Source organism: Allorhizobium pseudoryzae, assembly GCF_011046245.1.
In the GTDB taxonomy this organism is placed as follows: Bacteria; Pseudomonadota; Alphaproteobacteria; order Rhizobiales; family Rhizobiaceae; genus Neorhizobium; species Neorhizobium pseudoryzae.
Window position 1 is genome coordinate 57,672 of sequence record NZ_CP049245.1, and the last position, 114,287, is coordinate 171,958.

General features: G+C 58.3%; 99 protein-coding genes and 20 pseudogenes (2 of these 119 cut by a window edge). 50 read left to right on the top strand and 69 right to left on the bottom strand.

All coding sequences use genetic code 11. The features are described 5' to 3' along the window. Nucleotides 1-474, top strand: a pseudogene (locus tag G6N78_RS24875) (ArdC family protein); its annotated part reaches 168 nt to the left of the window's first position; the annotation flags it as partial. A gap of 51 nt (nucleotides 475-525) precedes the next feature. Here G6N78_RS24875 and G6N78_RS25985 read toward each other — a convergent pair. Then, a complete protein-coding gene (locus G6N78_RS25985; protein ID WP_272955648.1) occupies nucleotides 526-654 on the bottom strand; it encodes a hypothetical protein in 129 nt (42 codons plus the stop codon). Nucleotides 655-1,108: 454 nt separating this feature from the next. On the opposite strand from G6N78_RS25985, the gene G6N78_RS24880 reads away from it, so the two are divergent. The 5 genes from G6N78_RS24880 to G6N78_RS24900 all read left to right on the top strand — a co-directional run bounded on the left by G6N78_RS24880 (nucleotide 1,109) and on the right by G6N78_RS24900 (nucleotide 4,660). Then, the gene (locus G6N78_RS24880; RefSeq protein WP_165225623.1) at nucleotides 1,109-1,417 is read left to right on the top strand and encodes a DUF736 domain-containing protein; all 309 of its coding nucleotides are present in this window, start codon (nucleotides 1,109-1,111) and stop codon (nucleotides 1,415-1,417) included. 170 nt (nucleotides 1,418-1,587) lie between these two features. Then, entirely contained in the window at nucleotides 1,588-2,643 is a 1,056-nt protein-coding gene (locus G6N78_RS24885; protein ID WP_165225626.1) for a Fic family protein, read from the top strand. Between the two features lie 470 nt (nucleotides 2,644-3,113). Further along, nucleotides 3,114-3,371: a DUF736 domain-containing protein gene (locus tag G6N78_RS24890; RefSeq protein ID WP_234906131.1), complete on the top strand. Its 258-nt coding sequence runs from the start codon at nucleotides 3,114-3,116 to the stop codon at nucleotides 3,369-3,371. A gap of 323 nt (nucleotides 3,372-3,694) precedes the next feature. After that, complete coding sequence (locus tag G6N78_RS24895) at nucleotides 3,695-3,859, top strand: hypothetical protein (protein WP_165225628.1); 165 nt, start codon at nucleotides 3,695-3,697, stop codon at nucleotides 3,857-3,859. A gap of 321 nt (nucleotides 3,860-4,180) precedes the next feature. Then, nucleotides 4,181-4,660 (top strand): hypothetical protein, encoded by a 480-nt coding sequence (locus G6N78_RS24900; RefSeq protein WP_165225631.1) that lies wholly within the window; start codon nucleotides 4,181-4,183, stop codon nucleotides 4,658-4,660. 507 nt (nucleotides 4,661-5,167) lie between these two features. Here the strand turns inward: G6N78_RS24900 and G6N78_RS25875 are convergent. The 5 genes and pseudogenes from G6N78_RS25875 to traC form a co-directional block, all read right to left on the bottom strand. Then, nucleotides 5,168-5,416: pseudogene (locus G6N78_RS25875) on the bottom strand (WGR domain-containing protein); the annotation flags it as partial. Between the two features lie 200 nt (nucleotides 5,417-5,616). Then, a complete protein-coding gene (locus tag G6N78_RS24910; protein ID WP_206531699.1) occupies nucleotides 5,617-6,060 on the bottom strand; it encodes a thermonuclease family protein in 444 nt (147 codons plus the stop codon). Between the two features lie 369 nt (nucleotides 6,061-6,429). Then, nucleotides 6,430-8,406 (bottom strand): Ti-type conjugative transfer system protein TraG, encoded by a 1,977-nt coding sequence (gene traG, locus G6N78_RS24915; protein ID WP_165225633.1) that lies wholly within the window; start codon nucleotides 8,404-8,406, stop codon nucleotides 6,430-6,432. Continuing rightward, nucleotides 8,399-8,614, bottom strand: coding sequence for a type IV conjugative transfer system coupling protein TraD (gene traD / locus G6N78_RS24920; protein ID WP_165225636.1), 216 nt, complete (start codon nucleotides 8,612-8,614; stop codon nucleotides 8,399-8,401). The genes traG and traD overlap by 8 nt, the downstream gene beginning before the upstream one ends. 4 nt (nucleotides 8,615-8,618) lie before the next feature. Then, the gene (gene traC / locus G6N78_RS24925) at nucleotides 8,619-8,915 is read right to left on the bottom strand and encodes a conjugal transfer protein TraC (protein WP_165225639.1); all 297 of its coding nucleotides are present in this window, start codon (nucleotides 8,913-8,915) and stop codon (nucleotides 8,619-8,621) included. A gap of 255 nt (nucleotides 8,916-9,170) precedes the next feature. Here traC and traA point away from each other — a divergent pair, with 255 nt between their 5' ends. From traA to G6N78_RS24945, 4 genes are read left to right on the top strand one after another with little or no spacing between them, the layout of a single operon-like run. Next, a complete protein-coding gene (traA, locus tag G6N78_RS24930) occupies nucleotides 9,171-12,482 on the top strand; it encodes a Ti-type conjugative transfer relaxase TraA (RefSeq protein ID WP_165225642.1) in 3,312 nt (1,103 codons plus the stop codon). Then, nucleotides 12,479-13,045 (top strand): conjugative transfer signal peptidase TraF, encoded by a 567-nt coding sequence (traF, locus tag G6N78_RS24935; protein WP_165225645.1) that lies wholly within the window; start codon nucleotides 12,479-12,481, stop codon nucleotides 13,043-13,045. The genes traA and traF overlap by 4 nt, the downstream gene beginning before the upstream one ends. Then, nucleotides 13,035-14,198, top strand: a complete 1,164-nt coding sequence (locus G6N78_RS24940; protein WP_165225648.1) for a conjugal transfer protein TraB — start codon at nucleotides 13,035-13,037, stop codon at nucleotides 14,196-14,198. Before traF ends, G6N78_RS24940 begins: the two co-directional genes overlap by 11 nt. A gap of 17 nt (nucleotides 14,199-14,215) precedes the next feature. Further along, a complete protein-coding gene (locus G6N78_RS24945; RefSeq protein ID WP_165225651.1) occupies nucleotides 14,216-14,830 on the top strand; it encodes a TraH family protein in 615 nt (204 codons plus the stop codon). A gap of 16 nt (nucleotides 14,831-14,846) precedes the next feature. Here G6N78_RS24945 and G6N78_RS24950 read toward each other — a convergent pair whose 3' ends face one another. The 4 genes from G6N78_RS24950 to G6N78_RS24965 all read right to left on the bottom strand — a co-directional run bounded on the left by G6N78_RS24950 (nucleotide 14,847) and on the right by G6N78_RS24965 (nucleotide 17,281). Continuing rightward, nucleotides 14,847-15,224, bottom strand: a complete 378-nt coding sequence (locus G6N78_RS24950) for a DUF5615 family PIN-like protein (protein WP_165225656.1) — start codon at nucleotides 15,222-15,224, stop codon at nucleotides 14,847-14,849. Continuing rightward, a complete protein-coding gene (locus G6N78_RS24955; protein WP_165225979.1) occupies nucleotides 15,221-15,853 on the bottom strand; it encodes a DUF433 domain-containing protein in 633 nt (210 codons plus the stop codon). The genes G6N78_RS24950 and G6N78_RS24955 overlap by 4 nt, the downstream gene beginning before the upstream one ends. A gap of 226 nt (nucleotides 15,854-16,079) precedes the next feature. Beyond that, the gene (locus G6N78_RS24960) at nucleotides 16,080-16,334 is read right to left on the bottom strand and encodes a hypothetical protein (RefSeq protein ID WP_165225659.1); all 255 of its coding nucleotides are present in this window, start codon (nucleotides 16,332-16,334) and stop codon (nucleotides 16,080-16,082) included. 161 nt (nucleotides 16,335-16,495) lie between these two features. Then, nucleotides 16,496-17,281 carry an IclR family transcriptional regulator gene (locus G6N78_RS24965; protein WP_165225661.1) on the bottom strand — a complete coding sequence of 262 codons (786 nt, stop codon included), beginning with the start codon at nucleotides 17,279-17,281 and terminating at the stop codon, nucleotides 16,496-16,498. A gap of 89 nt (nucleotides 17,282-17,370) precedes the next feature. On the opposite strand from G6N78_RS24965, the gene G6N78_RS24970 reads away from it, so the two are divergent. The 5 genes from G6N78_RS24970 to G6N78_RS24990 all read left to right on the top strand — a co-directional run bounded on the left by G6N78_RS24970 (nucleotide 17,371) and on the right by G6N78_RS24990 (nucleotide 23,066). Next, a complete protein-coding gene (locus G6N78_RS24970; RefSeq protein WP_165225664.1) occupies nucleotides 17,371-18,825 on the top strand; it encodes an NAD-dependent succinate-semialdehyde dehydrogenase in 1,455 nt (484 codons plus the stop codon). 1,023 nt (nucleotides 18,826-19,848) lie between these two features. Then, entirely contained in the window at nucleotides 19,849-20,868 is a 1,020-nt protein-coding gene (locus G6N78_RS24975) for a DUF6030 family protein (protein ID WP_165225667.1), read from the top strand. A gap of 286 nt (nucleotides 20,869-21,154) precedes the next feature. Further along, on the top strand, nucleotides 21,155-22,102 hold the full coding sequence (locus G6N78_RS24980) for an endonuclease/exonuclease/phosphatase family protein (protein WP_165225670.1): 948 nt from the start codon (nucleotides 21,155-21,157) through the stop codon (nucleotides 22,100-22,102). Between the two features lie 33 nt (nucleotides 22,103-22,135). Then, complete coding sequence (locus tag G6N78_RS24985) at nucleotides 22,136-22,513, top strand: hypothetical protein (RefSeq protein WP_165225673.1); 378 nt, start codon at nucleotides 22,136-22,138, stop codon at nucleotides 22,511-22,513. Nucleotides 22,514-22,559: 46 nt separating this feature from the next. After that, entirely contained in the window at nucleotides 22,560-23,066 is a 507-nt protein-coding gene (locus tag G6N78_RS24990) for a hypothetical protein (RefSeq protein WP_165225676.1), read from the top strand. Nucleotides 23,067-23,088: 22 nt separating this feature from the next. On the opposite strand, the gene G6N78_RS24995 is transcribed toward G6N78_RS24990, so the two are convergent. Then, entirely contained in the window at nucleotides 23,089-23,682 is a 594-nt protein-coding gene (locus G6N78_RS24995) for a transglutaminase-like cysteine peptidase (protein ID WP_234906127.1), read from the bottom strand. A 249-nt stretch (nucleotides 23,683-23,931) separates the two neighbouring features. Between G6N78_RS24995 and G6N78_RS25000 the strand changes: the two genes are divergently transcribed. The 5 genes from G6N78_RS25000 (at nucleotide 23,932) to G6N78_RS25020 (ending at nucleotide 30,736) form a co-directional block, all read left to right on the top strand. Next, entirely contained in the window at nucleotides 23,932-25,380 is a 1,449-nt protein-coding gene (locus tag G6N78_RS25000; RefSeq protein ID WP_165225679.1) for an O-antigen ligase family protein, read from the top strand. A 155-nt stretch (nucleotides 25,381-25,535) separates the two neighbouring features. Continuing rightward, entirely contained in the window at nucleotides 25,536-26,720 is a 1,185-nt protein-coding gene (locus G6N78_RS25005) for a polysaccharide biosynthesis/export family protein (protein WP_165225682.1), read from the top strand. A gap of 229 nt (nucleotides 26,721-26,949) precedes the next feature. Next, nucleotides 26,950-27,699, top strand: a complete 750-nt coding sequence (locus G6N78_RS25010) for a hypothetical protein (protein WP_165225685.1) — start codon at nucleotides 26,950-26,952, stop codon at nucleotides 27,697-27,699. 69 nt (nucleotides 27,700-27,768) lie between these two features. Then, on the top strand, nucleotides 27,769-30,006 hold the full coding sequence (locus G6N78_RS25015; protein WP_165225687.1) for a polysaccharide biosynthesis tyrosine autokinase: 2,238 nt from the start codon (nucleotides 27,769-27,771) through the stop codon (nucleotides 30,004-30,006). Then, nucleotides 29,993-30,736: a hypothetical protein gene (locus G6N78_RS25020; RefSeq protein WP_165225690.1), complete on the top strand. Its 744-nt coding sequence runs from the start codon at nucleotides 29,993-29,995 to the stop codon at nucleotides 30,734-30,736. Before G6N78_RS25015 ends, G6N78_RS25020 begins: the two co-directional genes overlap by 14 nt. Nucleotides 30,737-30,764: 28 nt before the next feature. Here G6N78_RS25020 and G6N78_RS25025 read toward each other — a convergent pair whose 3' ends face one another. The 6 genes and pseudogenes from G6N78_RS25025 to G6N78_RS25050 form a co-directional block, all read right to left on the bottom strand. Beyond that, complete coding sequence (locus G6N78_RS25025) at nucleotides 30,765-31,556, bottom strand: metallophosphoesterase family protein (RefSeq protein ID WP_165225693.1); 792 nt, start codon at nucleotides 31,554-31,556, stop codon at nucleotides 30,765-30,767. Nucleotides 31,557-31,658: 102 nt separating this feature from the next. Continuing rightward, on the bottom strand, nucleotides 31,659-32,195 hold the full coding sequence (locus G6N78_RS25030) for a hypothetical protein (protein ID WP_165225696.1): 537 nt from the start codon (nucleotides 32,193-32,195) through the stop codon (nucleotides 31,659-31,661). 71 nt (nucleotides 32,196-32,266) lie between these two features. After that, nucleotides 32,267-32,995 carry a sugar transferase gene (locus tag G6N78_RS25035; protein ID WP_234906128.1) on the bottom strand — a complete coding sequence of 243 codons (729 nt, stop codon included), beginning with the start codon at nucleotides 32,993-32,995 and terminating at the stop codon, nucleotides 32,267-32,269. Between the two features lie 693 nt (nucleotides 32,996-33,688). After that, nucleotides 33,689-33,838: pseudogene (gene cpsB, locus G6N78_RS25040) on the bottom strand (mannose-1-phosphate guanylyltransferase/mannose-6-phosphate isomerase); the annotation flags it as partial. Between the two features lie 43 nt (nucleotides 33,839-33,881). Continuing rightward, nucleotides 33,882-35,439, bottom strand: a pseudogene (locus tag G6N78_RS25045) (ISL3 family transposase). A gap of 552 nt (nucleotides 35,440-35,991) precedes the next feature. Then, nucleotides 35,992-37,338, bottom strand: coding sequence for a UDP-glucose dehydrogenase family protein (locus G6N78_RS25050; RefSeq protein WP_165225699.1), 1,347 nt, complete (start codon nucleotides 37,336-37,338; stop codon nucleotides 35,992-35,994). Between the two features lie 202 nt (nucleotides 37,339-37,540). Between G6N78_RS25050 and G6N78_RS25055 the strand changes: the two are divergent. After that, nucleotides 37,541-38,262 (top strand): annotated as a pseudogene (locus G6N78_RS25055) (IS630 family transposase); the annotation flags it as partial. Nucleotides 38,263-38,505: 243 nt separating this feature from the next. Here the strand turns inward: G6N78_RS25055 and G6N78_RS25060 are convergent. Beyond that, nucleotides 38,506-39,474 (bottom strand): annotated as a pseudogene (locus G6N78_RS25060) (IS110 family RNA-guided transposase). A gap of 78 nt (nucleotides 39,475-39,552) precedes the next feature. On the opposite strand from G6N78_RS25060, the pseudogene G6N78_RS25065 reads away from it, so the two are divergent. Continuing rightward, nucleotides 39,553-39,897: pseudogene (locus G6N78_RS25065) on the top strand (transposase); the annotation flags it as partial. A 362-nt stretch (nucleotides 39,898-40,259) separates the two neighbouring features. Here G6N78_RS25065 and G6N78_RS25070 read toward each other — a convergent pair. After that, nucleotides 40,260-41,279, bottom strand: a complete 1,020-nt coding sequence (locus G6N78_RS25070) for an IS110 family RNA-guided transposase (RefSeq protein ID WP_165225702.1) — start codon at nucleotides 41,277-41,279, stop codon at nucleotides 40,260-40,262. Nucleotides 41,280-41,341: 62 nt separating this feature from the next. Between G6N78_RS25070 and G6N78_RS25075 the strand changes: the two are divergent. Next, nucleotides 41,342-41,497 (top strand): annotated as a pseudogene (locus tag G6N78_RS25075) (transposase); the annotation flags it as partial. A 228-nt stretch (nucleotides 41,498-41,725) separates the two neighbouring features. On the opposite strand, the pseudogene G6N78_RS25080 reads toward G6N78_RS25075, so the two are convergent. Further along, nucleotides 41,726-42,778, bottom strand: a pseudogene (locus tag G6N78_RS25080) (IS110 family RNA-guided transposase). Nucleotides 42,779-42,842: 64 nt separating this feature from the next. Between G6N78_RS25080 and G6N78_RS25085 the strand changes: the two are divergent. Further along, a pseudogene (locus tag G6N78_RS25085) lies at nucleotides 42,843-43,763 on the top strand (IS3 family transposase); the annotation flags it as partial. 521 nt (nucleotides 43,764-44,284) lie between these two features. On the opposite strand, the gene G6N78_RS25090 reads toward G6N78_RS25085, so the two are convergent. The 12 genes and pseudogenes from G6N78_RS25090 to G6N78_RS25885 all read right to left on the bottom strand — a co-directional run. Continuing rightward, a complete protein-coding gene (locus G6N78_RS25090; RefSeq protein WP_165225705.1) occupies nucleotides 44,285-46,453 on the bottom strand; it encodes a right-handed parallel beta-helix repeat-containing protein in 2,169 nt (722 codons plus the stop codon). A gap of 378 nt (nucleotides 46,454-46,831) precedes the next feature. After that, the gene (locus G6N78_RS25095; protein ID WP_165225708.1) at nucleotides 46,832-47,743 is read right to left on the bottom strand and encodes a glycosyltransferase family 2 protein; all 912 of its coding nucleotides are present in this window, start codon (nucleotides 47,741-47,743) and stop codon (nucleotides 46,832-46,834) included. Continuing rightward, a complete protein-coding gene (locus G6N78_RS25100) occupies nucleotides 47,743-48,735 on the bottom strand; it encodes a nitroreductase family protein (RefSeq protein WP_165225712.1) in 993 nt (330 codons plus the stop codon). Before G6N78_RS25100 ends, G6N78_RS25095 begins: the two co-directional genes overlap by 1 nt. A 23-nt stretch (nucleotides 48,736-48,758) precedes the next feature. Beyond that, nucleotides 48,759-49,337: an LbetaH domain-containing protein gene (locus G6N78_RS25105; RefSeq protein ID WP_165225715.1), complete on the bottom strand. Its 579-nt coding sequence runs from the start codon at nucleotides 49,335-49,337 to the stop codon at nucleotides 48,759-48,761. Continuing rightward, nucleotides 49,334-50,506, bottom strand: coding sequence for a polysaccharide pyruvyl transferase family protein (locus G6N78_RS25110; RefSeq protein WP_165225717.1), 1,173 nt, complete (start codon nucleotides 50,504-50,506; stop codon nucleotides 49,334-49,336). The genes G6N78_RS25105 and G6N78_RS25110 overlap by 4 nt, the downstream gene beginning before the upstream one ends. Further along, the gene (locus tag G6N78_RS25115; protein ID WP_165225719.1) at nucleotides 50,503-51,684 is read right to left on the bottom strand and encodes a glycosyltransferase; all 1,182 of its coding nucleotides are present in this window, start codon (nucleotides 51,682-51,684) and stop codon (nucleotides 50,503-50,505) included. The genes G6N78_RS25110 and G6N78_RS25115 overlap by 4 nt, the downstream gene beginning before the upstream one ends. Then, on the bottom strand, nucleotides 51,681-53,057 hold the full coding sequence (locus G6N78_RS25120; protein ID WP_165225721.1) for a hypothetical protein: 1,377 nt from the start codon (nucleotides 53,055-53,057) through the stop codon (nucleotides 51,681-51,683). The genes G6N78_RS25115 and G6N78_RS25120 overlap by 4 nt, the downstream gene beginning before the upstream one ends. Beyond that, nucleotides 53,054-54,136 (bottom strand): glycosyltransferase, encoded by a 1,083-nt coding sequence (locus tag G6N78_RS25125; protein WP_165225723.1) that lies wholly within the window; start codon nucleotides 54,134-54,136, stop codon nucleotides 53,054-53,056. Before G6N78_RS25125 ends, G6N78_RS25120 begins: the two co-directional genes overlap by 4 nt. Nucleotides 54,137-54,236: 100 nt before the next feature. Then, nucleotides 54,237-55,559, bottom strand: coding sequence for an oligosaccharide flippase family protein (locus G6N78_RS25130; protein ID WP_165225734.1), 1,323 nt, complete (start codon nucleotides 55,557-55,559; stop codon nucleotides 54,237-54,239). Then, entirely contained in the window at nucleotides 55,559-56,599 is a 1,041-nt protein-coding gene (locus G6N78_RS25135) for a polysaccharide pyruvyl transferase family protein (RefSeq protein WP_165225736.1), read from the bottom strand. The genes G6N78_RS25130 and G6N78_RS25135 overlap by 1 nt, the downstream gene beginning before the upstream one ends. Before the next feature lie 40 nt (nucleotides 56,600-56,639). Continuing rightward, nucleotides 56,640-57,923, bottom strand: coding sequence for a WcaI family glycosyltransferase (locus G6N78_RS25140; RefSeq protein ID WP_234906113.1), 1,284 nt, complete (start codon nucleotides 57,921-57,923; stop codon nucleotides 56,640-56,642). 239 nt (nucleotides 57,924-58,162) lie between these two features. After that, a pseudogene (locus G6N78_RS25885) lies at nucleotides 58,163-58,360 on the bottom strand (GDP-mannose 4,6-dehydratase); the annotation flags it as partial. A 1,444-nt stretch (nucleotides 58,361-59,804) separates the two neighbouring features. Here G6N78_RS25885 and G6N78_RS25150 point away from each other — a divergent pair. From G6N78_RS25150 to tnpC (G6N78_RS25165), 4 genes and pseudogenes are all read left to right on the top strand, one after another. Further along, nucleotides 59,805-60,254 (top strand): annotated as a pseudogene (locus G6N78_RS25150) (transposase); the annotation flags it as partial. A gap of 88 nt (nucleotides 60,255-60,342) precedes the next feature. Beyond that, nucleotides 60,343-60,801 (top strand): IS66-like element accessory protein TnpA, encoded by a 459-nt coding sequence (tnpA, locus tag G6N78_RS25155; protein WP_165225740.1) that lies wholly within the window; start codon nucleotides 60,343-60,345, stop codon nucleotides 60,799-60,801. Continuing rightward, a complete protein-coding gene (tnpB, locus tag G6N78_RS25160) occupies nucleotides 60,798-61,151 on the top strand; it encodes an IS66 family insertion sequence element accessory protein TnpB (protein WP_165225742.1) in 354 nt (117 codons plus the stop codon). The genes tnpA (G6N78_RS25155) and tnpB (G6N78_RS25160) overlap by 4 nt, the downstream gene beginning before the upstream one ends. A gap of 62 nt (nucleotides 61,152-61,213) precedes the next feature. Then, a pseudogene (tnpC, locus tag G6N78_RS25165) lies at nucleotides 61,214-62,314 on the top strand (IS66 family transposase); the annotation flags it as partial. A gap of 266 nt (nucleotides 62,315-62,580) precedes the next feature. Here the strand turns inward: tnpC (G6N78_RS25165) and G6N78_RS25170 are convergent. After that, nucleotides 62,581-63,615, bottom strand: coding sequence for an IS110 family RNA-guided transposase (locus G6N78_RS25170; protein ID WP_165225745.1), 1,035 nt, complete (start codon nucleotides 63,613-63,615; stop codon nucleotides 62,581-62,583). 73 nt (nucleotides 63,616-63,688) lie between these two features. Between G6N78_RS25170 and G6N78_RS25175 the strand changes: the two are divergent. The 3 genes and pseudogenes from G6N78_RS25175 to G6N78_RS25185 all read left to right on the top strand — a co-directional run. Further along, nucleotides 63,689-64,243 (top strand): annotated as a pseudogene (locus G6N78_RS25175) (IS66 family transposase); the annotation flags it as partial. Nucleotides 64,244-64,342: 99 nt separating this feature from the next. Beyond that, nucleotides 64,343-65,013: pseudogene (locus G6N78_RS25180) on the top strand (transposase); the annotation flags it as partial. After that, nucleotides 65,010-65,354, top strand: coding sequence for a hypothetical protein (locus G6N78_RS25185; protein ID WP_165225748.1), 345 nt, complete (start codon nucleotides 65,010-65,012; stop codon nucleotides 65,352-65,354). The pseudogene G6N78_RS25180 and the gene G6N78_RS25185, both read left to right, overlap by 4 nt. A 114-nt stretch (nucleotides 65,355-65,468) precedes the next feature. Here G6N78_RS25185 and G6N78_RS25190 read toward each other — a convergent pair whose 3' ends face one another. Next, the gene (locus G6N78_RS25190; RefSeq protein WP_165225752.1) at nucleotides 65,469-66,254 is read right to left on the bottom strand and encodes an IclR family transcriptional regulator; all 786 of its coding nucleotides are present in this window, start codon (nucleotides 66,252-66,254) and stop codon (nucleotides 65,469-65,471) included. Between the two features lie 89 nt (nucleotides 66,255-66,343). Between G6N78_RS25190 and G6N78_RS25195 the strand changes: the two genes are divergently transcribed. Continuing rightward, nucleotides 66,344-67,798, top strand: a complete 1,455-nt coding sequence (locus tag G6N78_RS25195; protein WP_165225755.1) for an NAD-dependent succinate-semialdehyde dehydrogenase — start codon at nucleotides 66,344-66,346, stop codon at nucleotides 67,796-67,798. 234 nt (nucleotides 67,799-68,032) lie between these two features. Here G6N78_RS25195 and G6N78_RS25200 read toward each other — a convergent pair whose 3' ends face one another. From G6N78_RS25200 to G6N78_RS25220, 5 genes and pseudogenes are all read right to left on the bottom strand, one after another. Continuing rightward, nucleotides 68,033-68,635: a YecA/YgfB family protein gene (locus G6N78_RS25200; protein ID WP_165225758.1), complete on the bottom strand. Its 603-nt coding sequence runs from the start codon at nucleotides 68,633-68,635 to the stop codon at nucleotides 68,033-68,035. Further along, nucleotides 68,632-70,204: pseudogene (gene tnpC / locus G6N78_RS25205) on the bottom strand (IS66 family transposase). The gene G6N78_RS25200 and the pseudogene tnpC (G6N78_RS25205) overlap by 4 nt, the downstream one beginning before the upstream one ends. 49 nt (nucleotides 70,205-70,253) lie before the next feature. Continuing rightward, on the bottom strand, nucleotides 70,254-70,607 hold the full coding sequence (gene tnpB / locus G6N78_RS25210) for an IS66 family insertion sequence element accessory protein TnpB (protein WP_165225761.1): 354 nt from the start codon (nucleotides 70,605-70,607) through the stop codon (nucleotides 70,254-70,256). After that, a complete protein-coding gene (gene tnpA / locus G6N78_RS25215) occupies nucleotides 70,604-71,056 on the bottom strand; it encodes an IS66-like element accessory protein TnpA (protein ID WP_234906114.1) in 453 nt (150 codons plus the stop codon). Before tnpA (G6N78_RS25215) ends, tnpB (G6N78_RS25210) begins: the two co-directional genes overlap by 4 nt. A 91-nt stretch (nucleotides 71,057-71,147) precedes the next feature. Then, nucleotides 71,148-71,477, bottom strand: a pseudogene (locus tag G6N78_RS25220) (IS110 family transposase); the annotation flags it as partial. Nucleotides 71,478-71,543: 66 nt separating this feature from the next. Here G6N78_RS25220 and G6N78_RS25225 point away from each other — a divergent pair. Further along, a pseudogene (locus tag G6N78_RS25225) lies at nucleotides 71,544-72,098 on the top strand (IS66 family transposase); the annotation flags it as partial. 12 nt (nucleotides 72,099-72,110) lie between these two features. Here the strand turns inward: G6N78_RS25225 and tnpC (G6N78_RS25230) are convergent. The 4 genes and pseudogenes from tnpC (G6N78_RS25230) to G6N78_RS25245 all read right to left on the bottom strand — a co-directional run. Then, nucleotides 72,111-72,995 (bottom strand): annotated as a pseudogene (gene tnpC, locus G6N78_RS25230) (IS66 family transposase); the annotation flags it as partial. A gap of 48 nt (nucleotides 72,996-73,043) precedes the next feature. After that, nucleotides 73,044-73,400 carry an IS66 family insertion sequence element accessory protein TnpB gene (tnpB, locus tag G6N78_RS25235; protein ID WP_165225767.1) on the bottom strand — a complete coding sequence of 119 codons (357 nt, stop codon included), beginning with the start codon at nucleotides 73,398-73,400 and terminating at the stop codon, nucleotides 73,044-73,046. Next, entirely contained in the window at nucleotides 73,397-73,867 is a 471-nt protein-coding gene (gene tnpA, locus G6N78_RS25240; protein WP_165225769.1) for an IS66-like element accessory protein TnpA, read from the bottom strand. The genes tnpB (G6N78_RS25235) and tnpA (G6N78_RS25240) overlap by 4 nt, the downstream gene beginning before the upstream one ends. A 165-nt stretch (nucleotides 73,868-74,032) precedes the next feature. Further along, nucleotides 74,033-74,950: pseudogene (locus G6N78_RS25245) on the bottom strand (nucleotidyltransferase and HEPN domain-containing protein). Nucleotides 74,951-75,386: 436 nt separating this feature from the next. Here G6N78_RS25245 and G6N78_RS25250 point away from each other — a divergent pair. After that, nucleotides 75,387-75,584 carry a Y4oE-related protein gene (locus G6N78_RS25250; RefSeq protein WP_165225772.1) on the top strand — a complete coding sequence of 66 codons (198 nt, stop codon included), beginning with the start codon at nucleotides 75,387-75,389 and terminating at the stop codon, nucleotides 75,582-75,584. Nucleotides 75,585-75,591: 7 nt separating this feature from the next. On the opposite strand, the gene G6N78_RS25255 is transcribed toward G6N78_RS25250, so the two are convergent. The 5 genes from G6N78_RS25255 to G6N78_RS25275 all read right to left on the bottom strand — a co-directional run bounded on the left by G6N78_RS25255 (nucleotide 75,592) and on the right by G6N78_RS25275 (nucleotide 80,937). Continuing rightward, the gene (locus G6N78_RS25255) at nucleotides 75,592-76,299 is read right to left on the bottom strand and encodes a winged helix-turn-helix transcriptional regulator (RefSeq protein WP_165225775.1); all 708 of its coding nucleotides are present in this window, start codon (nucleotides 76,297-76,299) and stop codon (nucleotides 75,592-75,594) included. A 13-nt stretch (nucleotides 76,300-76,312) separates the two neighbouring features. Further along, on the bottom strand, nucleotides 76,313-77,095 hold the full coding sequence (locus tag G6N78_RS25260) for an SDR family NAD(P)-dependent oxidoreductase (RefSeq protein ID WP_165225778.1): 783 nt from the start codon (nucleotides 77,093-77,095) through the stop codon (nucleotides 76,313-76,315). Further along, nucleotides 77,092-78,807, bottom strand: coding sequence for an acetolactate synthase catalytic subunit (locus tag G6N78_RS25265; protein ID WP_165225781.1), 1,716 nt, complete (start codon nucleotides 78,805-78,807; stop codon nucleotides 77,092-77,094). The genes G6N78_RS25260 and G6N78_RS25265 overlap by 4 nt, the downstream gene beginning before the upstream one ends. Further along, a complete protein-coding gene (locus G6N78_RS25270; protein ID WP_370691556.1) occupies nucleotides 78,804-80,093 on the bottom strand; it encodes an aspartate aminotransferase family protein in 1,290 nt (429 codons plus the stop codon). The genes G6N78_RS25265 and G6N78_RS25270 overlap by 4 nt, the downstream gene beginning before the upstream one ends. 160 nt (nucleotides 80,094-80,253) lie before the next feature. Then, nucleotides 80,254-80,937, bottom strand: a complete 684-nt coding sequence (locus G6N78_RS25275; RefSeq protein ID WP_165225787.1) for a GntR family transcriptional regulator — start codon at nucleotides 80,935-80,937, stop codon at nucleotides 80,254-80,256. 191 nt (nucleotides 80,938-81,128) lie between these two features. On the opposite strand from G6N78_RS25275, the gene G6N78_RS25280 reads away from it, so the two are divergent. The 8 genes from G6N78_RS25280 to G6N78_RS25315 all read left to right on the top strand — a co-directional run bounded on the left by G6N78_RS25280 (nucleotide 81,129) and on the right by G6N78_RS25315 (nucleotide 89,426). After that, nucleotides 81,129-82,259 carry an ABC transporter ATP-binding protein gene (locus G6N78_RS25280; protein WP_234906115.1) on the top strand — a complete coding sequence of 377 codons (1,131 nt, stop codon included), beginning with the start codon at nucleotides 81,129-81,131 and terminating at the stop codon, nucleotides 82,257-82,259. After that, nucleotides 82,256-83,149, top strand: coding sequence for an ABC transporter permease (locus tag G6N78_RS25285; RefSeq protein ID WP_234906116.1), 894 nt, complete (start codon nucleotides 82,256-82,258; stop codon nucleotides 83,147-83,149). The genes G6N78_RS25280 and G6N78_RS25285 overlap by 4 nt, the downstream gene beginning before the upstream one ends. Nucleotides 83,150-83,213: 64 nt before the next feature. Continuing rightward, nucleotides 83,214-84,020: an ABC transporter permease gene (locus G6N78_RS25290; protein WP_234906117.1), complete on the top strand. Its 807-nt coding sequence runs from the start codon at nucleotides 83,214-83,216 to the stop codon at nucleotides 84,018-84,020. 47 nt (nucleotides 84,021-84,067) lie between these two features. After that, on the top strand, nucleotides 84,068-85,075 hold the full coding sequence (locus G6N78_RS25295) for an ABC transporter substrate-binding protein (protein WP_234906132.1): 1,008 nt from the start codon (nucleotides 84,068-84,070) through the stop codon (nucleotides 85,073-85,075). Nucleotides 85,076-85,167: 92 nt separating this feature from the next. After that, nucleotides 85,168-85,860 carry a winged helix-turn-helix domain-containing protein gene (locus G6N78_RS25300; protein ID WP_165225799.1) on the top strand — a complete coding sequence of 231 codons (693 nt, stop codon included), beginning with the start codon at nucleotides 85,168-85,170 and terminating at the stop codon, nucleotides 85,858-85,860. Nucleotides 85,861-85,979: 119 nt separating this feature from the next. Then, nucleotides 85,980-87,239 (top strand): aminotransferase class I/II-fold pyridoxal phosphate-dependent enzyme, encoded by a 1,260-nt coding sequence (locus G6N78_RS25305; RefSeq protein WP_165225802.1) that lies wholly within the window; start codon nucleotides 85,980-85,982, stop codon nucleotides 87,237-87,239. Further along, nucleotides 87,236-87,967: a LuxR family transcriptional regulator gene (locus G6N78_RS25310; protein ID WP_165225805.1), complete on the top strand. Its 732-nt coding sequence runs from the start codon at nucleotides 87,236-87,238 to the stop codon at nucleotides 87,965-87,967. The genes G6N78_RS25305 and G6N78_RS25310 overlap by 4 nt, the downstream gene beginning before the upstream one ends. 226 nt (nucleotides 87,968-88,193) lie before the next feature. Then, nucleotides 88,194-89,426, top strand: coding sequence for a GNAT family N-acetyltransferase (locus G6N78_RS25315; RefSeq protein WP_165225808.1), 1,233 nt, complete (start codon nucleotides 88,194-88,196; stop codon nucleotides 89,424-89,426). Between the two features lie 434 nt (nucleotides 89,427-89,860). Here the strand turns inward: G6N78_RS25315 and trbI are convergent, their stop codons facing one another. From trbI to trbB, 11 genes are read right to left on the bottom strand one after another with little or no spacing between them, the layout of a single operon-like run. Next, complete coding sequence (trbI, locus tag G6N78_RS25320; RefSeq protein WP_165225811.1) at nucleotides 89,861-91,159, bottom strand: IncP-type conjugal transfer protein TrbI; 1,299 nt, start codon at nucleotides 91,157-91,159, stop codon at nucleotides 89,861-89,863. Between the two features lie 14 nt (nucleotides 91,160-91,173). After that, complete coding sequence (gene trbH / locus G6N78_RS25325) at nucleotides 91,174-91,611, bottom strand: conjugal transfer protein TrbH (protein WP_165225814.1); 438 nt, start codon at nucleotides 91,609-91,611, stop codon at nucleotides 91,174-91,176. A gap of 3 nt (nucleotides 91,612-91,614) precedes the next feature. Then, a complete protein-coding gene (gene trbG / locus G6N78_RS25330; protein WP_165225817.1) occupies nucleotides 91,615-92,427 on the bottom strand; it encodes a P-type conjugative transfer protein TrbG in 813 nt (270 codons plus the stop codon). A 16-nt stretch (nucleotides 92,428-92,443) separates the two neighbouring features. Then, complete coding sequence (locus G6N78_RS25335; protein WP_165225820.1) at nucleotides 92,444-93,106, bottom strand: conjugal transfer protein TrbF; 663 nt, start codon at nucleotides 93,104-93,106, stop codon at nucleotides 92,444-92,446. Nucleotides 93,107-93,127: 21 nt separating this feature from the next. Then, on the bottom strand, nucleotides 93,128-94,270 hold the full coding sequence (gene trbL / locus G6N78_RS25340; protein WP_234906133.1) for a P-type conjugative transfer protein TrbL: 1,143 nt from the start codon (nucleotides 94,268-94,270) through the stop codon (nucleotides 93,128-93,130). A 25-nt stretch (nucleotides 94,271-94,295) separates the two neighbouring features. Further along, nucleotides 94,296-94,487: an entry exclusion protein TrbK gene (gene trbK / locus G6N78_RS25345; RefSeq protein WP_165225826.1), complete on the bottom strand. Its 192-nt coding sequence runs from the start codon at nucleotides 94,485-94,487 to the stop codon at nucleotides 94,296-94,298. Continuing rightward, on the bottom strand, nucleotides 94,481-95,284 hold the full coding sequence (gene trbJ / locus G6N78_RS25350) for a P-type conjugative transfer protein TrbJ (protein WP_165225996.1): 804 nt from the start codon (nucleotides 95,282-95,284) through the stop codon (nucleotides 94,481-94,483). Before trbJ ends, trbK begins: the two co-directional genes overlap by 7 nt. Continuing rightward, nucleotides 95,256-97,712, bottom strand: coding sequence for a conjugal transfer protein TrbE (locus tag G6N78_RS25355; RefSeq protein ID WP_165225829.1), 2,457 nt, complete (start codon nucleotides 97,710-97,712; stop codon nucleotides 95,256-95,258). Before G6N78_RS25355 ends, trbJ begins: the two co-directional genes overlap by 29 nt. A 10-nt stretch (nucleotides 97,713-97,722) precedes the next feature. Beyond that, nucleotides 97,723-98,010 carry a conjugal transfer protein TrbD gene (locus G6N78_RS25360; RefSeq protein WP_165225999.1) on the bottom strand — a complete coding sequence of 96 codons (288 nt, stop codon included), beginning with the start codon at nucleotides 98,008-98,010 and terminating at the stop codon, nucleotides 97,723-97,725. Next, nucleotides 98,004-98,381: a TrbC/VirB2 family protein gene (locus G6N78_RS25365; RefSeq protein ID WP_165225832.1), complete on the bottom strand. Its 378-nt coding sequence runs from the start codon at nucleotides 98,379-98,381 to the stop codon at nucleotides 98,004-98,006. The genes G6N78_RS25360 and G6N78_RS25365 overlap by 7 nt, the downstream gene beginning before the upstream one ends. Continuing rightward, complete coding sequence (gene trbB, locus G6N78_RS25370) at nucleotides 98,371-99,336, bottom strand: P-type conjugative transfer ATPase TrbB (protein WP_370691557.1); 966 nt, start codon at nucleotides 99,334-99,336, stop codon at nucleotides 98,371-98,373. Before trbB ends, G6N78_RS25365 begins: the two co-directional genes overlap by 11 nt. Before the next feature lie 563 nt (nucleotides 99,337-99,899). Here trbB and repA point away from each other — a divergent pair. From repA to repC, 3 genes are all read left to right on the top strand, one after another. After that, nucleotides 99,900-101,111, top strand: a complete 1,212-nt coding sequence (gene repA, locus G6N78_RS25375; RefSeq protein WP_165225834.1) for a plasmid partitioning protein RepA — start codon at nucleotides 99,900-99,902, stop codon at nucleotides 101,109-101,111. Between the two features lie 69 nt (nucleotides 101,112-101,180). Beyond that, nucleotides 101,181-102,155: a plasmid partitioning protein RepB gene (repB, locus tag G6N78_RS25380; protein ID WP_165225837.1), complete on the top strand. Its 975-nt coding sequence runs from the start codon at nucleotides 101,181-101,183 to the stop codon at nucleotides 102,153-102,155. 153 nt (nucleotides 102,156-102,308) lie between these two features. Further along, nucleotides 102,309-103,547 (top strand): plasmid replication protein RepC, encoded by a 1,239-nt coding sequence (repC, locus tag G6N78_RS25385; protein WP_165225840.1) that lies wholly within the window; start codon nucleotides 102,309-102,311, stop codon nucleotides 103,545-103,547. 509 nt (nucleotides 103,548-104,056) lie between these two features. Here repC and G6N78_RS25390 read toward each other — a convergent pair. Together G6N78_RS25390 and G6N78_RS25395 are read right to left on the bottom strand one after the other, a co-directional pair. Then, the gene (locus G6N78_RS25390; RefSeq protein ID WP_165225843.1) at nucleotides 104,057-106,240 is read right to left on the bottom strand and encodes an amylo-alpha-1,6-glucosidase; all 2,184 of its coding nucleotides are present in this window, start codon (nucleotides 106,238-106,240) and stop codon (nucleotides 104,057-104,059) included. Next, a complete protein-coding gene (locus G6N78_RS25395) occupies nucleotides 106,240-107,391 on the bottom strand; it encodes a glycosyltransferase family 4 protein (RefSeq protein WP_165225846.1) in 1,152 nt (383 codons plus the stop codon). The genes G6N78_RS25390 and G6N78_RS25395 overlap by 1 nt, the downstream gene beginning before the upstream one ends. A 293-nt stretch (nucleotides 107,392-107,684) precedes the next feature. Here G6N78_RS25395 and G6N78_RS25400 point away from each other — a divergent pair, with 293 nt between their 5' ends. Beyond that, nucleotides 107,685-108,002, top strand: a complete 318-nt coding sequence (locus tag G6N78_RS25400; RefSeq protein WP_165225849.1) for a hypothetical protein — start codon at nucleotides 107,685-107,687, stop codon at nucleotides 108,000-108,002. A gap of 131 nt (nucleotides 108,003-108,133) precedes the next feature. Beyond that, on the top strand, nucleotides 108,134-108,442 hold the full coding sequence (locus G6N78_RS25405; RefSeq protein WP_165225852.1) for a DUF1236 domain-containing protein: 309 nt from the start codon (nucleotides 108,134-108,136) through the stop codon (nucleotides 108,440-108,442). Nucleotides 108,443-108,610: 168 nt separating this feature from the next. On the opposite strand, the gene G6N78_RS25410 is transcribed toward G6N78_RS25405, so the two are convergent. From G6N78_RS25410 to G6N78_RS25445, 8 genes are all read right to left on the bottom strand, one after another. Next, nucleotides 108,611-109,000, bottom strand: coding sequence for a hypothetical protein (locus G6N78_RS25410; RefSeq protein ID WP_165226005.1), 390 nt, complete (start codon nucleotides 108,998-109,000; stop codon nucleotides 108,611-108,613). Nucleotides 109,001-109,066: 66 nt separating this feature from the next. Beyond that, nucleotides 109,067-109,333, bottom strand: a complete 267-nt coding sequence (locus G6N78_RS25415) for a DUF1488 family protein (RefSeq protein ID WP_165225854.1) — start codon at nucleotides 109,331-109,333, stop codon at nucleotides 109,067-109,069. After that, a complete protein-coding gene (locus G6N78_RS25420) occupies nucleotides 109,333-109,620 on the bottom strand; it encodes a hypothetical protein (RefSeq protein WP_165225857.1) in 288 nt (95 codons plus the stop codon). The genes G6N78_RS25415 and G6N78_RS25420 overlap by 1 nt, the downstream gene beginning before the upstream one ends. Nucleotides 109,621-109,692: 72 nt before the next feature. Beyond that, nucleotides 109,693-110,784 (bottom strand): sensor histidine kinase, encoded by a 1,092-nt coding sequence (locus G6N78_RS25425; protein WP_234906119.1) that lies wholly within the window; start codon nucleotides 110,782-110,784, stop codon nucleotides 109,693-109,695. An 87-nt stretch (nucleotides 110,785-110,871) separates the two neighbouring features. Then, nucleotides 110,872-111,969 carry an AI-2E family transporter gene (locus tag G6N78_RS25430; protein ID WP_165225859.1) on the bottom strand — a complete coding sequence of 366 codons (1,098 nt, stop codon included), beginning with the start codon at nucleotides 111,967-111,969 and terminating at the stop codon, nucleotides 110,872-110,874. A gap of 16 nt (nucleotides 111,970-111,985) precedes the next feature. Further along, nucleotides 111,986-112,429, bottom strand: coding sequence for a hypothetical protein (locus G6N78_RS25890; protein WP_234906120.1), 444 nt, complete (start codon nucleotides 112,427-112,429; stop codon nucleotides 111,986-111,988). Nucleotides 112,430-112,485: 56 nt separating this feature from the next. Beyond that, nucleotides 112,486-112,647 (bottom strand): hypothetical protein, encoded by a 162-nt coding sequence (locus tag G6N78_RS25440; RefSeq protein ID WP_165225861.1) that lies wholly within the window; start codon nucleotides 112,645-112,647, stop codon nucleotides 112,486-112,488. A 26-nt stretch (nucleotides 112,648-112,673) separates the two neighbouring features. Next, a complete protein-coding gene (locus G6N78_RS25445; RefSeq protein WP_165225863.1) occupies nucleotides 112,674-112,946 on the bottom strand; it encodes a hypothetical protein in 273 nt (90 codons plus the stop codon). 633 nt (nucleotides 112,947-113,579) lie between these two features. Here G6N78_RS25445 and G6N78_RS25450 point away from each other — a divergent pair. From G6N78_RS25450 to G6N78_RS25460, 3 genes are all read left to right on the top strand, one after another. Then, complete coding sequence (locus G6N78_RS25450; RefSeq protein ID WP_149747815.1) at nucleotides 113,580-113,783, top strand: hypothetical protein; 204 nt, start codon at nucleotides 113,580-113,582, stop codon at nucleotides 113,781-113,783. A 158-nt stretch (nucleotides 113,784-113,941) separates the two neighbouring features. Further along, nucleotides 113,942-114,172 carry a hypothetical protein gene (locus G6N78_RS25455; protein WP_149747814.1) on the top strand — a complete coding sequence of 77 codons (231 nt, stop codon included), beginning with the start codon at nucleotides 113,942-113,944 and terminating at the stop codon, nucleotides 114,170-114,172. Between the two features lie 11 nt (nucleotides 114,173-114,183). Next, nucleotides 114,184-114,287, top strand: partial view of a hypothetical protein gene (locus tag G6N78_RS25460; RefSeq protein ID WP_165225865.1) — the 5' end (the start) only. 145 nt of this gene lie beyond the right edge of the window; 104 of the gene's 249 nt are visible here — the first part of the coding sequence; its start codon is at nucleotides 114,184-114,186; its stop codon lies off the right edge, out of view.

The window sequence follows — 114,287 nt, forward strand, 5'->3', positions numbered from 1 at the left end:
CCGGTTGAGCGGATTCAGAATGCCGATCGCTTCTTCCGCAATACCGGCGCCATTATTCGCCATGGCGGGTCGCAAGCCTACTATTCGCCGGTGACAGACCATATCCAGATACCGCCGTTCCAGACCTTCCGCGATGCGGCTTCCTACACGGCAACGCTGAGTCATGAGGCAACGCACTGGACCGCGAACCCGGGGCGATTGTGCCGCAATCTCAGCCTTTATGCCAAGGACAAGAGCGAGCGCGCCCGCGAGGAACTCATTGCCGAGCTCAGCAGCTGCTTCCTATGCGCCGACCTTGGAATCGTACCGGAGCTCGAGCCACGGCCCTATCACGCGTCGTACCTTGCCTCATGGCTCGCCGTGCTTTCCGAAGACAGGCGGGCGATTTTTCAGGCAGCGGCTCATGCGCAGAGGGCAGTCACCTTCCTGCACGATCTGCAGCCTGATGCAGCCGAGGAGAATGTCGCGGCCTAGAAATCAGCGTCGGTCGTTGTCGCCGCCAACGGCCGACACCTCTCTCGGCTCTCACTGCTTGAGCGCGCCCTGATCTGGTGTAAGGTCCAGCTTGCCCCAGATCCAGGTTTTGCGGTCGGTCGGTTTGAGCTTTCGGGATTGCTTGATTTCGACGGTAAACGGCTTTGTCTGCTGACGCATGTATCCTCCAGGCGACGAATCGCGAGCACACGATACCGGGTTGATTACTGGAGGCAACTCCCACTCTGGCCGCTCCGTCACCACCGAATTGCTGCTCTGGCATTGCGACAGAGAAACGGTTCGGCCACAGCAATGTTCCGCTGGGTGAGGCGGTGGCAGGTTGCCAACAGCGTGTTCTTCTTGACCCGTCGGCATAGGCCACGTCCTTTGCGGGCTCGATGAGGCATGTCCGATCGGGGAGCGGCTTCGCCTCGATCGTCTTCCCGCAACGGCCATGCAAAACTTTCTTCCCCTGGCGGCTACGCCGCCATTCCTCGCGAGGCAACAAAGTTTCTCCCGGCCGCCCTCCATTCCATTCCGGCCTTATCAGGTGCGGTCCGATCGTCCCCGATCCTTGCGACAGCCATCGAGGCCGCGAAGGGCGCGGCACGAAACCAACGAAAGGAACACCACAATGGCAACGATCGGCACCTTCACCTCCACCGAAACCGGCTTCAACGGCTCGATCCGCACGCTTGCCCTCAACGTCAAGGCCCGCATCGCCCGCATCGAAAACCCCTTCGACAAGGGCCCGCACTACCGCATCTACGCCGGCAACGTCGAGCTCGGTGCGGCCTGGCAGAAGCGCTCCGAGCAGGACCGCGACTACCTCTCGGTCAAGCTGGACGACCCGAGCTTCCCCGCTCCGATCTACGCAACCCTCACCGAAGTCGAAGGCGAGGACGGCTACCAGCTGATCTGGTCCCGCCCCAACCGGGACTGATATCCGGACGAGGCCCCGCTCGCCAAGGCGGGGCCTCCTCCCGACAACAGAACGGCCTCCTTCGTACCGCGGCTTTTTCCCGTTCGTTCTACCATATTGGATGAAAATGGATGGCAAAATGGATCTCGCTATGTCATACCCCATTTGGATGGAAACGGATGGGATAATGGATGACGGCGCTCGATCTCTCCAAATTGCGTATCACGCCTGAGATCCTGTCGTTGATCGCCGAGATTGACGAATTCAAAGGCGCTTGGCGAGCGCTTGGTCGCATCGCACCCGATCGGCTGTCCAGCTTGCGGCGGGTTGCGACGATCGAAAGCATTGGATCGTCGACACGTATCGAGGGCGCGAAATTAAGCGACCGCGAAGTCGAAAGGCTGCTCTCGAACCTCCGTATCGGCACGTTCTCCAGCCGAGACGAACAGGAGGTTGCCGGCTATGCCGAGGTGATGGAGACGATCTTCTCCGCCTTCGACGCAATCCCGCTTAAAGAAAACCACATCCGCCAACTGCATCGGGATCTGCTCGCGCACTCGGTCAAAGATGAACGACATAGGGGAAACTGGAAAACCCTTGCCAACAACGTCGAAGCCTTCGACGAGGACGGACGAAGTCTGGGCGTCGTCTTCGCGACAGCCTCCCCTTTCGATACGCCGGGCCGAATGTCGGAACTGGTGGCCTGGCAACAAGCTCAGGAGAAGGATGGCACGTTTCACCCTCTACTCGTCGTCGCTGTCTTCGTCGTCGTCTTTCTGGAAATCCATCCTTTCCAGGATGGCAATGGCCGACTGTCGCGCGCTCTGACCACTTTGCTGCTTCTTCGGGCGGGTTATTCCTATGTGCCGTACAGCTCACTGGAAAGTGTTATCGAGCAGAACAAGGAAGCCTATTATCTCGCGCTTCGCCGAACGCAGGGCACGATACGAACGGACCAACAGGATTGGAATCCGTGGGTCGAGTTTTTCCTGCGGAGCCTGCAACGCCAGAAGCAGCGTCTCGAGCGCAAGATCGAGCGTGAGCGCATTCTCCTCGGCGACCTGCCGGAGTTGTCCGTCGCGATCCTCGAACTGGCGCGTGAACGCGGGCGCGTCACGGTGATGGATGTGGCCAAAGCGACAGGCGCGAGCCGCAACACCGTCAAGGATCATCTTCGGGCGCTGACCGAGCAGGGACATCTGACCCTCCACGGAGCCGGTCGTGGGACCTGGTACGGCTTAAGCTGACGCCGGAGCGAAGCGTCCGCCGATCAGCCGAAATCGGAGCTATGGTCCAATTGCGCAGCCGCCATTGCCACGTGCCTTTGCCTGATATAGCGGGGCTCCATTCGCGGGCTCGATGAGGCATGTCTGACCGGAGACCGGCGTCGCCTCGATCGTCCTCCCGCAACGGCCATCCGAAACTTTCTTCCCCTGCGGACGCAACCCCACTCGACAGGCCGAGCGGGGACCCCGGCGTGCCGCATTCCTCGCGCAGCAACAAAGTTCCTCCCGGCCGCCCTTCATTTCATTGCGGTCCGGCAAGCCACCCCATGGCGCGATGCGCAATGAGGACCCCGGGGGTGCGGTCCGATCGTCCCCGGTCCTTTCGACAGCCATCGAGGCCGCGAAGGGCGCGGCACGACACCAACGAAAGGAACACCACAATGGCAACGATCGGCACCTTCACCTCCACCGAAACCGGCTTCAACGGCTAGATCCGCACGCTTGCCCTCAACGTCAAGGCCCGCATCGCCCGCATCGAAAACCCCTCCGACAAGGGACCGCACTACCGCATCTACGCCGGCAACGTCCAGCTCGGTGCGGCCTGGCAGAAGCGCTCCGAGCAGGACCGCGACTACGTCTCGGTCAAGCTGGACGACCCGAGCTTCCCCGCTCCGATCTACGCAACCCTCACCGAAGTCGAAGGCGAGGACGGCCTCCAACTCATCTGGTCCCGCCCCAACCGCGACTGAGGTCCTCGAGGCTCCGCCCACCGGGCGGGGCCTCCTCCCGACAACAGGAGAAGCCGGAACCAGGCGTCGAGCCTGGTTCCGGCTTTATCGGTGCCATACGGAAACCGATGATGGCCGCTCAGATCGACCGAGGGTGCCGGGCCGGCCTGACGGCGTCAAGGACGAGCGGTCAACCCCCAATTTTGCCTCCGCTCCGGTTCCCGCCGCACCAACAAAATCGGCTCCCCCACTCGCCGCCGCTGGCGGTCGCGTCGCGATCCCTGACCCCGCCATCCCGTCCTGCCCCGCGTCGTCGTCTTTCACGAACTCAAGGAGATGAGGCGATGACGATCGAACAGCACATCGAGGAACTGCGGACCGAACTGAGGAACGCATGGGACGCGGCCGAGCGGCGTCAAATCGAGGCGGAGCTCCAGCTCGCCGAGGCCGATCTGGCCGTCATGCTTGCCGAACAGGAGGGCGCCGTCGAGGCCGAGCCGCCATTCTGAGGCGGCTCGTTCCTCCTGTTATTTGAGCCGGTCCGCCGGCTCGACCGGCCTCCCGGCGGTCAGCGATTTTACCCCTCAACGCTCCCCCCGGCTCCCGCCGGAGACGGTCGCGTCCCTACGGGTCCGCGGGTCTCTTCTCTCTATGACCTTCCATTCTCCTCCAGCAAATCCGGCGTCAAGGACGGCGCGGTCTCCCCCAAATTTTCCGCCGCAAGGCTCTGGAAAAATCGGTTCCCCCGCTTGCGAGCCGCGTCCCGCGGTCCTTGACCCCTCTTTGCAACAGAGTGGCCGATCTCCATCATCAACGAAGGAGATCACATTATGACAACCAATCAAAGCCTCACGCTTTACACCAAGCTCGCCGGCTTCCGGCTCGTCGTCCTCCCAAACCGCTTCGGCTGCGACAGCGAATTCTCGCGAGCTCTCCACGATCGCCTGCTCGAAGGACTGGAGGCAGCAATTGGGCGCGTGCGGACCATCATGGCGCTGGAGCGGAGCGTTCTCACCGGCGACGACGAGTTCGCCGACCATCAGTTGGAGGGGGAGGCCGAGATATTCGGGCGCTTTACTATCAACTTGCTGTACGATCTCGAATTCGATTTCGACACGCACGAATATCGCATCAACGGCGGCGATTGGGCCATCGCTTTGACGGCGGACTATACCGGCATTGATATCGGCTATCCGGAGCTGATCGCGCTCACTGACGACGAACTCGGCTCACTTGCGCCGATCACGCGGGAAACCGGCATCCCGGTAAATGCGTCCCGTATCAGCTACGACGCTCGCGCAGGATCATAATCAATCTTGCGGTGCAGTTTCATCCGAGGGGCGGCGAGAGCCGTCTCTCAATAGGGATGTCGAGGAGGCATCGCGATCTTCCTTTCGATCCAGCTGTCATCTCTCATCGGGGGTGTTGCAGCCCGTTCGTCACGACGCCGCCGGCAGAACTTTCTCCACAGCACTGCTGCTCCTCGCGGATCAAAATTCAGTCGCCGGCAAGTCCTCCACATTCGTTTCGGCCCGGGGTGTCCCTCCTTTCTGGTCTGCCGACGATCCCCGCGATGACCGCAATTCAAAAGGAGTAACAACATGCAACAGCTCGCTCAATTCCTCGCCGCCACCGGCCGTCGGTTCCGTACTCTCTGCAAGGTAATCAGCCACTTCTTCCGCAAGGGTAAGCTCGCCTCGAAGCTCGTGATCAAGATCCCCTTCTTCGTCGAGATCGAAGTGTCCATCGAGACCGACTGGGACCGGCGTCGATGAAGCGCCCTCTTGGCCCGCTTCGACGGGCCTTTCCCAACTTGCCACAGAGGCGCGCGGCCGGTAACCGCGTTTGCGCTTCTGACGCAGCAGATCGAGAAACAGTTCGACAGCTTCCTCCTCCCGCCCAAAATGGTGGGCTACCATTCGACCATTCGCTCCGATGCGCCCCCACCTCCTGACCAGGCAAACATCGCCAAAGAGACTCGGTTCGATCGACATGGCGTAATAGCGTGCCATGTTCTTCGCCACGTCCGTGCGTTCGACATAAAGATGGTAGGGTTGCGCGATCATGAGATCAGAATCGCCGATCGCGGGAATTGCGTCCAACGACACTTATGAATCGGTCGGGGTGGATCGATTCAAATCGGTGATGATATCGGAAATGTTATGACAGGCTTGGGCGCGACGCCTTCGGTGCAAGGCTCTATTCGCGGTGCTCACAGAGCCCTCACACGGTCTCCGCCCCATGGGTGACGATCCTCTCGCGGCTCTCAGCCGCACCATCCATGTCGAGCGCCGTCCCAGCGCCGGGCGAGGCCCTCGTTGACGAGAGTGTCTCCGAGCGAGTGCCCTGCCCGGGTTACGGTACGGAGCTTGCGGCCATACTTGTCTTCGTCGCGCAATCCGGCCGAAAGCGAAAAGGTGCCGGCATTCAGCAACGCCAGCAGGCGTGCCTTCGCGGCCTCGCCCTTGATCCTTTCCGCCTCGCAGCGTGGCGGGCTGAGCTCCGGCGTGTCGATATCCGCGATGCGGATTTTCCGTCCCTCGAACCAGAATGTATCGCCGTCGACGATGCAGTTCACAGGACGATCTGCACCGCAGAATGAAAATGCCGCTGACGATGAATCCGCTGTCGGTGTCCTGGCCGCAGCCAGGAGTCCAGAAAGGCTATCAGCGCCCCCGAACGCAAGCCAGCCTCCCGCAGCAATGATCATGGCGCAGAGGATCGCGATCAGGGGTATGCGCGGGCGGCTCGGTCCCGATCGGGGTGACTTTCCCTGCCAGCGATGTCGATCGTTCCTGCTGCCGGACTTCCGCGGCTTTGTGAACAGAACCACATTCGATTTCGTCACCTCGGTCCACTCCTGTTTGCCCCAACCTATCTCGGCTTCGGTTTCATCCGCGTTTATGAGCAAGCGTGCTCTCAGACGGTGTGCGGGAGCGGGGCACAGTCGATCCCGCCTCCCCTTCGGGCCACTTTGTTGAGGCTCCTGCGGCTGCGCTATTTCCCGCTCCTCGCACGACGAGAATTCCCGAAATCCCGCCCTTTAGTGCGGCGCTCATGCTAATTTCTGGGACACTCCTCATTGTTCTGGATCGACCTTGCTCGCTATGCTGCGCGCCGGCTCGATCAAAGAGGCTTCGGGTGGGCTTCCAAGCTTGTGAAACCTGTTCGTGCCAACACAAGCTTTCATGTCGTCGCGCCGAAACCAGATTGCGCGGCCGCATCGAAGCGGCGCATTCCCCGCCGTGAAGACGATCTGTTCGTCAGCGCGCATGCGAAGAACTTCGTGCGGCTGGATCAACGGTCGTGCAGCCAACTGCTTCGACCGCGTCCGCGACGATCCTTTCATCTGCGAACTTCGGCTGACCTGGTCGATCTCGACCGTCGTCATGCCGCAGCGACGCGAGATGTAGTCCGCGGTTTCCGTATCGTTGATCGCCGCGAAACTGATCCAGCTAGCGCTCTCGAACCACTTGCTCGCGGCATCGCGGCCGCCGTAGGTTTCCCGCATCTGGCCGATTGACTGGTAGATCATGAGAAGCGTGATGCCATACTTCCGGCCGGCGTCGCGCGCGGTCTCCAGGATCCGCATGTAGCCAAGGCGGGCAACCTCATCGAGGAGGAACAGTGCTCTGCCCTTCATCGAACCATCGCGGTTATAAATCGCATTGAGGAACGAGCCGATGATGACGCGTGCGAGGCCCGCATGCGTCTCCAGGGTCTTGAGATCGATGTTGATGAAGACGTCGGTGTTTCCCTCGGCAAGATCCCCCGTCGAAAACGTCTTCCCCGATACCAGCGCGGCATAGTTCGGGTAGGAAAGCCAGTGGGTCTCCTTGATCGCATTGGCATAGACGCCGGAGAAGGTCTCCGGGGTCATGTTCACGAAAGCCGCGACATTTTCCTTCACGAAATCCGAGCCCGAATTGTCGTAGATCTCCTGCAGGCGTTGACGCAATTGCGGTTCCGGCTCGGAGAGATTGGCGCGCACCTGGCGAAGCGTCTGGCTCTCCTTCTCCGTATGACCGGACAGGCAAACGTCCGCGATCATCGCGGTGAGCAATTGCAATGCCGAGGCGCGGAAGAAGTCGTCGCGGACGCCACGTGTCCCGCCGCTGTCACTCATGATCCAGGACGCAACGGATGCGATATCCTCCTCCTTGGTGCCGCCGAATAGCCCGATCCAGTCCAGCGCGTTGAAGCCAGTCTCCGGCTTTTTGGGATCGACCACGAAGACGTCGCGGTCCGCGCCGGTACGATGGGCAGTGACCATCGGCGCCACCTCGTTCGACGGATCGAGAACGATCAGCGAGCCGCCCCATTTCAAAGCGGTCGGGATTGTCACCGACGTCGTCTTGAAACCGCCGGAACCGGCGAACACGATACCGTGCGACGAACCGAACGAGCCGTCGAAGCAGAGCAACGGCGACTTGCCGCCGGCGCCCCATGTTTCGGGATTGTCGGCTCGAAACGAGCGCTCCGCGACGCTGTCCCTATCGACACGGTATTGTTCGCCGAGCACGATACCGCCGGCGTCCGAAAACAGCTTTTCGGCATCGGCAAGCTTCATCCAATCCGCCTCGCCGTGCAGCGCTCGCTTGCCACGAATACGCCTTGGCTCGGCACTGGCGAACGCCGCGTTGCCGACAAGCGCAACGCGTTGCGCAAAGCAGGTCGCCATTGCCGCGGCCGCTGCTCCGATCAACGTGGCGGGATCGACATAGGCGATAATGGACTTGCCCATTGGCACCTGGTCCGTGAGTGCCCACAACCGGATCGTTTCGCGAAACGCGGCAATCAGGATCGTCGCCACGCCGCCGGCGACGACGCCCCACCCTGCGGTCTTGACCCTGATCGCGCCGGCGCTAGCGAACAGGAAGACGATGCCGATGAGCGCCGCGGTGAGATACGGCGCAGCGATGCCGGTTCGGCCGAGCGCCTGTCGTGCTGCTTCCGTCTTCCCAAAGGCAGACAGCCAGTGTTCGACCCCCGTAATAGCGACGGCGGCCAGGATCATCAATACGACGGGTGCGATGAAGAGCATGATCCTATTCATCGCTTTTCCCGAAGGCCTCCACGCCGATCGCAAGCAGCCGCGATCTTTCCTGGTCTTCGCTTTTCAGGCGCCGGCTCACATCGATGAGGGCGCCCAGCAAAAGCGCCCGCTTCTCGTAGCGAAGACCCGCTTTGACGATCAGACCGCCGAGTTCGATCTTTTCCCGCGTGTCCTTTTTGCGGGCGTCGGCTGTGGTCGTGCGCGCCATCCGCTCAAGCCTCAGCAGTCCCGATCGCAGCCGCGCCAGCCGCGTTCTGCGCGGACGGTGCGCTGCTTTCGCCGGCGTTACATCCCTTCTTCCCTCCGGTCGTAGTCGCCTTTCCTCCGCGAAACCGTTTCGCCAGGTCCTCGAAGGCCGCCTGCAACTCGGCCTCGTCGACTTCAATCTCGCCGAGACCTGCCTTGAGAGCGATACGGCCGATGCGCTCGGCCTCACGGGTTTCTGCTGCCTTGAGCTGTTCCTGGAGTTTGGCGATTTCGTCGCGGATCTTGGAGGATGGTTTCTTCATTCCGTTTGTCTCCCTTGGGTGAGAAGCTTGTCTTTCGAACCCAGTTTCAGGGAGGTGAGTGCGGAACGCACTACTGTGAATCCTACAATCGCCAAAGCGCGAGCTTTGGTGAATGATCCCTGCCGTTCCGAAGGAGCGGATCCGAAGGGCGCAATTATACGTCGCTGGCGCGACGCCCTTGCTTGAGGCCCCTGGCCTGCCTGCCGCTTCTGACGAACTAATTGATTTCGTTCGCAACCGGGAAAGAATTCCGCCGTGGCCGTCCCTCATTTCTCCGTCAGCGTTGTCGCCCGCGGCTCTGGCCGCAGCGCCGTCCTGTCGGCGGCCTACCGGCATTGCGCGAAGATGGAGTTCGAGCGTGAGGCACGGACCATCGACTACACCCGCAAGCAGGGATTGCTCCATGAAGAGTTCGTCATCCCCGCCGATGCGCCGGAATGGCTGCGCTCGATGATCGCGGATCGGTCGGTCTCCGGCGCCTCCGAAGCCTTCTGGAACAAGGTCGAAGATTTCGAGAAGCGCTCCGATGCGCAACTTGCAAAAGACGTCACCATTGCATTGCCGATCGAGCTGAGCGCGGAGCAGAATATTGCGCTCGTCCGCGACTTCATCGAGCAGCACGTCAGGTCGAAGGGCATGGTAGCGGACTGGGTCTATCACGACGCACCCGGCAATCCCCACGTTCATCTGATGACGACCTTGCGCCCGCTGACCGAGGACGGCTTCGGCGCCAAGAAGGTCGCGGTGCTTGGACCGGACGGCAACCCGATCCGCAACGACGCCGGCAGAAAAGTGTATGAGCTCTGGGCCGGAAGCATCGACGATTTCAACGCGTTTCGTGACGGATGGTTTGCGTGCCAGAACGGGCATCTGGCGCTGGCCGGTCTCGACATTCGCGTCGATGGTCGCTCCTTCGAGAGGCAAGGGATCGATCTTGAGCCGACCATCCATCTCGGCGTTGGCACGAGGGCAATCGAGCGCAAAGCCGATCGCGCCTCCAAGCCGTTGGAGCTCGAGCGCCTCGAACTTCAGGACGCTCGCAGGGCCGAGAACGCGAGACGAATCGACCGTAATCCGAAGCTGGTGCTCGACCTGATCACGCGTGAGAAGAGCGTCTTCGACGAACGTGATGTCGCCGAGATCCTGTACCGCTACATCGATGACGCGGATCTGTTCCAAAGACTCATGGTCCGGATCATTCTGCACCCCGACACGTTCCGCCTCGAGCGCGAGCGGATCGAATTTGCCACCGCGGTTAGGTTACCCGCCAAATACACGACCCGCGACATGATCCGCCTCGAAGCCGAGATGGCCAATCGCGCCATCTGGCTGTCTCAGCGTTCGTCGCACGGCGTGCGGGACGCGGCACTCGCCGCAACGTTCAAGCGCCACGACCGGCTTTCTGAGGAGCAGAGAACCGCGATCGAGCATGTAGTGGGAGCCGAGCGGATCGCTGCCGTTGTCGGCCGCGCCGGTGCCGGTAAGACGACGATGATGAAGGCCGCGCGCGAAGCCTGGGAAGCGGCTGGCTATCGTGTTGTCGGTGGCGCACTTGCCGGCAAGGCGGCTGAGGGCCTGGAGAAGGAAGCCGGGATCGTCTCTCGGACGCTCTCGTCCTGGGAACTCCGTTGGAACCAAGGCCGCGATCAGCTCGATAGCAAGACGGTGTTTGTCCTGGACGAAGCCGGCATGGTGTCGTCGCGGCAGATGGCACTGTTCGTCGAAGCGGTGACGAAGGCCGGCGCCAAGCTCGTTATCATCGGCGATCCCGAACAGCTTCAACCGATCGAAGCCGGCGCCGCCTTCCGCGCGATTGCAGACCGCATCGGCTATGCGGAACTCGAAACCATCTATCGCCAGCGCGAGCAATGGATGCGCGATGCCTCGCTTGATCTGGCGCGCGGCAAGGTCGGCAAGGCGGTCGACGCCTACCGTGCCAATGGCAAGGTGATCGGCTGGGATTTGAAGGCCGACGCCGTCGACAATCTCATCGCCGCTTGGGACCGCGATTACGATCCGACGAAGACGTCGCTGATCCTTGCCCATTTGCGTCGTGACGTTCACATGCTGAACCAGATGGCGCGCATCAAGCTGATCGAACGCGGGGTTCTCGACAAAGGAACCATGTTCATGACGGCGGATGGCGATCGCAACTTCGCTGTTGGCGACCAGATCGTATTCCTCAAGAACGAAGGGTCGCTCGGCGTCAAGAACGGCATGCTGGCCAAGGTCGTCGAGACGGGAGCGGGACGCATCACCGCGCAGGTCGGCGATGGCGAGCATGCCCGCCAGGTGCTGGTCGAGCAACGCTTTTACAACACCCTCGACTACGGCTATGCGACCACGATTCACAAAGCCCAAGGCGCGACCGTCGATCGGGTGAAGGTCCTCGCATCACTGTCCCTGGATCGACATCTGACCTACGTCGCCATGACGCGTCATCGCGAGGAGCTGGCCGTTTACTATGGCCGCGGATCCTTCGCCAAGAACGGTGGGCTGATCCAGATCCTGTCGCGACGCAATGCGAAGGAATCGACGCTCGATTATGAGAAGGGCGTCTTCTACCGCCAGGCACTTCGTTTTGCCGAAGCGCGCGGTCTCAACATCGTCAGCGTCACCCGCACGCTGCTTGGTGACCGGCTGGAATGGACCGTCAGACAGAAGGCCAAGCTTGCCAATCTTGGTGCGCGCCTTGCCGCCATTGCCGGCAAGCTCGGTCTCGTCCGTGGCGCCAGCCATTCTCCAACCCAAAACACCACCAAGGAGGCAAAGTCCATGGTCTCGGGCGTCACGACTTTCACCAAATCGTTCGAGCAAGCGGTCGAGGACAAACTCGCCGCCGATCCAGGATTGAAGAAGCAGTGGGAGGAGGTCTCGACACGTTTCTACTTCGTCTACGCTCAGCCGGAAAGCGCCTTCAAGGCAATCAACGTCGAAGCAATGCTGAAGGACGAGACTGTCGCGACATCCACGCTGGCAACGATCGGATCGAACCCTGAACACTTCGGTGGGCTGAAGGGCAAGACTGGGATGTTCGCGAGCCGCGCCGACAAGCAGGAGCGCGAGAAGGCTGAGATCAATGCGCTGGCACTCGCGCGCAATCTCGAGCGCTATTTGCGCCAGCGGGCAGAAGCGGAACGCAAATGTGAGGTCGAGGAACGTGCCGTCCGTCTGAAGGTGTCGATCGATATTCCGGCGCTCTCGGTCAACGCAAAACAGGTTTTCGAACGAGTGCGTGATGCGATCGACCGCCACGACCTGCCAGCCGGTCTCGAATATGCGCTTGCCGACAAGATGGTGAAGGTGGAACTGGAGGGATTTGCGCGAGCCGTAGCGCAGCGTTTCGGCGAGCGCACCTTCCTGCCTTTGGCCGCCAAGGACGCCAATGGACAGACGTTCAGCACTGTCACCGCAGGGATGACGGCCGCACAGAAGGCCGAGGTGCAATCGGCGTGGAATGCGATGCGGACGGTGCAGCAGCTGGCTGCGCATGAGCGGACGACCGAGGCGTTGAAACAGGCGCAAACTCTGCGTCAGACGAAGAGCCAGGGGCTCTCTCTCAAATGACGGGGCAAGTCTCTGTACGTTGGTTGAAGGGTGCGCAACGATCGAATGCCGTCGCGCTCTTGCTGGTGGCGGCATCCGTCTTTGGGGGCGGCGTTGCTGCGGCCATTATCGGCGGCTCTCGTATCAACCTGACGCCAAGCGAACCCCTCGGCCTCTGGCGCATCTTTGCGCTCGATCGGCCGGTATCGGTCGGCGATCTCGTCTTCATTTGTCCGCCGCTCACACCTGTCATGCGAGAGGCGCGAGAGCGTGGCTATCTCCGGGCCGGCATCTGTCCGAGTGGGGTCGCGCCGCTCATCAAGACGGTTGTCGCCGTTGCCGGGCAGCATGTCGAAGTCGGCGCCGGCGTGACGATCGATGGGCGCCCGCTCCCGTTTTCCGATTTGGTCGAGCGGGACGGCAGGGGGCGGCCGATGGCGCCCTATTCAGGCGGTGTCGTGCCGGCAGACAGCGTCTTCCTCCATTCATCATTCAGGGGCTCCTATGACTCCCGCTATTTCGGTCCCCTCCCCGTATCCGGCATTCTCGGCCTGGCGCAACCGGTGCTAACCTATGCGCCGTGAATACCTTCGACCGGCATTGTTGATTGCAGCTTCCATCATCGCCGGAACGGTCGCGTGGAGTGGCCACGTCCTTCTTCTTCCGACCGCCTTCTCGTTTCCGATCCTCTGGGCGCTTGCGCGATCGAGACTGACGGCGGTGTTTGTTTCGGCCGGTTACTTCCTCGCTGCGTCACGCGGTCTGCCGCAGGGCGTTGCAACTTTCTATTCGTCGGATCTGTGGCCGGGGTTGCTGCTCTGGCTCAGCGCATCCTTCGGGTTTGTCGGCGTTCACGCGATGCTCTGGACACGATGCGAACCGACGCGGCCGTTTCGCTATTTCGCGGTGGTCCTGCTCATGGCCATTCCGCCATTCGGTATCACCGGTTGGGCACATCCGATCACGGCCGCGGGCGTGCTGTTTCCGGGATGGGGATGGTGGGGATTGCTTGCCACGACAGCCGGCCTCGTGGGCCTCGTAACCCTCATGCGGCCGGCTGTCGCGATTGTCCTGGCAGGCTTTTGGATCTGGTCCGCCGCAACCTGGGACGAACCGAAACGACCGGATTCCTGGCAGGGGATCGACCTCGAAATGGGCGCTTCGCTGGGGCGCGACCCCAGCATTGAGCGCCACCGTGATCTGATTGCCACGGTGAAGGATCGAGCATCCGGCGGCGCCCTGACCATTGTTCTCCCCGAGAGCGCGCTAGGCTTCTGGACGCCGACGGTCGAACGGCTCTGGATACGATCCCTGCAGGGAACCAAAACCACCGTCATCGCCGGCGCTGCGGTCGTCGATGCAGGCGGATACGACAATGTGCTGGTCGCCATCTCGGCCGCCGCCGCCCAAATCCTCTATCGCGAGCGGATGCCGGTCCCAGGTTCCATGTGGCAGCCGTGGCGCTCCTTACTTGGGGCAAGCGGCGGCGCAAGGGCGCACTTCTTCGAAAACCCGGTCGCGACCGTCGCCGACGGTCGGATCGCACCGCTGATCTGCTACGAGCAGCTGATCGTCTGGCCCGTTCTCCAATCCATGCTGCGGAGGCCGGACGTCATTGTCGCCGTCGGTAACGGCTGGTGGACCAAGGGTACATCCATCGTCGCCATCCAACGCGCCAGTGCGGAAGCCTGGGCGCGTTTGTTCGCCAAACCCCTCCTGATTTCCTTCAACACCTGAATGCCAAGGAGCCTGCTATGCTCGACGCTGCCCTAATCCAACAATGCGCCGACCCCTCATTGAAGCCGGCGATCGTGGAGCAGTTCGTCACCGCCGCGGGCGCGAATGATCGACTGGCCGTCACCGTCAAATCAGGTGGCCGGTTGATCCTCGTCCCGAAAGCGATGACGCCGGACGAGGCGATGGCGATCGTCCGGCAGCATGTCGGCGAGGCAGTGGTCCGCGTCGGCCTGACGCAGTTCCCGGCGGGTGTCGGCGTCAAGGACGCGTCCGAACTGAAACCTGACCTCGTCGATCCTTGCGAAAACCTCCGCAAGGGGACGACCATGTTTGCCAAGGTCCTTCGAATTGTCGCCAAGTGGTACGGCAATCCGAAGAGCGACGATGTCTTCCCGCAGATGTTCGAGGATGCGGTCTATGCCTGGAAGACCGGTGAGTTCGAGGGCGTGAATGTTTTCCAGGCGGACGATCCCGGAAAAAGCGTCATGATCGACAAGGTGTTGCCGGCAGACCAGGACAAGGCCGGCGTGGACATACTGCCTGCGGATACAGACGCTGAAAGCGTCGAGAAAAGCGAAAGCGTTGGATCGGCCGAGATGCGGATCGATCTGTCGAGGATTGGCGGAAATTGATCCCCTTGGGAAGGCGCTATGCCTCCGGAAGCGAATAGCGCGTGAGAACAGCGTCTTCGCCATCGAGGGTCACTTCGATGACGTCGTTGACCATATCTTGCGTGTCCGCCAAATCCTGCAGTATGAGGGCAAACAAGTCTCGTTGCAGCACAGGCAGCACCTGCGGGACGATAATCACCAGATCCGCATGCAGCTCTTCCTTGGCGTAGAGCTTCCGGAAGTCGCGGGCATTGTTCGTCACGAAGGTGAAATCCTCCTCGATGATCCGAGGCATCAGATCCCAGTCGGTTTCGCCGCTCAGTCCCAGCCAGTTCACATGGAAACAATCGTGGCCGTGCTCTTGAGCCACGGCCACGAGAGACGTGTGAAGGCATTCATCGATAAGAAACCTCACGAGGTCGAGCCAGACGGTTTGGAGGCGTTCTCGTTGCGAAGGCTTAGGTGTTTCACGGATTTCACCTTCAGGCCCTGCTCCGACAGCTTCTTCGGACGTCCTCTGGCGGGATGGGCGGCAACCCAGATCTCGGCAAGGTCCACCATGCGCTCGGTGAGCGAAGGATAGCCCTTGACGATTTCCGCTGTACTTGCGCCTTGAGTCTTCATCGCGGCAATCGTTCGCACGGGAACACGGGTTCGCTTGAAAACCGGCTCGCCGCCCACGACGCCTTTCACGTTTTCAATCATACGTTCGGCTTCTCGAAGAGCCTCGGCCCGTGCGGCCAGTTGTTCTCGTGCCCACGCAACGTCGATAATGAGATAGTCGTCTGCCCTCACGGTTTCGGCATCGGGGTTCTGTTCGATCGTATCGAATAGGCGTTTGCGCCGCTCGGCAGACAAGATCGATCCGACGCCGTACCAGAGCTTCAACCGAAGCAGATCCTCATCGGTGAGTGAACGACCCCTGCTGCCAACGAGATGAGTCTCGATGATGCGCTTGTCGGTCGCACTGTGCACCGACTCCACAGTGATCTCGCTGACAGCCGCCGCCTCGGTGGGTGTGTAGGCGTGTGATGTGCTGGCCATAATCATTCTCCTGGTGGAGAATGTGCGGCCCGCCACTCGTGTAAAGCCTTGACCCATGCTCGATCTCATGGCCGAGCTGCCCCGATCGATCCGGTCACATTGGCTTGGGACCGGGAAACGTTTCGGATCCCGAAACATAATCGATCACGAGTGTGATGTTCAGATCATCGGCATTGGGTCACCCCAAGGAAATTGCAACCCCAGTCTTCTCACCGATCACGCCGGTTCAGTAGTCGACGTTCCGACTCAAAATTGTCGTCTGCTTGGGATGAGTGCAGACCTGCACATAATCGGTATGGGGTTCGTAGGGATGCCTGTATTCGACACGCAGAATGCCGCAGTCGCTTGGCGAAGCCGAAACGGTGTAATGGTGATGCTTCGGGGCCGCCTGATAGCCTTCGATCATGTCTGCGGCATGAGAGGGCGCTGTCTGGCCACATAGAATGGCCATCGACATCGCGCAGAATGACAGTTTGCTCATATGCATCTCCCAGTTAACGAATATTTCCGAATTAGCGCAGCAGCATCTAGGGCGCGCTTTGCAGAAGTCGAGTATCGTCTTGGATCGAGTTCAGTATAGTCTGCCGGGAATATTCGGCCCGGTAGCCGGCCGCCTGTCTTTGTCGGACACCATTCGTCGTTTCAGGTGGCGCCGAGACGGCGCGATATCGCGTGACCTGCAGTTGTCAACTGTTCCCCAATTGCGGCAATACCTTGTGATTTCAAGTCACTGCGCAGGAAGCTGACGGCGATACCTGCGGTAATGTCTCCATCATGATCGCGAACAGGCGCCCCTACACATACCATGCCGGCGCGTATCTGGCCGTCATCGACGGAAAAGCCGCGGCTGCGCACAAGCGCAAGTTCGCCCTTCAGCTGCTCGAGCGTCTGCACGCTGTTCGACGTCAGGCGGGTCGGCAGGCCGGCGGAAAACAGGTTATCGAGGTCGTCTTCAGGTAACTCCGAGAGCAGCACCTTTCCCGTCGCCGTAAACGCCGCTGGAAGGCGTGTCCCAATCGAAAAGGTATGACCCAGAGGTCGTTCTGAGTTGCGACACGCAATGTAGATGACATCGGGCCCTTCGCGCAGCGTCAGCGTTACCGTGTAGGCCGACCATTGCCGATTGGTGTCAAGATAGTCGTTGAAAGCCGTCCTGACGTCCATCTGCGAGAGGAAGCGTCCAGCCCAGCGCACAGACTGTGGTCCGATGCGCATCGTTCCATCTGCGCTGCGGCGGATAAGGTTCAGCTCAATCATGGCCGACAGCAGTCCATGAGCAGTACTCTTTGGAAGCGACAGACGCCGGGAAATCTCCGCGGACGAGAAGCGTTCGTCACTCGTCGCCAGGAGATTGAGAATCTCGACGGCGCGACGCAAGGCAGGCACGGCGGTGCCGCCGCTCGCAATCTTCTCAGCATCCTTATCCATCGTCTTCCCTTGACAAGCCGTCGAGCATAACATCTAGTTCAATATAATAAATGATGTTCAATATATTGAACTTTCGGTATGGAGGCAAGATGCTACGGCTCAAAAACAGGAATTTATTACGCAACCTATGTCTCATCGACGGTGAATGGGTGGGCGCATCAAGCGGTCGCACGATGATGGTCACGGATCCGGCTGACGCGACGGGTTTGACATCCGTCTCCTGCCTCGACCCTCAAGAGATCGAAGTTGCCGTTGCCGCCGCGAGGCGGGCGTTTGAAGCGTGGAGCAGATTGGCGGCGAAGGAGCGCTCTCAGATCTTGCGTCGTTGGTTTGATCTTGTGCTCGTCAATGCTGACGATCTCGCTGCAATCATCACGGCCGAACAGGGAAAACCCTTGGCGGAAGCCCGCGCTGAAGTCGTGTATGCAGCGTCATTTCTGGAATGGTTCGCAGAAGAGGGAAAACGGATTTACGGAGATACCATCCCTGCTCCAACCGCTGACAAACGTCTGATCGTTCTCAAGCAGCCGATTGGAGTGTGCGCAGCGATCACCCCATGGAATTTCCCAGCCGCGATGATCACGCGAAAGGTGGCCCCAGCGCTTGCTGCCGGTTGCCCGATGATTGTCAAGCCCGCTGAGCAAACGCCACTTACAGCCCTGGCGCTTGGATATCTGGCAGATCAGGCGGGTGTTCCCGCTGGCGTTCTCCAGATTGTAACCGGCGATGCAAGGCAGATCGGTGGGATCCTCACCTCAAGCGAGGTCATTCGCAAACTATCTTTCACCGGGTCCACGCAGGTCGGTCGCATTTTGATGTCTCAGTCGGCACCAACCATCAAGAAGCTCTCGCTGGAGCTGGGCGGAAACGCCCCTTTCATCGTATTTGATGACGCGGATCTGGACGCCGCAGTCGAGGGTGCAATTGCCTCAAAGTACCGCAACGCCGGTCAAACATGCGTCTGCTCCAACCGTCTTTATGTCCAGTCGGGCGTCTACATGACCTTCGCCCGAAAACTCGCCGACCGCGTGCGCCAGCTCCACGTTGGGCGTGGGTATGATGAAGGGATCTTGATCGGACCGTTGATCGATATGGATGCGGTCGCCAAGGTCGAGGCCCATTTGGCTGACGCTGTATCCAAAGGTGGCAAAGTCATCGTTGGCGGACAACGCCACGCTCTCGGTGGTGCGTTTTTCGAGCCGACAGTTCTCATCAATGCAAATCGGGACATGTTGCTGGCTCGCGAGGAAACCTTTGGCCCTGTCGCGCCTCTTTTTCGTTTCGAAACCGAGCAAGAGGCCATCACAATGGCAAACGACACCGAATTCGGATTGGCCGCCTATTTTTACACGGAAAACGCTCGCCGCACCTGGCGGGTCGCCGAAGCATTGGAGTACGGTATGGTGGGCCATAACACCGGACTTATTTCGAACGAGGTTGCTCCTTTCGGAGGGGTGAAGCAGTCCGGTCTTGGACGAGAGGGCTCGCGTTATGGCATCGAAGAATATCTTGAACTGAAGTACATCTGCTCGACCGTGTCGTGATTGGTTGTCGCGCAGTGACCAGCGTGCGGTTCTCGGTCAGCCTGACCGAGGGGCGATGGCCGCGGCAGATGAACAATAGGACGTGACGACGGCCACCTGACCGAACAATGACTTGAAGACAGTTTGTCAGAACCGCTGCAGCCTGATGGATGACGTTGATGATGCTTTTGACGTCGCACGCAGTGTCGGACCATCGCCGCCGCTGGTCGAAGCTGTCTCTCCGACTGGTTCGTCGGCAAACCTGGTGTCTCGAAAGCAGGAGGACGACTGCTGCTGTTCGCCGAAATAGTGAAGTCGTGTCCGTCACCTTCAGGCGGCGGCAACGTAGGAACAGTCTTGGTGTGAAGACGGGTATCTGGAGGCCGCGCGTGCATTAACCATGCTCGCTAAGGTTACGCATGTGTAACTATTGCGTGAAAATCAAATGAATGCCAAGTACGCATACCTTCGCAGGTTTGGGGAAAACGATGGCAGAACAGATTCCGCAGCATATATTCGAACGGCTGGAACGTGAGTGGCGTCTGATGGATCCAGATCGACTCCCCAAGCCGCCCGCTCCCACTGACGACGTACCACAAAAGCGCCTCAAGATTGGGCGGTACGACTAGTCGGACTTGCCAACCCCCGTCCCTGACAATAAGAATTTTGTGCGCCAAGCATCATTCGGTCTGCGCTTGGTCGGTCACATAGACCAAAATGCACGGATACTCTATTCACCACGTGCCAGGTGTGGCGGGCACCGGATTGGTCAATCAAACAGCGCAGAGCTCTTTTCGTCTCAACGGGTTATAGTTCTTCTTTAAACCCGCTTGTTGGGCCATAATCATTATGTGGGAAAACTCAGCTAGGCCTTGATGATCGGTCAAACGCACCAGTCCTAGTCTTTTTTTGTGCCTGTGGTTGATGACACTTGTCTCGGACTGGACCGTTCACGCCTGTCGCGCTTCGTCAGCGACGGGTTCGTCCTCGCCGGCGCACTCCCGCCAAGCAAGCGCGCGGCAGGATTTGACAGATGCTGCCCTTATGCGCGTTGCCCTCCCGCGGTCGAGCCTCACCATCCCTCTTTCAATACGGCGTGCATGTCCCTATCGCCTCGGCTCGGCTTTTTCTGTTACCCTCGTCATCAACCAATCAAGTTTCGAACAATGCCGCTTCAGCATTGTGCTGGTCGCTTCTTCCGCCAATCCAATAAAGCAAACGATTTTATGTACCGCGATGGTGGCTACGGGTAAAACAATCGAAAAGATGCCTCAGGCGCCGCACGGCGCGAGACGAGCATTGTATGTGTCTCTTTGGTTGGTGGTCGCGATAAGCCTGATCATGGTCCCGGTTTTGGTTGCAAAAAATGCCGAAGTCGTGCGACGACTCTTGGGGAAACCGCAGGCAAGCAGCACGACAGCTGCCAGAGACCCGCATGCTCCGGATCACACCGCGAATGTTGGAGGTAACCCACTTGCAAGGATTATCCTCCAGCGTCCCATCCCTAGATCTGTTATGGTGTCAGGTGCCGATACTGCCACACGCTGCAATCGTTTGGCCTATCCCGGACAAGAGCAACCTGAGCTTCGAAAGACTGAGCAAGGCGGTCAATGCAGCGTACTGCTGTTTGACGAGAAAGATCCCGGCACAACGATCTTCCTGCAGATCCGGACTGACAAAAGCGGGTACGTCCGATTTTTCAGGATCAAGTTTAGCGGCGAAGCTGAACCCAACGGATCATCCTACCGTAAAGGCATCGAATATCTCAGGGTTTTCGGGGGGCTTGGTGAGGATGTGCTTTCCCACCTCGATGAGATGGTGGCCCAATCTCAATGGGGTGCTCGACATCAGGAAACATTTGGCCTGTTCAATCTGTCGGTTTCTCCTGAGATATCAGACAAGCGCCGGATCAACTTGATCGGTATGGCGACCGACAAACCACCCCACGACCCAGCCGCCTTCAAGACGGTGGCGCGCACCAACGGCAAATATCGGTTGCAGATCGACCTGCCCCAGTTGAAAAAACAAGCCCGGCATATCAACAACACCTTCGACGATGGTTGATGGTGGCGCGCAGGTTCTCAGTGTAGGGGCGGCGCGCTCCTGTTTGTGTTGCTTGGTTGTGTGACAGTCTGCCCGCTGATCTCCTAGTCAGAAGCGTTGCCAACGACTGCGGTTGTCATGAAGCACCTTGGCGTCGAAGAATTCGTAACGATGCGACCGCCTCATCATCGTAGGCTCACCATCGTCGCAAGCTACCCCCTCGAACAATTGCCCAAACCGAAAAATGCTGCATTGCAAAACAATCATGTGGATGCTACCTCAATGCGGAATTGTTCACTGTGGCACCATGCAAGCAACTGTTTCTTGTGCACTTCGCTCGCTTTTGACGGTTTTGATCGCCGTCGCTGGTTTCCGATTTATTGCGACGCCGTGGATTTTATCGTTTTTCTATAGTTTTCAGTTTCACATCGCCGTTTTGATTATTGCCGGCAGTCTAGTCGCCGTCTGGCTTGAACGAGGACTGGTGCCTATCTTCCAGCTTTCAATCGGTCTTGTGCTTCTGGTCCACGTGCTCGTCACAGAAAAAAGTGTCGCCCATCCGACCGATACCAACGGTCAGGCGAGGGAAACGATCACACTTCTCTCCTTCAACGTCCTCGCCAGCAACGCCGCCGGCGCCGAGGAGATCATTGACGAAATCAGACGCTCAGGTGCCGATGTCGTCTATCTGCTCGAAAGCGTTGCGCTGAAAGACAGACTTGCCGAACTGGACGGAATATTTCCCTATCGCCTTGGGTGCGGCATCCGGACACGCACTTGCGATCTGGTTGTACTGTCGCGGTTTCCGGTTCAGGATCCGACCTATGCAAGCCTCTCGGATCTGCGCCAGGACCGCTACGTCGAGTTTTCTGCCGACGTCGCGGGTAAGGCAGTCGTGTTTGCGGCAGTGCACCTGTCCAAGCCGTATTTCGATGATTATCACACCGAAGAGCTTGAGCAGGTCGCGCACAGGCTGGCGACGAAGAAGGCGGAAGTCGTCCTCGGCGGAGATTTCAATTCGGGGACAGTGGCGCCGGACATGATCTCGTTTCTGCAGACAACGGGTCTTCGAAAAGCGCCACACGAACCAGCCACCTGGCCTGTGGAACTTGGCCCCGCGGGGATTGCAATTGATCACATTTACACGTCGGCAGCGCTGCCGATACAGTCAGTCAGGAGCGTTACCAATTATGGCTCCAACCATTTCGGTCTTCTTGCCAGGATTGGTGTGCGACTACCGAAATCGGGATCGTAAACGAAGGCCGCTGCTGACGAGAGGCGCTGCACGATGTACGGTCGCATAAAGCAGGTTGTGCTCGATCTCACGGGCCTGGGGCCGGATATCCTTCATATCCTGTTCGGAGTTGCGCTATTTGCGAGTGCATATGGTCTGATCAGGCGTAAATGGCTGGCCTTTTTTGCCGTCGCCGCGATCCAGTTTTTAAACGAGGCGCTCGACATCGTTGATGACGTGCTCGTCGGGCTTCCCTTGAACCTCATCGATGTCATCAGCGATTGCCTGAACACCCTCTTCGTCCCCGCGATTGTTTGTCTGACGATCTCCTTATGGACGTGGATGGTTGAAATGAAGAGCCGAAGGTCCGCATCACGAAGCGACGGCGTCGTTACGCCTGGAATTGCGGCCGCCAAGACCACCGCAGAATGATCAGCACAGCTAACGGCCCTCGACCGGATTGAAGGTAATTGCCACCATGCCAAGTCTCAAAGAACTCACTGTGGCGCTCGGTCTCCTGGCAAGCGAAGATGACCCGGCATTGAATGCTGATGGCTGGCAGAATTATGTCTGGCGTGTGCGCCCAGCAGATCAGTGCCTGTCCTATCAAGGATCTTTCTGCAAGCTGGTTGTCGACCGCTGGGACTGGAAGCGCCCACAACGATACGAATTTTCCTTCTCGGCTGATGGGCCAACAAACACGATTACATCAAGGGTCAAGCTGGAGAACCAGGACCCTGCGGACACGGATCAGGTTTGCCTTGTGGCAAGCTTTCTAGACAAATCGGGAAACGAAATTGGCATCCTGTTTGTAAACTGGCGATCGATCGCCGGACGCACCTACACCAGAGATGCGCCGATCAAGCCGCTCGCTCCAGTGAGCGAGATCGCAACGGTTGCGGTCGGCACCAAACAATGCGAGGTAAAATCTGTCTCGGATGCCGAGAACTTTTATCGTATTCGCTACCGCCTTGGCCAGAGATAGTCCGAAGACCGATCGGTCTCGTTCAGGCAGCCACGCTGTTCCAGAAGAGCGGGTTTTCACCAGACTGCAGCATCACCCAGCGCAGATCCGTTTCGCGCCAGCTGACAATGCTGTTGGTGCGATTGTCGAGAACGAGATCGCCCTTCGTGGTGCGAACAACAAGGACCGCGTGACCAATATTGTCGGGGGTGTAAGCAACGGCAATACGCATCGCCTTGGCCGGCCAGCCCTTGTTGATCAGCTCTTTGCGCTTGGTCAGAACGTAGTCTTCGCAGTCACCGCTTGCGGCACTGGCCTGCCACTGATCCGAACCATCATCGTCGTTGACGGGCACAATTGATTTGTTGATCCGGTAATTGACCTGGCGCAACTCACGCATCATGCGGTAGCTCCATTCGACGGTCTCTGGACCGGCCGACGGCTTGCAGTCTTCCTGATTTTGAACGCAGTACGAGACGAAGCCAAAGGGGGCAAGTACCGGCTGTGCCACCTGAATGTGGTCGAGATGGTCCTTCAAGGGCGAGGCAAGACCCGCCGGACCGAAAGCCGAAGACGGCGTTACGCTCGATACCAGCATGGCAAATGCGGCGCTTGCAGTGAGCAGCTTCTTGATCATGACTATCCCCGTTTCCTCGACCGTCGAGGTCGTTGTCTGTTGATGGCTTTTGATACAGGGGAAGCTGCTTCAGCTGACTTAAGTGGATAATTCGAATTTTATCGATGTCTCGTTTTTTCGCAAAACGCCCCGGAATCAGACAGCTTTGTTCGGTGACGCGCGCAGGCAACCGTCTTTATACTGATTAAGCACTTGATCATTGGCCGACGATGTTCCTATGGAGGTGAAGCTACATTATGGGGGGTGAGAATGCGGCCAGTACCCGGTTCGTCGTCGCTTTCTGGCGAGGCAGGCTCGTTTTTGCCGCGCCAGCTGCGACGCGTCGCGCTTGCCTGTTTTATACTGGCGATGACGGTTTCCCTGCTGTCTCATGGGGCGGTGTACCCCGCGGCAAGCGCAGTTGCGTTGTTGCTGCTTTTGCTTGCTACACTGTTGGCTGGTGTCGTCGAGGGCATCCAGAAATCCAACAGGCGATCGGTCTACTGGCTATTGGGCCTATGGTGGGCGATTGTGCTTTACAGTCTCGTGCTTGCAGCGCCATTGCCCGCCTTCATATCAGGCCACCCGGCCTGGTCGGCTTTGCGCGACGTTGGTATTGAAGCCACGAAGCATTTTTCGCCTGCTCCAGCCAATGTGATTGAGGCCCTGGTTCCTATCGGTATTCCGTTCGCAACCGCATTGAGCGCTCTTCTTTTGTTCAAAACCGATCGCGACATTGATAAAACCTTGCAGGTGTTCGCGTTCACCGGAGCGTTGTTCGCCACTGTCGCCATCATCCAGTTTTCGTTCTTCCCCAAAGTACTGATGTTTGCCGAAAAGCGCTTCTACATCGGCAGTCTGACCGCGCCATTCGTGAACCGCAACACGGCTGCCACCTTTTATGGGTTGACGCTTGTCGCGCAGCTCTGTCAATTCCGGATCAAAGCGCTCGCGGACATGTTGCGCAGTGGAGGGCCGGCCAAGCGGAGCATACCGATCGCCAACCTCCTTATGATCAGTGCGGCAATCGTCACCTTCATTGCTTTGTTGTTGACGAACTCGAGAGCCGGGATCTTCTCAACCGCTGTAGGTGTGGCGATTTATGTTGCGGGCAACATAATTGTGCCTGCGCCGGCAAAACCCGGCATGGGGTTCGCCCGGTCAACGACGCGAACCCGTGGGCGCCAAATCATCTACGCATTGGGCGGATTGGTCCTGGTGCTCATGTTGTTTTGGCTCTATGGCGGCCGTGCTGCGCTGCGGGCCGAGATCCAGGGCCTGGACGACGGTCGTTTCTGTATTTTGCCAGGTGTCTGGCGCGCGATTGGTGACAATCTCTGGACCGGGATCGGACCTGGCGTCTTTGGTGTCTATTTCCCCGCCTATCGAGATCCGGCCTGCGGTTTGGGCGGCTTTTGGGAGCTTGCACACAACTTTTATCTCGATGGATTTCTTGCCTTCGGCCTAGTCTTCTGGATATTCATCGGTGCTGGCATCGGAATCCTTGTCGTCAGCTGCGCCGAAGGGCTCCGGAATCGCCGATCTCGCCGCCCGATTGTATGGGCCGGTATTGCCTCTTCTTTCATCGTCGCCGTGCATGCAACGCTTGATTTTTCTATCCAAATACCGGGTTTTTCGAGCTGGTGGGCTCTGTTAATAGCTTTGGTGCTCACGACGTGTACAGGACGCACAAAATATAGAAGCAAACTAACAAAATGATTGGTGTTGCGCTGATGCAACGGGTCCGTCTAAATCATAAATGGTGCCCTTGATACAACTTCGCATTAGCGGTTTCATTGTCACATATACCGTGTATTAAGACATCAGAAAGCATGTTTCCAAGCGATCGAATCATGTTTGAGGGGTAGGGGTTGATGAAAGTTTCAGCTAAGGGCGCGTTGTCTGTATTGACGATCGCGTTGCTTTCGGGTTGCACGTCGTTGCCGCGGTCTGGTCCGGATCAGCATGCCGTTGAAGGCGACGCAACCGTCAAGGTCGAAAGCGTTGATCGCAAGGTCGGGATCGATTACGCGCTCGTTGATATCAACAAGTCAGTCCTGGCTTATGCCGACGATACGACGTCATCGAGCCTGAGCGGCAGCTTTGGTGGTGGCCGCGGCGGTCCCCCGCAGATCGTGCTGGGCGTCGGTGATGTCGTGCAGGTGTCAATCTTCGAATCGCAATCCGGCGGCTTGTTTATCCCGGCGGATGCCGGTTCGCGTCCCGGCAACTATATCAGTCTGCCGAAGCAGACCATTGACCGCCAGGGTAATTTCACGGTTCCCTATGCAGGAAAGATCCGGGCTGCCAATCGCCCCGTTGATGAAGTGCAATTGGAAATCGCCTCGCGTCTTGCCAACCGCGCGATCGAGCCACAGGTTGTGATCTCGATCGACGAGAGCCGATCCATGGAAGCCTCGGTGCTTGGCGATGTCAAGGAGCCGAAAAAGATCCAGCTGAGCCCGGCAGGTGAGCGTATCCTGGACCTGATCTCCGAGGCGGGCGGTTTGAGTTCGCCGGGCGCTGAATCGACAATCACCCTTCAAAGACGTGGCCGCTCAGTGACGGTGCCGTATGATACGGTTTCCGGACGGCCGGTTGAGAATATTTTCGCACAGCCGGGTGACACGCTGATCGTCAACCGCGATCGCAGAACCTTCCTTGCCTTCGGCGTGACCGGTGAAAGCGGCCGCTACGATTTCGAAGATTCCGATCTGACGCTTGGCGAAGCGCTGGCCAAGGCAGGCGGACTGTTGGACGACAAGGCAGAACCAAGAGCTGTCCTGGTTTACCGCACCGTCAGCAAGGAGTTTCTGCACAAAATCGGCGTGGACACGCGTGGTTTCGTGAACAAGGACGTGCCGGTTATCTTCCGTGCCAACCTGCGTGATCCGGCCGGCTTCTTCATGGCGCAGAAATTCCCAATGCAAAACAAGGATATTATTTACGTATCGACGTCTGACTCCGTCGAGTTGTTGAAGTTCCTGACCATCTTGAACTCTGCGACATCGTCTGTATCCAATATTGCTGATACACGCAGAAGCGTCCGCGCGGACTAAGTAAGGGCGCTTTGCGCCCTTAACCATATCAGCATGGCATCCAGGCGAAAATGTCGTCGGTTGTGATTATCACTTGCGTAATACATCGAAATTCGACATGGTTACGAAAAATTTACACTTTGGAGCAGTGGTCATGAAAAGAACATCGAGTATTCTTGCTATGCTCTTGGCTGGGGCGTCGTTTTCGGTAGCCGTACCTGTTTGGGCGCAACAGGATGTCAATGCGCCCGTGAACGCGACACCCGCACAGCCTGCGGCGACAGTGCAGGTCACCCTTGATGCGTTTCTCGCCAACCCCCAGGCTTTGCTGCAGGTCCCTGCTGCTGAAATGCAGGCTGTGGTTCAAAGGCTGCTCACAGAGGCTGCCGCAGCCGGCAAGATGACGGAAGCCATGACCGCGATGCAGCTCGCTGCTGCGGCCGCGAGCCCGGCACAGATCGCGGCTATGGCCCAGGGAGCAACTGCTGCTGCAACGCAGCTCGCAGCGGCTGGCAATCCGGCGGCAGCAGCAGCCATCCAGGTGGGGATCGCCTCGAACACGCAGCTTGCTGCAGCGGCCGCGTCCACCCAGGCGGGATCGGTGCAGACTGCTGCGGTCACTCCGGTTGCTCCGGTAACGCAAGGTGCTGGTGCAGGTGGCGCAATCGGCGGTGCCGTAGGCGGCGGTGACATCGGTGGTGCGGGCGCAGGCGGTGGCGGCGCTTCAGGTGGCGGTTCGAGCTCTGGCTCTGGTGCAACGACAGGCAGCGGCAATAGCGGCAGCGGTACGTCCAACTCCGGCACGCTGTCGGCCGCTGGCGGCGCGACGGCAAGCGGCGGCGGAAGTTCTTCGTCAGGCACCACGACGACGGCAGCGACAACGACCACTGGTACGACGACCACGGGCACGTCAACGACAGGCACGACGACCGCTGGCGGAACGACGACCGGTGGAACAACGACGCCGACAACGCCTACCAGCCCGGCTACAAACGGCTGATCGGCGTCACGCGTTTCTGATAGGACCTGATCTGTGAATCAATTGCCCTCGTTTGCCCGATCCACTAATATGAACGATGAGGAAGTGCAGGTCGGTCAGCTTGATCTCGACAAACTGATTGCAGCAGCGCGCCGTCAATGGCGCGTTGTTGCGTTGTGTGTATTTGTTGCGATTATTTGTGGCGTAACCTATCTCGTTACCGCTGTTCCTCGGTATACCGCATCAACCAGCATTCTGATCGATCGCGGAAACAGCGGAGTTGTCCAACAGCTCTCTTCATTCGGAGGGATGATCGACGACGAAGCATCAGTGCTCAGCCAGGTTGAGCTCCTGATGTCTGAAGCTATTGGACTGGCAGCGGTAGATAAGCTGCGTCTCGCCGACAATGCGGAGTTCATGGCGTCCGGACAATCCATCTTGGCTCCGGTTCGTGGGGCGGTTCAGACCCTCTTGCAGACCGTTGGCATATCGAGTGGTGCCTCTGAGCAGCTGATGGATCCACAAGAAAAGGCGCGCCGCTCAGCCCTCGGGATCCTCCTGGACGGACTGACCGTCAGCCGTGTGGGGCGATCTTATGTCCTTGAGGCGTCATTTACGTCGACATCCCCGCGTTTGTCCGCGTCCGTAATATCCGCTGTGGCCGAAGCCTATCTCAATGACAAACTAAACGCCAAATATGACGCCACCCGCCGTGCGGGCAATTGGCTGCAGGAGCGGATCGAAGAATTGCGGCAGCAATCGCTGGCGTCCGACATGGCCGTCCAGCGCTTCCGTGCCGAAAACGGCCTTGTTCAAGCAGGTGGAAAGCTTGTTTCAGACCAACAACTCGCGGAACTGAACAGTGCCCTGATTGTGGCGCGCGCCGATACCGCGCGGGCCCAGGCCCGCTATGACCGGATCCAGGAAATCATCGCTTCCGGCCAAAGTGATGCGCTCGTCACGGATGCCTTGGACAGTTCCGTTATCAATACGCTTCGAGAAAAATATCTCGACGCATCAAAGCGTGAAGCCGAAATCGCTAAGCGCCTCGGAAGCGATCATATTCAGGCTATCCGTTTGCGCCAGGAAATGGCCGAATATCAGCGTCTGATGTTCGGCGAACTGCGCCGTATCGCGGAAAGCTATCAAAGCGAGCTTGAAGTGGCGCGCTCGCGGGAGCGTAACATCACAGAAGGCGTCGCGAAGGCGACCGATGTGAGCGTCGTTGCAAATGAAACGCAAGTTCAGCTGCGCGAACTCGAGCGAACGGCGGAGACCTATAAAAATCTCTATCAGACATTCCTGACACGCTACCAGGAAGCCACCCAGGGCCAATCGTTCCCTGTCACGGAAGCCCGTGTGATATCGCAAGCCGTCCCCCCTACCCTGCCAAGCAGCCCGAAAAAGGCACTTGTATTGGCGCTCTCCATCATTCTTGGCGGCGCAATGGGGACCGGCATCGGCGCCTTCCGTGAGTTTCGCGACCGCTTCTTCAGGACCGGTGAGCAGATCAGAGACGTGCTGGGGCTTGAATTCCTCGGAGCAATTCCGCTGGTTAAAGCAATTACGGTCGCAAAGAAAAACACCGTAGCCAAGACCGAAATCGATTTCCGTCGTAGTATCTCAAGGCAGGTCGTTGATCATCCGCTGTCGTCTTTCGCAGAAGCGTTGCGTGCAGCGCGCATTGCCATAGACGTTCGGGTATCGAAGAAGGGCAAGATCGTCGGTGTCGTATCCACGCTGCCTAGCGAGGGCAAATCAACCGTTTCTGTCAATCTCGCGCAGATCCTTGCCCAAGGCGGCAAGACCCTTCTCATTGATGCCGACTTGCGCAACCCTGGTGCGACCCGGTCAATCGCGCAACATGCCGAAGCCGGTTTGCTCGAAGTCCTTCTGGAGGGTAAAAGCTACAGGGATGTCCTTCTGCACGACGAGACAACGGGTCTCGATCTCCTGCCGGCCGTTGTTCGGCGGCGTGTGACGCATTCGGCTGATTTGCTGTCATCAGTGAAGATGTCCGAGCTTCTTCATCTGGCAATGCAAGACTATGACTACGTCCTGCTGGATCTTCCGCCTGTTGGGCCCGTTGTTGACGCTCGCGCGGTCGCGCGCAAAATAGATGGTTTTGTGGTGGTCGTTGAATGGGGTAAAACGGCACGGAAGGTCGTGCGCGATACCTTGCTGGCTGATCCTCTGATCGCGGAAAGAAGCCTCGGTGTGGTATTGAATAAGGTCGATACCGAACGCATGAAGTTCTATCGGGATTACGGCTCCTCGGAGTACTACCAGGGCCGTTATAGCAGCTACTACGTCGATGATCGGACGTAACCGTCTCTTTCTGGTCCCAGTCGCGTTGATCAGTGTGGTGGTTGGCACCGTTGCTATCGAAAGCCTGCTTCATGCCGGCAGCGCACAGGAGCTTCGACAGCTTCGTAATATCGCGCTGTTGCAGTCCGCAGACCGTACCGATGAAATATTGGCAGCAAGACAATCCACGGGACAGCTTATTGAGGCGTGTGAATCAACCGCGATAGATGCGGCGATTGAGTTGGACGTGGCCTATGCCGATAGGTTTGCGCCACAATCGGATCGTGATGCATGGCAAAAGGCGCTTGCCGAACTGGCGTCTCATGCGCGCTTGGCGTTGGCGTGTCAGCCGACCAATGGCTTGATCTGGGCGCGCCTTGCCTTCGCGGAGTGGTTCTTGGGACGCCCCGGCGAAGAGCAGGCGCGAATCCTGGAATACTCGGAGCTTTACGCTCCGGCTGAGCTTGTCTCTCTCAACGCACGTCTTCATCACTGGAGCAGGCTGTCTCCTTATGTGCTGCAGCGCGCCGAAACAAGCTACGAGCGAGATCTTTTGACGTTTTTGCTCTGGTTTCCGTCAACGGCGGCAGCGCAAATGTGGCAGACGTTCTCAGAACGTGAAAAGCAGTTCGCTGCCCGCCTCACACCCGCAGTGCCAGAAGAACGTCTACGCCAACTGGCAGCCAAAGGTGTCATCCCAGTCATCTCGCAAGGCAGCGGGTCGGACGAGCTAAGGCCGAGCCGAGATTGATGGTTGTTTTTTCTCCATCCCTATGCGATCAACCCAGCACAGATGCGCTTTCTTTGTCTACGCGCAGTACCGTCAGCCTTCCTGTTGAGTAGGCCTGTGTATCAATGCCGATCCTTGCCGGTCCAACCGATGGTTCCGGCGAAGGCGTATGACCATGAATGACGGTCAGATCCAGTCCAGAGCCCGCTGTCAAAAAGGGCTCCCGGATCCACATGAGATCACGATCTTCCTGCAATCTTACGTCTACACCTGGTCGGATGCCCGCGTGAACAAACAAATATGGGCCAATCTGCAGGCTGACGGGAAGGGATTTCAAGAAATCAATGTGGCGTTCCGGGACGGCATCGGCAATGATGGAACTGAGTTCCGAGACGCCGCGGCGGCCTCTGTCTTGCAGTTGCTGAACGTCAATGCCATAGGACATCAACGTCTCTCGTCCCCCAAACGCAAGCCAGTCATTGATGGTTTCAGGGTGATCAAGAAGTGACGAGAAGACGTCATCATGATTGCCACACAACGCCAATCGCCTCAGGCCAAGCGCATTCGGTGCGATCAGGTGGGCCAGGACCCCGGCTGAGTTCGGTCCGCGGTCAACGTAGTCCCCCAGCAGGACAACAAGGCCCTTCTCCTGGCGACGCTCCATATCGAGGAGGATGCGCTCTTCTGCGTCTTGCAGAAGATCCAGGCATCCGTGCACATCGCCAATCGCGTAAATCGGATAAGAGGGAAAGGTCGCACCTAAATTAAGCCTACGCCGCGTTGAAACGCTGAGAGCGCGCTTTCGTCTGCCAAACAGCGAACCAATTGCTTTCGAAATCATGCTATTTTTTTGTCTGACAAGTGTGCTCGATCTAGCGACGGCAGGTTCCAGGACCGGCAAGCGTCGAGTGGGCTGATAACCTGGTCAGCATACATTGCTGCATCATAAAGGCGCGATGACGAAAGGACCTTCTTTTCCAAATCCACGTTTCAGCAATTCCTCCAATAAAGGGCGTCCATCCAGCTTGCAACTTACAATATGGATATAACGATCAATATCATGGCTGCGGCATTGGAGCCATTTGTTTGACAAAAGCGCGATCATGCCGGCGATGGCGCGGTTTCCGCAGGCGGTTCTGTGGCCTTGCCTGTCCTGACAAATCTCTCTTGCGTGATATCCGCGAACGCCGTCGATCAGATAGTGATGACCATTCACCGAAAAAGATCCGCTTTCGGAAATGACGGGTCGAGCTGGTAGTTTCAAATCGACATCAAATGGATCTGCAACAACCTCGAAATTTTGGCGTATACGATCAATACGTGTTGGCAGGGTCGTCCAGGGAGCATCAATAGCAGAGGTCGCAAGTGACGGTGCGGTGCTGTCTGGCTCTGTCTCAAATGCGCTGATGAGCCAAAAGGACCAAAGAGCAAACGCGAGCACAAAGAGTAGTTGAAGCAAAAGGGTCAAAAACGCTTTCATGGATGTGCGTATCATGACTGCTGTTGCTGGTCATCCCAAAGCTCTCTTCGTCTTGCCATTCCGGCGCGAATTCACAACCCTGTCCCGCCTGTCAGCTCGCTGCGGATGGTGGCTGCAATGATCTGCAGGTCAAGGAAGAAGCTGTAGTTTTCGATGTAATAGAGATCGCACGCGACGCGCGCCTTTGCATGCACCGGATCTACTGTGGGACCGCGCCAACCACGCACCTGGGCAAGGCCCGTAATCCCTGGGCGCACCTGATGACGCTCGTGATAGTTGGCAACCAGGTCCTCGTACGGAACGCCAGCAGCAAACATGCCAATCGCATGGCAGCGGGGGCCGACAACCGACATGTCGCCCTTCAGCACGTTAATGAATTGAGGCAGCTCATCGAGACTGCTTTTGCGCAGAAAACTACCAAGGCGGGTAATCCGAGGGTCTCCTTCGACAGTCTGTGTGACCCCGGTGATGTCGCACAGATCTGTGCGCATCGATCGGAATTTGTAGACCTGGATCGGCTTTTGATCCTTGCCCCACCTGACCTGCTTGAAGAAGACAGGGCCGCGGCTGTCAAACTTGATGGCAGCGGCGATCATGAGCATGACAGGCAAAAGCAAGACAAGAACAACCAGTGAAAACGTCACATCAAATGCGCGTTTCACTAAAGAACGCGCCGCCAGCGGGGACGACAACACTTTCTGGCCAGGGAGATTGCTGCCTCTGTCGTTTTTTATAGGCGCTACGATTAAATCATGGGCAGCACTATGGTCAGTAAAGAGGCTCATTTCAAACCCAGCCACGTGAAATACTCAATGGTCTTGTTGTAACTTACTCTTCTGCTAACGTCATCTTTATCCTTAGCAAATAGTTAACGACGTGTCTCGTTGTGGCATTTATGCAATTGCTGCGGGTGACTGAATGGTTTCGTCACGGTTTTTTCAGCTGGGTCTCGCCCGCCAAAAATGCCGCATTGTGGAGGGACGGTCGGGTTAAACAGTCGGAAATAATTCGCCGGTAACCTGCGTTACAGCAGGAGTGTAGTGTTTGACCCAGCGATCGAAAATTTGGTTGGCAAGTATCGTGATCTCGCTGGGTCTATGGACCGCTGTGATCCACAGCGGTGCGAGCATCCTATCGCGAATGACAGGCTCATCGACCGACCCGCTCCACACCGCCAGCACGAGATGATGTAAAGCAGTCCGGGGCGCCGGCGACGTGCGATCGCAGATGCCGACTCCTGTCGTTCATCGTCTCTTAACCCTGAGGGGATGTTCCGATTGTGAGAATCTTGCGCCCTTCTATGCGTGAGGCATGACACGTCGTTTTCGCTATTTGCTTTATGCCCTATTTGTGTCGCTATTCGTATGGCTAGTATTCGGATACGCACTCTATTCCTGGTTGTCGACAGGCGGTGAAGAGAGGCCCGAGATCGAAAGATCCAAAGACACGCCTACAGCCTTCGCAACGCCCTCACATCACCCTGGTAATCGTCCTCATCTTCCGAACTCATCGGAGACCCGGACGATATCGTCTTCGCCGAGATAGGATCCGGTCTGCACCTCGATCATCTCGAGCATGATCTTGCCGGGATTGTAAAGCCGGTGCAGATCGCCCTGCGGGATGTAGACGGACTCTGTTGATTGCCACTGAGAACTGGCTCTGACGCACTTTTGCTGCAGTGCGGCCTTACGATGCGCCAATCAAACGCGCCTGCAGCAGATCGAGTTTGGCTCGCCCATACATTTTGGCGTTTGATGAGCTTCAAGCGTGTTATCTGACCTTCTGTTCGTCCGTTCGACCAGGGTGAGATGATCGCATTTCTCACGGCATTGAGGTCTTTTTCAACGCCACCAGCAAACGAGCCGATCAGGCTGCCCTTCGCAGTTTCAAGCCATTCATCGAGCTTCCGTGCGGTCTTGGAGCGGATCATGGATTGGAAGTCACCAATGGCCCTGCGGGCGACTATCAGTTCCGGAACGTTCACTTCGATAGCTGCCACCAGGATCGCTTCGGATTTTGCGAGGTCGTCGCGTGCGGTTGTCATCAGCCGGGCGATGACCCGTGCCGATGGCGTTCGCGCAAGCCCGCTCTGGTTGGCCTTCTCCGCAAGACGCCGCCGCTGTGCCCATTGCGAGACGACCCCGCTCTGTCCTGGAAAGCCCTTCGCTTTCATCTCTCGCCAGAGCGCCAATGCGTTTCTTGCGCCTTCGTCCCGGCGGCTGTTGAGCCACGGCAGCCAGCTATCCAGTGAGCTGGGCCGTGTTCGAAAGACATCGAGGCGCTGGTCCCTCAAAACATCGCGGACAATCTTCCGGCTATGGCCGGTTTGCCGGACAATCTGTCGAATTGACGTTCCCTTCTTGGACAGCTCTCGGATCGCCTCGTTCGTCTCCTGGCGGCGCAGATACCCCTCGTACTGCAGTTTCTCAGCGTAGGTTAAAAGCTTGGGGTCAACGACATTGCTGCCGACCGCCTGCCTGATCTGGCGCATCGTCTTGTCGACTGCATCGAGAAACGCCCGGCTGGAATTTTCCATCAGGTGCCAACGATCAGCGACTTGCTCAGCATCAGGCAAGGCCTTCGCGATGGCCTCGCCATAGCCACCGCCTCGATCACGGGCCACGATCGATATCGACGGATGCGCGGCAAGCCAAGTCCGTGACGTATCCAGCGCACGATCCGGTAACAGGGTGACAGGTCTGCGCCGCTCCAGATCGCAAACAATCGTTCCGTAGGTCTGGCCACGCCTGAAGGCAAAATCATCGATGCCTACGACGTTAAGTTTATCGGTTTGATCCTCGATCCGTCGACGGACCACCCGGAGCAACGTGTCGTTGCTCACCGGGACCATCAAACGATTGGCGAAGGCCGCAGCAGGTCTGCCGCCGAGGGCCAAGCCAAGGTGGTGGACAACTGTCTCTAGCCGCTGGGTGCGCCGACCATAACGAGCCAGCACGCTGTCATCGAACTGTTCGCAGAAGATGCGCCGTCCGCACAGGACAGCATCGCACCAAAATCGACGCGCCACGATTGTCAACTCTACTCGCCGACCGCCAAGAGGCAGATCAGCGGGGCGCCGCATATATCTGCTTTGAACCCTCCGGCTTGGCCGCCCGCAGCCTGGACAAGTTGCTGAGGGATAACGTGACCGAAGCCAAACTTGGACGCCATCCCCGACAACCTTCACTTCATCTGCTACAAACCCGGGCGGCGTGAGACCGGTGCGTTGAAATCGATGTTGCATTGCTGATCCTCCGATGAATCAGCGATAGCGTGGTCGGCAACAGCAGCAAATGTGAGTCAGAGCCACTTCTCGGTGGAAAAACCGGCTCAGTTCCGCGTGGAAACCAACGGTTGAGTACCCCCGTGTCGATGTCGCTGTCTACGCGAACACGGCGACCTCGCCCCAGCTCAATCGTCACATCGCTGTGCTTCCGGCGGGGTTTAGACGGGAACAAGGCAGCAGGCTGGGCTGCCGGCGCAGCCTCGTAAACGATGACCGGCACCAAAGTGTTCGCCGTCTCGATCCTCGGTTCCTCGATTTGACAAAGCTCCTTGCGCCACCGAAAGTGCTGGCTCACGTGTATTCCGGCCGACCGGGCAATCTCGGAGAGAACCACGCCAAGCTAAAGGCAGGCCGCAACAAGCCGCTCTTTGTCTTCGCGAGACCAGCGCCGACGGCGCTCGACAGACGTGATCACTTCAATTGGACGCTTTGTCAAAGGACTACTCATAGTATTTGCACTAGGGCTTCCGATGTCCGTATCAACCTCGCGAGACTGGCCTGATGGTAAGCTTACGTCTTAGGCACCTGAACGTCAACTTCAAAGACTGCCGCGACCTGTCGCCCCACACCGAAATAAGCGACGCCGTGGCGGGTGACTTCCTCGGCGGGATAGACGTTGCGCAGATCGACCAGCACCGGCTGCGCCATGATCTGCTTGAGACGTCGGAAGTCGAGCGCGCGAAACGCATCCCATTCCGTCACCAGCACCAGCGCATCGGCACCCTCGGCGATCTTGTAGGGATCCGTGCCGAATTCGACGCCCGACAGCATGCCGCGGGCAATCTCCATACCCTCCGGGTCATAGGCATGGATCTTCGCGCCGTGATCCTGCAGTGCCTGGATGATCGAGATCGACGGTGCATCACGCATGTCGTCGGTGTTCGGCTTGAAGGTGAGGCCGAGGATGGCGATCTTCTTGTCGCGCACACTGCCGTCGCAGGCGGCCATCACCTTGCGGGCCATGGCGCGCTTGCGGGTATCGTTGACCGCTACCGTCGTTTCGATGAGGCGCACCGGACTGTCGTGATCCTGCGCGGTTTTCACCAGCGCCATCGTGTCCTTCGGGAAACACGAGCCGCCATAGCCGGGGCCGGCATGCAGAAACTTGTCGCCGATGCGCTTGTCCATGCCGATGCCCTTGGCAACCTTCTGCACGTCGGCGCCGACCTTTTCGCACAGATCCGCCATCTCGTTGATGAAGGTGATCTTCATCGCGAGAAATGCGTTGCCGGCATATTTGATGAGTTCCGAGGTGCGACGGTCGCAGAAGAACAGCGGTGCAGAGTTGAGATAGAGCGGCCGATAGACCTCGCGCATCACCTCGGTGGCGCGCTCGTCCTCGGAACCGATGACGATACGGTCCGGGCGCTTGAAGTCGGAGATGGCAGCCCCTTCGCGCAGGAATTCCGGGTTGGAGACGACGGCGAAATCCGCATCCGGCCGCTCGGTGCGGATGATCCGCTCCACCTCATCGCCGGTGCCGACGGGAACCGTCGACTTGGTGACGATGACGGTAAAGCCGGTCATTGCATGGGCGATCTCTTTCGCCGCGGCGTAGACGAAGGAAAGGTCCGCATGGCCGTCGCCGCGGCGCGACGGCGTGCCGACGGCAATGAAGACGACGTCTGCATCGGCGACTGCCGCAGCGAGATCCGTCGTGAAGGTGAGCCGGCCTGCCTTGACGTTCGACTTCACCAGGTCGTCGAGACCCGGCTCGTAGATGGGAATGACGCCGTTGCGCAGAGCCTCGACCTTGTCGGCAACATTGTCGACACAGGTCACCTCATGGCCGAAATCGGCAAAGCAAACGCCGGAAACCAGACCCACGTAGCCGGCACCAATCATTGTGATACGCACGAATTACTCATCCTCTTTAAGAAGCTAGAAAAATCTCTGGCGATTTAAGTTACTGACGCTTCAATACATACGGTTGACAACAATTCGAGTCATTAGGCAATCAGGGAGCATAAATTTATTTGCATCCAAACCAGTGGATAGATGGAGACGGAAGATTCCATTGTGAGATTCCCTACTGCTGCGGATTGTGCGACAGTTAAGGATGCGTGCAGGGATCACGTTTGACTTTGCCGACCGAACTCGGCTTGAAGCCATATTGCCGCTCCGATGTCTGCGCAGAAGCATGTCTGGCGGGCGAAGATCATTTTGTTGAGTCGCCAGGGCCTGGGAGCGGCCGCCATCATGCAGGCGACCGGGAAATCGAAGCCCCGCGTCTGGCGATGGCAAGAACGCTTTATGTCCGAGGGGGTCGATGGCCTGTTACGTGACAAGAGCAGGCCGCCGGGCACGGCTCCTCTGACCGGCGAACTGGTGGAGCGGGTCGTTGCGTTGACACTGGAGCCGCCGATGCAGGAAGCGACGCATTGGACCGTGCGCGCCATGGCGAAAGCGGTGGGGATTGCCGCCTCTTCGGTCGTGAAGATCTGGCATGAGCACGGGCTTGCGCCGCATCGTTGGCGCAGCTTCAAACTGTCGAACGACAAGGCGTTCGCCGAGAAACTTCACGATGTCATCGGGCTCTATGCCTCACAGCCGGCCCACGCCATTGTTTTGTCGGTCGACGAGAAAAGCCAGATCCAGGCGCTCGACCGGACCCAGCCGGGCCTGCCGCTCAAGAAGGGGCGCGCCGGCACGATGACCCATGACTATAAACGCCATGGCACGACCACCTTGTTTGCCGCCCTCAACATTCTCGACGGATCGGTCATCGGGCGCAACATGCAGCGCCACCGCCATCAGGAGTTCATCCGCTTTCTCAACGCATGTATGGGTGGCTCCTGCGAGTCAAGGATGCGATCGGTTCCGGTAAACAGGTCGGTTGCGGCCATGTATACGGCGTCTGATATGCAGCGAGACAGCTGCGCGCCGTGATGAATATCCGCTTGGAGAACAGGTCCCACCCAATCGAGCGCGCTTGAAGAGCTTCGGATTGATCGGGGTGTCCTGGTTCTTCGTCTCCGCTTGTTCGCCATCACCTCACGTTGCCCTGACCATTCCGAGAGCCCGTCAGGCGGCTTGCGGCTCGTATCGAGACCCGTCCCTGAGGACGGCAAAAATCATTCTTGCCATGCGATGCGCCAAGGCAATGGCAACAACCTTCGTCTTCTTCCGCATCAACATGCCCGACAGCCCATCCGATCCTGGCTCCCCCTTGAGCCGACGTCTGAGCATGATCTGTGCCAACTGCGCCAAGATACAATAAACGCCGGATGTATCGATTTCCCATCTTCGAGATGCTGCCGACCCTCTGCTTGCCTCCGGTGGCGTGAGGTTTGGGCGTAGGCCGAGCCAGGCGGCATAGTCCCTCGAACGGTCGAAGTTGTCGACATCCGGGGTGGTGGCTGCGATAATCGTTGCCGACAGTATTCCCACACCCGGGATCGTCGCCAAACGCTGGCTTGTTACGCTTTGCTCCTAAGCCTCTTCGATCTCGTCTGTCAGCCGCTCGATCCGCTTGTTCGTTTCGAACAGTTGGTCGAAGAGTAAGGTCACGGGCAACCGCGCTGCTTCCGGCAACTGATCCACCTGTTCCTTCAACCGATCGACATTGCGCTCGGACCGCATTGCCGATCTCCATGCGCTGGCGAACCAGAAAGTCCCGCGTGCGGTGAACAACCATGACCGAGGAGCAGGCTTCGCTTTAAATGGCGACGAACCGCATCGAGGGGCGCGTCACTGCTTCGCAGATGGCCGCCGCGTCTGCGGCGTAGGTTTTTCCGCGCTTTTCGTATGGCTTCACATAGGACGGCGGCATCAGCCGAACGTCATGCCCCATCTCCTGAAGCCTGCGTCCCCAATCGTGAGCACCTGCGCAAGCTTCCATGCCAATCAGGCATCGTGGGAGCTTCTCGAAAAATGCAAGTAATTGCCGCGACGAAGCTGGCGGCGTACAAGAACCCGACCGTTGTCGTCTACACCGCGAATCTGGAAGACGCTCTTTGCAAGATCGATACCCACTGTGGCAAGCTCTGACATGGATCGCTCCTTTGATCTAGACAATGTCATCCAAACTATGCCGGAATACGCCGGCGGAAGCAGGAGCCATCCAAACCATCAATAGAAGCCGAACTGCCCAAAGACAAAGCGGTCAACGTCATTCTGGACAACTACGCCACCCATAAGCAGCCGAGGGTCCGGGCGTGGCTGGCGAGGCATCCACGATGGACCTTCCACTTCGTTCCGACATCCTGCTCTTGGCTCAACGCTGTTGAAGGCTTCTTAGCAAAACTGACGCCTAGACGATTGAAGAACGGCGTCTTTCATTCCGTCGTCGATCTACAGGCCGCCATCAACCGCTTCGTCAAGGAGCACAATCAGGAACTGAAACCATTCATCTGGAAAGCAGACCCAGACCAGATCATTGCTGCTGTCACACGAGGGCACCTGACCTGCCACTGAGGTTTTCCTCCAGAATTGATTAGAATCCGGCCCATTGAGGACGGACGAATGAAGAAGCAGAGATTTTCGGAAGAGCAGATTATCGCGGTGCTGCGAGAGGAGGAGACTGGCGCGAAAGCAGCGGACCTCCATCTATGGACTGTTCCCCCTTTGCAAGCTTGATGTTGAAGCGGTCTGACGCTGGTCGATTGCAAACATCTATACGGCGTCATCATTTCCGAAGCGCCCAAATGGAGTATCCGCGCACATACGCCTCAACAAATGGGAGACCTTGTCGGCCATTATAAAAGACAGGTTCCGTATGTGCCGGTCCGACCGTTCATTCCATTTCAACCTTCATCTTGCAATTCGCATGCCTGCTCTCAAGGATTGGCTCGGTATTCACCACCGTGCTGAAGCAAGGCCCAGATCACCCTTGCGTTCTTGTTGGCGACGGCAACCGCTGCGCGATTGTAACCACGCCTTTCCCTAAGCTCGTTGACCCATTCGCTCGCAGGGTCAGATTTTCGTTGCGCCGTTCGCACCACTGACCTTCCGCCGTGGACCAGAAGTGTTCGCAGATGCTGACTGCCTCGCTTGCTGATGCCGAGCAGTACGCGTCGGTCGCCGCTGGAATGTTGTCGCGGCACCAAGCCCATCCAGGCGGCCAGATGTCGGCCATTCTTAAAGTCTGCTCCATCACCGACAGCCGCGACAACTGCCGTCGCAGTCTTGGGGCCGACGCCACGTATCTTCGCGATACGCTGGCAAACGTCGCTCTCGCGAAAGACGGCCTCGATCTGCTTGTCGAAGTATCTGATCTTCTCGTTGAGCTGCAAAAGGAAGGCATGGAGGGTGCCGATGATATCGCGTGTCAGCTCGGTGATATCGATCTTTGGGTTGTTGATGATCTCCGGTATCGTGCGCTGTGCGATCGAGGCCAACTTCGCAATTGCCACGCCGCGCTCGAGAAGCAAACCTCGCATCTGCGAGATCAGGGCGACACGATGATTGACCAGTCTCTGCCGAGCACGGTGGAGGCCCTGGATATCCTGCTGGATGATCGATTTCTTCGGCACGAAGCGCATGTGTGGTTGTTGAACGGCAATGCATATTGCCTGGGCATCGTTGCCGTCATTTTTCTGGCCCTTCAAAAACGGCTTCACATACTGCGGCGCGATGATCTTCACAGTATGCCCCTGAGACTCAAAATGCCGCTGCCAGTGAAAGGCACCCGTGCAAGCTTCAATGCCGATCAGGCAAGGTGGCATAGCCTCGGTCACCTGCAGCAGTTGATCGCGCATCACGCGTCGTCTCAGGGCAACCTGACCATCGGCGCCCACGCCATGAAGCTGGAACACATTCTTGGCAATATCAATTCCCAGAACCGCAACGTTTGCCATGACAGCCTCCTTCGTTGGTGCGTCCAGTTTCACTGCGGGGTGGGGGAACAGTCCATCCCATTAACTGGAAGGCCAAATACGGCGGCATGGACGTCTCCGAAGCGAAGCGGCTGAAGGCGCTTGAGGAGGAGAACGCAAAGCTGAAGAAACTGCTCGCCGAACAGATGCTGGATGTGGCCGCGCTCCGCGAGCTTCTCTCAAAAATGTATGGTCCGCCTCGTCCGTGCAAGGGTTCGCGACATCGCAAATGACGATTCCAGTTGCATAAATGTATCCGGCCTCTCGCGAGTGGACTGCGGTTGCAGCCAGGCCATGATGAGATCCGCACACGCCGTTCCCAATAAATGGTTCGGGCACGAAGCCCGCTTTTTTGCACAGGGCTTACGGCATGTTGATCCACTGTTTCGTCATCACTATTCCCAAGCCTTGCAATCGAGCCGGGAGCATCAGGTGAATGCAGGGTCTCTGCGCTCGTAGAGTGCTCCCGGCTTGGTCAGGACGACCCAGACGGTCCGGGCCATTTTGGCGGCAAGTGCGACAACAGCTTTGTTAGGGTGCATTCGGGCTTGGAGTCCATCCAGCCAGCTTCCCAGTTGATCCCTTGTTCGGTCGAGGTGTCGGAAGCAGGATCGCGCACCATGGACCAGCAGTTTACGGACGTAGCGATTGCCTCGCTTGCTGATGCCGAGGAGCTTTTGCTTCCCTCCCGTCGAGTATTCTCGCGGCACAAGGCCCAGCCATGCGGCCAGATCACGCGCTTTCTGGAACTGTCTGCCGTTTCCAATTGCAGCAAGCAGCGCTGTCGCACCGAGAGCTCCGATTCCGGGGATTGTCATGAGCCGGCGTGCAGCATCCTCTCGATCAGCGATCGCTTCGATCTCGCGTGTCACATCAGCAATCCGCTTTTCCAACTGGCGCAGATCTGCAAACAGATCGCCCAGTAGTCTGCGCATTGCCGGCGAAAGGTCGTTTGTTTAATCCTCGAGAGCCTCGGGCAGGTCGAGCTTGAACAGACCTGCCCCCTGGCGTAGTGCGACACCGTATTCAAGGCAGAAAGCCCGCATCTGGTTGATCAGGCGGGTTCGCGTGCCGATCATCTGGTCACGCACCCGGTGCAAGGCTTGAAGGTCGGCCTGTTCCTCAGTTTTGACTGCAGCAAATCGCATCGTTGGTCGCGTGGCGGCCTCAGCGATCGCCTCCGCGTCGATGATGTCACTCTTGTTGGACTTAGCGTAAGGCTTCACAAACTGGGCCGGGATCAGCCGCACCTTGTGACCGATCGCCTGGATCTTCCGCGCGATCCACTGAGATCCTGCGCAAGATTCCATCCCGACGAGCGCCGGCGCTGCACGCTGGAAGAATTGAAGCAGCGTGTCCCGTCGGAATCTAACCCGCTGAACGACCGCACCGTCGCTTCTCAATGCGACGACGTGGAAGATGTTCTTGCCGATATCAATTCCGTAGGCAGCCGCAGGGCGCGGCACATTGCGTTGTGGCATTGCAACCTCCTTCGGTTTGACCGCCTCATGATGCGGCAGGAGGACGAGGCGGACCATCCCATTAATGGTAGGGCCTGCCGCCAAGCGTGACGCTGTCGCGCACCTGAAGGCCATGATGGGCCTCTCGGAGCGTCGGGCCTGCCAGATCATTTCCGCCGACCGCAAGATGATCCGCTACCGGTCCTGCCGACCGCCGGAGGCCGAGTTGCGAATGAAGCTGCGCGACCTCGCCAACCAGCGACGGCGTTTCGGATATCGGCGGCTGTTCATCGTGCTCAGACGGGAGGGAGAACGATCTGGCGTCAACCGCATCTACCGGCTCTATCGCGAGGAAGGGCTATCGGTTCGCAAACGGAAAGCTCGACGACGGGCCGTCGGCACGCGTGCGCCAATCCTGGTCGAGGCGAAGGCCAATGCGCGTTGGTCGCTGATCAGTTCGCCTGCGGCAGACGCTTCCGTGTCCTCAACATCGTCGACGATGTCACGCGCGAGTGCCTGGCGGCGATCCCTGACACTTCGATCTCCGGCCGTCGGGTTGCTCGCGAACTGACGACACTGGTCGAGCGGCGCGGCAAACCCGGCATGATCGTCTCCGACATGCTATGGCAGCGAGTTCACCAGCAACGCGATCCTTCGATGGACGGATCGGGCCAAGGTAGAATGGCACTACATCGCGCCGGGTAAGCCGATCCAGAACGGCTATGTCGAATCTTTCAACGGCCGCATGCGCGATGAGCTGCTTAACGAAAGCCTGTTCTTCGGCCTCGATCATGCCCGCAGCGCCATTGCGGAATGGACCGACGACTACAACAATTTCCGGCCACACTCATCGCTCGGATACCGGACTCCGGCGGACTTTGCCGGGATCATCGCCGCAACCGGCTCCAACGCTACGCAATCTGGAAGCTTCGCGTTTCCGCCGGTTGCTCCCACCACGCCATTTGGCATATCAAAAACAGCCGAGGCTCTAATCGCAGCCGGATGAAATTTCAGTGGCAGGTCATATGGGCGATGATGACAAGAGAGCAAAATTACAGGATGGCCAGATCCGCTGCCTCCAGTCGGCGGCAATGCGGAAAATGCCCGGGGTGATGAGCCCCGGTAAGAAGATCGACTGACGAAATGATGCGGAAAGGACTTCAATGTTCAGAATGGGGTAAGCCAGTCCTGGGGCTCGAGCCAACCAAGCTCTCTGAACCGATGTGGACCCTGTTGTTCGAATTGCATGCCGGCCCGTGGCTATTTCAGGCCACATTATGTGGCCTGACACACGACCGATAGAATTCCTCGTCCGCTGACGGTCGTTAGAAAATTCTTATTGCCAAGCAGGGGGCATGCCCACACACACGCCGCGTCCCGGTCATTTCTACGATCAGGATATTTGCTCATCCATCGGTTGGAATCCGATAGGACAGATAATGCAAGGGACGCATACTGTGGCGAATTGAGTCACCCGAGCCGCTCAGCAAAGCCCGCAATCATAGCCGATTTTGCACAAAGTCGAGCTTAGGGAGAGGCGTGTTTCTGGGGTATCTTGACGTCACTCATCCTGTTGTCGCGGATCGTCAGTTCTTCGACGCCGGTACCGATGCTGATGCCCACGTCGGAATGATCGATCGTGTTCTGCTCGATCAGTACGTTGCGCACCGAAGGATAGGTTTGCGACTGGCCGTCCACGCTAATCGTGCCGCTGGCATGCAGTTCGTTGCCGCGGATTACAATACCGAGGCTGAGCAGCGTCGTGTTGTCCTTGAATTGCCGTCCGGTGACGATGATCCCCGCATTGTTGGTGAAGGCGGCGGAAATCGTGCGATTGTCGAGAAACTGTGTATAGAAATTCGGCTGAGGATGGCTGTAGTTCAGCGAGGTCGTCTTGAAACCAGTGGCCCTCAGAGCGCGGTTTTCCGCGAAGGTCTGTTTGTAGCCGGTGCCGAACACCATGGCAGATCCGACGTCTTGGAAATCGTTGCCGATGATCAGGTAGTTTTCCTGCATTGGGACAATGGTGACGACCGATTCAGCATCGATATTGCCGGATATGTCGCGGTCCAGTTCTAGCATGTCGCCGTCCCGTTTCACGATCTTCGCGACTGTCCCGACGCCGCGCCCCTGCAGCACGAAGAGGCCGGTACCTTCCCAGTTCTTGTCCTTCAGTTTGCCGAGCCCGATGACCTCCATGCGGACCGACCTCCCGCCCTCTGCAGTCAGTTTGCCAAGATAATAACCGCGCGGGCCGTCCGATGTCAGCGCCTCCCTGTCCCAGCCGTAGAGCGTTTCGATCCTGTTGTTGCGCATCAGGACATTGCGGGCGATTGGGCCACCGAACGTGTTGATGCCGCCGCCCGAGGCTTGCAAGTCGGTTCCTATGACGCGGTTGTTCTCGAAAATCACACCGTCGGGCGCCGAAATGCCGTACCAGCCGCGGCGGCCGGTGCGGAACGTGTTGCCGGACAACCTCGCACCCGTCACCCGCGTGACGACGAAGGGCCGCATCGAGGAGAGTATGTCGCAGTCCTCGACAACAATGTTGCGGCCGGTGAGAAGCAGGCCGGCAACCCCCGTCTGGATGTGCTTCTGCATCGCTTCTAGCCGTTGCTGGGGCAGGTTGTCGCGCAGATGTCCCAGGAAAGAGGACGCCCGCATTGTCACATTTCGGATGGTGATGTTGCCGCCGACCGGGTCCGCCCGGGTCGGTCCGAAACCGCCCTTGATCACGTCGAAGTGACGGCGTGTGTTGATCGTCATGTCCTCGATCGCGAAGTCCTGGAACCCCTTGATCAAGGCAGGAGGAGGATTCTCGAAATCGTTCCAAATGAGTGTGACGAGATCCCGCGATTCGCCCTTCAGCCGAACACCGTCCGGAATGTTGAGGGTTCCCGCCAGGCGGTAGATGCCAAAATGCAGGAGAAGGGTTCCGCCACCGCGGTCGTGAAGCACGTTCATCGCGGCGTTGATTCGCGCCGTATCGTCGTTATTCGGGTCGTCCGGTTGATTGCTCAAAAGCTCCACGACAGGCTTGTCCGTATGCGGCCTTGGCTCGACGCGAACCATGCCTGCATCACGCCATGCGGAGGCGTCGCCGGTGCCGTTCCAGAGGCTTGCGCGGTACACGCCCGTAGCCACAGCGTCCGGCAGGGGAAACGAAGCCGACCAGCGGTCCGGCGCCTGCACTTCCAGTTGCATTTCCTTGCCGCTTTCCGAGACTAGCTTCAGACGCGCCTTTCCCGTGATAGCCATGTTGCGGCCCGAAAGCCTGAGCCAGCCGCCGGGGCTCGCGGCCGGGCCGCGATCGCCCTGTATCCAATAAACGTCCGGGGCATTGACCGTGATGTTCGAATGAGCTTCCGGGGTCTGCAGCGTTACGGAAAATACGCCGTTCTGGAAGGAAGGCGGGACCACGAAGGACAAAGTGCTGTCGCTCTTCCCGAGAATTTCCGCGCTCGCAGGTTGGCCCGATCCGGTATCGGCGGCGTTGTCCTCCAGCCTTCTGACCTGAACGAACTTTACGGCATCTAGGCCCATGCCAGTAACCTGGACGGTCTGGCCGGGCTTGACGGGATCACTTGCCCAGAACACTTCAGGAGAGGCTTCAGATGCCGAGGCGACAAGACATAATGCCAGTCCCACAATGAATCTTTGCGATATATTACAAATGATGCCAAAGGGCAAATTCATCGAGGCTTTCCCTGATGTTGGCTATGAAGACGAGTACCGGCAAGCTATCATCCTGAGAGACGGAAACAAGGCGATACCATCTTCGTCGGAGGCAGATCCCGGAGAGTTGCACCATCAAAGTGTGGAATCAAATATTTAAATGTTGGTTTCCACCCAGAATTGAGTCGGCTATGGAGTTGAACCCATGGGTTGGACCGCCGGACACGAAAAACTGATACGTTCTGATGCGCCGCGCCTCTTGTGTCCGAACCGATCGATAAAAATCTGTAAAACAGTCAGCTCTGCGTGCATAGCTGCCACCGGCGCCTCCAGTGAAAGGTGCCAAGAGCTCCTAAGTCAACTTTCCTCCATCTGCCAAAGTAGTGCTAGGGGCTATGTTCAAAGCTTCAGGCCGGTCAGCTTCGCGAGTGCGAGGCGTTTTTCCTCCGCCGTCGTGTATCCCTGCAAAGCTCGATCGAGTTCGAGCACCTTCGAGCCGACGAGGAAGCGATACCAATATCCCTGAAGGAAATGATAGATCAGCCCCTCGCGGCCGTCCAGGAACCCGAGTCGGACCACATAGCGGAATAGGAAATAACCGAGCGTCGAAACCGGGAACGGCACGCGGTTGTAGACCTTCTCCTTGACGAGGCGCTTTACCGACGCCTGGAGCGACGAGCCTTGGCTCGTCAGCGCGTGATCCTCCGCAAACAGGCCGTAGCGCCTGTTCAGGACATCAACAGCCTCGCGGGTGGCATATTTGTTGTGCTTGTCGGTGAAGAAACCGAGGTCGTTGAGATTGTGGTCGGAAAACGGGGCGTCGAAGGTGACCGTCCGCCCGCCCCACACCAGAATGTGTTCGTCCATCCAGCGGTCTTCGATGCGCCCCTGCCCCTTGCGCCAGATCCGGGTGAGGATGAGAGGATAACGGCCGCCGTGGCGAACCCATTTGCCGAGGAAGATATGCTTGCGCTTGAGATTGATGCCGGCGATATCCGGCCCGAGATGCGGCAGCCTGTCGGCGATTTCCCGCGCCAGTTCGGGTTCGATCACCTCGTCGGCATCGAGCCGCATCACCCAGTCCGAGGCGACGACGGCGTTGTCCATCCCCCACTGAAACTGCTTGGCTTGGTTGACGAAAGGATTCTGCAAAACCGTCGCGCCGAACGAACGGGAAATCTCCACGGTCCGGTCCGTCGAAAAGGAATCGATAACGACGATCTCCGAAGCGAAGGACTTCACACTCTCGATCGCCCGCGCGATGTGGCGCTCTTCGTTATAGGTCAGGATGACGACGCAGAGCGATGCCATCAGGATACTCCGCCTTCGCCGGCCAGTTTCGCAACCAGGATCTCGTGCAGCGGGCGCCGCGGCGAACGGGCGACCTTGAGCTTGTTGCGCGATACCGGGCGGCCCACGGCGATCATCATGATGAGCCGCTCGTCAAGGCCGATCCCGCCCACCTGCTTGATGGACTTTTCGACCTTGTGGGTGACCGCCAGGTTGAGCGGGCAGGATGCGACTTCCATGGCGTGGCAGGCCAGCATGACGTTCATGGCGAACAATGCGCCATCGACATAGGCCTGGTTGCGCTGCTGGGCACCGCCCCACGCGGCGAGATCAGACGTGATGACGAAAAGGTTGTTGACGCCACCGGAAAAGCCGGCCGAACCGGCCTGCAGCTTCAGCAGCCGGTCAATGTCCTCCCGGTTCTGGAAGAAATAGGCCTTGGCCGACTGACGATTGCATTGCGACGGCGCAGACTGGGCGATCCGGACGATCTGTTCCACATCCGCACGCGGCAGGAAATCCTCTGCGAACATACGGTTGCTGTGACGCGACACGAGCAGCCGGGCGGCGTCGGGAAATGCGTCATAGGCTTCCTCCTCCAGCCGCCGCAGCCCGCCATCCGGACTGATCGCATTGGTCTTTTCGTAGCGGTCGAGAAAAGCAGCCATCTCATCGAGCAGCGGATTCTCGACGCCGAGCGCCCGGTGCATTTCGAGATAGGTATGGAAAATGCCGCAGACCTTTTCCGCCGGCAGGCGGGAGAAGGAAAGGTCGTAACGTTCAACAGCCTTCATCAGGAAGCGGATTTTGGCAACGCCGAACAGCGAACGCGGGTTGGCGAGCGAAAGGCCCTTTTCCAGCGCATGCGCCTCGATGAGGATTTTGTAGAAAAGCTTGCGCGTCTTGTCCTGGAACGGCGAAATCCCACAATAGCGGAAATAGGTAAAGGCATCCGCGCAATATTCGGTTAGGAATAGGCTGACCTTCTGGATCTTGCTTACGAGTTCCACCATATGCGATCTCCGTCGATGCCGGTTCAGGCAGCGTTTTCTGATGCGGCGGGCTCCGGCAGCACGCGGCGGGGTTTAACAACGACGCAGGGATGCCCCGCGCAGACCGACCAGGGCGGCAGATCCTTCGTCACCAGCGACCGGGCACCGACGACGGTGCCTTCCGCGATCGTGACGCCGGGCATGACCATGGATTCGGCCGCGATCCAGCAGTGGTCGCCGATGGCGATCGGCTTCGTGGTGAGCGGGCGGCGCAGCGAGCCGATATCGTGCGAGCCCGTGCACAGGAAGCTCCGCTGGCTGACGGCAACCTTCGAGCCGATGGTGATCCTGTCCATCGTGTAGCAATCGACACTGTCCCCGAGCACCGACAGCTCTCCCATTTCGAGATTCCAGGGGGCCCAGACGAAACAGGAGGCGGCCACTTTCGAGCCTTTGCCGATGCGGGCGCCGAACAGGCGCAGAAGAAAAATCCGCCAGCCGTTGAAGATGCCGCGCGGTGTCGGGCGGAACAGCAGAAGCCAGACCACGACCCAGATCCCGCGTTTCACCTTCTGGGAGCGTGGGATACTGTCGACATAGCGCAGGCTCGAAAAATCGGTCATGCGGCCGCTCCCGCCTGTTCCGAGAGCTGCGCCGACAGGTAATCGCGGCCGGTCGCCTGCATCCCGAGGAGCCTGACGTGAACGGCTTCCCAGTCGATCTCTTCGCCCAGACGGCGGCGGGTGGTTTCCAGATCGCCGGCCTGGACGAAACGATCCATGAGGTCGAGCTGGCCGAGCAGGTTGCGCACCCGCTCGTTGAGACCGCCCTTGGCACCCGGAAGGCCGACGGTAAGGAAGGGTCTCTTCAGCAGGACGCTCAGCACTGTCCCGTGGAACGAGTTGGTGACCACGAATGCGGACTTTTCAACCAGCGCCGCCCAACCCGCCGGCGACGGATAGACCGTCTTGCCGATCTCGCGCCAGCGCCGGTGGACGTTGTAGGGCGAAACGATTTCCGCGCCCAGCGATTCGGAAACCTGCGTCGTCACCTCGCGAATGCCCTCTCCCGTCCTCAAGGCGTAGCAGAAGACATGCCCCTGCCCGACCGGCTCCGCGCGGCTCAGGAGTTTGGAAAAATCTCCGAGGAGTATCGTCGGATCGGGAACGCAGACGGTATGCCGGCCTGTAATACGCCGGACGATCTCGACGCCGCTCTCTTCCCGAACGGACAGGCCGTGCATGCCGGAGAGGAAACGGCGGACGTCGCCATCGAAGGACGGATCGAGGCTGCCCTTGCCGAAGCTCGGCGCGTAGGCGACATGCCGGGCCTTCGCGGCATCCTTCATCGCGAGGAAATAAACTGAATCCAATCCCTTCTGCGGCGACGGATTCCAAATCTGGTCGCTGCCGCAGACGAGGACATCGAACCGGCCCTCAGGGCTCGCAAGAAACGCTTCCACCTCGGCCTCGTTTTCGAGGCGCGGGCCACTTACACCAAGCACATCGCGGCGGAATGCCTCGAAGTGCTCGGCCTGAAGACGGCTGCCGAACAGCTTGCGCTGGAGAGTTGAGAGACGCAGGTAGGCGACCTTGAGATTCCGGCGGAAAGCGGCCGGGCTCAGGACGTTTTCGAAATCTCCGCCCTCCTCGACATAACGGGGATGATAATTGACGAATTCCGCCTGATGCCCCTGATCGAGCAGCCATTGCCGCAGGCCGTAAGCCTGCATCAGCGCACCGAAATTCTCGGAGAAATGATAGGTCAGAATACCGATACGCTTCGCAGTCACGCGGAAACTCCATCTGTCGAGATATCGCCCTCGATTTGGGCCGCGCCACGACGGAGGCAGCCGGCATAAAGATCAAGCAAGGAGCGGGCCACTTTTTCCTTCGAATAGTCCTCGGCGACAATGCGCGCCGCGTTTCTGCCCATTTCCTCCCGCTGCAAAGGCGAAAGGTCGGCGGAGGCGAGGAGGCTTTCGGCAATCCGCTCCCGGCTCGATCCGGTTTCCAGGGCGGCCCCTTTCACAAAACCGGTGAGCAGATTGCATTCCGGCGTCATGATCGACGGGATTCCGGCGCTCCATGCTTCCAGGATCGCCATCGGGAGTCCCTCGCTTTTCGAGGGCAGCACGAAGAAGGACGCACTGGAAAGAGCACGCCGTTTGTCCTCGCCATATTGGGGACCGGCGAAGAGGATATTGCCGATCTCGCCCTCCAGCGTCTGTACTCTGCCCTCGAAACCCTCAAGACCGTCGTTCCAGCCGCAAAACACCAAGGCCGAACGCTCGCGGAACGCTGTATCGCGACGGCAGACATCCGCCCAGGCCTCGGCCAGTTCCATGCACCCCTTCTTTTCATGAATGCGGCCAAAGAACAGATATACGGTGCGGCCTTCGAACGACGGACGCCACCATGCCGGCTTCTCGGAAGATGCCGAGAAAGCGGGGACGTAATTCGGGATTTCCGCCACGATCTGGTCTGCCAGATAGGGAGCAATGTCCGACCGTTCCTTTTCGGTCAGAATCTGGAAGGCTGCGGCGCGCTTCAGGAACCGATCCTGGTAAAGCCAGGAAACGGCCTTTTTCACCGGGCGGGATCGGGACACGATCCAGGGCTCCAGCATGCCATGAGGCGTGACGACATAGGGCTTGCCCGTCACGTGGGCCCAGATCATCACCGCGAGAGAGGGAAATTGCCAAAGACCGTGAACGTGAACGATATCGGCATTTGAGCGCAGGAGTGACCTCAGCAGAGAGAAGGACAGCGCGTAGCGCCCCTTGAACCGGTCATGCACCCGGACATCCAGAGAGCCCCACTGCTTAAGGTCGGCGGCATCGTTCGGATTGCGCAGCGCTTCGACACGTATCTCAGCCTGGCCAGCAAGCGAAAGCGCCTGGAGACGAACGGCTTCCGACACGCCGCCGCCCGCGCGGGACAAGGTGGTGGCTACGATGAGAAGCTTCATGTTCGACTACTCACCGAAGGGGTTTCCATTCGCCGTGTCGCCAAAGCCGGCCGAGCGAAGAAGTGGAGATAGAGAGAGAAAAAGATGAGCGTCAGAAAGATCAGCGGTGCATTTGCCCCGATCGGTCCGCGCACGACGATCGGGATCGCAGCGATGATGATGAACTCCCGCACGGCAAGCCCATTCACCGTTACGTTTCGATTGTGCAGGAACCGCAGGTAGGCCCAGCTGAAAAGAAAACCGAAGACGGCCACCCCGACGAGACCGAAGTCGGCATAGAATTCGCCGCCGAAGAAGAGCGAAAGGTTCTCGGTTCCGGCCACGTCCATCAGCTTCAGTTCCTCGCCCATCTGCAGGGCGATCAGTTCCGACTTGCCGGGCCAGATGGCTCTCGGAACGAAGAAGAAGATGGCCCCGAGCATGCGGTTGCCATAGCTGTAGCCGATATCGGTGACATATCTTATTTCGTAGACAAGGATGTCGAACACATCCACATAAGGCAGCCGGAAGAAATCCTCGGCGGGATCGATGTTCTGGATCGCCTGGAAAATCCCCGTCCCGAGGCGGCTGGTGACGCTCAGGATCGGTAGGACCACGAGCATCCCGAACAGGCACGCAACATAGAAGGGAAGCGCCTTCAACCTGCCCCGGAGAAACAGCAGGATCACCGGCAGCCAGCTCTGGATCAGGAAGTAGCGCGGAGTGTTGTAAGGGTTCTGGGCGACCGCCAGCAGCGCCAGAGATCCGGCGACGACGGCGATGCCGAACAGACCCGGAGACCTTCCGTTCTGCCTGCCTCTCAGCATGATGGTGATCGAGAAGAAGGTCGAGACGAGCAACGAGGCCAACGCGACCAATCGAAGGATCGAAACGCTTTCGCGATCTCTTTGCGAGCGGGCCGCCAAAACATTGCCGAAACCGCCGGCAAAAACAACATAGGCAGCGAAGGAGACGAATATGGCAGCCGCCAGCAGGATCAACATGCTGCTGTCGATGGTGTAGTTGCGGACAGGCTGTCGCTGCGAAGCAGGATTTTTCCTGACCACGATTCCCGCGATCGTTGCGAAAAGCGCGAACAGAAACGGAATCGCGGCGGCGGTGAAAATCTCGTCGTCGGTGAAATAGACCCCGAAAACCGGCCCGCCCTTTCGGAAATAGTTGTCGGACAAGGTTTGGACCGGACCCAGCACGAAAAAGGCGAAATAGACAAACCAGAACATGTCAGCCACCGTCAGGTAGCTGCTCTTCACGCGCGAGACGTTGAACAGGCAGAGGAGAAAGGTGGGAAAGGTGACTATGACGGTGTCGGCGTCGCCCACCGCAACCGCATTGATCGCCCAGAGAAAGATGTAGACCGAAAGACGTACGGTCATGCGACGCTTCCCGTCAGCTTGAGCGCTGCCGAAGCAAATTGCGCCGTGTCACCCAGCTTTCCGAATTCGAGCGCCTTCTTTGAAAATCGCCGCCAGATGTCCTCGTCGTCGCTCAAAACCTTCATGAAAAAAGCCATGCCCGACGGATTGTCCGGCTCAACCACGAACCCGTTCACGCCGCTGCGCACCAGATTGTCGCGCGCGCCGCAATTGTCGGACAGGATCACCGGCAGTCCCATTGCCTGGGCTTCGATGACGACATTGCCGAACTGTTCTTCCGTGCTCGGCAGGATCAGCGCCAGGCTCGTCGCTAGCACGCGGGCAATGCCGTCCGTCTGCAGGAAACCACGAAACACCACGCTGTCGCCCAGTTGCAGTTCCTCGACCTTCTGGCGCAACTCGTTTTCAAGCGGGCCGGAGCCGCAAAGATGCAAAGGCCGCGGATGTGCCGCCGTGTTTCGATACTGGCTATAGGCTTCCAGCGCCGTCGCGATATTCTTCTTCGGAATGAAACGGGCGACGATGGTAAAATGCCGCTCCTCGAAAGGCGTGCCATCCGGCGCGGCCACGCCGCCGCCCATGGAAAGAATGCGATCGAGGGAAAGCGTGTTGTATTCCGCGGCGATCCGCCTTTCCGGAATTCCCATGAAACGCATGTAGTCGCGCGAACGTTTGCCCGAGGCGATCGCACCCTGGTAGGGGAGGAAAAAGAAGCGCTTCATCGCCTCGCGCCAGACGTTGCGGGTCAGGTCGTCGAACTTCGAGCAGCCCATGACATAAACGCGCCTGCCGAGCGCTCTCAGCATGAGGCCCGCCAAAAAGATGCCCGGTTTGTCGTAGTTGCAAAGGAAGACGTCAGAGACCCCGCTGGCGCGGCAGGTGGAAACGATGCGGCGCGCCATGTTCAGGGCGGACGCCTGCTGCCAGCCCTTTCCGGGATAAAGCGTGATCTTGCGGAACCGGCCCCCGGTCTCGCTGTTCCAGGCATATTCCTGGCTGGATGCAGAAATCTCTATGCCGACCACCGAACCGGAAGGCCCGAGCGCCGCAGCGACGGCATCGCACCGGTCAGCATGCATCGGACCGAAATTGTCCCATACGAATGCAACTGTCTTCTGGCCGTTCGTCATAGGATACCCGAAGCGTCTGGTTGAATGACACGATCTTTCGCAAGAGCAATCACGGGGTGGGCCCCGCCGATTTCACCCGCGACGCCTTCGTGTAGATTTCGTGGGAAATCCGCACATAGTTCACCGCCATCAGCGCAAGGCTGATCAGCGTCGCCGTCGCGGTGCCGACGGCACCCCACAACGGGATCAACGCCAGGTTCAGCACGATATTAAGGATGGCGACGACAACCGCGACCTTCGCCATTTCCCGGTTGTAACCAAGGCTGGTGAACAGCAGGATCGAGGGCGCGAAAGCCACCGTCAGAAGCTTGCCCGCCTGAAGAATGAGATAGGTCGGCACCGCGCTCTGATAAGCTGCTCCGAAAAGAAGCGTCACGATGTCGCTCGCAAAGACCATCAGCGGCACGCTGATGACTGCGACCGAAGCCGCCTGCAAGGCAAAGGAAAGCTTGAATATCCTCCAGTGGGCGGCAGGGTCCCTGCTGGCGCCGGCCGCTATGATGCGGGGCGCCATGAAGATGTTGACCACCTCCGAAATGATCCCGGCAAGATAGGTCATGCGCATGGCGACGCTGTAATCCCCCACCTGTGCGGCGTCGGACAGCGGACCCAGCATGACGATGTCGATCTTGTTCAGGATGATCGCGCTGCCCTGAGCGACCATCGAGGGAATGCTGATCGCGATGAGCAGACTGGCATAACGCCGCGGCGGAAAATGCCGGTTGAAAGGGCCGCGCCCGTCGCGGCGCAAAAGCTGCGCCAGGTGCCAGACGGAGAACAGGCCGGACGTGACGGAAGCCACCAGCACGGCCGCCAGCCCGGCGACCGGCCCTGCTCCCCACAAAGCCAGAATGCAGACGACCAGACCGATGTTGTAGGTGATGCTGTCGTGCACGAGGCTCCACTCGCGCTTCTTCTCGATGGTGAAGAACATCTTGGCCATTTGTCGAGCGGCCGCCATGAAGCAACTGATCGCCAGAACCGGCACGATATAGACCGCAAGCTCGCCGCGCGCCTCTTCCATCGTAAGCGCAAGCAGTGCGAGCACGATCGACGGCGCAACGGCAACAACCAGGGCGAAGTTGAAAGTCTGCCAATTGCGCGAAAACCGCCCCCGATACAGGTTGCGGGCGTAGTGATAGCTCGCCGACGCTGTGAGCCCCAGCGTCGTCACGGCGACGCTCAGCGTGACGATGCCGGTGACGAAGAAAATCACGCCCGACACGTCCTTGTCGAAGGATCGGGCGACGATCACCGACGACAGAAGCGCCATGACTTTCGAAATGCCGAGCACGACGAAAAGAATAATTGACGAGCGCAGCCTCGGCCTTACCGACGTCAATCTGCCCTGGATTGCGATCAACGTGGTCATCACTTCCCCGCACCCGCCAGATCGTCAAAATAGGCGTCGATGCTGGCGGAGCTATTGCTGAATACCGTTTTCACGACGTCGCAATGCCGCGGAAGAGTCTGCAGCACCTCGGGGAGGCGGCCATGCCCCTCGCCTTCCGAGGGCATCAGGTAAAGGTCCATCCCATTGTCCTCAAATATCCCGCGAATCTTCCGTTCTTCGGCATGCAGAACGGCGACAGGCACCGCCCCGCGGGATGCGGCGATCAGCAGCGCATGGAGACGGTTGCTGAATATTATATCCGCTCCGTCATAAAAATCACAGGTCTTCCTGAACCGGTTCCTTCCCTCGCTGGCGGGCTCCAAACGAATGCCAAGTTCAGTCGCGAGCGAACGGCAATAGGCTTCGTCCCGGCCGACCTGCCAGGTCATGACGGACGAAATGCCGGCATCGCTCAATATGCGGACAATGTTGCGAAGCTTGCCCGCAAAATATGCCGCGTTCTGGCCGGCGATCTCGCGGAAAGTGAAAAGCGCACGGCGTCTCTCCGACGGCGATTTCACCCAGGGCAACTTGAACGCAAGGTCGGGCACGAGCTTCACCTCTACGCCGTTGGCCGCCAGCAGGTCTTGGGACCGCGTATCGCGGACGGAGATTGCTTTACCGCGACGGCTGGCGAGGCGAAGCAGCCAGGCCTTGGACGTCGAAATGCGTGAATACGAAGCCCCGACGGATGCCAAGCGCAGCGATGGAAGATATTGAAGGGCCGCAAAACTGCCATCGCGCTTGTAATTGGAACGCGATGCGCTGACATCGCCGCAAGAGGTAAACAGCCAGTTTCGTCCCCCTCCAAAAGAGACCGACAGAGACTTGCGTATGAACGCGGCGGAATCTGTGTAATATTCGACATTGCAGTCAATGGCGCCCAGGTGGTCCTTCATATTGGAAAGATACCAGTCGGGTACACCGCGGGTCAGCGCGACTAGTTTCATCCGGCCGGCAAGCTCGCGCGCCAATACCGCGTTGATCACCTCATCCCCAAGGTTCTCGAACTGAGTCATAAGTGAAACCAATGCAGTCATCGTGGAATATACCGCTGAATTATAGTTTGTCGCTCAAAAGGGAGAGGCCGAACTCGCGGGAAAGACTTTCAAGGCGATCGGCCAAGGTGATCGGTCTGTCGTGTCGGCCTTCGACTTGCATTTGCTTTATCGCAGAGGCCATACCCTCAGCATTTCCTGGTGAAACGACGGTTGCCACGTCTTCAACAAAGACCGCGAGTTCCGTGTTTTCATCCGCGGTCACCAGAACCCGTCGTCCGCTCGCCAGCATGCCTCCAAGCTTCGACGGCAGAACCAGGTCGGCCGCTCCCCTTTCCTGCGGCAGGACGTGTAGATCGGGCATGTTGAGGAATTCGTTCAGCCGTGCATAAGGCTGGAACGGTAAGAAGCGGACATTGTCCAGATGGCCGTAACGCGTTTTGAGCTCCGGCTTGACCGGCCCCTCGCCAGCAATGACGAAATGGATACGCTTTTCATCTTTCAACCATTCCGCTGCATCGAGCAGGACGTTCAGTCCCTGTTTGGCGCCGATATTGCCGGAATAAAGGACCACAAAATCGTTGTCGGTGAAACCGAGTTCGGCGCGATATGCGCTCGTTACGCGCATCGGATAGATATGCGACAAGTCGACCCAGTTACGGATCACAGAAAGACGGTAATCCGGAATGCCTTTTTCGACAAGCTTTTCGGCCATGCGGTTTGATATGGTGATGATCCGGTCGAAGCCGCGAAGGGTCAGCCGCTCGAAACCGTAACCGAGCTTCTTGAGCCAGCCTTTTTCCCCGAGATGGCCGACGGCAAAGGCCGCGTCCACTTCAAGGTCCTGGACATGCAGCACCGTCTGCGCCCCGACCAGTTTGGCCGCCATCTGCGCGACCGGCGCCGCAAACAGGGTCGGCTCGATGCAGAAGACCGTGTCGGGACGGCGCCGGAGGATTTGCCAGAAGGCGATCGGAGCGGACGATATCGCGAATGAAAGGGGTGCAACCAGCCGCCAGATCCCGGCCATCCTCTCCTTGAGGACGAGCGGGACGCGAATGACGCGCACCCCGTTTTCGATCGCCGACGAATAGCGGTTGCGGTAACCCGGCTGGACTTTCCAACCCGGATAATGGGGCGGCGTCGTCACCACCGTCACGTCTTCGCCTACGGCAGCTAGATGTTCGGCGATCTCACCTGTGTATTTTCCGACGCCCGCAATCTCGGGGGCGTAGTTCATTCCGTAGACGATGATGCGTCTTTTTGCCCTTACGCGTGTGGCAGATTGGACCGGAAGGCGCGCCGGTTTGCTTTCGTCCAGGTTTTCCAAAGCTGTAGTGCTCAAGCGGCATCTCCCTGCCTGCGCTCCAGATATTCGCCGTTTAGGGAGGCGTCGTAGGCATTTGCCCCACCGGTTTCGAACTTGATCTTCGGAAACCAGCCAATTGACCTCAGCTTGTCGGCGCTCATCAGCTTGCGTGGCGTGCCGTCCGGCTTAGCTAGGTCGTGAATGATGGTGCCCGAGAAACCGACGACGCAGGCGACCAGCGTTAGTTGGAGGATCATGATGTCCTCGCCGGAGCCCACGAAGCGCGGTTCCTCGATATGCGGATCTTCGCAGAGTTGCTCGATACCGTTAGTATTAAAGCTCGAGGAGCTGCGCTTGAAGCCGCGAACCGTATAGCCCTTTTCCAGGAGCAGTTCAGTTAGATAGGCGCCGTTCTGACCCGTCACGCCGGTGAGCGAGACTACCTTTCCGTCGTTCTTCGCATGTTCACTCATCAGATCCCCCTAATGGCTTCCATCAGCATAAGTAAAAAATCATGGCCGCCGCAGCCATGTAGAAGCCTCTCCGGGCAGAAGCATCGTCCTACGGAACTCCCTACATTACAGTCATTGGTAAAGCAATTACTCGTCCCAGAGGTGGTTAACTGCTCAAAGCCTAATCAGGAAGTCCAAAATATTAATGACCCAAAAAAGTTATTGAGGCAAAAACCTTCGACGACCAAGGACTGTGGGGGGCCAGTTATGACAAGTTTGACCTCGGAACGCTTGAAGGACGCTGCAACAAACGGGAAATACGTTTATATAAGATGGAACCGATGCAAATTGCCTCATTTCTGCCACGCAACGCCTCCGCGGGTGAGGCATCCATGTGGCGCCATCGGAAATTGTGCCGATGCGTTTCCCAGGATCCTCTCATTCAGTCTCTCCGCTAGGGCGCCCTTCGGAGCATCTCCAACAAGGGGTCGCGTTGGATCCATACAGCCCATGTAATCTCGCCTGCCTCCACCTGCGACAGTCGGAATCCCGACTCCGCGAGGGGGACGTAGAACGCCTCCTGATCTGCTACATGTAAAAGTCCCGGCTGATGCAGCAGAGACAAGGCTGTCGTCCATATCTTTCGATACGTCGGCAAAATCCCGCAACTGTCCGTTGGTCATAAAAATTCGCATGAGCCGCGCATCTTATTCATATGAGGCCGCTTCGATCAGTGTTGATCTCAATTCCACCCGCATAACGTCACCTAAACGTTGCATCCGAAAGCATATTGCGCGGCGCAAAAAAATCAATAAAAACCAGCAGGCAGGTTTCCGAAACTTCGGATCGACAAAGAACAGAAATGCCTGCAAGCTGGTGGCGATACGCGTGCTTGCGGCACGCGAGTAAGAAATACGTGATTCCCACGCTCTTGCAATCCTTGAGCGCAAATATCACGAATTGCGGGGGAGCTTGAACACCGCCTGTGCAACTCGTCTCGCCGCTCTTGCGGCAGGGTCTTTGCTTCGTCCATACGAGGATTGTGTGCGGATGGTCCGTGAGTATGTCCCTCGCCATCACCGTCCCGATGTAGGTGAGAACGGTCCTGAGATCGCAGCTCGGCACGTCTTCGGCACGTTCGATGGCCTTGAGGGTAGAGCGCGCAACTGAAACAGCGGAGTTTTCAAGTCCAGAAGTTCACCGGGAAAATCGGCCTGGGAGGCGGTAAGAAGCGATATGGACTGCTATGACAAAGTGGCGTGATTTCCTAGAAGCCGGTAATCAGGGCAGTGCCTCCGTTATTGGGTAATTTATGATACATCTATATTACCCCGCGTGAGCAATTATGGCGCGCCACGTTTTGCTCATTTTCTTGAATATGGGCTCTAACAGGCTGTTGAAAAAGCCTCTCGCCAGATTTGTCTGCGGATGATTCACTGGGTTCGACAGGATTCGGGGTGATGGAATGCGTGGCGGCGATGTCCGGACGGGTGAGCTTTTCAGCTATGTCGATCTTGAGAGCCGGGTCCGGCGGGATCATCCGCTGCGGACGATCCGGTTGATCGTTAACGAGGCGCTTGGCTCGCTGGAAGGAGAGTTTGCGGCGCTGTATTCGCCGATCGGTCGACCGTCGATCGCGCCGGAGAAATTGCTGCGGGCCATGCTGCTGCAGGCTTTCTATTCGATCCGCTCGGAACGGCTTTTGATGGAGCGTCTGGACTTTGACCTGTTGTTCCGCTGGTTTGTCGGCATCGGCATCGACGATGCGGCCTGGGACCATTCGGTGTTCTCGAAGAACCGGGATCGTCTTCTCGAAGGCGACATTGCCGCGAAGTTCCTCAGCGCCATCCTGCGCCAGCCCAAGGTCAAGCGGCTGTTGTCCACCGACCACTTCTCCGTCGATGGCACGTTGATCGTAAGCGCCGTCTGTGTCCCATTGGATCCGCTGCTTTTTGACCATAGCTGGGCATGCGAGAAGGCCTCCAGTTTTATCTGGAAGCTGAATGATGGATGATGGATTTGTTGGTCGCTATGAGGTCGTTGAGCCGCGGCGCGGTAACCGGCGGTGGCCGGATGATGTGAAGGCTCGCATTGTCGCGGAAAGCCTTGAGCCTGGCGCGCGTGTCGTGGATGTCGCTCGTCGTCACGGTGTTGTAGCAAACCAGCTTTCCGATTGGCGACGTCAGGTGCGCGACGGTATTCTGGCCCTTCCGCTTGCGGCGGCCACGACTTTGTCCTCGCACGATGGTGGCGAGCCGGCATTTGTGCCTCTGGCAATCGCTGCGGAGAGCCTTGAGCCTGCCGATCCTTTGCCGTTGCCAAAGCTGGCGTGCGAAGTGCCGCAGGCGGGATCATCGGTGTTGACGTTGGAGATTGGCTCAGACGTTGTGATGCGGATTCCTGGCGATGTGCCGGTGGACCGGGTCGCCGCTCTGGTGCGCGCCATGCGAGGGACGGCATGATCGTCGCTGGCCAACGCTTGCCGATCCTGATCGCGACGCGGCCGGTTGACTTCCGCTGTGGGCATCAGGCGCTGGCTCTGATGGTGCAGACCGAGTTGAAGCTCGACCCGCATTCCGGGATGACGGTGATCTTCCGGTCGAAGCGTGGTGATCGTCTGAAGATCCTGGTGTGGGATGGCACAGGGCTGGTACTCATCTACAAAATCCTCGAACAGGGAAGCTTTGCCTGGCCCAAGGTGCAGGATGGGACGATGCGTCTTTCCAGGGGGCAATACGAAGCGTTATTCGAGGGGCTCGACTGGCGGCGAGTGATGGCGCAACGGGTGATCGCGCCGTCGGCGGCAGGGTGAATATCCCGCTGTCTTTGCATTGTTTTATTTGGCTTTTTTGTGCTGCCTTGCTATAAGATCGCATGTCGTCGCCCCTTGATCTCAGCCTGTTTCCGGACCTTCCGCCAGAGGTGGTGAAGGCGTTTGCTGCGATGCAGTTCGAGCTGTCGGTCGAGCGCGCCGCACGTCAGCATGAGCAGGCGGTGGTGGCCGAAAAGGACGCCTTCATCACTGAACTGAAGGATCTGGTCGAGAAGCTTGAAGGTCAGGTTCACGACTACCGGCGCACGAAGTTCGGACCGAAATCGGAAAAGCTCGATCCAGCGCAGATGGAACTGGCGCTGGAAGACCTTGAAACAGCGATTGCCGAAACACAGGCGCGGATTGCCGCCGTCGAGAAAAAGATCGACGCCAGCGCATCCGATCCGGAAAAAGTCGCCCCTCGCAAGGAGCGTAAGGCCCGTGCACTGCCCGAACACCTGCCGCGGGTCGAAAGAGTGATCGAGCCTGAGAGCATCGTTTGTCCCTGCGGTTGCGGCAACATGGTCAGGATCGGCGAAGACCGGACGGAACGGCTCGACCGGATTCCGGCGCGCTACGAGGTGATCGTCACGATCCGCCCGAAATACGCCTGCCCCAAGGGGCGCACGGGCGTCGTCCAGGCCAGAGCCCCGGCGCATCTTTTGGAGGCAAGCTGGCCGACGGAAGCCCTTCTGGCGGAGATTGCCGTCTCCAAGCATTCCGAACATATGCCGCTCAACTGGCAGGCCGAGGTCATGGCGCGACACGGGGTGCCAATCGACCGCACGGTGCTTGCTGATTGGATGGGGCGCACGGGCAGCGAAATCGCCCCGGTGGTCGATCATATGGCCAAGCGGCTGCTTTTGGACAGCACCAGGCTTTATGTCGATGAGACAACAGCTCCGGTCTTGGATCCTGGGCGAGGCAAGACGAAGACCGGCTATCTCTGGGCTGTGCTGCGCGATGATCGCGGCTGGAATGGCTCTGCTCCGCCGGGCGTGGTGTTCCATTACCGGCCCGGACGCAAAGGCGAGTATGCCGCTGAAATCCTCGATGGCTTCAACGGGACGATCCAGGTAGACGCCTATGGCGGTTACTCTCATCTCGCCACAACGGATCGTGTCGGCGGCGCTCCGCTGAAGCTGGCTTTCTGTTGGGCGCATCTATGGACGCCCCCGACTTTGCAAGGGCAAAAAGCACATTTGGCAAACCTGCGGCTGCGGTCATCTATTCGGCCTCCAGAGCGAGCCGCACCCTGCGACCCACGGCCTTGATGGTTGATCCGTAAAACCAACTCCCAATCACGCCACGCGAACTCAAGGTTCGATGCGCCCAACGGGCTCTGTTGGTTCCCGGTTAGCCCGGCTTTGCCATCATTCGCTTTCTATCTTCGCAACCACATCGACCCGATCCGGATCGAATTCGGCGATTACGCTGTTCTCATTGTTGCGCCCTCTCCTGGATGCCCATAGGTCCCGCCAAACCTCAGCAACGCCCAGACAATACGAGCGGTTTTGTTGGCAACGGCAACAGCCGCAACATTGGCAGGCCGACGATCCCTCAGCTTCGCAAGCCAGGTCCAGGATCGACCACGCCACCGCATGATAGATCGGCTACCGTGGATCAACAGCCGCCGGAGATAGCCGTCGCCACGTTTGCTGATGCCTCCAAGACTATCCTTGCCCCCGGTAGAGTGCTGCTTCGGGACAAGCCCGAGCCAAGCGGCAAAATGACGGCCAGATTTGAAGTCGGATGGTTCTCTCATGGAGGATACCAAAGCTGTTGCCGTCACTACGCCGACACCCGGGATCGTCATAAGTCGTCGGCAGGCATCGCTTCCCTTTACAATCCGGATTAGGTCCTGATCGATACGGAACAGCTTGGACTTCACTTCCCTCAGTTGCTCGACAAGATAACGTAAGGCGTGGCGAGCGACGGCTGGAAGCTCCTCAAAATCTTCGTCCTCGATCAGCTTTGTCAGGACGCCGACGTTGTGGGCGCGGTTCGGGGCGATGATACCGAACTCGGCGAGATGACCCCGGATCGAGTTGATGAGCTGGGTCCGTTGACGGATCAGCATCTCCCTCACGCGGTGGATCACCAAAACTTCTTGCTGCATTTCCTCCTTGATGGGTACAAATCGCATCGTTGGACGCGTCACTGCCTCGCAAATAGCTTCGGCATCAGCGGCATCATTCTTGTTCGTCTTGACGTAGGGTCGAACATATTGAGCTGGGATCAGACGAACGTCGTGACCGATGTCACGCAGCAGCCTGGCCCAAAAATGTGAGCCCGGGCAGGCTTCCAGAGCTACGAGCGATTTTGGAAGCGCCCGGAAAAAGACCTCGACCTCTTCACGCTTCAGCCTTCTTCGAATGACTGCCTTCCCGGCAGAATCTGCGCCGTGAACTTGAAAGACGGACTTTGCAATATCGAGACCAACAACACTGACTTGAGCTTCCATGGCGAACCTCCTGGTTGATACGCCTCCATCATCCTTCGAGGCGGGCTCCGGCGGAAGGGGGCGTCCATACCATCACGGACGCAGGAAGCTGATCAAGGCTGCACCGAAGAGCGGCTCACCCATTGTCGATGAGGCACTGGTGCGGATCGCCGCCCTCTACAAGATCGAAGACAGCATTCGAGGGTCAGATCCCGAACATCGCCGGGCAGTTCGACAGGCATTGTCCGCGCCACTGGTGGATGAGTTCTTCACCTGGATCGCGGCCCAGGCAGAGCGTGTCTCACGCAAGTCCGACCTCGGAAAGGCACTCGCCTATATGCTGACGCGACAGGAGGGCTTCCGGCTGTTCCTGGATGATGGCCATGTCGATATCGACTCCAACCTGGTGGAAAACGCCATCCGCCGCCCTGCCATGAACCGCCGCAACGCGCTCTTTGCCGGGCATGATGAAGGGGGCCGCAATTGGGCCCGGTTTGCCAGCCTGATCGGCACGTGTAAAATGAACGGCGTCGAGCCCTATGCCTATCTCTGCGACCTATTCACCCGTCTCGCAAACGGCCACCTCGCCAAGGACATCGATGCCCTGATGCCATGGGCCTACGCCGCCCGCATCAAAGCCTCACAATGAGCTCGTCAGATACTATCCGGTGAGCTCACATCCGGCCCGCAGGCGGCCTGACCCAATCGTTGAAATGCAAAATCAATGGGGCGTGGACGGCGCATACCGTTGATCGAAGCCTGGGCGTCGATGAAAACCGTCAAGCCGAAAGAGGGCTCGAGGGATGGCCAGACGGGTGGTCCGAGTGCGCCGCCTGTCGGAGGCGGCGGACGGAACGCAGAGGTCGACTTCCATGGCGAGAAACGCACCAACGAGACGCACGCCTCGACGACCGACCCGGACGCCCGGCTCTACAGAAAAGGCAAGGGCAAGGAGACCAAGCTCTGCTTCATGGGGCACGGATTGATGGAAAACCGCCATGGCTTGCTTGTCGACGCCTGCCTGACCGAGGCGAATGGGCATGCCGAGCGGGTGGCGGCGCTGCATATGATCGAGCCCCGCGCCGACCGGCCCTGCCGGATCACGCTCGGAGCCGACAAGGCCTATGACACCAAAGACTTTGTCAATGAGCTGCGCTCGATGCGGGTGACGCCGCATGTGGCGCAGAACACTAATGGTCGAAGTTCGGCGATTGATGGGCGCACCACGCGCCATGCCGGTTATGGATCAGCCTGTGCATCCGCAAGCAGATCGAAGAAGCGTTCGGCTGGATCAAGACAATTGCCGGGCAGGATAAGACGAAGTTCCGTGGCCGCGACCGCGTCGGATGGGCCTTCACCTTTGCAGTTGCGGCCTATGACTTGGTGCGGTTGCCGAAGCTGATGGCGGCGTCCCCATGAGCGCCGCCTCGCACTGCCGCCTGATCGGTCGCTGGCGGATCGTCGATGCTGATCTTTGGGATCGCGGCCATCTCGACCTGGTCGAGCCCGCCACGATCACCATTGGAGCCGATGGCCACGGCGAAATCGCCTTCGGCGCGCTGCAGGCCGGCCTCAATCTCGGCTACAGCCAGTCCCTGGTCCACTTCACATGGGTCGGATTTGACGAAATGGACGAAGTCTCCGGCGACGGTCACGCCGAACTACTCGACGACGGCGCAATCGAGATCACATTCGCCTATCACAACGGCGACGAGGCCGTCCTCACGGCCAAACGAGAGACTTCTTCAACAGCCTGCTAGGGCGCGCTTTGCAGAAGTCGAGTATCGTCTTGGATCGAGTTCAGTATAGTCTGCCGGGAACGATCGGTTTCGGTTAGCCGGCGGCCTTTCTTTTTTCGGGTACCATTCGTCGTTTCAGGTAGCACCGAGACGGCGCGATATCGCGTGACCTGCAGTTTTCAACTGTTCCCCAATTGCGGCAATACCTTGTGATTTCAAGTCACTGCGCAGGAAGCTGACGGCGATACCTGCGGTAATGTCTCCATCATGATCGCGAACAGGCGCCCCTACACATACCATGCCGGCGCGTATCTGGCCGTCATCGACGGAAAAGCCGCGGCTGCGCACAAGCGCAAGTTCGCCCTTCAGCTGCTCGAGCGTCTGCACGCTGTTCGACGTCAGGCGGGTCGGCAGGCCGGCGGAAAACAGGTTATCGAGGTCGTCTTCAGGTAACTCCGAGAGCAGCACCTTTCCCGTCGCCGTAAACGCCGCTGGAAGGCGTGTCCCAATCGAAAAGGTATGACCCAGAGGTCGTTCTGAGTTGCGACACGCAATGTAGATGACATCGGGCCCTTCGCGCAGCGTCAGCGTTACCGTGTAGGCCGACCATTGCCGATTGGTGTCAAGATAGTCGTTGAAAGCCGTCCTGACGTCCATCTGCGAGAGGAAGCGTCCAGCCCAGCGCACAGACTGTGGTCCGATGCGCATCGTTCCATCTGCGCTGCGGCGGATAAGGTTCAGCTCAATCATGGCCGACAGCAGTCCATGAGCAGTACTCTTTGGAAGCGACAGACGCCGGGAAATCTCCGCGGACGAGAAGCGTTCGTCACTCGTCGCCAGGAGATTGAGAATCTCGACGGCGCGACGCAAGGCAGGCACGGCGGTGCCGCCGCTCGCAATCTTCTCAGCATCCTTATCCATCGTCTTCCCTTGACAAGCCGTCGAGCATAACATCTAGTTCAATATAATAAATGATGTTCAATATATTGAACTTTCGGTATGGAGGCAAGATGCTACGGCTCAAAAACAGGAATTTATTACGCAACCTATGTCTCATCGACGGTGAATGGGTGGGCGCATCAAGCGGTCGCACGATGATGGTCACGGATCCGGCTGACGCGACGGGTTTGACATCCGTCTCCTGCCTCGACCCTCAAGAGATCGAAGTTGCCGTTGCCGCCGCGAGGCGGGCGTTTGAAGCGTGGAGCAGATTGGCGGCGAAGGAGCGCTCTCAGATCTTGCGTCGTTGGTTTGATCTTGTGCTCGTCAATGCTGACGATCTCGCTGCAATCATCACGGCCGAACAGGGAAAACCCTTGGCGGAAGCCCGCGCTGAAGTCGTGTATGCAGCGTCATTTCTGGAATGGTTCGCAGAAGAGGGAAAACGGATTTACGGAGATACCATCCCTGCTCCAACCGCTGACAAACGTCTGATCGTTCTCAAGCAGCCGATTGGAGTGTGCGCAGCGATCACCCCATGGAATTTCCCAGCCGCGATGATCACGCGAAAGGTGGCCCCAGCGCTTGCTGCCGGTTGCCCGATGATTGTCAAGCCCGCTGAGCAAACGCCACTTACAGCCCTGGCGCTTGGATATCTGGCAGATCAGGCGGGTGTTCCCGCTGGCGTTCTCCAGATTGTAACCGGCGATGCAAGGCAGATCGGTGGGATCCTCACCTCAAGCGAGGTCATTCGCAAACTATCTTTCACCGGGTCCACGCAGGTCGGTCGCATTTTGATGTCTCAGTCGGCACCAACCATCAAGAAGCTCTCGCTGGAGCTGGGCGGAAACGCCCCTTTCATCGTATTTGATGACGCGGATCTGGACGCCGCAGTCGAGGGTGCAATTGCCTCAAAGTACCGCAACGCCGGTCAAACATGCGTCTGCTCCAACCGTCTTTATGTCCAGTCGGGCGTCTACATGACCTTCGCCCGAAAACTCGCCGACCGCGTGCGCCAGCTCCACGTTGGGCGTGGGTATGATGAAGGGATCTTGATCGGACCGTTGATCGATATGGATGCGGTCGCCAAGGTCGAGGCCCATTTGGCTGACGCTGTATCCAAAGGTGGCAAAGTCATCGTTGGCGGACAACGCCACGCTCTCGGTGGTGCGTTTTTCGAGCCGACAGTTCTCATCAATGCAAATCGGGACATGTTGCTGGCTCGCGAGGAAACCTTTGGCCCTGTCGCGCCTCTTTTTCGTTTCGAAACCGAGCAAGAGGCCATCACAATGGCAAACGACACCGAATTCGGATTGGCCGCCTATTTTTACACGGAAAACGCTCGCCGCACCTGGCGGGTCGCCGAAGCATTGGAGTACGGTATGGTGGGCCATAACACCGGACTTATTTCGAACGAGGTTGCTCCTTTCGGAGGGGTGAAGCAGTCCGGTCTTGGACGAGAGGGCTCGCGTTATGGCATCGAAGAATATCTTGAACTCAAGTACATTTGCTCTGCAATTCAATAAGGAGTTGAGCGGCCGATGTCGGTTGCTGTTAAGGCCAAGCGCCCTCTTTTTCGTCGCGCAAGCAGAAAGCAGCTATGGCTCTAGAAGGTGCGCATGGTACTGTTGCATGTAACATAAGCATATCTGAACCCTTCTAATTGTAACCGTTTCGAACGCTCCACGGCCCATCTGTGTTGACGTTGTCGGATTGATGCTGCCGGTGGCGTTATTGCGAGGCTGAAGCCTTTTGGGTGCCTATGGATCGTTTGCCGGTGCTGCGGGATTGTAGCGCATCGGCTTGCAATGAGCATAAATCTGCTCGACCGCAAACGGGATTGCGCGCCATGCATCCTTGAGCAGGTCCGGCGAAGGCTTTGGGAATGCCATCGAGATCATTTCGGCCAAGTCGGGTCTTGTGGACTGAATGAGAAGGCTCATGAGGGGCTCGCCGGTCTGCTTCTCAGCAAACAGAGGTTCCCATTCCTGCGGGTTCAGGGTGATGGCACCGAGGAAGCCATCAGCCCAATGGCCGGCAAGCACGTCGTCTTCGTCTGTGCGCATCAGGACCGGCGCATAGCGACCCGGTGTCGTCAGTTGATGGGCGACCAGATTGTAATGATCGACGATCGTATCGATGACCGCCTGGGTCCTGGTTCCGATGAAGGCTCTTTTCTCGTGCTCGCCGATGACATGGAACATCCAGTCGTTCGGCAACAGGAAGACGGGGCCGACCGCCAGGCCGGTCAGGAAACCGTTCAGCATGGACACACCGTTGCAAGGTGGTTCTGGTTCAGCCTTGTCGAACCAGACTTCCAACTGCTCAAGCGACATCGGTTTTGCACGCTTGGGCCGCTTCACGCTGCGATCGCCCTGTTCATATCGGCATGTTCCCGTTTCCAATTCCAAGGTAGGCAGCGCTCAAGGGACGTCGACTTTATCTCGCCGGATACCAGGCGCTCAAGCACGTCATTGAGCCACGTGTAGGGATCGACATCATTCAATTTGGCTGTGGTCAGCAAGGATCCAAGAATGGACCAGGTCTCAGCCCCACCATCACTGCCGGCAAACAGACTGTTGACGCGCCCAAGTGCAATCCCACGCATGGTGCGCTCGACGGTATTGGAATCCACCTCCAGCCGACCATCGTCGAGAAAGAGCGTCAGCCCGGACCAGAGCCCAAGCGTGTACTTGATGGCAGATGCCACAGGATCCTTGGCTGATATGTCGTTCAGCGTATCCATCAACAGCGTCTTGAGACCCGCCATCAGGCCTTTGGTGGTCGCCTGGCGAACAGCTTGCCGATGCTCGGCGCTCGTGCCGCGGATCCTGGCCTCGATCGCATAGATCTCCGCAAGCCGCTCGATCACCGTCCTGGCCACATCCGACTTGTACTTCTTGTAGACATCGACAAACTTGCGACGCGCATGGGCCAGGCAATAGGCAAGCGTAATCGAACCCGCCTTGCGACCAGGTCGGGTCAGGCTCTTGTAAGCCTTGTAGGCATCGACCTGCAAAAGCCCATGGTAGTTCGCCAGTTGCGACTGGATCTCGCCCTTTCCGCGACCCTGCGCGAAGACATAGGCAACAGCCGGATAGGCCGGCCCGTTCCATGGGCGATCATCCACCGCATGGGCCCAGAACTGGCAGACTTTGGTGCGCCTTCTGTCCCGCCTGAGAACCGGCATTCGGGTTTCGTCCACAAACACCCGGCAATGGCTATGAATGTAGGCCAGCAATTTGTCATAGAGCGATTTTAGCCACCAGGCCGAGCGCTTCACCCACCCGCAAAGGGTCGATGTGTCCAAACGGACCCCCTGTCCTTTGAGCATCTGGACCTGGCGATGAAGCGGCAGATACCAGGCATAGCGCCAAACCACGACATTGCTGATCATGGCGGTCGTTGCCAGTCCACCGTCAAACAGACGCGGCCTGGCTTTGGCCTGAACGATCCCGGCTTCACAGGCCCGGCAAGCATATTTTTGGCCGCACCGTGCGCAGGACATAAAGCGTGGCCGGGCGAGACGCGAGCGCCTCGCTCTCGTCTTCTCCAATCCGATGCAGCCGCCCATGGCAGCAGGCGCAGTCCAGGGATGGAGGCTCGATGACCTCAACGACACGCTCGAGATGATCAGGCAGAGCGCCGATGTTGCGGCGCGGCTTTGACGAGGCGCTAGCCTTGCGTTGGGACCTGACAGGCTCCGGGTCCCCGTCGCATAAGCTGGCCTCGGCTATTAGCTCTTCGTCTCCGAGATCGAGACGGGCCTGGCCGTCGAGAACGGCCAGTGATGTCTCGGATTTCTGCCTGTACGGCTGGGCGTTGGCGGCCTTCAACAGCGCGTGCAGACGCTCGATTTCAGCGTCTCTTTCCAGGATCATGCCGACCAGAATGTCAGGATCCCGAGGCAGGTGTTGGCCACGATTGAGCATGACGAACACTAGCTGAGAAGGCCGCATTTGTCCATGAATTACAACAGGATCAGGCTATCTTTGTCGGGCGTTTGACTGGTTTCTGATCCACCTTTGTCCAGTCGAGACCATCTAACAGAAGCGCCGTTTCGCTCGCACTGAGATGAACGGCGCCGTCGCGAACAGGAGGCCATGTGAAGTGACGATCTTCCAAGATCTTCGTTAGCAGGACCATGCCACTGCCATCCCATACCACGATCTTCAATCGGTCGCTGCGCTTGCTGCGGAAGATGTAGATGTCGCCTGAGTACGGGTTGGCTCCCAGCGTCGTCGATACCAATGCCGCAAGGGAGTTGATGCCTTTTCTAAAATCAACCGGTCTGGACGCGATCAAAATCCGCAACCCCGATCGCAACGAGATCAAGCCGAGCCCCGCAACGCGCTGAACACCGTTCGCAGCGCTCGCTCGTCAACGCTGCATTCGATGAGAACACTGGCGCCACCGACGTCAACGCGCATCGTCAACCGCTCGTCTGTACGGGCCACCGGCTCCTCGTCATCACGTGTTACGACCGGCACAAATCGCATCTCCTGCTCGTCCGAGACCCGCTCGCGGGCGCAGCGGCGCCAGTAGTGAAGCAAGCCCTGGCTGACACCATGCTCGCGCGCCACCGCGGCGATATTGGCGCCAGGCATAAAACTCGCCGCCGTGATCCTGGCCTTGTCTTCCACAGTCCATCGCCGCCGTTGGTTGCCGCCAATGATCACTTCGACACGACGGGCTGACCTTCCCGATCTGTCCGAACTATCTTGCGCATGATGCTGATGACCATCATCAGCATCATGCAAAACAAACCTCTCATCGTCCGACACCCGCATAACCTCAACATTGCAGTATTCAACAGACGGCAATTATGCGCGATCCGGAATCCGTGTTGAATGTGGGGCGCTCGAAACGGTTACGAACAAATCGCATCGTTGGACGCGTCACTGCCTCGCAAATCGCTTCGGCATCAGCGGCATCATTCTTGTTCGTCTTGACGTAGGGGCGAACATATTGAGCTGGGATCAGACGGACGTCGTGGCCGATGTCACGCAGCAGCCTGGCCCAAAAATGTGAGCCGGGGCAGGCTTCCAGAGCGACGAGCGATTTTGGAAGCGCGCGGAAAAAGACCTCGACCTCTTCACGCTTAAGCCTCCTTCGAATGACCGCCTTCCCGGCAGAATCTGCGCCGTGAACTTGAAAGACGGACTTTGCAATATCGAGACCAACAACACTGACTTGAGCTTCCATGTGAACCTCCTGGTTGATACGCCTCCATCATCCTTCGAGGCGGGCTCCGGCGGAAGGGGGCGTCCATACCATCATGTCAGGCGCAAGTTTTACGAACTGCATGTCGCGGGGATCAATCAGGCAGCGACTGCCTCGGTGAAGGCAATGAGCGAGCTGTGGAAGGTTGAGGACGAGATCCGCGGAAAGAGTGCCGACATCCGCGCGGCCCTCAGACAAGAGCGGTCTGCAGCCATTATCGCCAATCTTTTTGATATCTGGGAACGGGAACTGGCGAAGGTCTCTGGCAAGTCCAAGACTGCCGAAGCGATCCGCTATGCAATGACCCGCCGGCAATCTCTTGAGCTCTTTCTTCAAGACGGCCGCATTGAGATCGACTCCAACATCGTTGAGCGTGCAATCCGCCCACAAACCATCACGCGCAAAAACAGTCTGTTTGCCGGAAGCGAAGGCGGCGGCAACACGTGGGCTACGATCGCCACCCTTCTGCAGACAGCCAAAATGAATAACGTCGATCCGCTCGCCTGGCTGACACAGACGCTCATTCGGATGGCCAACGGATGGCCCGCGCACGATATCGAAGCTCTCATGCCCTGGAACTTCACGTCAGACGTGGCCGGCTGACCGCTTACACAACAGCTGCCCCTCGACCTCGCGAGCGCTACGGCTTTCGGCAAAAGTATAGGCCACCGCCGGCGGCGCCGGAACATTCCATGGGCAATCGTCGACCGCTTGCGCCCATAACTGGCAGACCTTGGTTCGTTTGCGCCCCGGATCGAGCTGCGGAAGCGGCGTCTCATCACAGAACACCCTCGGCTGCGAGCGGATGAAGGCGGTCAGCGCGTCGTAGAGAAGCTCAATCCACCAAGCGACCCGCGTGACCCAGGCGCCGAGCGTGCCGCGATCAATGATGACGCCGCAGGAGGCAAGCATCTGGGCTTGACGATGAGGCGGCAGATGCCAGGCAAACTTCGAAACAGCGACATGGGCAGCGAATGCCGTGGTCACCATGCCGCCATCCATCACGCGTGCCGGCGCTGGCGCTTGCACAACACCACTCTCGCAGGCCCGGCATGCATAGCGTGGCCGGATCGTCCGTTTCACCCGGACAACCGCCGGCACGATGTCGAGCGCCTCGCTGACATCCGTGCCGATGCAATGCAGTTCGAATGAGCAGCAGGGGCAGACCTTACTCTCCGGCTCGATGACCTCGTCATAACGCGGAAGGTGCTTGGGCAAGTGGCCGATGTTGCGCGCTGGCGATCGCCGTGCCGGTGCTGTCCGGTCAGCCACGGGGGCAACATCGTCATTGGCCGCAACGGGAATGTCGCTGAGCTCACCCAGGTCGAGCATCGCCTGTGTCGGATCGACCGCCGCCATCTTCTCCGACTTCGGACCAAAGAGCTGGCCTTCCAGGAAGGCAACACGCGCCTTGAGGTCGGCATTCTCTTCGTCGAGGAAGAGAATGATCCGGGTCAATTGCGCGGCATCCTGAGGTAAGGGATCGGGTCGAAGTGGCATGAAAGACCCTACCATATAGGTGCGAATCTTCAAGCAAAACCAATAGGATCAACCTACTTTTAAGGGCCTCTTCACTGTGTTTCGCTTCACCCTTGTCCAGTCAATACCGGCCAGCAAAAGCGAGAACTCTTCGCGCGTCATCTGCATGGAGCCATCGCGGATCGGGGGCCAAATGAACTTGCCAGCCTCAAGCCACTTCGTCGCCAGGATCATGCCGGATCCATCCCAATAAATGCAGCGAAGTCGATCAAGACGCTTGGCGCGGAACACGAACACGTCGCCGCAATAGGGATCAGCCGCAAGTGCTGATGCCACCAATGCCACCAGGCCATTCATGCCGCGCCGGAAGTCGACAGGTTGCGTCGCAACCATGATCTTCACTCCGCCAGGGGAAAGACCGATCAACAGCGACCCCGCAACGCCGTCACGACCGCTTGCGCCAACTCGGGCGCCACCGAGCCGATCATGGTCAGGCGTGCGCCGGCAATCTCGATTTCAATCCAACCTGCGGCGAAGTCGGCGGCATCCGACGGCAAGTGTTCGGGCGACGTTCGATCGCCAACCACGGTCACAGGCACGAACATCGGCTGCTGCGCGCAGACATTGGCCGAACGACGAGAGGTCAGCCCGGCATCCCGACGCCAAACATTCAGCAATCCGCGATTGACGCCCCAGCGCCGAGCAACGGCCGAGATGTTCACATCAGGTTCTGCGCTTTCCGCAAGGATGCGCGCCTTCTCCTCGGCAGTCCAGTTCCGTCGCTGGCGACGACCGGTGATAACCTCGATCCGACGATATTTTCCCTCATGCCTGGCTTCATGCATGCCTTCATCCATGACTTCAAGCATGGCATCAGCGCGGTCTCCAACCATCCCGTTCCGCTCCTGTAGATGAAGGAGCATATCTCGCGGCCTTGGTCAGAAAAGCAAAGGTGGGATGTTCGTCGCGCTCACGACTGATCCAGTCGCTTGGTCATGAATGTATAGTTGTCGCCCCGTCATTGAAGCCGAGGTAGCTTGGCGACCGGGTCACTGTCGTTACGCAACTGCAGCCTGTGATTGTCGTAGTTGAACGATATACTCTTCACAAGTTTTTTGGACCTGCGCTAAAAGTACGTTGGTTCGCTCTCCCATCCATGTCAGCGCCTCTTCGCTGATCTCGAAGTGTTTCGAATAGCGAGCCTTAACATAGGCCTCGTTCAACGTGTTGAACCATGCGCGTTCCCGCTGCTGATCCCGTGGGAAAGCGTCCGCCAGCAGTCGGTCTCGCTCCTCGGCCATTGAGCTAAGGAACTTGATGTTGTGAGACGGCGGGGCATAGTTGGTAAGGGTGAGGAGCACGCACGAGTAGGCCTGCTCCAGCGCTTGGTGGATAAGAAAAGCAGCTTCTTTGATGCGCGCGCGGCCAAGTGCGTATTTGGCTGTATCGAAGAAGCCGCACGCAGTCGAGTAGCGATCTTCAAAATGCTCCCGTGCCACCCTCAAGCGCTCCTCCGGTGTCAGTGGCACAGGCTCTGCCAATGGCTCGTCATCCAGTTCGTAAAGAACGATGCCTTCCTTGCGGATGTCTGAGAAGAAATACTGCCCTTCCTTCAGGTAGGTGTTCACCTCGCGGCGGGAATGCACGATGAAGCTGACAGGGGTCTCGATCTGCGGATCGCGGATCAACCGATCTGCCGCCTTGTATCAGTAGGTGGCGTATTCGCAGAGCTTGCGGTTGTTGACGATGATGAGCAGGTCAAAGTCCGAACGATATCCCTTCATGGTGAAGGGCTCGTCCACCCAGCCGCCCTTGGCATAAGAGCCGAACAGGATGATCTTCAGGATGCGCCCGCGCTTCTTGAACCCAGCGGTTCCATCCTTCAGAGCGTCCTCGAATTCCTCGTGCAGGATCTCGACGGTTCGTGCGAGCTCTCTCTGCTTTTTCGGGGGGATGTGATCGAGTGATGATTTCATCATGAGCTATAAAAAATCGGCAATCCTGATGGTTGAAGGTGGCGGCTCAAGGCTGGCGAGGACGCCAAGGGGTTGGGTTCGGGTAATGATACATCAGTCGGCGCCGCGCCGGAACAACACTTTGCATTTTCTGCGGGTGAGAGGGGAGCCCCGTCCGGTGCGAGTGCAGTTTTGGACGTTTCAGCGCCTTTGCCATGTTGCCACAAAACGATCGCAGCATGAGCCGCAGATGCGGCCACCCTTTGGAGGTCGGTCATGACCGGGTTTTGTGACACCGCGCCAGTTTCGGGTTGAGCGGCTGAATTCGAGGCGCTATGATCTTTTCAGGTCAAGACCTACGCCAGGGACGGCTCGTCGTCTCTCCTTTGTGAGACGCGCTGCATCAACGTCCGGCGGTAAACCTCCTGATCTCTTCGCCGGACGCGAGGAGAGCACCATGGCGCATGACCTGAATTCAGCAGACATCGAACGCGGTTCGGACGCCGAAGATGCGGTCGTCCTCAAACTGGCGCATGAAATATTCGGTGCGGATGCTGTGACCGCCATTGCCTATTTTGGCATCGACGCCTGGTTTGAGGGGCGCGACGAGGACGTGGCGCGATGTGCGAGATTGGTGAAAGCCTGTGCGAACTGAGCGGCCGTCAGGTGGCGGTTGAATTGCCGGCTTGATCAACAGGTCTATCGCCGGCAGAAACACAGTAACCCGCCCCGCGCACCGTTCGGATCAGATCAGGACCATGCGCGCAAAGGCGCCGCCTGATCTCACCGATGTGGATGTCCACTGTCCGCGGCTCAACCGGCTGTTTCGTCTTCCAGCAAGCCTCGATCAATTCATCGCGGCCGCACACTCTGTCTGCACGCGCCATCAGATGCGCCAAAAGGCGAAACTGCAGGCCCGTCAACTGAACGGCTTTCCCGGACCGGCGGGCTGTGTGAGTCGCAAGATCAACTTCAACATCTTCGAAAACCAGCAAGTGGTCCGAGACCTCTTTGGTTCGATCGTGTCTCAGCGTGCGGAGAAACTCGAGCAATTGGATTGGCTTGAACGGGCGACGAAGGACAAGGGCCGATTTGAGACGTGGGTCTGGAGAGAGGTGGTCGTCGCGCGTGATGATCACCAGCGGGATAGCTGCGTCCCGGTGAGCCGCAACGCTGGCTTCAAACCACCCCGTCCGATCAGGCACTTCAAGCAGGATCGCATCCAATCCGTTATAGTCGAGAAAAGGGATCTGGGCCGTTCGGTGTCGCGGTGAGGGTGGCGCAACGGCTGCAAATCCTTCCGCCGCCAGCACATGCTGCAGCAGGACAAACAGTTGCGCATCCAACAGGCAAACCAGAACACGTCGCACCGGTTAGGCCTCCTCAAAGCGGGGTGAATTCTCCGCCATTCACGTCGATCACCGCGCCATTGACGAACCCGGCGTTTTCGGACACCAAATACCTCACCATGGATGCCACGTCCTCAGGAAGGCCCAATCGTCCCACCGGAATTCGGCTTATTGCATCCGGATTGTGCTGGCCGGCCTGGCCGCCTGTCATCTCCGTCACAATATGGCCAGGCGCAATCGTATTGATGGTCACCCCGGTGCCGGAGGCGGTGGCGATCAAGGATCTTGCAAGGCCGCTCAAACCGGCTTTCGATGCGGCATAGGCTGTCCCCGCAAGTCGCGGCACCGTGCGCGCCGCAATCGATCCAACGAAAACCACCCGGCCAAAGCGTCTTTCCATCATTTGTGGCAAAAGGGCCTGGCAGCACACCATCGCCCCCGTCAGGTTCGTTGCCAGCACCGCGTTCCATTCCTCAACCGAAAGCGCGTTGAAAGGCACAGCGGTCATCCCGTCTGCTATCTTCGGTGAAATGCCAGCCGAGTATACTAAGGTATCGATCGGGCCAAACCGCTCTGTAGTCTCTCCCACAATCTCGGCAATCTCTGCCTTGGAAGAAACGTCACCCGTCAAACCCAGGAATTTGGCGCCTGTCGTGTGCGTTCGCAGTTCTGCTTCCGCAGTGCGGATCTTCTCGCGACTGCGCCCGAAAAAGCCGACATGAAACCCGGCAGCGAGCAGCTGCTTGACGATGGCAAGGCCAATTCCCGACCCGCCGCCGCTCACCAATGCCACGCGCTGCCGGATCTCCTTCGTCATGCGGCCGAGTCCATTCCGGCAAAAAGCGACAGAGGCGGATGCGCTGCCGGATCAGCGATAACCTCGATCAAGCACGGCGCCTGCGAACTGATGGCCCCGTCAATCGCCGTTTGCAGTTGATCCGCCTGATCCACGCGAACTCCTTCGCATCCGCAGGCTTCCGCGATGCGCCAATGATCGACCGGCGCAAAATGGCAGGCGCTCGTATACCGCCCGAACTTCACCGTCTCGGCATCCTTTTGAAATCCGAGGATGCCGTTGTTCAGGACAATCGTGGTGACCGCGATGCCGTGGCGGATCATTGTCTCGATCTCTGCCCAGCTATGGGCAAATCCACCATCACCGACGACAGCAACCACAGGTCTATCCGGCTTTGCAAGCTTCGCACCCATGGCCAATGGGACACCCCATCCCAGTCCAGCGAGGCCCCGCGGCGTGACAAATTGTGGCCCTGCCTGGCGCGCCCGTAATTGACCGAGGATCCACATCGATGAGTAACTGGCATCGGCGACAGTGATCAGGCCCTTCTCAAGCCAAGGCTGTAATGCCTGCATCACCCGCTCCGGTCGGATCGGTGCCGCCTCCGATTGATAAACGTCGAGACGATCGGCCTCAAAGGACTTCCATGAGGCTTCGATATCCTGTTCGAGTTTGGGGCGCCGGGCGGCAGATCGTGTCAAATCGCGCTGCTTGAGGCATGTCACAAGCACCTCAATCGTTTCGCGGGCATCTCCAACCAGGCGTAAGGCTTCGTAATTGCGGCCGATCTCGCAAGGATCTGTGTCGATGTGGATGACCTTTGCCTGTCGCCCGATCTGTTTCCAGCTGTCCGTGCCGTTCTGATTGGTTCGGGTCCCGATCAACAGCACGACGTCCGCCTCCTTCACGAACCGGCTTGTGTGTCGCCCGAGCGATCTTGGACCCGTCAGCGATCCGATCACACCGAGCGATAACGGATGATCCTCGCTGACCGCACCCTTGCCCATGTTGGTTGTGCACACGGGAAGAGACGCGATGTCCTGCAGCGCGGCAAGCGCCTCGTACGCGCGTGCGCCATGGACACCGCCGCCCGCCACGACAACGGGTGCCCGGGCATTGGCAATCAGGTCAGCCGCTTCCTCCAGTGCTGCGCGCTGTGGCACCTGGCGATCAAGCGGCCATGCACCCAGATTGTGACGGCGCGAAAGCGAATCCTCAGGCATGGGTGCACGCAGCAGATCAGCCGGCAAGAGCAGAGCAACCGGGCCCGGACGCCCGGAGGCCGCCGCTGTAAAGGCCGCATCGATATAATCCTCGATACGGTGTTCCACACCGACGCGACGAACCCATTTGGTGCAGGCCTGGAAGAGGCCGATCTGGTCGATATCCTGGAAGGCGTTCTTATCCGTCTGATCGCGCTCCACATCCTGAACCAGCGCGAGCACAGGAATGCTCGCCTTCAACGCCTCCGCCAAGGGTGCCACCAGCAAGGTGGCCGCAGGGCCGTTCTGGGCGGCGACGACGCCGACCTTGCCAGACAGCCGCGCATAGCCATCCGCCATCGCACCGCCCATGTTTTCCTGCCGGTAGGAGATCTGCTGGATGCCTCCGGCCTCTGCCGCAAGAATGACGGCGGACGGCAGGCTCTGGGCAAAGATGAATTTCACCTCATGGCGCACCAGCGATTGGGCAACCCTTTCGGCAACTGTTTCCTGTCTTCCTTTAATGCTCATTGAGATGCTGCCTCCTGCCATTCCGGGTGTTCATCCAGAAAGTCATCGAAAACCGAAACGATCAGATCAATCTCCTGATGTCCCATCGGTGTCGATAGGCACGCCGCCGCGCCCATCGGCAGCAAGATGCCGTGTTCTCGGAAATGCCGGACCAGCGAACGCGATATTTCCCCTTGCTGCGCAGTCTCGACTGCGTCGGCATATCGGGTTGGAATGTCCGCCCTGGCGTGAATCCGAAATAGCGAAGCGGCTCCATTGACGCAGAACCGTGCGCCGTGTTTTCGCGCTACCTGCGCAAGCCTGTGCCGCAAGTCGTCGCCCAATGCCTCGAGACGCTGAAAGTCCGTCGCCTGAAGGGATTGCATGGCCGCAAGTCCCGCCACCATCGACAGGGGATTGGCAGAAAAAGTCCCACCTTGTGAGAGCCGGGTTGCTCCGTCGGAACTGCCGAACACCGACATGACATCCTGGCGTCCGCAAATGGCGCCGATGGGCAGGCCGCCGCCAATGATCTTCCCGGCCGTCACCAGGTCCGGGCAAAGCCCGTAGCGCGGCGATGCCCCCGAATATCCCTGGCGAAGATTTAGAACCTCGTCGGCGATAACGAGGATCCCGTGTTCAGCGGCCAGTCTAGACAGCCTCGCCAAAAAGCCAGGCTTAGGAGCCAGAAGGCCCGCCCGGCTGGGCATTGGATCAACCAGAATGGCGGCCAATCGCCCCGCATTCGAAATGATGAGGTCTTCTGTGGTTTCACCGTCATTGAAGTCCAGCAGGATGACATCATCGGCAACGGCTTGCGGCTGCCCTCCATAGCCGGGACTTGCCGCGCTGCCATTCCCCGGGTGACCGACTCTTCCATTTTGCCCCATCTCCGCCCAGTCATAGGCGCCATGATAGGCGCCGACAAAGCGGGCAATGGCCGGCTTTCCCGTAAATGTTCGCGCAGCCTTGATTGCGAACATGACCGCTTCTGTCCCCGTATTGACGAAACGAATGCGTTCGGCAGCACAGATCCGCTCCACCAGAAGTTCGGCTAGCGCGATCTCATGCGGTGTCGGATTGGCAAAGCAGGACCCCTCCCGCACTTGACGCAACACAGCATCGCTCACCGGTGCAAAGCAGTGGCCATGGATCAGCGTCGTGAAATTGTTGTTCAAGTCGAGGTAGCGCTTGCCATCGATGTCGGTCACATAGGCCCCCTCCCCCGAACGAATATAAATCGGATGGGGATCCCGTTCGATCGTTGCTCGCGTCACGCCAGCGGGAAATACCTTTTGGGCGCGCATATAATGTGGCGCCGAACGTAGGTTCGGTGGCGCCGCGGGGCGGCTTTGCATCGCGGTGGGCATGGCCTGACCTTCATCTGTTGCGGGGAAACCGGAACTTTGCACCGGCTTTGCATTTTGTTGCAACAAAAATTGGAATGGTCAACCCGGTGTGACAAAATTATCTGTGTCGCTGTCGTCTTTCTCCGATGGCTTTGCGTAACCGCCGGCTCCCCTCGCGGATGTCATTTTCGAACGCCGCGCGGAGCGCGTTGCCGTCGCGATCGGCGAGTGCTTCCATCGCCATTTCGTGATTTCTCACACCTTGTCGCTCCAGCGCGAACTCAGGATAAAGATCGTGAAAAGACGGTCCGACCCGCAGCCACTGCGTCTCGATCATGGCAACCAGATTGCGAAAGCCCGACAGTCGATAGACCAGGAAGTGAAACTCCTTGTTGTGGCTAAGTGCGTCCTCATATCGGCTCGCATCGAGCGCTGAATTTATAAGCATTTGAATAGATACAAGTTTATCGACATCCGCCGAAGTCGCTGATTTCACGGCCTGCTCCGCGGCAAGTCCTTCAAGCGCGATACGGACTGCTGTGATTTCGTGCAGATCCGCTTCCGTCAGAACCGGGACCACGACTGTCTTCGGTCCAGCGTAGGCGAGTGCCGCTTCAGCAGCCAGGCGGTTGATCGCGTCTCTGGCCGGTGTCGAACTCACGCCCAGCGTGTCGGCGACAAGGCGCACGGTCAACTTTGTTCCTGGCCTGTAGGTGCCGCGCATTAAACGGTCTTTCATCTCGTCGTAGGCGGCACTGCCGAGATTGCTCGGCATGTCGCTGCGCTCACCGGTTGCTGTCATTTGCTTTATCTGTCCTTAAGCGCGTTGACACATCCAATTTTTGATGCAACAAAAACTGAAGTGTGAAGTTTATGCAAAGATTTGTCGCATCAAACATAGCGCTTTGTACGACCACTGTCACCGCGGACCGCAAGGCTGCATCGCCCTTTGGGCCTTGCAGGCTGTCCGTTTGCGCGTGACCAACAAAACATGTGAGGGAACCAGATTTGATTGGTCAAACATTGAGCCTTTTCGGCGTTCAGAAACGCTATGGCCCGACTTGGGCCGTCCAGGATGCCAGCATTGACATTGCCGCCGGCGAGTTCGTTTCGATCGTCGGCCCCTCCGGATCCGGCAAGACCACCTTGTTGTCGATGATTGCCGGCTTCGAGGTGCCATCTGCCGGGACACTGCATGTCGGTCATGTCGATGTCACTCATATACCCGCCAATCGCCGAAACATCGGCATGGTGTTTCAACGTTATGCGCTCTTCCCTCACATGACCGTCCAGGCAAACGTCGAATTTCCCTTGCGAATGCGCGGGCTCAAGAGACGCTCAGACGCGCGAAGCAAGGTTGAGGCTCTTCTCGACCTCGTCCAGCTGCGCGCCCTTGCCGGGCGTTATCCCCATCAATTGTCCGGCGGTCAGCAGCAGCGCGTGGCCCTTGCCCGCGCGCTGGTGTTCGATCCACCGGTCATCCTCATGGATGAACCGCTCGGGGCACTGGACAAGAAGTTGCGTGGGGCCATGCAGATCGAGATCAAGCGCATGCAGGAGCGCTTGGGCGCCACTGTAATTTACGTCACTCATGACCAGGAAGAGGCATTGACCATGTCCGATCGGGTTGTCGTCATGCGCGACGGTCTGATTGAACAGCAAGGCACGCCTGCTGAGCTTTACCGATCCCCCGAAACAGCCTTCGTCGCCGACTTCATCGGCACCGTCAACTTCGTCCCCGCCCGGATCTATGCGGTGAACGCTCACGCGGTCTCTCTGGACGTCGCCGGCTGCGCGGCGCTTGTCGTGCCTTTCAAGAATCTTCGCGCCAAAGGTCTAGCGACAGGCGCAACATGCCGGCTTGCCATCAGACCCGAACATTTAACGCTCATTCCCTTCGAGACGACGGCTGACGGCGACCTCACTGGACGCCTCGAAACGGTTATCTTCCTCGGGGCCCATACGACCGCTTTGGTGCGACTTGATGATGCCGCATCGACCGTCGTCAGCGTGCAAATGAATGCCAGTGCGATCGATTTGCCCGCCAAAGGTGATCGGGTTGCGCTGCGATTTGCCGAACACATGCCACTTCTTTTTCCGCATGATGGCGAGGTGACGGCATGAGCTATCCGGCAATCTCTATCTCCCGTGACGGGATGCGGCGCCTCTTGCGCGGCAACTCGGCACGCCGCTACGCAATGTTGCCATCCATCATGCTGGTTGTCCCGCTTGCCGCGATCTTACTGGTCGCCTTCGTCTATCCGGTGGCGGGTCTGGTGAACATGAGCTTCAACAACGGGGCCGAAGCCTATCACCGCCTGATCAGCGAAAGCCTCTATCTGGACGTGTTGTGGACCACAGTCTCCTTGTCCTTTGCGGTGGCCGCTCTGTGCCTGCTCATCGGCTATCCGGTCGCCTATGCCATGGCGCAGGCAAGGCCGACAATTGCCACCGTTATTGCCGGCTGCGTGCTGGTTCCCCTTTGGACGTCGGTTTTGATCCGCTCTTACGCCTGGATCGTTCTCCTCCAGAGAAACGGTATTGCCAACGACATTATCCAGGCATTGGGGCTGTCGGACCAGCCGCTCAAGCTGCTCTACACGCAAGGCGCCGTGATCGTGGCCATGACGCATGTTCTCCTGCCCTTCGCAATTTTGCCAATCTACTCGACACTGAAGACTTTGCCTGTCGAGCTTCGCCGCGCGGCAGCATCCTTGGGTGCCAGTCCGATCCGTGCCTTTATCTTTGTCACACTTCCCTTGAGTTTGCCCGGGGTGTTTGCCGCAACAATCCTCACCTTCGTGCTGGCACTCGGTTTCTACATCACACCCGCCCTCGTTGGCGGACCCGGGTCAATGCTCATGGCAACGCTGATCGGTCAGCAGACAACTGTCTTGCTGGATTGGCCCTTCGCCGCAGCACTGTCCACCGTGCTTCTCGCACTGACCATCGCCATCGTTACGGTGTTTCGCCGTGCACTCATGTTCAGCAAAGGATTCAGCGGTGTATTTTGATCGATCCATGTCATCTTCGATGTCAGTCCAACAGCGCAGTCTCTGGAAAGCGAGACTGAACGCCTTGTCAACGCAACAATTCCTGGCCGGCGCGGTGCTCACGCTGATCCTCGTGTTTCTCTTGCTTCCAACCCTGATCATTCTTCCGATGTCCGTGAGCACGACATCATACCTGCAGTTTCCGCCCGAAGGGCTGACCTTACATTGGTATGAACAATACTTCTCTGATCCGGATTGGATGGCCGCGACCTGGTTTAGCCTTCGTGTTGCTCTGGCCACCTCTGTCCTGGCAACATTTATCGGAACGTTGACGGCTCTGGCGCTGTCGAAAGGCGATCTCCCCTTTGCCGGCGTTGTCCAGGCCATTTCGATCAGCCCCTTGATCGTGCCGCATGTCGTTTTGGGCGTTGCGCTTTATCTCGTCTTCTCGCCATTGCATCTGACGGGCACGTTCTTCGGCTTTCTCATCAGCCATACGGTCTTGTCCGTCCCGTTCGTCGTCATGTCGGTCACCTCTTCGCTCCAGCGTCTCGATCCTGCTCTGGAACTGGCTGCGCTCAACTGCGGCGCCAATCGCTTTCAGACATTCTGGCATGTCACCTTGCCGAACATCACCACCGGTATCGCGTCCGGTGCTGTGTTTGCATTCCTGGCATCCTTCGATGAGGCAACGGTGGCCTTCTTCATCTCGGACATCGGTGGGAAACCGATCGGTCGCAAGATGTTCGAAGACATCGACTTCAACCTGAGCCCGGTCATTGCCGCCGCATCCAGCGTTATCGTCATCGCCTCGCTTTGCCTCATCGGCCTCATGCATCTCGTCTCAACCGCCCGCATCAACAAAAAGCGCAAAGGAGAACAGCCGTCATGATCAACCTTTCAAAATTCTGGATCCGCGGACCCATCATTGCCTCGGTCATGTTCCTTGGCTCCAGTCTCTGCGCAAGTGCCAACGAACGCGTGGTGATTGCATCAACGGGCGGTGCCTATGATCGCGCCCTTCAAGAGGCATGGTTCGGGCCATTTTCTCAAGCAACCGGCATTGATGTCGTGGTGGTGTCAGCCACCAATGCGGAGATGCGAGCCAAGGCATCGGCGATGGTCAAATCCGGCAATGTCAGCTGGGACCTGTACCTCGATGGTGAAATTCAGGCTGCATCCGATGCCCATCGGCAGGTGACTGAAGACCTGAGCGAATTCTGCGCCCGCTTCAAGACCAATACCGATCTTGTCTCCAACGCCTGCGAGCCCGGCGGCGCGCTTTTGCAATCAACCGCAACCCTGCTGGCTTATCGCAAGAACGGGAAGCCTGAACCTCAATCATGGGCCGACATGTGGGACACCGAACGCTTTCCGGGCGGGCGGGCCTTTCCAAACTTCGACGATCCGTGGCGAGTCCTCGCCGCAGCGCTGTTGGCAGACGGCGTATCGCGCGACAACCTGTTTCCCCTGGACGTCGATCGCGCATTCCGGAAGCTCGACACAATCCGAGACCAGGTCACCGTCTGGTGGAAAACCGGGGACCAAAGCGTCCAGGGCTTTCGCAGCGGAGACTACGATCTCGGCCAGATCTGGCTGACACGAGCCAAAGCAATGCGCTCAGAAGGCCTGGATATCGGCTGGTCCTATAAAAATGCCTTCCTTGTGGGAGATCGCATCGCCCTCATCAAAAACGCGCCAAATCGGAAAAACGCTCTCAAGCTCATCGAATTTTGGCTGAGCAATCCGGAGGTTCAGGCAAGGGCCTGCGACATCCTATCGTGCACACCGCCCAGTACCGCGGCGATTGCGTTGATGTCTGATGAAGCCCGTCGCTCCATGCCTACCACGGATGACCTTCGCGACAGCATCATCGTCCCGGATGCCCAATGGATCAACGCCAACGCAGCCGACCTCTTGCAACGTTGGAATAGCTGGGTTCGCTAAAGACTGTCCGACTTGCCGCGACCGGGCCTGACCGGTTGCGGTGCCTCCTGGCCTTGAGGCCCGTCCCTGGACGACTTTCGAAGGAGCGGCGTATGTCCCAAAACGTCTTTCTCGTATCACAGGATGCCGAAATTTCCATTCTGCTTGCGCATGTGCTCACTGCGCATGGCTATGTGATGACCCCCTTGAGCATCACCGGAGAGCATAGCGAATTGTCCTGGACCGGCGCCGATGCCATCCTGCTTGATAGCCACAACACACTGGACGCCGCACTTGCCCTTTGCCGCACCATAAAAACCACGCAGACGTCGAAGGATATACCGATCATCGCGCTGATCCGTGCTTGCAACGAGCATCATTTTCTTGAATTCAAGCAGGCAGGCGTCAGCGAATGCCTCGTTCGACCGGTATCCCCCGAGGTCATTATCGCATGCCTTCGTCGCGTTCTTGATGCCGATACCCCTAAACTGACGGTTTCCCGCAAGAACGATGTCCTTGCGATCGGTGATATCAAACTCCACCGAAGCTCTCGTGCTCTTCTATCTGCCGGCTCCGTTTTCTACCTCAGTCCGACCGAATACCGCATTCTGACGCACCTGATGGCCAATGCGGGAAGGGTATCATCGCGGTCCGAACTTATTTCCGCTGCCTGGCCCAGCGGAATCCATGTCGAAGGACGCACAGTCGATGTACATGTCGGGCGGCTCAGGCGCCTGCTCGAACAAGCCTCCGGAGAAAAGATGATCCGGACGATCCGTTCAGCTGGCTTTATATTTGATGTTTGAACCTTGTCATTGATCGCGCAATATATGACAAAGATTCACAAAACCTTCTCAGCTGCTTCGTTGTCATAATCTGCCGTCTGGCGTGTCATCGCATTATTCCGAAGTGATGGAGTGGTGTGATGATAAACGCGTCCGACAGGCAGTTTCACGAGCAATCTCTTCAGTCTTTCCGCAATACCGGCACGATGATCGATGTCGCAGGCACCAGCTTCGATGCGGCTCATTTCCGGGGCATCATGGCGCTATATGCGGCGCCGGGTGTCGGTCGGTCCGTTCGTCTGGCCCATAATGGTCAAGACGCGATCGACTTTGTCCGGTGCTCGTATCTCGGTCTTGATAATCATCCGGCAATCGTTGAGGGCGCTGCAAAGGCGGTGTTGGACGACGGGACGCTTCATTGGTCGTGCGCGCGCACGCGTCTCAACTTTCGTCGTCTAGGGGACGTTGAGGATAAACTTTCCGATCTGTTCGGGGCCCGGGCCTTGACATTCACCACCGTGCTGGCCGCCAACATGAGCGCACTCCCCCTGATTGCGTCGGGGCATCTGACCGGTGGACAAAGGCCAGTCATGGTTTTTGATCGCCTCGCTCATGCAACCCTCGCCCATCATAAGGGGGTTGTCGCGCAGGAGACGCGCGTGGAAACAATCGCACATAACGATTTGGCTCGCCTCAAGGAGATCTGCCGCGACAATGCCCGGGTGGCTTATGTTTGCGATGGCATCTATTCCATGGGCGGCCAGGCTCCGATCGCAGCTTTGCGGGACCTGCAGAACCGTTACGGTCTGTTTTTGTATATTGATGATGCCCATGGTGTCTCTCTATTCGGACCTCAAGGCGAGGGGTACGCACGCAGCCAGATCAATGACATCGGTGACCGCACGATAATCGCCTCGTCTCTGGGAAAGGGTTTCGGCGCTTCGGGCGGCGTCCTGTTACTCGGGTCTGCCGGGCAGGAGCTTTTGTTCCGGCGCTTTGCGATTGCGCATGCGTTTTCCGCATCTTTGAACACCGCTGCACTTGGCGCTGTGGCTGCGTCCGCAAATATTCATCGTTCACCAGAGCTTGCCCTGCGGCAGAACCGTCTGGCGGCAAATGTCGCGCTCCTCGACGAACTCATTCCGAGCGACTTTGCGGGACAACCCTTCCCCATCCGAATGTTTCCGATCGGCGACGAACTGCTCACGATCAATACGGCGCGGGAGCTTCTCCAACGCGGCTTTTACGTTTCCGCCGTCTTTTTCCCGACCGTTGCCCGCGGCAAGGCGGGTCTGCGCGTCTGCCTAACCGCCGACCATACCGAAGAGCAGCTGCGTGGATTGGCCGGCGCCTTTGCTGACATCAATGCAGGTCTCATCGGAACCGACCCGTCGATATGACGATGACCTTGGGGAAAGATATGCTTGATGCCTTGCGCCTGCTCATCGATATGATCGACGCATCCGCTGACGAAACAATGATCCGGTATGCACTGCGGTCTTTCGTGCGCGCAAACGGCTTCAGCTACTTCGCCTATCTGCAGGCGGATGATGCTTCCTGCCAGTACATCACCAATTTTCCCGAGGACTGGTTGCGCATCTATCGATCAGATCGCTATGCGGTCATCGATCCGGTTCGGCGCCTCGCAAAGCTCAAGAAATCTCCCTTCCCCTGGCAAACATCCGATTGGGACGTTTCGGGGAAACCTTCCGAGCTTCGGAAATTTGCCGGTGATGCGAAACGCCACGGCGTACTTTTCGGCGTCACAATTCCGGCTGAGGGAAGCTTCGGCGCGCATCTGCAGCTTTCGTTCGTCGGCGGAGACAAGGATAAGGTCAGCGCAATTATCCAGGAGCAAGGCAAGGCACTGCAGGCCGTCTTGTCGATCCATTACCGTCTGCAACTCGTTCAGACGGCCGCCCGGTCCAAATCAATCCGTCGGCTTTCGCCTCGAGAGCTTTCGTGTCTGCGGTGGTCGATGAAGGGGAAATATGCCCACGAGATCGCCATCCTCGCTCACCTTACACCGCGCACGGTCCAGGCCTACCTCGACAGCGCGCGGCAAAAGCTCGGTGCTGCGAACATCCCGCACCTGATCTCACTCGCAAAAGATGCGGGTCTCATCTAGCGACCGAGCGGGGTAGAGCAACATCGAACCAGCCATGATGCCGGCCGCACGTTGCGATAGGCGCCAGGGTGGTCAGCATACGCAATCATTGATCATCCCCCGCCTTGACGACCGCGTCTGAAGCGAGAGATATCTGACAACAAGTTAGCGTTGTCGTGGAAACGCCTGCCAAATTCAGTGTAATCGCCCGTGTTCTATCGCCGGTGCAGTTCATAAAGTGGTCAGTATGCCAGAGTCACGGTTTGAAGCGTTGTGCCACGATGATCTGAACACGGTGACCGGTGTTTGGTCGGATTTGGAACGCTCCGGATTTGTGACGCCGTTTCAAAGCCTTCAGTGGATTGAAGTCCTTCTTCGAACTCTGGCAGGTCTTCCAAATACTAGGTTCTTCGTTGTGGAGGTGCGGGATCGTCATTCGCAGTCACCTTTGATGCTGCTGCCGATGTGCCTCGTTCAGCATCGGGGCTATCGTGTTGTGGAATTTGCGTCCTTCGACGTTTGTGATCTCAGCATGCCGGTTCTCGCCGGGAATGATGCTCTGGTTGATCCTAAGGATGCAGAATATCTGTGGCAGGCCGTTGTTTCGGTGCTGCCGCCTGCCGATCTCATTGAAATTACACAGATTCCCAAGCAGTATCGCGGTCGGGTCAATCCGCTTGCCTGCGTTCCGGGAACCGTGCCTGCATCTGTGTCGCGCTATGAAGCCAGCATAGAGGGCGACCCGGCCAAGATCGTAGAAGGGCTTGCCAACAGTCAGACCCGTCGCATCCTCAAGACGTCAAACCGTCGGCTGAGTGAACGTGGCACCGTTCGCTTTGCCGTTGCCGAGACGCGCGAAGATCTCGACCAATTGTTTCCCGTCATGTTGGCCCAGCGTCAAGAGCGTTTCCTCGAGCTGGGTCGTTATGACCTTTTGACGCGCTCTGATATCCAAACCTTCTACGACAGTGCAGTGCGCTCCAGTCTCTCCACCGATGGTCTCGCAAGAATGTGGGCGCTGTTCGTCAATGACGAACCCATTGCCACATGCCTCGGCCTGGTGCACAAGCAGAGCTTTACCTTACTTATCATCACAATGGCCGGCGGATCTTGGGCGTCCTGTTCGCCCGGCATCGCACTTCTGTCGAGGATCATTCAATGGTCTGCAGAGCAGGGGCTGACACGCATCGACTTTTCCGTCAGCGACGCCTCGTACAAGACCGGACTTGGCGGCCGTCCAGAAGCGATGCTGGAACTGAAACTGCCGGTGACAACGGTAGGACGAACTGTGCATGCCGTTGGACGTTCACTTGATGACCTGAAAGCTCGACTAAAGGCGCACCCCGTCTTATTCGCGTTCGCCCGAAAACTCGTACGGTCCGCCAGGCGTAGTGGGCGACGGATCGGCACTCTTCGGCTCCAATATAAAGGACCAACCCATGTCATTTGGTTCAATATATTGATGCCGTTCTGCCTCTAGTGGAGGCATAAAGGCCAAGCCCGCACTCTCGTGTGAAACCCGCCGACGTTGGTAACAAGGGTGAACTGACGAAAGTCGGTGGCCATAAGTGGCACCGTTCAGGACTGGACGCTTTCACATTCGATACGGACGGCCATCTTAGATAGGACGTCTATACGGTCTCGTCGCTGCGTCCCGGGTGATGCAAGGTCGACATTCCTTTTGACTCGAAAGTGTTTCCTCCTGTGAAGGAAGCTTGCCCAATATCCGGTGTAGTTTTGTTATTCGGACCTTGACAGGCGGGGAAGGCTGCTTTTGCGCGGATGTCTGCCAGCAGGCATGGACCATATGTATGGGCGCTGCAGGTACCTTGATTGCAGCCTTGGACGGTCCCACGGGATCTGTGGCGGGGCTCAATCACCCGTCAAGAACCCTCTCGGCGCGTGAGTGACTTTCTAGTTTCGATACGCAGCTGGGAAGATAATATCCTGATCAACCAACACGTTGAACTGGAAGCCTGGCCGGATCCTGATCGTTGGCTGCACATTGAGATTTTTTGAAATTGTCTGCTCGGCCACCCGACCAAAGCTCTCGGCAAAATTTCGCCGCGCGGCATCAGATGCTGTATCCTGCGTGGCCAAGGTCGAACTCCCGGGCAAGGACATGTCAATCCCCGTGCCGATTATCGCCACGAGAGCGGCAGACCCGAATGTCCGCCAGAGATGGCGATCGACCTTGTCTCTGAACCCGCCATAGCCTTCGGCATCCGTGCCGGACATGCCGCCGATCTGAAGCGTCGAGCCATTTGGGAAGATCAGGTCGGTCCAGACGACCAACACGCGCTCCTGTCCAAAAGAGAGCTTGGAATCGTAGCGACCAAACAGCTTGGCGCCCTGAGGGATAAGCAGCCGGTAGCCGGTTGCGCTGTCGTAAACGTTCTGGCTGACCTGCGCCGAAATCCTGCCGGGAAGATCGGAGTTCAGGCCCGTGATCATCGTGGCAGGAATGACGGATCCACGCTTCAACTCATAGCGCGAGAATTGCCGCACCACTTGGTTCGGTAAGTAGCCAAGCTCCTTGATGTCCTGGTTGAAAAACTCCTCCTTTGAGCTCTGGTCATTTTGATCGACACTCTCGCCGAGCAAGCCGGATTTCATTGCCGCGCTATAGAGATCGGATGCACTGTGCGTTGTGGCGTTTGGCAATGGGCGGGCGTCGCCTCTCGTTTCAGAGGTGCTCCTTTGGATCTCGGAGACGTCTACCTTGAGCGGAGAATCAAGGGCCGTCGCGCGCGCCTGCAGGCGCGCCATCCTCTGACGCTGCGCTTCGCGGAGAATCTGCTCGTCCTGTTCCCGTTTCAGCCGCGCCTTCCACTCGGCTTCCGGTTCGAGTCGAGATCGCCTTTCCCTGTGGACCTCATTCTGTCGCTCCACGGCGGTCTCTCTTACCGGCTCGCGCTCGACAAGGGTCGGCGTCGGTTGAAACACCTCACGACTCTCCGGCTCGCCGATGATCCCGTCCGACACACCTCGCTTCAGCTGATCGCCAAATGTTGTCGCCGGTGACGCGGAGGTGCTGTCGCGCTCGTTTCCACGGTTGAAGGAAAGACCGCGCCACGACAGGCCGACGATCACGATGCCGAAGAACAATACGATGATGACGATCACGACAACAATCGGCAGGCGATTGAGGCGTCGCATGCTTTGTTGATCGTCAGCATTACCCGCTGTCCCGAGCTGGAGCGATTGAACCATGGTCTCCCCTCCCCTCAGTTTCGCTGCATGATCGAAAGTGGACTGGCCGGCGTTGCGCCCGTGGATGTTGCGGTATAGGCACGCCCGAGCGCGAAGGCCGGTGTGCTGACACGCGCCAGGACATGTCCGTCGAAGCTGTCGATCGACCACTCGATTTGCACCGGTTTGTGATCCTTGGGCACCTTGCCGTCGACGATGACCGTGTATCCCCATCCCTTCAGCGCGGCCTCAAGGGCAGCGGCATACTCGGATGTATCCTTGGCCATTTTCAGTGTTGTTGTGCCAGTCTGCCCGACCTGTTCGGCAAGCCGGCCAGCCATGTCGCCAGCGATCGCACTTGCGCTGGCACCCGTGACCGCAATCGGTGTGGAACTTGTCATCAGCGTCTCATCTGCAGTCTGGCAACCGGAAAGGATGGCAGTGATTATGACGGTGGCGATGGTCTTCTTCATCAGTCAACCTCCCCGCCGGATCGTGATTTTCTGCTGACGCCAACCAGTCCCGGACACAAGCACGCCCTTGTCGATGGCGTAGTCGACAATCATCATGTCGTTCTTCATGCGGTAGTTGACGATACGATTCCGGCCGCCGCTGACCACGAACAGCACTGGAGCGTCCTGCCCGGAAATAGATCGGGGAAACTGGATGTAGGTTTTGGTTCCGTCGGAATAGACGCGCTTCGGCCGCCACGAGGCGTGACCACTGACCGAATAGGAGAAGTTCAGTTTGTCCGGAGCAGTTCCGGGAATTCCTCCGGTCTCGAGCCGGGCATTGATGTCGGCCAGCTTGGTAGACACATCTTCCGGGTACTCAAACCCGATCCTCGCCATGTACTGACTGGGGTGGGATTTGAGCTGAATGTGGTAAGTCCGCCTTGACGTCGTAACGACCATGGACGTGACGAGACCTGCCTCGGACGGTTTCACGATCAGGTGGATCGCCTGCCCACCGGTTGCTCCCGACGTTGCCGGTTCGACTTTCCAACGGACGGTGTCACCGACAAGCACATCGCGGACGATCTCGCCGCCTTGCAGCTCGATGTCGCAGACCTGAAGCGGCGAGCACACTACGGAGGGCTGGGTCTCGCCGAAGAGAAAGATCACTTTCCCGTCTGGTCCGGTCGTCACCAGACCTGGCGTTCCCCGCCACTTCCGCGAGATGTTGGTCCCCTTCACCTCGTTCGACGTCATGCTCTGTGCGACTGCGCAATCCGCAAGGACGAGTCCTGCCATGCAGCCGACGGCCGCGATCAATCCTGTTCTGTGCATGTGAATTCCCCTGCCCTTAAAGCTGCGCGGTCCAGTCGAAGTCCTGGACATAAAGACCGATCGGATTGAGACGGATGATCGCCTCGTCCTGTGGCGCGGTCAGCGCGACCGTCGCGATGCCACGAAACCGCCTTGTGCCGGTCTCCTTGCCCTTGCGGTCGCGTTCATACTCGGTCCAGTCGATCTGATAGGTCTGGTTGGAGAGCGCGACGATGTTGTTGACCTCGATGGCGACGGTCGATGTCTTGGCCTTTTCGAACGGCGAGTTGCCGCGGAACCAGGCATTAATCTTCTGGGTCGCGGGATCGGATGTCCTGAGAAGCGCATAGGTCCGGTCGATATATTGCTTCTGCACGACAGCGTCGGGCGTGATCGACTTCAGGCTGGTGATGAAGTTGCCGAGGCTCGCGCGGACAACGCGGGCGTCGGCATACTCGATTTGCTGGGGGAAGCCGGCCGTTGCCGACGTCCCAAGCTTGTCGACCTCGACGATGTAGGGCACGAGCTTGACCTGCGTGCTGAGATACAGGGCATAGGTGAAGCCGATCACGGCCATGGAAAGTCCGAGAATGCCGACGATCCGCCACGCGCGCGCGGCCTGGACGTAGGATCCATATCGTTCCGTCCATTCCTGCCGCGCGGCAAGGTAGGGACTGTCGGGCGGCCGGTTTGCTGCCATCGCGTGTCGCCTTTCTGATGATTACTTGTCGTTTCGTTCTGGCGGCGTCCTGGGGCCGCTTTGTCCGGTTCGGCTCTGATCGAGCTTGGCGTTGGCAAGCCCCATGATCGAACCGGCATAGGCTCCGGGCGAACCGATTGCCTTTTCCTTGGCAGCCGAACCCGCAGCCTTTCCAGCCGACCCGATCCCGGCGCCCATGCCGCGAAGCGCTGCCGCGGCGAATGAGGATCCTGCTGCGCGCGCGGATTGAGCTGCTGCTGCGCCGGCTCCGACAGCACCTGCGGCCAGCGACACCGCGCCAAGTGCAAAGGATGCGGCCTGCCCACTGTGGCGGATGCTTTCCATGCCGCCCGTGACCGATGCCCCTTGCACAACACCTTGAATGATATTGGGGACGTACATGGCGACAATGAAGACCACGACCGCGATCCCGGCGATCGCCAATGCGGTCTGAAACTGGTCCCCGACGTCGGGCCGGTTAGCTAGGCCCGTCAAGACTTCGGAACCGATCCGGGAAATCATGACCAACGCCATCAGTTTCATGCCAACCGAGAAAGCATAGATCAGGTACCGGATGGCAAAGTCCTTGGTGAAGGACGAGCCTCCCAATCCGAGCATGATCATGCCGGCGAGCAGACCGAGATACATCTCGACCATCACGGATACGAAGATCGCGGCAACGAGCGAGAATGCGATCACCGTTACGACCATCGCAAAGGCCGCCGAAATTGCGAGCGCGTTGTCCTCGAACAGCCCGAATTGCACCTTCTCTGACATCTTGGTCGCGACGGTTAGACCTGCGTTGAACACATCGGCTGGCGAAGCCGTGCCTCCACCAGCGCCGATCTGAAACAGGCTATCGACGACCGCCTTCGCGAAGGTCGGACCCTGCGCGAGAACGAAAGCGAAGAAGCCCACGAACATGATGCGCCGGACCAGTTCAGCGAACCAGCTGTCAAGGGATGCGGCCTGAAGCGCCAGCCAGACGGCGGCAATACCGATTTCGATCCCTGCGAGAATCCAGAATAGAGATCTCGCCGCATCCATGACGGTGCTCTCCCAACCCTTCGCGGCAGTGGTGATCTCGTTCTGGAGGGCTGTCAGGACCGACCCCTCCTGCGCAATTGCGGGCTGGACCGACACGGCGATGAATGCGACGAGCATCGCAAGGCCCTTGATCGTTTTGAGCTCAGAGGTCATTCGCATACCACTCGATCTTCATCTTCTCGCCGCCCGACGTCGGATACTCCTTCGTCGACCCAAAGAATTTTTCGTGCCGTTCATGCGCCACCTGTCTCTGGGAGATCAGGAACCACAGGCCTGTTGCACCGAATGAGATGATTACGGCGGTCATGGCCAGGATCAGCTTTGTTCTCACCATTCCACTTTCATTTTCTCGCCGCCGGATGTTGAGGGCGCAGTTGATTTGAAGAATGCCTCACGGCGGGCCTGCGTGAGGTCCTTGTCCGTCTGCTCGGTCTGCAGCCAGGTTCCCATCATCGTCATCTGCTGGGAGACAAGACCGCGCAGCTTCTGCATCTGAGACACCTGTTGAGCGGCGATCTGGTGTCCGACCTGGAGAGCCTTCATCTGGCCGTCGGCAGACTCCGACATCGATCGCAGCGAACGCATCGTGCCCTCCTCGGTATCGAACTGATCCGCTGTCAGGCTTGCTGCCTTCAGCGTGCTGCCGATCGTGTCCCGGTTCGTATCCGACCAGGACTGGTAGGTGCTCGAGAAGGATTCGGCATTGGGCAGATTGGTCTTCAGGTCCGCATAGCTCTTGAAACGCTGCTGAAGGACGTCGTCGGCATTGCCCATCGAAAACGAGATGCTCTGCCCTTGATCAACGATGTTGCGCAGACGGTTGAGATCGCTCTCGACCTGGCCCCAGATATGATCAGGAAGCTGCGTCGTGTTCTGTAGCATGTTCTCGTAAATCTTCAGCTGGTTCTGGATCTGCTCGGCGAGTTGCGTGATCTGCGTCAGCTGGTTATCGACCTGCAGGCCAGAGCTTTTCAGAAGGTCAATGAGCTGCGCATTGTTGGCAAGCTGCGTCCATTCGGTGGCAGCGCCCGTTACAGATCCCGCATGGGCGGAAGCAATCGGCAACAGCGCGATGACCGCAGTCATCGTTGCAACGATCCAATTAGTGGACGTTGAGGTGCGACCTGGCATCGCGAACTCCTCTCGATTGAAGCCAATGGGCAGGCCATTCATGGCCGTATTCCGCCTTCAGCGCGCGGATCCGCTTCAGATCCTCCTTTCCAGAAGCGCCCACGAAGCTCAGCGTCACCGGCCCGAGCGACATGTCAAAGAGCCGCCGTCCGTCTGGCGTGGCGACGTAGTATTCGCGTTTCGGGATGGCGCCCGAGACAATCTCAATCTGGCGCTCGTTGAACCCGATCCGCTCATAAAACTCGCGCGTCCCCGGCTCGCGCGCGGCACCATTCGGGAGGCAGATCTTGGTCGGGCAGGATTCCTTGAGCACGTCGATAATGCCGGAGCGTTCGGCGTCGGAGATGGATTGTGTCGCCAGGACAACGGCGCAATTGGCCTTGCGGAGCACCTTCAGCCATTCCCTGATCTTGTCGCGAAACACCGCATGCCCGAGCATCAGCCAGGCCTCGTCGAGGAGGATGAGGCTAGGCGAGCCGTCCAGCCGTTTCTCGATCCGGTGGAAGAGATAGGTAAGGACGGGCACCAGATTACGCTCGCCCATGTTCATGAGCTGCTCGATCTCGAAGCACTGAAACGCCCGAAGCGTCAGGCCGTCCTCTTCCGCGTCAAGAAGCTGACCCATAGGGCCGTCGACTGTGTAGTGATGGAGCGCATCCTTGATTTCGCGCATCTGCACGCCGCTGACAAAGTCCGACAGCGACTTTCCAGGCGCCGTCGCCATCAGCCCGATCTGGCGGGAGATCGCATTACGGTGATCAGGCGTGATGATGACGCCTTGAAGCGCGACGAGCATTTCGATCCACTCGGTTGCCCAAGCTCGATCTCCGTCTGTCGAAAGATCGAACAGCGGGCAGAACGCCAGTGCTCTGCCCTCCCCGTTTTGGTCATCGCCGATCTCATAATGATCGCCGCCGGCAGCGAGCGTCAGAGGAAGGAGCGAATTGCCCTTGTCGAAGGCAAAGATTTGCGCGAACTCGTAACGACGGAATTGCGCTGCGATCAAAGCGAGAAGGGTCGACTTCCCCGAGCCCGTCGGTCCGAAGATCAAGGTGTGGCCAACGTCGTCGACATGCAGGTTCAGGCGGAACGGCGTTGAACCCGACGCGACCTGCATCAGCGGCGGCGCGTTCGGCGGATAGAACGGGCACGGCGCCACCGGGTTGCCCGACCATACCGTGTTCAGCGGGACGAGGTCCGCCAGATTGCTGGTATTGATCAGCGGCTCGCGGATATTGGCGTACCAGTTACCCGGTAGGCTTCCGAGAAACGCATCTGTTGCGTTCAGGGTCTCGATGCGAGCTCCGAAGCCTTCGGCCTGGACCAGCCGGCGTATGGCTTCGGCCTTTTCCTGTAACGCTTCTCTGTGGTGGTCGAAGAGGATGACCACAGGCGTGTAATAGCCATAGGCGACAAGCTGGGACGATGCCTGAGCGATCGCATCCTCGGTTTCGACGACCATGGTCATGGCATCCTGATCGACCGATCCATTTTGCGTCTGGAAGAGTTGATCGAAGAAGGGACGGACCTTCTGCTGCCACTTCTTTCGTGTGCGCTCGAGCTTCTGGCGTGCCTCTTCTGCGTCTAGGAAGATGAAGCGCGACGACCAGCGATAGGTCAGTGGCATCAGATCGAGATTGTTGAGGATACCGGGCCAGCTCTCGGCCGGCAGGCCATCGATGGAAACGACCGCTAGAAACCGGTTCTCAACCTTTGGCGTCAGGCCATGCTCCAGCTCCGCCGTCGCGAGCCAGTCGAGGTACATCGGGACCTCCGGCAAGCGGACTGGATGGCTCTCCCCCGTAATGCAAAATCGAACAAACTGCAGGAGATCGTCATAGCGCGCGAGCCGCTCCCTTCCCCTCTCGCGGACTTCGCGGGTCTGCATGCGGGCGATCGACAGGGTATTGGCAAGGTATTGTTCGATTTCCCGGATGGCGTTGCGGAACATGAACAGGACGGTGTCGGCATAGGATTTTTTCCGGCTCTCCTCGTCCGAATAGATGTACTTGGTGAGCGCCGTCTTCTTCGACTCAATCGGTCGGTAGGTCAGGATAATGGCATGTTTGCTTTCGAAATGCCCCTGCTCCCGCTGGAAATGAGTTCTGCGCTCGATATCGATGGCACGGGTGACAGGGTCCGGAAAATGGCACTGGTCTGGGGACGGATAGTCAACCGTCGGCACCCGGACCGCTTCGACCTGGATCATCCACCCCGTGCCCAAGCGCGACAGGATTGCATTGATCTGCCGCGACAACTCGTTGCGCTCGTAATCGGTGGCGCTTTCGGAGTCCGGGCCTGCGAAGTACCAGCCAGCCATCAGGCTTCCGTCCTTCAAGAGCAGGACGCCGTTGTCGACCAGGCCGGCATAGGGAACGAGATCGGCGAATGAGGGACCGGTCACGCGGAAACGTTTGAGGGCAACCATCGGGACACCTTTAGTATCTTCGCCACGGCGCGGCTGTTGGCCGGTAGTGGGGTTTGTAGGAAATGTGTCGGGCATAGACCTGCCGCATCAACGGATCGGACTTGGCCATCATGCGAAGGAGACCGACGATGACGATCCAGACCGCAACACCAAAGAGAGCGGAATACACCGTCAGCACGACGAAGATCAGGATCACGGCCGCAAGCCCGGTGATCAGCACCAGTTCGCGGTCGGCGCCGATCAAGAGGTTCGGACGCGACAGCGCACGATGGATACGATTGCGGTGGAGGCTCACGATGCCCCCTCCCCTTCCCCGTCCGAGTTGAGCAACGTGACCTGCTCCGGTGGCAAGCCGATAGACGCTCCGGTGGCGCCAAAGAGACCAACGATCGTTGTCGCACCGAGCAGGATGCCGGCGACCAGGACGACGTACATGAGCCTGCGAGCGAAATCGTTGAGCTCACCGCCAAAGATCAGCATACCGCCGGCGATCGCAACGGCCGCCAGTGCGATATAGCCTGCGACCGGACCAGTGATGGATTCCTGGATCTGTTCAAGCGGCCCTTCCCAGGGAAGACTTCCGCCCGAACTGGCGAGAGCTGGCGTCGCAGCGGCGAACGCTGCAATCGCGAATGCGGTCATCGTTAAGACTAGCCTTTTAAGCTGCATTTCGGCTCTCCTCGGCATAAGATTCCGTCTGGTATCGGCCCCCCGCAAAGCCGGTGACGTGGACGATGTCGCTGATCCGGCGGCCCTTGGCAGTTCGTTCGATCGAGATGATCACATCGACAGCATCAGCGATGATGGCCTGAATCGGCTGGTGACTGGCCTCGGCGGTCAGCTGCTCGAGGCGCTGAAGCGCGGAGCGTGCGCTGTTGGCGTGGATTGTTGCCACACCTCCGGGATGACCCGTGTTCCAGGCTTTTAGCATGGTCAGCGCGGCGCCATCACGCACTTCGCCAACGATGATCCTGTCTGGTCGAAGGCGCATGGTGCTTTTCAAGAGACGTGAAATGTCCACGCCGTCGCTTGTGTGCAGGCTGACAACGTTGTCGGCACTGCATTGGATTTCTGCGGTGTCCTCGAGGATAATAAGCCGCTCGCGTGGTGAGCGCGCCGAAATCTCGCTGACGATCGCATTGACGAGCGTCGTCTTGCCCGTACCCGTTCCGCCGCACACGATGATGTTCTTTCGTGCCTGGACTGCATTCCGGATGGTCTCCGCCTGCGCGTGCGTCATCAATGCGCTGGAAACGTATTCGTCCAAGGCAATGACGCGCGACGCCCTTCTGCGAATGGCAAAGGTCGGCCCGGTCACCACAGGAGGCAACAGACCTTCAAAACGATGCCCGCTGATCGGCAATTCGCCCGAAACAATCGGCTGATTTGTATTGACGTCGAAACGAAGCGCGTGTGCGACCGCTCCGATAATTGTCTCTGCTGCCGTCAACGACAAACATCCGGCATCCTCTATGGCCTTGCCGACACGCTCGATGAATAGCTGGCCGTCGGGATTAAGCATGATTTCAACGACCTCATCGTCGACAAGTGCGTTGCAAAGCTTTTCTCCAAGCGCCTCATGAAGTTTGCGAACCAACCTGATCTGCGAAAGCCCCCCAGTCACACGAGACCCCCTTTGATGTTGGCGAGCAAAACAGGCGTGGATAGCGAGCCCCCTGAACCCCATGTCGTGAAAATGGCCTCGCATGGACATTCAAGGCTGGCTCGCTGCGCCAAAGCGGGATGCATGGGCGTTCCTTCCTTTTGTGCCAACACATCCGGTCTTTGAGTGGACGCCATTGCGTGCTGGCCTACTTGGTGATCGTCAGTTCGGATGCGCAGTCACTTCAACACGGCGTGAAAGCGAGCGGTACCTGTTGAATTCTACAGGTTCGATTCGGGGAAGAATCGGCGAACAAAGCGGAACTGGCTCTCTTGCCACCAATCAGGTGGGATAGACCTCTGGGGATTCACAGGAGAACAGGACGGCAACCAGTCCGACGTAGTAGCCTGGTAAATATCTGATTCAACGAAGGGAATCGTAAAACGTGCAGGATCACTGGCTCCAACGGCGCGACGGTTGAACCATCCGTTAACGCTAAAGTCCTTGCTGAGGCTCGAGAATCGGGAATAATAACGGTTAGAGCGTGAAAACAGCCCGAAAATCGTTATCTGAGAGTTTGACCGATGACTGCCACAGCAAGTGCGACTGCGAGAGAGTTGCAAATGCACTTCGAAGATCAGATTCTTGAGCAAGGCGATCTGATCTCAAAAAAGCTGCATCTTCTCAGCATGCAACGATTCCCGCCGAATGCGAAAAAGAACCTTCGCGCCTTTTCTCTTGCTGAAGTTGCCAATTATGTTGGCGTCTCGCAAAGTACCCTGAAGAAGCTCCATCTTGATGGCAGGGGCCCCGCTCCTCAAACCTCTGCTTCGGGCAGGCGCAGCTATACGGCTGCGCAGATGCTCGAACTGCGGCAGTATCTCGATACCCATGGTCGTTCTGACAGCCGCATGTATGTCCCACATCGGCGAAACGGTGAGAAGCTCCAGGTTGTTGCCGTCGTCAACTTCAAGGGAGGCTCAGGCAAGACGACGACCGCGGCCCATCTTGCACAATATCTGGCGCTGACCGGTCACAGGGTCCTCGCAATCGATCTCGACCCACAGGCGTCACTTTCGTCTCTTCATGGGTTTCAGCCGGAGCTTGATCAGGTTCCGTCTCTTTATGATGCTATTCGATACGATAACAACCGTGCACACATCGCCGATATTATTCGCCCGACAAATTTTCCTGGACTGGACATTATTCCTGCCAACCTCGACCTGCAGGAATACGAATACGACACCCCCCTTGCCATGGCCGACAAGACCACAAATGAGGGTAAAACGTTCTTCACTCGGATGTCGCGTGCCTTGAAAGATGTCGACGAGCGGTATGATGTGGTCGTGATCGACTGCCCGCCTCAGCTCGGATACCTCACATTGACCGCACTCACCGCAGCGACCAGCGTCTTGATTACCATCCATCCTCAGATGCTGGATGTCATGTCCATGGGGCAGTTTCTGCTCATGCTCGGCGGCATTTTGAAGCCAATTCGTGCGGCCGGCGCCGAAGTAAACCTGTCGTGGTACCGTTACTTGATCACGCGTTACGAGCCGACTGATGTCCCCCAAACCCAGATGATGGGTTTCATGACGACGATGTTTCACGAGTTCATGCTGAAGAACCAAATGTTGAAGTCAACCGCCATATCCGACGCCGGCATAACCAAGCAGACGTTATATGAGGTCGAACGTAGCGCCATGAACCGCGGAACCTATGACAGAGCCATCGAGTCGCTTGACGCGGTGAACTCAGAAATCGCCGACTTGATCCATCAATCATGGGGCCGATGAGTTGTCAGCTGACAAATTCGACCTTTTTTTCCATAAAAACAATGCATTGATACGGAACGGAGTGAAGCGATGGCTCGGAAGAATCTGCTCGACGGACTGAATGACCTCAGCAGCGATCACGGCCCGGCAACGATGTACCCCATGCGCGGTGCGGGCAAATCTCTCGTTCGCTCCCTCGATGAACTGGCAAAACAGGCCGATAAATATCTGGAAGGCGAAGTCGTGCTCGAAATCGATCCCGATCTTGTTGATGATTCGTTCGTCCAAGATCGGCTGGTCAAAGAAAACGACGATTTTCGAGAGCTTGTGGAGGCAATAAGAGTTCGCGGACAAGATACGCCGATCCTAGTGCGTCCACATGGGTCAGAGACTGGGCGATACCAAGTGGTCTTTGGTCATCGGCGACTGCGCGCGGCACGCGAACTTGGGCGAAAGGTCCGCGCGGTCGTCAAAGCCATTGATGACAAAAGCCATGTGATCGCGCAGGGGCAGGAAAATTCTGCGCGTGCCAATCTCACATTCATAGAGCGCGCGCTTTTTGCCAAGCGGCTGTGCGATCTTGGTTATGAGCGTGACGTCGTCACGGTCGCACTTGCGTCAAACGCAGCTGCCGTCTCAAAGATGCTGTCGGTCACCGAGCGAATTCCACAAGCCGTCATCGCAGCGGTTGGTGATGCCCCATCCGTAGGGCGGGAGCGATGGGTCGAACTCTCATTGCTGGTTGGAAAAGCCGGTAACGCACAAAGGGTGGATGCCGTGCTGACTGACGCCGAATTCGAACGGCTGACGTCGGATGAGCGGTTCTTGTTCCTGTACAATACGCTGAATAAGTCATCGCGACCGGTGAAGAAGCAGGATCGGATTGGGTCAGCAACGACGTGGCAGACCCACGAGCGGGACGTTGTCGCCGACTTGAAGAAGACTGGGAGAGGGTATTCGATCTCTCTGAAAGCCAAGAACGCGACGCGGTTCGGAGATTATCTGGCGCGTAACCTCGACGTCATCTACCAGCAGTTTTTGGATGAACTAAAGAAAGAAGGATAGGAACCAAAAGAAAAAGGCCCCCAATCGGTCGCCCGTGGAAGCCCTTCTCGTGTCTAGCAGCTAGAGAATCGCATTTCCCGGAATCATAGTCAAGTGCATTTGGCACCGATTTGGTGAGCAGATTTCTTTTGCCTAGAGAAAGGCAATGAAAGAATGCAAACGGGAAATGTAACCACGCCCTTCGGGCGGCGGGCGGTTACGCTCGCGCTCGTGAAAAGACAGCTCCAGACATGCGAGACGAAGCCGACCCGCCCTGTCGAAAAGTGGAAGGTGTTTCGCGACGCCTGTGAGGCGCGCGAACGCCTGGGTCTCCAGGACAGGGCACTGACTGTGCTCGACGCGCTTTTGACGTTTTATCCTGAGAGCGAACTCAACTGCGATAATGGATTGGTGGTCTTCCCTTCCAATGTGCAGCTCTCGGTCAGAGCGCATGGCATCACTGGAACGACCTTGCGGCGTCATTTGGCTGCCTTGGTCGAAGCCGGCCTCATCCAACGCAAAGATAGTCCCAACGGCAAGCGCTACGCTCATCGTGACAAGAGTGGCGACATCGAGCAGGCGTTTGGATTCGACCTCTCGCCACTTTTGACCCGCGCTGCCGAACTTGCAAACCTCGCACAGGAAGTCGCTGCCGAACGCCTACAGTTCAGACGAGCCAAAGAGGCACTGACCATCTGCCGGCGCGACGTCCGCAAGCTGATATCCGCAGCAATGGAAGAGGGAGCTAACGGGAACTGGGACGCCATCGAAGACATCTATGTCGGCATTGTCAGCCGACTTCCACGCAATCCCAACATTCACCAGGTTAAGGCAATCCTCGACGAGATGCAGCTTTTGCGCACGGAAATCCTCAAGGCTTTGCAAACGCAGCTAAATCCACAAAATATGGACGGCAATGCTGTTCAAAATGGTTGCCACATACAGAATTCAAAACCAGAATCCATCAATGAACTTGAACCTCGCTCTGACAAAGAGCAGGGCGCAGCCGTCGAGCTGGAAGTAGCTCCCAAAGTGGTTGCTCAGCCGTTGGCAAAGCCTGAACAGGTGAAGGCGTTCCCGCTGTCGATGGTCCTGAAAGCCTGCCCGCAGATTTCGGACTACGGGCCCGGGGGCATAATCTCCCATTGGCGCGAGCTGATGGGCGCCGCGGTGGTGGTACGATCAATGCTTGGCGTCAGCCCGTCGGCTTACGAAGAAGCTTGCGAGGTGATGGGGCCGGAGAACGCGGCAGTCGCTGTGGCGGCGATTCTGGAGAGGGCAGGGCATATCAACTCGGCAGGTGGATATCTCCGCGATCTCACGCGCCGAGCGCGGGCAGGGGAGTTCGGGCTTGGACCGATGCTGATGTCACTGATGCGTGCCAATGTGGACGGCGATCGGAAAACGGGGTGAGGGGTTGTGACGGCGTACCGGGAAGGCAGCATAGTCGTAGCACATTTCATGCAGCATTTGTTCCACGGTTTCTTGATTTGCTAGGAGTCCGTGCGCACCAAGAACGTCTCAATAGCGTCTAGACCTGCCCCGGATGCTGTCCCAAAAATCGAAAACCGACGCAAATGATACACTGATTTGCGTCTCACGGAGACTGTCTCAGTAGGTATACCCCAATGGGCATAGCAAAGCACGGGCCGGAGGATTATCTTGGATGAACTGCTGTCAAAGCGGGCGTTTATGCACGTTCAAACGCAACATCAACCGACCGATGAAATATTAAAGTCCCGATTCTATGTACGGAAAACAATGATTAGCAAGAAGAGCGATATCTAAATTCAATGACGGGAGCCAACCTGACATGGAACATTTTACGGATTTGTTGGGCGCGATATGGTTCAAATTCAGGAGATGGTCTTCGCCCAGAATTTGTAGCACGCCATTGACGATGATCAGTGTGTAAGAGAATGCTACTTTACGATAAGGATCTTGGCGTTGCCATTTCGTCCCAGAACATTTGTGGCAACGTCAGTGCCGTAGCGATGCATCCGGAAATCGGCATACGATGAGCCGAGCTTGATATTGCGCAACACAATCTCATCCAGGAATGCGGGCATGATCGGATCGCGGAAACGGATCTCATTTTTAGTATGAGCCTGCTCAAGGCCGAGGCAGGCACCCAGAACGCCGAACAGCGCAGAGGCGGCCCAGGCCTGTGGTGAACACGCGACCGGATAAGGGGTTGGTCCTCGACCGGGCCGCCGGATGAAACCGCAGAACAACTCGGGCAGACGTCGCATCTCCTGCTCCTTTGCCGCATCAAACAGACCTGTGAACACCCGCGCCGCCTCTTGTTTAAGGTTGTAGCGCGCAAGCCCGATCGCAATCGCGGCGTTGTCGTGCGGCCATATCGAGCCGTTGTGGTAAGACATGGGATTGTAGCGTGCTTCGCCCTGGGCAAGGGTCCGGATGCCCCAGCCGCTGTAGCCTTCCTTGCTCAACAGGGTTGCCGCGACGCGTGCCGCCCTTTCGGGCGACGTAACGCCTGCAAACAGGGCATGGCCTGCGTTGGAACTTCGCACGCGACACGGGCGCTTCATGCCGTCGAGCGCCAGAACGTAGGTTCCGAGGCCCTCATCCCAGAATTCGGATTCGAAGCGAAGGCGCAGGTGTTGGGCGGCGGCTATCAGATCGGCGGCCCGCTGGTGATGCCCGAGTCGTTCGGCCATTCGGGCGGCTGCACGCTTGGCTGCAAAGACATAAGCTTGCACCTCGCACAGGGCGATGGATCCTGTCGCGTCCGTTCCGTCTTCGTGGAAGATGGAGTCGTGGGAATCCTTCCAGCCCTGGTTTTTCAGGCTGCCATTGCTTTCCGCCTGGTACTCGACAAAGCCGTCTCCGTCTCGATCGCCATACTCATCGATCCAGCGCAACGCTGCGTCGATGTTCGGCCAGATCTCGGCAATGGTCCCAAGGTCACCGGTGGCGTCCAGATACATTCCTGCCAGCATCACGAAGAGCGGCGTTGAATCGACGCTGCCATAGTAGCGGCCGAATGGCACTTGACCAAGATTGGCCATTTCGCCATGGCGCACCTCGTGAAGGATCTTGCCCGGCTGCGCGTCAGCGCGGGGATCTGTTTCGCGGGATTGCATCGCCGCCAAGGTGCGCAGAACGCCGCGTGCGATCGACGGGTCCATCCACAGCATGAACATGGCCGTAAAAATCCCATCGCGTCCGAAAATCGTGCTGAACCAGGGAATGCCCGCATAAGGATAGGGGCCGGAGTCAGTCGGCGTGACCAGCATATAGACGTCGGAGGTGGCACGGCAGGCAACTTCATTGAAAAGGTCGCTCGAGCTTTGCACCGTGGCGATGCTCCGCGTCTGGACGCGTCTGGCGCGGCGGCTTTCACGGTAGGCGCTGAAGAACTCCAGCAATGGCGTGGACTCGCCCTCCTCACAGGCGACGGTCAGGAAGATCGACTTCTTTTCGCCCGGCGCAAGTGTCAGCTCCAGCGTCGACCGGTCTGTCTCCAGACGTTCGGGAACAGGCGTGAAAGCAATCCGCGTGCGGCGCTCCACCTCATCCAGACCCAGATAGCGAAATTCGACCGTGTTGGCGGTTACCACATCGGACGTTCCGTGCCCCCGTTTTGCCCGCGTCATCCCGCGAACCTCGAACAGGTCGCGAAAATCCGCACCGAAGGTGTAATCGATGGTCAAGCGGCGGTCGATCGGCGTGAAGTTCCGCACGCTAAGACGCTCGTAAAACACTCCCTTGTAGAGAAACTTCGTGCGTTCGAAGAAGATGGTCTCCCGGGGCAGTGCCGCGGCACCATCTTCGATATCAGGATTTGTGAGATCGACGGACAGTGCAGCCTTGTCGTCGTGATTGGAGGAATTCAGCAGCAGGAGCTTGCGCCCCTGAAACCGAAGCTCCAACTGAGACAGAAATCTCGTATCGCGATGAAACAAGCCCTCCACGGTATTGTGGCCGGCAATATCTCCATGGCTGTTCAGGACTGCGAAAGTATCCCCATCCTTCAGTTTCTGTAGCGACCAGCCGACCAGGGAGGTCTCAACTTCAAGATCGTAGCGAATGGCGTCCAGGTTTTCCGATACTTCGAACGGGGGATCAACAGGGGATCCCATCAGACCGGCCCGTGAACGGGGGATGCAAAGCCAGGGCGGTCGCCGGAAAGGTTTGTCGCTGCCACGACCTGCATCAAGGGTGCCGGAGCAATATCGGCAAGCTGACGACGTTGAGGTCCCATCCTCACCGGCACATCCGATAGACCTGTGTACTCCGCGACATAGTCCGATGCCATCCGTGCGGCGGTGAAGCGCTCCTCGAAGCGCTGCCGGACCGCCGTCCGGTCCAGATCGGCGGCCATTCGGACCGCCGCGACGGCCCCTTCGAGCGAGTCGACGATAAAGCCTGTCACGCCCTCGTCCATAACCTCCGGAACCGAGCCCCGGCGCCAGGCAATCGTCGGCGTTCCTTCTCGCATGGCCTCGATCATCACCAGTCCGAACGGCTCCGGCCAGTCGATGGGAAACAGCAGAGCGATGGCGTTTCCGAGAAAGTCGCGCTTCTCGTGGTCACCGATCTCGCCGATGAAGTCGATCAGGGGGTGATCAAGTTGCGGGCGGATGACATGGTCGAAGTAGTCCTGGTCGGCTGGATCGACTTTCGCCGCGATTCTAAGGGGTATCCCTGTCCGCTTTGCAATTTCGATCGCCCGATCCGGGCGTTTTTCCGGGGCAACGCGCCCCAAGAAGGCGAGATAATCGCGCTTCGGGGCACTGAAGGGCGTTGGACCGGCAGGAAGGCCATGGTGAATGTTGGCCAGCCAGTTGGCGCTGGGAAGCGGCAGACGCTGATTTTGCGAAATCGAAATGAGCGGCATTTCCGGGAACGCACGATAGACGGGATGAAAATCCGGCAGATCCAATCTGCCATGCAGCGTGGTCAGACAAGGAACGGAGGAGGCTCGAAACGCTGGAAACTGGAGCAGATCGACGTGGAAGTGGATGACGTCGAAGGATGAAGCCTGGCGGCGAACCTCCTCCAGCATGACCAGGAGGCTTGCCGTGTGATCCCGGATACCTCCCAATCTCAACCCCTGAGGAACCGCCTGCACGAGTTCAGCAGACGTCTCAGAATCTCCGCTGGCAAAGAGCGTGACATCGTGGCCCTGCTCGACGAGCTCTTCCGTCAACCAGGAGACGACACGTTCCGTGCCGCCATAAAGCTTCGGCGGAACGGATTCCGCCAGGGGTGCGACTTGTGCGATACGCATTTGAAGTTTCTCTGTTGTGCCAAGCGTCTGTCCAGCACGAGGCTTCGTAGGGACCGCCGGCATCCGCTCACGAGGGCGTTGCTAAGGCACAAGAACAGCGAAGGATTGTATATGGAGTGCCATACGGATTTGGCTAGTGCTGCGCGGCATTTACTCGACTTTCGGTTGCTTTGTGGGGTGGTCTCCCCGGCTTTGCGATCACGTCCGCCGCATCAGCGAAACCATCGCAACTGAACACGTGAACGTGAAAAACCAAAAGTTGATTGTTGTAAAATCATCTCCATCTAAAGTAGATGGAAAACGATCAAATCACCGACATTCACAAACAGATTCTCAGGCTTCGTGAAGCACTTCCCGTATGGGGGGCCGAGGCGAATGACCTTGTCGAGCTTGCACGAAATGCAGAGCGCGCAGCGACCGCGGTCGATGAGCGCGTTCTGCAGCGCGCGCGGGGCTTGTTGGAAACTACCAAAGGCTGGCACGACACGCTTTTGTATTGGGAGAAGCAAGAGGCCCCTGCTGCCCTCAGTGCCGACATTCGCGTGATCAGAGGCTCTCTCAATGCCATGCGCCTGGAGGTCGATTCCGCGACCAGCAAGTTCAGGTTGTAGTCTCGATCTTTCGCCCTGCCGCTGCGTGGCGGTCCTTTGCTGACCGCTGACGCAAGCCGGATCTGGAATAATCCAGCTCCCGGGGGAACTTCGTCCGCCCCGCAGCCTGTCAACGTCCTTGGAAGAGTTCGATGATCAAATTCTTGTTCGTCACCCTGGCGATTGTGATATCCGCGCAGACTGTCTTTGCGGGAACGGCCGCCGATGTGGTGCCAACGCCACGGCCACCGACCGATCTGGCCGTTGCCTATGTCGCCAATCAGCCTGCGCCGCCAAACCCGGTTCAAATGACGGAGACCCTCAAGGTCGGTCATACGATTCCGGAGAACCTCTTGCTCTTGCCGATACCAGACAGCCCTGACCACGCCTTTGTGTTCGTAAACCAGATACGCCTGATCGGCGATGCGAGAACGCGTGTCGTCATCCAGGTGGTCGACTGATCAAAGACACCTGAGGCTTCGCATCTACCATAACTCGGCCTTGCCACCACTTATAGGGACGAAGCGTTGCGGCGACCGCGACATTTTTCCGGCAGAGGTGGCGGTGGCAGGCCTGCACATTGACTGGAATTGCTGTCGCGCGCGCGCCCCAGGCGCCCATCCTCTGCTTCATGCCGAAAGGGCTGTGCTGCACCCTTCTGCCACGCCACCATCCGCTGAGGTCTGGCCCGGCATTGTTGCCCAGCCGCCGGCTTCAATGAACTGTCGCTTCTTGTACCGGTCCGGGAGAGCGTTGAATTCGATCAGCCGTTTTGCCGAATCCGGTGCAGCGTTGAACCGCTCGACACAAACAGCGGATGCAAGCTGCAGGTTCGCCGCTTCGCTTGCAGCCGTCGCCGCTCTCACGGCGCTGCCTCCCGTCATCCACCCTCCCCAGCCAAATCCGGCGACCATTGTCGCTACGGCCGTCATGCCGCAAGCCCAGACAAGGATGGTCTTCGAGGGCCGGTAGTTGTCCAGACGCTCGAACATCGTGGCTTTTCCTTTTTCCATGACCATGCGAATTCTCCTGTTCTCGTTCATTCTCGGCTGCGCCTCCTGGCGGAGCGTCTTGCGCGTCACACGTCACTTGAAGTGTTCGAGAGCCAATGTGATGGTTCTGTTTGGGCGGGATTTGTAGGCGCTTTTGGCTGCATCGAGAATTTTTGAACGCAGCGCGTCGAACGAGGCGAGATATTCGCTTTCGCTCGCCGTCCAGTGCGAGAGCCCGGCCGTAAGCACTTCAGCGGGCACGTAAAACCTCACCTCGAACATACCGTCATAGCCGAGAAATCGGATGCGGGAATGCGTTTCATCGTAGCTTCGGCTGGAGTTGGGAAAGGAAAGCGCCATCACTGGCCTCCTTCGTCCTGCCATCTGTCGATGGCTTCGCTCTTGCGTGAGATGGCGACGGCCAAACCCTTGTGAAGGTCGACGCGCTTGCTCTGGAGGGCTAGGAGCAGTGTTTCCCGGGTTCTCTTCCCGTTACGGAACTCGGTCTTCAGAAAGACCGATGCCGCCTTTTTTGCATCGGAGTTTGCCGTAGCTTCAACGCCTCTGAAACCACCGGCTCTCAGGACATCCCTGATCATCGCAAAATCGGAGGGATTGAGGTGCTCTTGTAGGGGAGTGGAAGACATGTCGTCCTCCTTCGTTGGGGCGAGGAACGTCAATCCTCAATCGCAGCGCCCGTAAAACGAGCTGCTATCCCCCTACATGTCGTGCAGTCCAGCACCGTTTACAAGTGGGCTCGTCGATCCCGCCTGTGTAATTGACACGCTCATGCCCGCAGCGCTTGAGATGGTGGAGACGGATGCGTCCAGTCGTTTGGCCAGGGCATCAATGATCAGGGAGCCAAGACCCGCACCGGAAATGTCTCCAGGGGGCTTGGCAATCTGTCCAACGCCATTATCGCTGACCGTCAAATGCCATTCGGTCAGATGCGCTCTGTAGTTGATGATAACCTTCGCATCAGGCTTGGGGACAGGGAAGGCATATTTGATCGCGTTGATGACCAGTTCGGTGACGATCAGGCCGAGGCTGACGGCCTCCTGCGAGGATATCCGGGTTTCACTCGCCGAGACTTCCAATGTGACCGGCGCACTGTCGAGCACGATCGAACTTGCCAGTCCCTTGCACAGCTTTGTCAGGTACGAAGACACATCAATCTCGTCCATCCCCGCATCGAGGTGCAGATAGTTCTGCACAGTCGCGACCGACACCACGCGCTGACGGGCGTCTTCAAGTACCCGGCGTGTCTCGTCCGAGCTGACGGCACGCGCTTTCAGCATCAGGATACTGGCGATGATCTGCAGGCTGTTGCCGATCCGATGTTGCATTTCCTGCAAAAGCACACGTTGATGAGCCAGAAGCTTCTCAGCCTTTTCAAGGAGTTGTTGCTTGTCGACTGCGATCTGCCGGATCTCCGTCACATCGGCAAATGCCAGCAGGGTGTTGGGCTTATTGGCAGAGCGGATATTGAGAAGCCTGGACGTAATCGAAAAGATCCGCTTGCCGAACCGTCCAAGATCCTGCTCAAACTCCACGCCCTCCATCATGATGCGCTGGGACACGGCTGCCGCGAGGGCCTGGCGTATGGCAGGCCTGTTCCAATCGCCGTTTCCCAGATCCAGCAGGGATTTGGGATAGGGATGAGCGGAATTGATGTCGAAAGTCTCATAAAAACTGCTGTTGGCAGCGACGACGCAAAGGTCTTCGTCCAGAACGACGAAGGGTTGGGGCATGGTCTCCACGATCGCCCGCGCGAGCATGTTTGAATCGCGCATAGTCCCAAATTGCTTCACGGTCGCCGCTCCTGCCGTTATTCCGAGCTGTCCCGGCTCTCTCAGCAATCCAGACGTGCCGACTGTATAAGGGATTTGTTGCTCCGCCTAACGGAAAGGCGCGGCCTTCTCCTGCGCATATGCCGCATGCTGCGGCTTCACACCCTCGTCCTGCTGCTGTTGCGTGAAGAGTGACCAGGCCGAGACAAAGAGAGCTGCAATGAGGGGGCCGATCACGAAGCCACTCAACCCGAACAGGGAAATGCCGCCCAGAGTTGAAATCAGAATGATGTAATCGGGCAGGCGGGTGCCTTTCCCGACGAGGGGCGGGCGCAGCAGGTTGTCGACCAGACCGATGAACACGACACCAACGAAGACGAGGACGCCTCCCTTCATCCACGCGCCGATGAGAAACATCCAGATCGCCGCCGGTCCCCAGACCAGCGCTGCACCGATGGCAGGCAACATCGATAGCAACGTCATGATGACGGCCCAAAGCAGTGCTGCCTCCATCCCGATTATCCAGAATGTCAGCCCTCCGATGGTCCCCTGGATAATGGCTATGATAACGTTGCCTTTGACCGTTGCGCGCGCCACTTCCGCAAATTTGTCCAGGAATTTCCGCGTATAGGTGTCACTCAGGGGCGTTGTCTGACGAAGCGTCCCGGCAAGGCTTGCTCCATCCCTGAACAGGAAGAACAGCAGGTAGAGCATGAGCCCGATGCTGACAAACACATGAGCGGTATTCTGGCCAAAGCTCAGGACGCTGCCGGCGATGGATTGTCCTGCTTGCATTATGCCAGAGGAAATCTTTTCCCGCATTTGCGCGGCGCCTCCGAGCTTGACGGAGGCCAGCCAGTCTTCGAGCGATGGTGGCACGGCCTGCTCGATCTGATTGAGATAACTGTTGAGATCAATCTCGTTGTTGCTCATGCGCTGGTAAAGATTGGTCCCCTCCTGGATCAGTGAGGCCAAGACAATCATGGCAGGCAAAATGACCAGGAGCACGCATAACAGAACTGTCAGGAAGGCCGCGATGTTTTTGCGGCCTTTCATCCGCCTCTCAAGCCGGACGTGGATGGGGAAAAAGATGATGGCCAAGATGACCGCCCAGAGGATGGCGGTGTAATAGGGCAAAATAAGCCATACAAAGGAAATCGTCACGAGCGTCAAAAGGACGTAAAAACTTGTTCTTTGGATGGACATGGAGGCCGTTGCTTGTTCAGTCATCGCTGATGGATGGCAACTCGATTTCGACATATCGTCGCTGTCGGTCGTCCATGGGCTCGATGTGCTTCATCCAGAAGTCGTTTGCGGCAGACGGCTCGTTCTCCCACTTGCGGGTATTGACGATGTTGTCGTCGATCTTGGCCCGTCGCGTTCCGCCAAGCCGCAGATACTCTGCCGCGAGCTTCGCGGACGGTGTTTTCGCGTCTAAAGGGTTCGCCTCTGCCGCCTCATCCTTGCCGAGCATGCCCAGCAGGGCATCGCGCTCGGGCGTTCCGATATGCTGCGCCAGAAAAGCGTCAAGCGGCGTGCGCGTTTCGTATCCACCGGAAGACGGGTTGGCCCGGTGAAGCACCAGAGGATTGTCCGTTGCCGGATCTCGTCCCAACAGCCATCGATCCCCATTGGAACTGGCTGCAAATTCACGCCATTCGCTCATCGGCATATCCTCCCTGGATAGGGGTTTGGGGTCCTGGTTGGTTTTGGAAATGCATCTCAGTACCCCGCAGGCACCGGTTGCTCGGGGGGATCGGTATCTGGTTTCTTCGCCTTGATTTGCGTGGGGGGCAGTTCGATCACATTCAACCGGTTGCCAAGCGCCGGCTCCCGCATTTTTCTGACTACCGCCAGAATCACCACGTTATCTGTCTTTGACATGCCTCGTCTCCATCGATTGCGATGCCTTATTGCTCGCCTTCATCCATGCTGCCGCCCTCGTTCTCCCATCGTCGGAGCGCCACTTTGTCGGAATGCACTTTGTGCCGTTCCGAGACCGGATAGATCTCGCTCATGATCATGCCGGTTTGGATGCGTTCAATGATTGCGAGTTCATCGCGGTGATCGGGACCTGCAACAGCGCCAAGGTCGGCCGTCGAGTAGTTGCTGCGCTTTAACACGCGCCGGGTGATTTTTTCGGTCGCGCCGATGTCGTCGACTGGTCGCTTGTCTGTCGGCATGAAGAAGCATCCTCTAAGCGAATGAGCGCTAGTGTGTGATCCCGATGGAATGCGCTAGCCGGCGTCTTTCGCTGGCATGGTCTGTCCGTCTATCGAGATGGTTGACAATCGAAAGCCTGCGTCTCGATCAGAGTCAGATCCGGCAAACTGTGCCGGCACGCTGTAAATGTGGCCGAGCGATGTATGTCGAGAGAGTAAAGGGCAAAACCTGCAATGAGAGCATCAACTGGGCCGGGGCGTCAGATCGTAGCCGGTTACGTTTTGGCCGCCTGCTGCATGCCTTGCTCCGTCAGTACGGATATGGCGCCCGGCTCCAGACTTTCAAGTGCCGCGCGATGCCGTCGACAGGGTGGACCCATGCGCAGCCGACAACAGGCCGTGTCTCATGGATTCGCTCGTCGAAACACCGCTGTCCGGATCGGAAGAGAAAGCTCTTATCCAGCGCCCTGCGTGTATGGACGGTAATGTTTTCCCGATAGAAAAATATTAATATGTTAAAACGGTTGTAATTATTAAAACATCTCCCATATATTGGATAGATAAAATCGGAAATTCAGAATTTCCCGTATTATATCCTTCGATGAAGGCGAAATTTTTATGGGAAGTCAGTTCAGCACGATGTAAGGATGTTTCATGTCGACGTCGAAGGGGCCTCACGCCGCACCGGTAAAACTTTCGGCCGGGGAGAAGGCTGCCGTGACCGATCAGACCGCTCGACACATCATATCCTCCGAGAACGCGCTCAGAGTGAGCAAGACGTCTCGTCTGCGCCAATTGCGTCTGGAAAAGGAAGCTCTGGCGAATTCCGAACCGGTGACTCGTTCCAAAAAGAAATAGTGGCCGGAACGCGTTCTGCCCCGTGTGATGCCGGATCGTACCGCCCAACCGTCCCGAAACGCGTCGACTGCGCGCGTCCTACCCGCAGTTCCTCTCGTCGCTCTTGTCTCGCACAGTTGCATTCATGGCCGGCGCCTCGATGAAGAAGGAGCAAGGCAATGCGTGCAGAATTCTATCCCGCCTCCATGTCGCGTAATCTCGTGAGGATCGGCCGACGTGAGTATGGCGACAACCTTCCTGCCGTTTCGGCGGATATTTCCGAGCGTTGCGGACGGCTGCGCATCATTGGCCTTACGAGCTTTTCCGCTCTCGACCGCCATGAGAGCGCAACCTGCCCGATTGGCCAGCCCGGAGCCGGCATTGCCGGCCTTGATCCCGCACGCCTTTGAGAGGATGAACCATGATACAGATCGACTATTCGTCGCCTGCAGGCTTTTTCGCGGGCAGGCGCGTGGGCGGGAGCATTAGCGGCCCTCGTTACAAGCGGTTCGACAATACCGCAGA

Excerpts from the sequence above, each read along its gene's own strand:
- G6N78_RS25985 (WP_272955648.1), bottom strand. The coding sequence starts at position 654 with ATGCGTCAGCAGACAAAGCCGTTTACCGTCGAAATCAAGCAATCCCGA.
- G6N78_RS24880 (WP_165225623.1), top strand. The coding sequence starts at position 1,109 with ATGGCAACGATCGGCACCTTCACCTCCACCGAAACCGGCTTCAACGGC.
- G6N78_RS24885 (WP_165225626.1), top strand. The coding sequence starts at position 1,588 with ATGACGGCGCTCGATCTCTCCAAATTGCGTATCACGCCTGAGATCCTG.
- G6N78_RS24895 (WP_165225628.1), top strand. The coding sequence starts at position 3,695 with ATGACGATCGAACAGCACATCGAGGAACTGCGGACCGAACTGAGGAAC.
- G6N78_RS24900 (WP_165225631.1), top strand. The coding sequence starts at position 4,181 with ATGACAACCAATCAAAGCCTCACGCTTTACACCAAGCTCGCCGGCTTC.
- G6N78_RS24910 (WP_206531699.1), bottom strand. The coding sequence starts at position 6,060 with ATGATCATTGCTGCGGGAGGCTGGCTTGCGTTCGGGGGCGCTGATAGC.
- traG (WP_165225633.1), bottom strand. The coding sequence starts at position 8,406 with ATGAATAGGATCATGCTCTTCATCGCACCCGTCGTATTGATGATCCTG.
- traD (WP_165225636.1), bottom strand. The coding sequence starts at position 8,614 with ATGGCGCGCACGACCACAGCCGACGCCCGCAAAAAGGACACGCGGGAA.
- traC (WP_165225639.1), bottom strand. The coding sequence starts at position 8,915 with ATGAAGAAACCATCCTCCAAGATCCGCGACGAAATCGCCAAACTCCAG.
- traF (WP_165225645.1), top strand. The coding sequence starts at position 12,479 with ATGACGGGGCAAGTCTCTGTACGTTGGTTGAAGGGTGCGCAACGATCG.
- G6N78_RS24940 (WP_165225648.1), top strand. The coding sequence starts at position 13,035 with ATGCGCCGTGAATACCTTCGACCGGCATTGTTGATTGCAGCTTCCATC.
- G6N78_RS24945 (WP_165225651.1), top strand. The coding sequence starts at position 14,216 with ATGCTCGACGCTGCCCTAATCCAACAATGCGCCGACCCCTCATTGAAG.
- G6N78_RS24955 (WP_165225979.1), bottom strand. The coding sequence starts at position 15,853 with ATGGCCAGCACATCACACGCCTACACACCCACCGAGGCGGCGGCTGTC.
- G6N78_RS24960 (WP_165225659.1), bottom strand. The coding sequence starts at position 16,334 with ATGAGCAAACTGTCATTCTGCGCGATGTCGATGGCCATTCTATGTGGC.
- G6N78_RS24965 (WP_165225661.1), bottom strand. The coding sequence starts at position 17,281 with ATGGATAAGGATGCTGAGAAGATTGCGAGCGGCGGCACCGCCGTGCCT.
- G6N78_RS24970 (WP_165225664.1), top strand. The coding sequence starts at position 17,371 with ATGCTACGGCTCAAAAACAGGAATTTATTACGCAACCTATGTCTCATC.
- G6N78_RS24975 (WP_165225667.1), top strand. The coding sequence starts at position 19,849 with ATGCGCGTTGCCCTCCCGCGGTCGAGCCTCACCATCCCTCTTTCAATA.
- G6N78_RS24980 (WP_165225670.1), top strand. The coding sequence starts at position 21,155 with ATGCAAGCAACTGTTTCTTGTGCACTTCGCTCGCTTTTGACGGTTTTG.
- G6N78_RS24985 (WP_165225673.1), top strand. The coding sequence starts at position 22,136 with ATGTACGGTCGCATAAAGCAGGTTGTGCTCGATCTCACGGGCCTGGGG.
- G6N78_RS24990 (WP_165225676.1), top strand. The coding sequence starts at position 22,560 with ATGCCAAGTCTCAAAGAACTCACTGTGGCGCTCGGTCTCCTGGCAAGC.
- G6N78_RS24995 (WP_234906127.1), bottom strand. The coding sequence starts at position 23,682 with ATGATCAAGAAGCTGCTCACTGCAAGCGCCGCATTTGCCATGCTGGTA.
- G6N78_RS25000 (WP_165225679.1), top strand. The coding sequence starts at position 23,932 with ATGCGGCCAGTACCCGGTTCGTCGTCGCTTTCTGGCGAGGCAGGCTCG.
- G6N78_RS25005 (WP_165225682.1), top strand. The coding sequence starts at position 25,536 with ATGAAAGTTTCAGCTAAGGGCGCGTTGTCTGTATTGACGATCGCGTTG.
- G6N78_RS25015 (WP_165225687.1), top strand. The coding sequence starts at position 27,769 with ATGAACGATGAGGAAGTGCAGGTCGGTCAGCTTGATCTCGACAAACTG.
- G6N78_RS25020 (WP_165225690.1), top strand. The coding sequence starts at position 29,993 with ATGATCGGACGTAACCGTCTCTTTCTGGTCCCAGTCGCGTTGATCAGT.
- G6N78_RS25025 (WP_165225693.1), bottom strand. The coding sequence starts at position 31,556 with ATGATTTCGAAAGCAATTGGTTCGCTGTTTGGCAGACGAAAGCGCGCT.
- G6N78_RS25030 (WP_165225696.1), bottom strand. The coding sequence starts at position 32,195 with ATGAAAGCGTTTTTGACCCTTTTGCTTCAACTACTCTTTGTGCTCGCG.
- G6N78_RS25070 (WP_165225702.1), bottom strand. The coding sequence starts at position 41,279 with ATGGCAAACGTTGCGGTTCTGGGAATTGATATTGCCAAGAATGTGTTC.
- G6N78_RS25090 (WP_165225705.1), bottom strand. The coding sequence starts at position 46,453 with ATGAATTTGCCCTTTGGCATCATTTGTAATATATCGCAAAGATTCATT.
- G6N78_RS25095 (WP_165225708.1), bottom strand. The coding sequence starts at position 47,743 with ATGGCATCGCTCTGCGTCGTCATCCTGACCTATAACGAAGAGCGCCAC.
- G6N78_RS25100 (WP_165225712.1), bottom strand. The coding sequence starts at position 48,735 with ATGGTGGAACTCGTAAGCAAGATCCAGAAGGTCAGCCTATTCCTAACC.
- G6N78_RS25105 (WP_165225715.1), bottom strand. The coding sequence starts at position 49,337 with ATGACCGATTTTTCGAGCCTGCGCTATGTCGACAGTATCCCACGCTCC.
- G6N78_RS25115 (WP_165225719.1), bottom strand. The coding sequence starts at position 51,684 with ATGAAGCTTCTCATCGTAGCCACCACCTTGTCCCGCGCGGGCGGCGGC.
- G6N78_RS25120 (WP_165225721.1), bottom strand. The coding sequence starts at position 53,057 with ATGACCGTACGTCTTTCGGTCTACATCTTTCTCTGGGCGATCAATGCG.
- G6N78_RS25125 (WP_165225723.1), bottom strand. The coding sequence starts at position 54,136 with ATGCATGCTGACCGGTGCGATGCCGTCGCTGCGGCGCTCGGGCCTTCC.
- G6N78_RS25130 (WP_165225734.1), bottom strand. The coding sequence starts at position 55,559 with ATGACCACGTTGATCGCAATCCAGGGCAGATTGACGTCGGTAAGGCCG.
- G6N78_RS25135 (WP_165225736.1), bottom strand. The coding sequence starts at position 56,599 with ATGACTCAGTTCGAGAACCTTGGGGATGAGGTGATCAACGCGGTATTG.
- tnpA (WP_165225740.1), top strand. The coding sequence starts at position 60,343 with ATGATGGATGATGGATTTGTTGGTCGCTATGAGGTCGTTGAGCCGCGG.
- tnpB (WP_165225742.1), top strand. The coding sequence starts at position 60,798 with ATGATCGTCGCTGGCCAACGCTTGCCGATCCTGATCGCGACGCGGCCG.
- G6N78_RS25170 (WP_165225745.1), bottom strand. The coding sequence starts at position 63,615 with ATGGAAGCTCAAGTCAGTGTTGTTGGTCTCGATATTGCAAAGTCCGTC.
- G6N78_RS25185 (WP_165225748.1), top strand. The coding sequence starts at position 65,010 with ATGAGCGCCGCCTCGCACTGCCGCCTGATCGGTCGCTGGCGGATCGTC.
- G6N78_RS25190 (WP_165225752.1), bottom strand. The coding sequence starts at position 66,254 with ATGGATAAGGATGCTGAGAAGATTGCGAGCGGCGGCACCGCCGTGCCT.
- G6N78_RS25195 (WP_165225755.1), top strand. The coding sequence starts at position 66,344 with ATGCTACGGCTCAAAAACAGGAATTTATTACGCAACCTATGTCTCATC.
- tnpA (WP_165225769.1), bottom strand. The coding sequence starts at position 73,867 with ATGGTTGGAGACCGCGCTGATGCCATGCTTGAAGTCATGGATGAAGGC.
- G6N78_RS25250 (WP_165225772.1), top strand. The coding sequence starts at position 75,387 with ATGGCGCATGACCTGAATTCAGCAGACATCGAACGCGGTTCGGACGCC.
- G6N78_RS25260 (WP_165225778.1), bottom strand. The coding sequence starts at position 77,095 with ATGACGAAGGAGATCCGGCAGCGCGTGGCATTGGTGAGCGGCGGCGGG.
- G6N78_RS25265 (WP_165225781.1), bottom strand. The coding sequence starts at position 78,807 with ATGAGCATTAAAGGAAGACAGGAAACAGTTGCCGAAAGGGTTGCCCAA.
- G6N78_RS25270 (WP_370691556.1), bottom strand. The coding sequence starts at position 80,093 with ATGCGCGCCCAAAAGGTATTTCCCGCTGGCGTGACGCGAGCAACGATC.
- G6N78_RS25275 (WP_165225787.1), bottom strand. The coding sequence starts at position 80,937 with ATGACAGCAACCGGTGAGCGCAGCGACATGCCGAGCAATCTCGGCAGT.
- G6N78_RS25285 (WP_234906116.1), top strand. The coding sequence starts at position 82,256 with ATGAGCTATCCGGCAATCTCTATCTCCCGTGACGGGATGCGGCGCCTC.
- G6N78_RS25295 (WP_234906132.1), top strand. The coding sequence starts at position 84,068 with ATGTTCCTTGGCTCCAGTCTCTGCGCAAGTGCCAACGAACGCGTGGTG.
- G6N78_RS25300 (WP_165225799.1), top strand. The coding sequence starts at position 85,168 with ATGTCCCAAAACGTCTTTCTCGTATCACAGGATGCCGAAATTTCCATT.
- G6N78_RS25305 (WP_165225802.1), top strand. The coding sequence starts at position 85,980 with ATGATAAACGCGTCCGACAGGCAGTTTCACGAGCAATCTCTTCAGTCT.
- G6N78_RS25310 (WP_165225805.1), top strand. The coding sequence starts at position 87,236 with ATGACGATGACCTTGGGGAAAGATATGCTTGATGCCTTGCGCCTGCTC.
- G6N78_RS25315 (WP_165225808.1), top strand. The coding sequence starts at position 88,194 with ATGCCAGAGTCACGGTTTGAAGCGTTGTGCCACGATGATCTGAACACG.
- trbI (WP_165225811.1), bottom strand. The coding sequence starts at position 91,159 with ATGGTTCAATCGCTCCAGCTCGGGACAGCGGGTAATGCTGACGATCAA.
- trbH (WP_165225814.1), bottom strand. The coding sequence starts at position 91,611 with ATGAAGAAGACCATCGCCACCGTCATAATCACTGCCATCCTTTCCGGT.
- trbG (WP_165225817.1), bottom strand. The coding sequence starts at position 92,427 with ATGCACAGAACAGGATTGATCGCGGCCGTCGGCTGCATGGCAGGACTC.
- G6N78_RS25335 (WP_165225820.1), bottom strand. The coding sequence starts at position 93,106 with ATGGCAGCAAACCGGCCGCCCGACAGTCCCTACCTTGCCGCGCGGCAG.
- trbL (WP_234906133.1), bottom strand. The coding sequence starts at position 94,270 with ATGCTCGTCGCATTCATCGCCGTGTCGGTCCAGCCCGCAATTGCGCAG.
- trbK (WP_165225826.1), bottom strand. The coding sequence starts at position 94,487 with ATGGTGAGAACAAAGCTGATCCTGGCCATGACCGCCGTAATCATCTCA.
- trbJ (WP_165225996.1), bottom strand. The coding sequence starts at position 95,284 with ATGCCAGGTCGCACCTCAACGTCCACTAATTGGATCGTTGCAACGATG.
- G6N78_RS25355 (WP_165225829.1), bottom strand. The coding sequence starts at position 97,712 with ATGGTTGCCCTCAAACGTTTCCGCGTGACCGGTCCCTCATTCGCCGAT.
- G6N78_RS25365 (WP_165225832.1), bottom strand. The coding sequence starts at position 98,381 with ATGCAGCTTAAAAGGCTAGTCTTAACGATGACCGCATTCGCGATTGCA.
- repA (WP_165225834.1), top strand. The coding sequence starts at position 99,900 with ATGACTGCCACAGCAAGTGCGACTGCGAGAGAGTTGCAAATGCACTTC.
- repB (WP_165225837.1), top strand. The coding sequence starts at position 101,181 with ATGGCTCGGAAGAATCTGCTCGACGGACTGAATGACCTCAGCAGCGAT.
- repC (WP_165225840.1), top strand. The coding sequence starts at position 102,309 with ATGCAAACGGGAAATGTAACCACGCCCTTCGGGCGGCGGGCGGTTACG.
- G6N78_RS25390 (WP_165225843.1), bottom strand. The coding sequence starts at position 106,240 with ATGGGATCCCCTGTTGATCCCCCGTTCGAAGTATCGGAAAACCTGGAC.
- G6N78_RS25395 (WP_165225846.1), bottom strand. The coding sequence starts at position 107,391 with ATGCGTATCGCACAAGTCGCACCCCTGGCGGAATCCGTTCCGCCGAAG.
- G6N78_RS25400 (WP_165225849.1), top strand. The coding sequence starts at position 107,685 with ATGGAAAACGATCAAATCACCGACATTCACAAACAGATTCTCAGGCTT.
- G6N78_RS25405 (WP_165225852.1), top strand. The coding sequence starts at position 108,134 with ATGATCAAATTCTTGTTCGTCACCCTGGCGATTGTGATATCCGCGCAG.
- G6N78_RS25410 (WP_165226005.1), bottom strand. The coding sequence starts at position 109,000 with ATGGTCATGGAAAAAGGAAAAGCCACGATGTTCGAGCGTCTGGACAAC.
- G6N78_RS25415 (WP_165225854.1), bottom strand. The coding sequence starts at position 109,333 with ATGGCGCTTTCCTTTCCCAACTCCAGCCGAAGCTACGATGAAACGCAT.
- G6N78_RS25420 (WP_165225857.1), bottom strand. The coding sequence starts at position 109,620 with ATGTCTTCCACTCCCCTACAAGAGCACCTCAATCCCTCCGATTTTGCG.
- G6N78_RS25430 (WP_165225859.1), bottom strand. The coding sequence starts at position 111,969 with ATGTCCATCCAAAGAACAAGTTTTTACGTCCTTTTGACGCTCGTGACG.
- G6N78_RS25890 (WP_234906120.1), bottom strand. The coding sequence starts at position 112,429 with ATGAGCGAATGGCGTGAATTTGCAGCCAGTTCCAATGGGGATCGATGG.
- G6N78_RS25440 (WP_165225861.1), bottom strand. The coding sequence starts at position 112,647 with ATGTCAAAGACAGATAACGTGGTGATTCTGGCGGTAGTCAGAAAAATG.
- G6N78_RS25445 (WP_165225863.1), bottom strand. The coding sequence starts at position 112,946 with ATGCCGACAGACAAGCGACCAGTCGACGACATCGGCGCGACCGAAAAA.
- G6N78_RS25450 (WP_149747815.1), top strand. The coding sequence starts at position 113,580 with ATGTCGACGTCGAAGGGGCCTCACGCCGCACCGGTAAAACTTTCGGCC.
- G6N78_RS25455 (WP_149747814.1), top strand. The coding sequence starts at position 113,942 with ATGCGTGCAGAATTCTATCCCGCCTCCATGTCGCGTAATCTCGTGAGG.